General features: G+C 68.0%; 95 protein-coding genes and 1 pseudogene (2 of these 96 only partly in view). 43 read left to right on the top strand and 53 right to left on the bottom strand.

What is annotated here, in order from left to right; translation table 11 throughout:
- The 11 genes in view from E5A74_RS09055 to E5A74_RS09010 are tightly spaced (at most 40 nt apart) and all read right to left on the bottom strand, a layout consistent with a single transcriptional unit that may run on beyond the window.
- On the bottom strand, window positions 1-1,733 hold the 5' portion of the coding sequence (locus E5A74_RS09055) for a hypothetical protein (protein ID WP_135983995.1). Its footprint begins 1,690 nt before the window's first position; 1,733 of the gene's 3,423 nt are visible here — the first part of the coding sequence; it begins with the start codon at window positions 1,731-1,733; its stop codon lies off the left edge, out of view.
- Entirely contained in the window at window positions 1,730-2,152 is a 423-nt protein-coding gene (locus E5A74_RS09050; RefSeq protein WP_135983993.1) for a GPW/gp25 family protein, read from the bottom strand. The genes E5A74_RS09055 and E5A74_RS09050 overlap by 4 nt, the downstream gene beginning before the upstream one ends.
- Before the next feature lie 3 nt (window positions 2,153-2,155).
- A complete protein-coding gene (locus E5A74_RS09045) occupies window positions 2,156-2,455 on the bottom strand; it encodes a PAAR domain-containing protein (protein WP_135983991.1) in 300 nt (99 codons plus the stop codon).
- Window positions 2,455-4,254: a phage baseplate assembly protein V gene (locus E5A74_RS09040; RefSeq protein WP_135983989.1), complete on the bottom strand. Its 1,800-nt coding sequence runs from the start codon at window positions 4,252-4,254 to the stop codon at window positions 2,455-2,457. The genes E5A74_RS09045 and E5A74_RS09040 overlap by 1 nt, the downstream gene beginning before the upstream one ends.
- Complete coding sequence (locus E5A74_RS09035; protein WP_135983987.1) at window positions 4,251-4,943, bottom strand: LysM peptidoglycan-binding domain-containing protein; 693 nt, start codon at window positions 4,941-4,943, stop codon at window positions 4,251-4,253. The genes E5A74_RS09040 and E5A74_RS09035 overlap by 4 nt, the downstream gene beginning before the upstream one ends.
- 1 nt (window position 4,944) lies before the next feature.
- A complete protein-coding gene (locus tag E5A74_RS09030) occupies window positions 4,945-5,151 on the bottom strand; it encodes a DUF5908 family protein (protein WP_135983985.1) in 207 nt (68 codons plus the stop codon).
- Complete coding sequence (locus E5A74_RS09025) at window positions 5,151-5,669, bottom strand: phage tail protein (protein ID WP_135983983.1); 519 nt, start codon at window positions 5,667-5,669, stop codon at window positions 5,151-5,153. The genes E5A74_RS09030 and E5A74_RS09025 overlap by 1 nt, the downstream gene beginning before the upstream one ends.
- The gene (locus tag E5A74_RS09020; protein WP_135983981.1) at window positions 5,669-6,124 is read right to left on the bottom strand and encodes a phage tail protein; all 456 of its coding nucleotides are present in this window, start codon (window positions 6,122-6,124) and stop codon (window positions 5,669-5,671) included. The genes E5A74_RS09025 and E5A74_RS09020 overlap by 1 nt, the downstream gene beginning before the upstream one ends.
- 40 nt (window positions 6,125-6,164) lie before the next feature.
- Window positions 6,165-7,982 (bottom strand): phage tail sheath family protein, encoded by a 1,818-nt coding sequence (locus tag E5A74_RS09015; RefSeq protein ID WP_166745709.1) that lies wholly within the window; start codon window positions 7,980-7,982, stop codon window positions 6,165-6,167.
- Window positions 7,983-8,001: 19 nt separating this feature from the next.
- Window positions 8,002-9,201, bottom strand: a complete 1,200-nt coding sequence (locus E5A74_RS20890; protein ID WP_166745708.1) for a glycosyltransferase family 4 protein — start codon at window positions 9,199-9,201, stop codon at window positions 8,002-8,004.
- 4 nt (window positions 9,202-9,205) lie between these two features.
- Entirely contained in the window at window positions 9,206-9,790 is a 585-nt protein-coding gene (locus E5A74_RS09010; RefSeq protein WP_168355591.1) for a Pvc16 family protein, read from the bottom strand.
- Window positions 9,791-10,058: 268 nt separating this feature from the next.
- On the opposite strand from E5A74_RS09010, the gene E5A74_RS09005 reads away from it, so the two are divergent.
- The 5 genes from E5A74_RS09005 to E5A74_RS08985 all read left to right on the top strand — a co-directional run bounded on the left by E5A74_RS09005 (window position 10,059) and on the right by E5A74_RS08985 (window position 18,070).
- Entirely contained in the window at window positions 10,059-11,591 is a 1,533-nt protein-coding gene (locus E5A74_RS09005) for a tryptophan halogenase family protein (RefSeq protein WP_135983974.1), read from the top strand.
- 231 nt (window positions 11,592-11,822) lie between these two features.
- Window positions 11,823-14,762 (top strand): TonB-dependent receptor, encoded by a 2,940-nt coding sequence (locus E5A74_RS09000; protein WP_135983972.1) that lies wholly within the window; start codon window positions 11,823-11,825, stop codon window positions 14,760-14,762.
- A 72-nt stretch (window positions 14,763-14,834) separates the two neighbouring features.
- Window positions 14,835-15,512 (top strand): DUF6445 family protein, encoded by a 678-nt coding sequence (locus E5A74_RS08995; RefSeq protein WP_135983971.1) that lies wholly within the window; start codon window positions 14,835-14,837, stop codon window positions 15,510-15,512.
- Entirely contained in the window at window positions 15,509-17,314 is a 1,806-nt protein-coding gene (locus E5A74_RS08990; RefSeq protein ID WP_135983969.1) for a family 43 glycosylhydrolase, read from the top strand. The genes E5A74_RS08995 and E5A74_RS08990 overlap by 4 nt, the downstream gene beginning before the upstream one ends.
- Window positions 17,315-17,353: 39 nt before the next feature.
- Window positions 17,354-18,070: a copper homeostasis protein CutC gene (locus tag E5A74_RS08985; RefSeq protein ID WP_135983967.1), complete on the top strand. Its 717-nt coding sequence runs from the start codon at window positions 17,354-17,356 to the stop codon at window positions 18,068-18,070.
- Window positions 18,071-18,078: 8 nt separating this feature from the next.
- On the opposite strand, the gene E5A74_RS08980 is transcribed toward E5A74_RS08985, so the two are convergent.
- Window positions 18,079-18,537: a nuclear transport factor 2 family protein gene (locus E5A74_RS08980; RefSeq protein WP_166745706.1), complete on the bottom strand. Its 459-nt coding sequence runs from the start codon at window positions 18,535-18,537 to the stop codon at window positions 18,079-18,081.
- 101 nt (window positions 18,538-18,638) lie between these two features.
- Between E5A74_RS08980 and E5A74_RS08975 the strand changes: the two genes are divergently transcribed.
- Window positions 18,639-19,520, top strand: a complete 882-nt coding sequence (locus E5A74_RS08975) for a LysR family transcriptional regulator (protein WP_135983964.1) — start codon at window positions 18,639-18,641, stop codon at window positions 19,518-19,520.
- A gap of 11 nt (window positions 19,521-19,531) precedes the next feature.
- Here the strand turns inward: E5A74_RS08975 and E5A74_RS08970 are convergent, their stop codons facing one another.
- Both E5A74_RS08970 and E5A74_RS08965 read right to left on the bottom strand, forming a co-directional pair.
- Entirely contained in the window at window positions 19,532-20,968 is a 1,437-nt protein-coding gene (locus E5A74_RS08970; protein ID WP_135983962.1) for a glucoamylase family protein, read from the bottom strand.
- Window positions 20,969-21,112: 144 nt separating this feature from the next.
- Window positions 21,113-22,126: a LacI family DNA-binding transcriptional regulator gene (locus tag E5A74_RS08965; protein ID WP_135983960.1), complete on the bottom strand. Its 1,014-nt coding sequence runs from the start codon at window positions 22,124-22,126 to the stop codon at window positions 21,113-21,115.
- Between the two features lie 189 nt (window positions 22,127-22,315).
- Here E5A74_RS08965 and E5A74_RS08960 point away from each other — a divergent pair, with 189 nt between their 5' ends.
- On the top strand, window positions 22,316-24,607 hold the full coding sequence (locus E5A74_RS08960) for a glycoside hydrolase family 3 N-terminal domain-containing protein (protein WP_135983958.1): 2,292 nt from the start codon (window positions 22,316-22,318) through the stop codon (window positions 24,605-24,607).
- Here E5A74_RS08960 and E5A74_RS08955 read toward each other — a convergent pair.
- On the bottom strand, window positions 24,604-26,055 hold the full coding sequence (locus E5A74_RS08955; protein WP_240699747.1) for an MFS transporter: 1,452 nt from the start codon (window positions 26,053-26,055) through the stop codon (window positions 24,604-24,606). The genes E5A74_RS08960 and E5A74_RS08955 overlap by 4 nt on opposite strands.
- A 41-nt stretch (window positions 26,056-26,096) precedes the next feature.
- Complete coding sequence (locus tag E5A74_RS08950; RefSeq protein ID WP_135983954.1) at window positions 26,097-29,036, bottom strand: PAS domain-containing protein; 2,940 nt, start codon at window positions 29,034-29,036, stop codon at window positions 26,097-26,099.
- A gap of 435 nt (window positions 29,037-29,471) precedes the next feature.
- On the opposite strand from E5A74_RS08950, the gene E5A74_RS08945 reads away from it, so the two are divergent.
- The 6 genes from E5A74_RS08945 to E5A74_RS08920 all read left to right on the top strand — a co-directional run bounded on the left by E5A74_RS08945 (window position 29,472) and on the right by E5A74_RS08920 (window position 40,456).
- Entirely contained in the window at window positions 29,472-31,715 is a 2,244-nt protein-coding gene (locus E5A74_RS08945; protein ID WP_135983952.1) for a beta-glucosidase, read from the top strand.
- 68 nt (window positions 31,716-31,783) lie between these two features.
- Complete coding sequence (locus E5A74_RS08940) at window positions 31,784-34,963, top strand: TonB-dependent receptor (RefSeq protein ID WP_206365816.1); 3,180 nt, start codon at window positions 31,784-31,786, stop codon at window positions 34,961-34,963.
- A 73-nt stretch (window positions 34,964-35,036) separates the two neighbouring features.
- On the top strand, window positions 35,037-36,617 hold the full coding sequence (locus E5A74_RS08935) for a tryptophan halogenase family protein (RefSeq protein WP_240699746.1): 1,581 nt from the start codon (window positions 35,037-35,039) through the stop codon (window positions 36,615-36,617).
- Complete coding sequence (locus E5A74_RS08930) at window positions 36,614-38,161, top strand: tryptophan halogenase family protein (protein WP_135983948.1); 1,548 nt, start codon at window positions 36,614-36,616, stop codon at window positions 38,159-38,161. The genes E5A74_RS08935 and E5A74_RS08930 overlap by 4 nt, the downstream gene beginning before the upstream one ends.
- Entirely contained in the window at window positions 38,161-39,210 is a 1,050-nt protein-coding gene (locus E5A74_RS08925; protein WP_135983946.1) for a LacI family DNA-binding transcriptional regulator, read from the top strand. The genes E5A74_RS08930 and E5A74_RS08925 overlap by 1 nt, the downstream gene beginning before the upstream one ends.
- A 34-nt stretch (window positions 39,211-39,244) precedes the next feature.
- Window positions 39,245-40,456, top strand: a complete 1,212-nt coding sequence (locus E5A74_RS08920; RefSeq protein WP_135983944.1) for an MFS transporter — start codon at window positions 39,245-39,247, stop codon at window positions 40,454-40,456.
- On the opposite strand, the gene E5A74_RS08915 is transcribed toward E5A74_RS08920, so the two are convergent.
- Window positions 40,440-41,045 (bottom strand): alpha-ketoglutarate-dependent dioxygenase AlkB, encoded by a 606-nt coding sequence (locus tag E5A74_RS08915; protein ID WP_240699745.1) that lies wholly within the window; start codon window positions 41,043-41,045, stop codon window positions 40,440-40,442. The genes E5A74_RS08920 and E5A74_RS08915 overlap by 17 nt on opposite strands.
- On the opposite strand from E5A74_RS08915, the gene E5A74_RS08910 reads away from it, so the two are divergent.
- Window positions 41,032-41,475: an ArsR/SmtB family transcription factor gene (locus E5A74_RS08910; RefSeq protein ID WP_240699744.1), complete on the top strand. Its 444-nt coding sequence runs from the start codon at window positions 41,032-41,034 to the stop codon at window positions 41,473-41,475. The two genes, E5A74_RS08915 and E5A74_RS08910, sit on opposite strands and share 14 nt — an antisense overlap.
- Here E5A74_RS08910 and E5A74_RS08905 read toward each other — a convergent pair.
- The 4 genes from E5A74_RS08905 to manD all read right to left on the bottom strand — a co-directional run bounded on the left by E5A74_RS08905 (window position 41,430) and on the right by manD (window position 45,858).
- Window positions 41,430-42,383 carry a 1-phosphofructokinase family hexose kinase gene (locus E5A74_RS08905; RefSeq protein WP_135983942.1) on the bottom strand — a complete coding sequence of 318 codons (954 nt, stop codon included), beginning with the start codon at window positions 42,381-42,383 and terminating at the stop codon, window positions 41,430-41,432. The genes E5A74_RS08910 and E5A74_RS08905 overlap by 46 nt on opposite strands.
- Window positions 42,383-43,390 carry a P-loop nucleotide/nucleoside kinase family protein gene (locus tag E5A74_RS08900; protein ID WP_135983940.1) on the bottom strand — a complete coding sequence of 336 codons (1,008 nt, stop codon included), beginning with the start codon at window positions 43,388-43,390 and terminating at the stop codon, window positions 42,383-42,385. Before E5A74_RS08900 ends, E5A74_RS08905 begins: the two co-directional genes overlap by 1 nt.
- Window positions 43,391-43,481: 91 nt before the next feature.
- Window positions 43,482-44,624, bottom strand: a complete 1,143-nt coding sequence (locus E5A74_RS08895) for an endo-1,4-beta-xylanase (RefSeq protein WP_135983938.1) — start codon at window positions 44,622-44,624, stop codon at window positions 43,482-43,484.
- Window positions 44,625-44,634: 10 nt separating this feature from the next.
- Window positions 44,635-45,858 carry a D-mannonate dehydratase ManD gene (gene manD / locus E5A74_RS08890; RefSeq protein WP_135983935.1) on the bottom strand — a complete coding sequence of 408 codons (1,224 nt, stop codon included), beginning with the start codon at window positions 45,856-45,858 and terminating at the stop codon, window positions 44,635-44,637.
- A 112-nt stretch (window positions 45,859-45,970) separates the two neighbouring features.
- Between manD and E5A74_RS08885 the strand changes: the two genes are divergently transcribed.
- Entirely contained in the window at window positions 45,971-48,133 is a 2,163-nt protein-coding gene (locus tag E5A74_RS08885; RefSeq protein ID WP_135983934.1) for an alpha-glucuronidase family glycosyl hydrolase, read from the top strand.
- 72 nt (window positions 48,134-48,205) lie between these two features.
- On the opposite strand, the gene E5A74_RS08880 is transcribed toward E5A74_RS08885, so the two are convergent.
- Both E5A74_RS08880 and E5A74_RS08875 read right to left on the bottom strand, forming a co-directional pair.
- Window positions 48,206-49,216, bottom strand: a complete 1,011-nt coding sequence (locus E5A74_RS08880) for a cupin-like domain-containing protein (RefSeq protein ID WP_135983932.1) — start codon at window positions 49,214-49,216, stop codon at window positions 48,206-48,208.
- A gap of 201 nt (window positions 49,217-49,417) precedes the next feature.
- Window positions 49,418-52,780: a TonB-dependent receptor gene (locus tag E5A74_RS08875; protein ID WP_166745704.1), complete on the bottom strand. Its 3,363-nt coding sequence runs from the start codon at window positions 52,778-52,780 to the stop codon at window positions 49,418-49,420.
- 264 nt (window positions 52,781-53,044) lie between these two features.
- Here E5A74_RS08875 and E5A74_RS08870 point away from each other — a divergent pair, with 264 nt between their 5' ends.
- The 4 genes from E5A74_RS08870 (at window position 53,045) to E5A74_RS08855 (ending at window position 59,718) form a co-directional block, all read left to right on the top strand.
- A complete protein-coding gene (locus E5A74_RS08870) occupies window positions 53,045-54,553 on the top strand; it encodes a tryptophan halogenase family protein (protein ID WP_135983928.1) in 1,509 nt (502 codons plus the stop codon).
- Entirely contained in the window at window positions 54,550-56,052 is a 1,503-nt protein-coding gene (locus E5A74_RS08865) for a tryptophan halogenase family protein (RefSeq protein ID WP_135983926.1), read from the top strand. The genes E5A74_RS08870 and E5A74_RS08865 overlap by 4 nt, the downstream gene beginning before the upstream one ends.
- Window positions 56,049-57,749, top strand: coding sequence for a glycoside hydrolase family 43 protein (locus E5A74_RS08860; RefSeq protein ID WP_135983924.1), 1,701 nt, complete (start codon window positions 56,049-56,051; stop codon window positions 57,747-57,749). The genes E5A74_RS08865 and E5A74_RS08860 overlap by 4 nt, the downstream gene beginning before the upstream one ends.
- A 160-nt stretch (window positions 57,750-57,909) precedes the next feature.
- Window positions 57,910-59,718 carry a glycoside hydrolase family 9 protein gene (locus tag E5A74_RS08855; RefSeq protein ID WP_135983923.1) on the top strand — a complete coding sequence of 603 codons (1,809 nt, stop codon included), beginning with the start codon at window positions 57,910-57,912 and terminating at the stop codon, window positions 59,716-59,718.
- Between the two features lie 143 nt (window positions 59,719-59,861).
- On the opposite strand, the gene E5A74_RS08850 is transcribed toward E5A74_RS08855, so the two are convergent.
- On the bottom strand, window positions 59,862-62,285 hold the full coding sequence (locus E5A74_RS08850) for a glycoside hydrolase family 3 N-terminal domain-containing protein (RefSeq protein ID WP_240699743.1): 2,424 nt from the start codon (window positions 62,283-62,285) through the stop codon (window positions 59,862-59,864).
- 165 nt (window positions 62,286-62,450) lie between these two features.
- Here E5A74_RS08850 and E5A74_RS08845 point away from each other — a divergent pair, with 165 nt between their 5' ends.
- From E5A74_RS08845 to E5A74_RS08825, 5 genes are all read left to right on the top strand, one after another.
- On the top strand, window positions 62,451-63,578 hold the full coding sequence (locus E5A74_RS08845) for a LacI family DNA-binding transcriptional regulator (protein ID WP_135983921.1): 1,128 nt from the start codon (window positions 62,451-62,453) through the stop codon (window positions 63,576-63,578).
- A gap of 90 nt (window positions 63,579-63,668) precedes the next feature.
- Complete coding sequence (locus E5A74_RS08840; RefSeq protein WP_135983919.1) at window positions 63,669-65,075, top strand: sugar porter family MFS transporter; 1,407 nt, start codon at window positions 63,669-63,671, stop codon at window positions 65,073-65,075.
- Between the two features lie 76 nt (window positions 65,076-65,151).
- A complete protein-coding gene (locus E5A74_RS08835; RefSeq protein ID WP_135983917.1) occupies window positions 65,152-66,927 on the top strand; it encodes an IlvD/Edd family dehydratase in 1,776 nt (591 codons plus the stop codon).
- Window positions 66,928-67,139: 212 nt separating this feature from the next.
- A complete protein-coding gene (locus E5A74_RS08830) occupies window positions 67,140-67,871 on the top strand; it encodes a GNAT family N-acetyltransferase (RefSeq protein ID WP_135983915.1) in 732 nt (243 codons plus the stop codon).
- The gene (locus E5A74_RS08825; protein WP_166745703.1) at window positions 67,871-69,493 is read left to right on the top strand and encodes a tetratricopeptide repeat protein; all 1,623 of its coding nucleotides are present in this window, start codon (window positions 67,871-67,873) and stop codon (window positions 69,491-69,493) included. Before E5A74_RS08830 ends, E5A74_RS08825 begins: the two co-directional genes overlap by 1 nt.
- 58 nt (window positions 69,494-69,551) lie before the next feature.
- Here E5A74_RS08825 and E5A74_RS08820 read toward each other — a convergent pair whose 3' ends face one another.
- Both E5A74_RS08820 and E5A74_RS08815 read right to left on the bottom strand, forming a co-directional pair.
- Window positions 69,552-70,070, bottom strand: a complete 519-nt coding sequence (locus E5A74_RS08820; RefSeq protein ID WP_135983911.1) for a hypothetical protein — start codon at window positions 70,068-70,070, stop codon at window positions 69,552-69,554.
- Between the two features lie 127 nt (window positions 70,071-70,197).
- A complete protein-coding gene (locus E5A74_RS08815) occupies window positions 70,198-70,455 on the bottom strand; it encodes a hypothetical protein (protein ID WP_135983910.1) in 258 nt (85 codons plus the stop codon).
- 160 nt (window positions 70,456-70,615) lie between these two features.
- Here E5A74_RS08815 and E5A74_RS08810 point away from each other — a divergent pair, with 160 nt between their 5' ends.
- Together E5A74_RS08810 and E5A74_RS08805 are read left to right on the top strand one after the other, a co-directional pair.
- On the top strand, window positions 70,616-72,274 hold the full coding sequence (locus E5A74_RS08810) for a hypothetical protein (RefSeq protein ID WP_135983909.1): 1,659 nt from the start codon (window positions 70,616-70,618) through the stop codon (window positions 72,272-72,274).
- Window positions 72,275-72,510: 236 nt separating this feature from the next.
- A complete protein-coding gene (locus tag E5A74_RS08805) occupies window positions 72,511-73,020 on the top strand; it encodes a MarR family winged helix-turn-helix transcriptional regulator (RefSeq protein WP_206365815.1) in 510 nt (169 codons plus the stop codon).
- A gap of 71 nt (window positions 73,021-73,091) precedes the next feature.
- Here the strand turns inward: E5A74_RS08805 and E5A74_RS08800 are convergent, their stop codons facing one another.
- Entirely contained in the window at window positions 73,092-73,622 is a 531-nt protein-coding gene (locus E5A74_RS08800) for a hypothetical protein (protein WP_135983908.1), read from the bottom strand.
- Between E5A74_RS08800 and E5A74_RS08795 the strand changes: the two genes are divergently transcribed.
- Window positions 73,621-74,256: a GNAT family N-acetyltransferase gene (locus E5A74_RS08795; RefSeq protein ID WP_206365814.1), complete on the top strand. Its 636-nt coding sequence runs from the start codon at window positions 73,621-73,623 to the stop codon at window positions 74,254-74,256. The genes E5A74_RS08800 and E5A74_RS08795 overlap by 2 nt on opposite strands.
- Here E5A74_RS08795 and E5A74_RS08790 read toward each other — a convergent pair.
- From E5A74_RS08790 to E5A74_RS08735, 12 genes are all read right to left on the bottom strand, one after another.
- Window positions 74,253-75,143, bottom strand: a complete 891-nt coding sequence (locus tag E5A74_RS08790; protein ID WP_206365813.1) for an SMP-30/gluconolactonase/LRE family protein — start codon at window positions 75,141-75,143, stop codon at window positions 74,253-74,255. The two genes, E5A74_RS08795 and E5A74_RS08790, sit on opposite strands and share 4 nt — an antisense overlap.
- Window position 75,144: 1 nt before the next feature.
- Complete coding sequence (gene xylB, locus E5A74_RS08785) at window positions 75,145-75,924, bottom strand: D-xylose 1-dehydrogenase (RefSeq protein ID WP_135983907.1); 780 nt, start codon at window positions 75,922-75,924, stop codon at window positions 75,145-75,147.
- Between the two features lie 105 nt (window positions 75,925-76,029).
- Window positions 76,030-77,157: a fumarylacetoacetate hydrolase family protein gene (locus tag E5A74_RS08780; protein ID WP_240699742.1), complete on the bottom strand. Its 1,128-nt coding sequence runs from the start codon at window positions 77,155-77,157 to the stop codon at window positions 76,030-76,032.
- A gap of 239 nt (window positions 77,158-77,396) precedes the next feature.
- A complete protein-coding gene (gene tmk, locus E5A74_RS08775) occupies window positions 77,397-78,044 on the bottom strand; it encodes a dTMP kinase (RefSeq protein ID WP_135983906.1) in 648 nt (215 codons plus the stop codon).
- A gap of 47 nt (window positions 78,045-78,091) precedes the next feature.
- The gene (locus tag E5A74_RS08770) at window positions 78,092-79,177 is read right to left on the bottom strand and encodes an XRE family transcriptional regulator (protein WP_240699741.1); all 1,086 of its coding nucleotides are present in this window, start codon (window positions 79,175-79,177) and stop codon (window positions 78,092-78,094) included.
- A 153-nt stretch (window positions 79,178-79,330) separates the two neighbouring features.
- On the bottom strand, window positions 79,331-79,843 hold the full coding sequence (locus E5A74_RS08765) for a hypothetical protein (protein ID WP_240699740.1): 513 nt from the start codon (window positions 79,841-79,843) through the stop codon (window positions 79,331-79,333).
- Between the two features lie 65 nt (window positions 79,844-79,908).
- On the bottom strand, window positions 79,909-80,961 hold the full coding sequence (locus tag E5A74_RS08760; protein ID WP_135983904.1) for a sigma factor-like helix-turn-helix DNA-binding protein: 1,053 nt from the start codon (window positions 80,959-80,961) through the stop codon (window positions 79,909-79,911).
- Between the two features lie 230 nt (window positions 80,962-81,191).
- Window positions 81,192-82,241 (bottom strand): peptidoglycan-binding protein, encoded by a 1,050-nt coding sequence (locus E5A74_RS08755; protein ID WP_135983903.1) that lies wholly within the window; start codon window positions 82,239-82,241, stop codon window positions 81,192-81,194.
- On the bottom strand, window positions 82,238-82,666 hold the full coding sequence (locus E5A74_RS08750) for a hypothetical protein (protein WP_135983902.1): 429 nt from the start codon (window positions 82,664-82,666) through the stop codon (window positions 82,238-82,240). The genes E5A74_RS08755 and E5A74_RS08750 overlap by 4 nt, the downstream gene beginning before the upstream one ends.
- Complete coding sequence (fliI, locus tag E5A74_RS08745) at window positions 82,663-84,018, bottom strand: flagellar protein export ATPase FliI (protein WP_135983901.1); 1,356 nt, start codon at window positions 84,016-84,018, stop codon at window positions 82,663-82,665. The genes E5A74_RS08750 and fliI overlap by 4 nt, the downstream gene beginning before the upstream one ends.
- A gap of 15 nt (window positions 84,019-84,033) precedes the next feature.
- Complete coding sequence (locus E5A74_RS08740; protein WP_135983900.1) at window positions 84,034-84,426, bottom strand: flagellar biosynthesis repressor FlbT; 393 nt, start codon at window positions 84,424-84,426, stop codon at window positions 84,034-84,036.
- Window positions 84,427-84,611: 185 nt separating this feature from the next.
- Window positions 84,612-85,430 carry a hypothetical protein gene (locus E5A74_RS08735; protein WP_135983899.1) on the bottom strand — a complete coding sequence of 273 codons (819 nt, stop codon included), beginning with the start codon at window positions 85,428-85,430 and terminating at the stop codon, window positions 84,612-84,614.
- 345 nt (window positions 85,431-85,775) lie between these two features.
- Between E5A74_RS08735 and E5A74_RS08730 the strand changes: the two genes are divergently transcribed.
- Genes E5A74_RS08730 through E5A74_RS08720 form a run of 3 tightly spaced genes read left to right on the top strand, consistent with a single transcriptional unit; the run spans window position 85,776 to window position 90,120 of the window.
- The gene (locus tag E5A74_RS08730) at window positions 85,776-87,077 is read left to right on the top strand and encodes a flagellar hook protein FlgE (RefSeq protein ID WP_135983898.1); all 1,302 of its coding nucleotides are present in this window, start codon (window positions 85,776-85,778) and stop codon (window positions 87,075-87,077) included.
- 26 nt (window positions 87,078-87,103) lie between these two features.
- Window positions 87,104-89,200, top strand: coding sequence for a FlgK family flagellar hook-associated protein (locus tag E5A74_RS08725; protein ID WP_135983897.1), 2,097 nt, complete (start codon window positions 87,104-87,106; stop codon window positions 89,198-89,200).
- Between the two features lie 11 nt (window positions 89,201-89,211).
- Complete coding sequence (locus tag E5A74_RS08720; RefSeq protein ID WP_135983896.1) at window positions 89,212-90,120, top strand: flagellin; 909 nt, start codon at window positions 89,212-89,214, stop codon at window positions 90,118-90,120.
- A 206-nt stretch (window positions 90,121-90,326) separates the two neighbouring features.
- On the opposite strand, the gene E5A74_RS08715 is transcribed toward E5A74_RS08720, so the two are convergent.
- Both E5A74_RS08715 and E5A74_RS08710 read right to left on the bottom strand, forming a co-directional pair.
- The gene (locus E5A74_RS08715; RefSeq protein ID WP_135983895.1) at window positions 90,327-92,108 is read right to left on the bottom strand and encodes a hypothetical protein; all 1,782 of its coding nucleotides are present in this window, start codon (window positions 92,106-92,108) and stop codon (window positions 90,327-90,329) included.
- Entirely contained in the window at window positions 92,108-92,356 is a 249-nt protein-coding gene (locus tag E5A74_RS08710; RefSeq protein WP_135983894.1) for a hypothetical protein, read from the bottom strand. The genes E5A74_RS08715 and E5A74_RS08710 overlap by 1 nt, the downstream gene beginning before the upstream one ends.
- A 106-nt stretch (window positions 92,357-92,462) precedes the next feature.
- On the opposite strand from E5A74_RS08710, the gene E5A74_RS08705 reads away from it, so the two are divergent.
- From E5A74_RS08705 to E5A74_RS08695, 3 genes are all read left to right on the top strand, one after another.
- A complete protein-coding gene (locus E5A74_RS08705) occupies window positions 92,463-92,882 on the top strand; it encodes a hypothetical protein (protein WP_135983893.1) in 420 nt (139 codons plus the stop codon).
- Window positions 92,883-92,989: 107 nt separating this feature from the next.
- Window positions 92,990-93,694, top strand: coding sequence for a carboxypeptidase-like regulatory domain-containing protein (locus E5A74_RS08700; protein WP_166745702.1), 705 nt, complete (start codon window positions 92,990-92,992; stop codon window positions 93,692-93,694).
- 124 nt (window positions 93,695-93,818) lie between these two features.
- Window positions 93,819-94,514: a carboxypeptidase-like regulatory domain-containing protein gene (locus E5A74_RS08695; RefSeq protein WP_135983891.1), complete on the top strand. Its 696-nt coding sequence runs from the start codon at window positions 93,819-93,821 to the stop codon at window positions 94,512-94,514.
- Between the two features lie 99 nt (window positions 94,515-94,613).
- Here E5A74_RS08695 and E5A74_RS08690 read toward each other — a convergent pair whose 3' ends face one another.
- The 4 genes from E5A74_RS08690 to E5A74_RS08675 are packed head-to-tail and all read right to left on the bottom strand — an operon-like array spanning window position 94,614 to window position 97,145.
- Window positions 94,614-95,186: a MotE family protein gene (locus tag E5A74_RS08690; protein ID WP_240699739.1), complete on the bottom strand. Its 573-nt coding sequence runs from the start codon at window positions 95,184-95,186 to the stop codon at window positions 94,614-94,616.
- Window positions 95,186-95,575 carry a DUF6468 domain-containing protein gene (locus E5A74_RS08685; RefSeq protein ID WP_135983890.1) on the bottom strand — a complete coding sequence of 130 codons (390 nt, stop codon included), beginning with the start codon at window positions 95,573-95,575 and terminating at the stop codon, window positions 95,186-95,188. The genes E5A74_RS08690 and E5A74_RS08685 overlap by 1 nt, the downstream gene beginning before the upstream one ends.
- The gene (fliM, locus tag E5A74_RS08680; protein ID WP_135983889.1) at window positions 95,572-96,594 is read right to left on the bottom strand and encodes a flagellar motor switch protein FliM; all 1,023 of its coding nucleotides are present in this window, start codon (window positions 96,592-96,594) and stop codon (window positions 95,572-95,574) included. The genes E5A74_RS08685 and fliM overlap by 4 nt, the downstream gene beginning before the upstream one ends.
- Window positions 96,591-97,145, bottom strand: a complete 555-nt coding sequence (locus E5A74_RS08675) for a flagellar basal body-associated FliL family protein (protein ID WP_135983888.1) — start codon at window positions 97,143-97,145, stop codon at window positions 96,591-96,593. Before E5A74_RS08675 ends, fliM begins: the two co-directional genes overlap by 4 nt.
- Before the next feature lie 117 nt (window positions 97,146-97,262).
- On the opposite strand from E5A74_RS08675, the gene E5A74_RS08670 reads away from it, so the two are divergent.
- From E5A74_RS08670 to E5A74_RS08630, 9 genes and pseudogenes are all read left to right on the top strand, one after another.
- The gene (locus tag E5A74_RS08670; RefSeq protein WP_135983887.1) at window positions 97,263-98,003 is read left to right on the top strand and encodes a flagellar hook-basal body complex protein; all 741 of its coding nucleotides are present in this window, start codon (window positions 97,263-97,265) and stop codon (window positions 98,001-98,003) included.
- A gap of 19 nt (window positions 98,004-98,022) precedes the next feature.
- Window positions 98,023-98,805 carry a flagellar basal-body rod protein FlgG gene (gene flgG, locus E5A74_RS08665; RefSeq protein ID WP_135983886.1) on the top strand — a complete coding sequence of 261 codons (783 nt, stop codon included), beginning with the start codon at window positions 98,023-98,025 and terminating at the stop codon, window positions 98,803-98,805.
- Window positions 98,805-99,239, top strand: a complete 435-nt coding sequence (gene flgA, locus E5A74_RS08660; RefSeq protein ID WP_135983885.1) for a flagellar basal body P-ring formation chaperone FlgA — start codon at window positions 98,805-98,807, stop codon at window positions 99,237-99,239. The genes flgG and flgA overlap by 1 nt, the downstream gene beginning before the upstream one ends.
- Window positions 99,240-99,258: 19 nt before the next feature.
- Entirely contained in the window at window positions 99,259-100,026 is a 768-nt protein-coding gene (gene flgH / locus E5A74_RS08655) for a flagellar basal body L-ring protein FlgH (protein WP_135983884.1), read from the top strand.
- A gap of 182 nt (window positions 100,027-100,208) precedes the next feature.
- Window positions 100,209-100,559 (top strand): annotated as a pseudogene (locus E5A74_RS08650) (YciI family protein); the annotation flags it as partial.
- A gap of 120 nt (window positions 100,560-100,679) precedes the next feature.
- Complete coding sequence (locus tag E5A74_RS08645) at window positions 100,680-101,942, top strand: RNA polymerase sigma factor (RefSeq protein ID WP_135983882.1); 1,263 nt, start codon at window positions 100,680-100,682, stop codon at window positions 101,940-101,942.
- Window positions 101,943-102,127: 185 nt separating this feature from the next.
- Entirely contained in the window at window positions 102,128-102,982 is an 855-nt protein-coding gene (locus E5A74_RS08640) for a flagellin (RefSeq protein WP_135983881.1), read from the top strand.
- Between the two features lie 166 nt (window positions 102,983-103,148).
- The gene (locus tag E5A74_RS08635) at window positions 103,149-103,550 is read left to right on the top strand and encodes a hypothetical protein (protein ID WP_135983880.1); all 402 of its coding nucleotides are present in this window, start codon (window positions 103,149-103,151) and stop codon (window positions 103,548-103,550) included.
- Window positions 103,551-103,680: 130 nt separating this feature from the next.
- The gene (locus E5A74_RS08630; protein ID WP_135983879.1) at window positions 103,681-103,995 is read left to right on the top strand and encodes a hypothetical protein; all 315 of its coding nucleotides are present in this window, start codon (window positions 103,681-103,683) and stop codon (window positions 103,993-103,995) included.
- A 362-nt stretch (window positions 103,996-104,357) separates the two neighbouring features.
- On the opposite strand, the gene E5A74_RS08625 is transcribed toward E5A74_RS08630, so the two are convergent.
- The 8 genes from E5A74_RS08625 to E5A74_RS08590 form a co-directional block, all read right to left on the bottom strand.
- A complete protein-coding gene (locus E5A74_RS08625; protein ID WP_135983878.1) occupies window positions 104,358-105,011 on the bottom strand; it encodes a flagellar hook assembly protein FlgD in 654 nt (217 codons plus the stop codon).
- A gap of 9 nt (window positions 105,012-105,020) precedes the next feature.
- On the bottom strand, window positions 105,021-106,502 hold the full coding sequence (locus E5A74_RS08620; protein WP_135983877.1) for a flagellar hook-length control protein FliK: 1,482 nt from the start codon (window positions 106,500-106,502) through the stop codon (window positions 105,021-105,023).
- 68 nt (window positions 106,503-106,570) lie between these two features.
- On the bottom strand, window positions 106,571-108,652 hold the full coding sequence (flhA, locus tag E5A74_RS08615) for a flagellar biosynthesis protein FlhA (RefSeq protein ID WP_135983876.1): 2,082 nt from the start codon (window positions 108,650-108,652) through the stop codon (window positions 106,571-106,573).
- Window positions 108,653-108,806: 154 nt separating this feature from the next.
- Entirely contained in the window at window positions 108,807-110,123 is a 1,317-nt protein-coding gene (locus E5A74_RS08610) for a sigma-54-dependent transcriptional regulator (protein WP_240699738.1), read from the bottom strand.
- 17 nt (window positions 110,124-110,140) lie between these two features.
- The gene (gene fliN / locus E5A74_RS08605; RefSeq protein ID WP_135983874.1) at window positions 110,141-110,491 is read right to left on the bottom strand and encodes a flagellar motor switch protein FliN; all 351 of its coding nucleotides are present in this window, start codon (window positions 110,489-110,491) and stop codon (window positions 110,141-110,143) included.
- A 13-nt stretch (window positions 110,492-110,504) separates the two neighbouring features.
- Window positions 110,505-112,130, bottom strand: a complete 1,626-nt coding sequence (gene fliF / locus E5A74_RS08600; RefSeq protein WP_135983873.1) for a flagellar basal-body MS-ring/collar protein FliF — start codon at window positions 112,128-112,130, stop codon at window positions 110,505-110,507.
- 309 nt (window positions 112,131-112,439) lie between these two features.
- Window positions 112,440-113,108, bottom strand: coding sequence for a FliH/SctL family protein (locus E5A74_RS08595; protein WP_135983872.1), 669 nt, complete (start codon window positions 113,106-113,108; stop codon window positions 112,440-112,442).
- A gap of 7 nt (window positions 113,109-113,115) precedes the next feature.
- Window positions 113,116-114,150, bottom strand: a complete 1,035-nt coding sequence (locus E5A74_RS08590) for a flagellar motor switch protein FliG (RefSeq protein WP_135983871.1) — start codon at window positions 114,148-114,150, stop codon at window positions 113,116-113,118.
- Between the two features lie 116 nt (window positions 114,151-114,266).
- On the opposite strand from E5A74_RS08590, the gene E5A74_RS08585 reads away from it, so the two are divergent.
- Window positions 114,267-115,343, top strand: the start of a protein-coding gene (locus E5A74_RS08585) for an NHL repeat-containing protein (protein WP_135983870.1). It continues 1,737 nt past the right edge of the window; the window shows 1,077 of its 2,814 coding nt (coding positions 1-1,077); its start codon is at window positions 114,267-114,269; the stop codon falls past the right edge of the window.

Genomic DNA, 115,343 nt, shown 5'->3' with positions numbered 1-115,343 from the left:
TCGCCATCGACGACATAGCCGCGATAATAGCCGGCGAACCCGCTTTCGTCGGCGGGCAGGCCGGCCCAGGCGAGCCGGAGGACCAGCCGGTCGAGCGGCGCGCCGGCGAGTATGGGATGATCGATGCGCAGCCACCCGCCGGGCCAGGGCGGCGTACCGAATGGCGCGGCCGCCACCGGGCTCGCGGTTCCCGAAGGCGTGCGGATCGCGAGATCGGGGAGGTCCTTCACGGCGATCAGGAGCCTGGCATCGGCGAGCGGCGCGCCGAGCGGCCATCCGCTGGCGAGCGCGAGACGCAGCGCAGGATGGGGAACGGCATCCGCCGTCTCGGGAGGGCAGGGCGCCAGCGCCGGAAAGCCGGGCGGCAGCGTGAGCGCGAGCGTCAACAGGTCGGCGTCGATCGCACGCGCGATCGCGGGGGCGGGCAGCCAGCCGGTCGCGGTCGACAGACTGAGCTGCAGCGCGTCGACCGCCGCCGGGTCGATCGCACCCGCGAAGCGAAGCTCGAGCTCGATCCGTCGCGCCCCGCCGGCGAGATCGAGCAACGGCGTCGAGAAGATCGCGTGCGCAGCGGCGTTCTCCGCCGCCAGCGGCCCGGCGATGCCGGATGCGGGGTCGCCAAGCGCGCCGTCGGGTCCCGCCGCGAGGCGAGTCACGCGCGAGCCCTGTGGAGTCGAGAGCCAGAGCCGCGCCTCGCGCAGCACCGCGCGGGTGACCTCGAGCGCGGTTTCGGTGGCGAACAGAATCGGTTTCCCCTCGGCATCCTTGCCGGCCGGGACCAGCGTGCCGCTGGCGACGCGTGGCCGCGTGCCGGGCTTCGGCGCGAGAGCGAGCAGCATCCGATCGGGTCGCGACGGCAACGGCGCGGCGTGGAGTAGAGCGAGCTGGTAGAAGTCGATTAGCTGCTGCGGCACGCGGTTGAGCAGCGCGCGCGCATGTTCGAAAAGCCGGGCGAAGGCGATCACTAGGGCGGGGTGCGGGTTGTGCGCATCGGCGGCGAGCGTGGCTTCGAACGCGGCGGCCGCGGCGGTTGCGCGCTCGCGCAAATCGTCGACGAAGCCCTCGATCGCGTCGGCCAATTCGCGGAGCATCGCCATGCTCCAGGCCCGCTCGACCGCCACTGCGATCCCAAATGCTTCCGCGCGGCGCATCGCGCTGCGCCAGCCGGGACGCCACGGCGCGGTCCGGCGGTCTGGCGAACGGCGGAAACGTTCGGCGAGATCGGCCTCCTCCGCTGCGGAAACCCCGTCGAACAGCTGTTCGAGCTCCGCGCTCAGCACGCGTTCGACCACGCCTTCGGCAAGTCGGCGGACCGATTGGCCCTGCATCACGCCGTCCGCCGATGGGGATCCGAGCCACGCGTCGAGATCGTCGGCAAAGGCGAGGAGCGCCGCGACGAGCCGTGTCAGCAGCGCCTCGCATGCGGCGGGCGTTCCACCCTGCCGCGCGGCGCGAAGCGAGGCGTCGAGCCTCTCGGCGCGGCGCTCGACCTCCGCGCTGGCCAGCAGCGCCAGCGCGAGACTCGGGTCGGCGAGAAGGATCTCGCGCCACGTACCTTGCGGTTGTCCGGCATCGTCATGGAAGGGGATGTCCGCCGCCAACCGCGCAATATCGGCGAGCAGATCGGGCAGCGTGCGCGAATCGAGCAGGGCGTTTTCGGCGGCAAAACCCGCAGGGCTCCGCCGCGTCTGCGTCGCCCAGCGCGTGATCAGCGAGCCGGACGAAGCGGTCATGGCCCGTCCACCAACGTTCCCTCATTCTTGTAAAAGGGGAAGACGAGGTTGTTGCGGGTGTTGGTGGCGCGCACGCGATAGTCGATGCCGATCAGCACGAGGGCGGGATCGTCGGCATCGAGCGCCGCCGTGACGTCGAGAAGGTCGATGCGCGGTTCCCAGCGGAGCAGCGCGGTTGTCACGACCTCGCGCAGCTCGCTGAGCAGGCTCGCGGTCAGGTCTGCGAACACGAAGCGCTGGAGATCGCAGCCATAGGTGGGCACCATTACCCGCTCGCCCTGCGGCGTGGAGAGCAGCACGAACAGGCTCTGGCGGATGTCGGAATCGCCTTCCTCCATTTCGGTGCCGAGAGTCGCGCCGGATATCCGCGGGGGAAAGCTCCAGCCGCGGCCGAGGAAGGAAACAGGTCTGGGTTCCATCGCCTAGCCTCCGATCAGCACCGTGGGCAGGCCCAGCACGATCGAGCCGCCATGGGCGCAGCTGTCGCCGATCCGCGCGGCGGGCATGCCAGCGATCAGCACCGTCGCCGACCCCTTCACGATCGAATCGGGTGGGCCGACGCACACCGCCATGTCGCCGATCCGCGCGGCGGGAAGGCTGCCGATCAGCACGGTCGGCGCGCCGGGGCCGCTGATCGGCCCGCCGACGTGCGGGATCGGCGGCACGCCCGGCGTCACCATCGGGCAGGCATGCATGTCGGTGAGGCGCGCGGCGGGGGGCATCAGTTGATCTTCACCAGCGCGCCGTTGACCTCGAGGATCGCCGCGGCCTTGAGCGACCCCATCCCGTTGCTGGCGAGCGCGAGCTGGCTCGACGCAGTCGTGTTGATCTGGATCGCGCTGGTGTCGCATTTGATCGCGGCCTTGATCGTCAGGTTCGCGCCGCAGTCGATCGTCATGTTGGCGGCGGATTTGATGGTCATGTTCGCCGCGCTGACCAGCTCGACCGTGTCGCTCTTCATCACCAATTTGTTGGCGTTGGGATCGGTGACGGTGACCGTCCCGGTCTTGTCGTCGAGCTCGACGGTGCGACCGCCCGGGGTGCTGATCTTGAGGATCACGTCCTTGTCGTTGAAGTTCACTTCCATCTTCGAACGCGTGACCAGCGCCTTGATGTCGTTGGCCTTGTTCGGCGTATGGGTCGGCGCGCGCTGGTTCGAATAGACGCTGGCGAGGATCACCGCGCTCGCCGGATCCTCGTTCATGAAACCGAGCACGACTTCGTCGTCCACCTCGGGAAAGAAGGACCAGCCGAAGCCGCTCGACGCATAGGGCTGGCCGAGCCGCGCCCACACAAGGTTCGCGTCGTCGGTGAGCGGCAGCGCCACCTGCACGCGGAAATCGCCGTCGGGATCCTCGGCGACTGCCTTGACCTTGCCGATGTGCAGCCCGCGCAGCGGCGGCGCGAGACCCGCCGCGGGCGGATCGGCGATCCGCGCCTCGCGGCTGGCGAAGCGCTCCGCCGGCATGCCGAGATCGACGATGGTGTGCCAATCGCCGCCGCGGATGAGGTGGCGCACCCCACTGACAAAGGCGTCGCCATTGTAGCGATCGCCGAGTCCGGCGAGCGTGATCAGCGTGCCCGGTCGGGTCAACGCGCTGCCCTGGAACTTCACGGTGCCGGTGAATTGGGAGAGCTTTGCCCGCATCAGCGCCGCTGCCGCCCATTTGCCGAGTTCGTCCTCGCCGCGCGCCGCCGCGGTTTGCTGAACGAAGCCGGTCACGCCGAGCACCTTCGCGAGCGTGGCGGAAGTGAGATTGCCCGGAACCGTGATCGTCGTGCCGCCCGTCGGCGTGGCTTCGGTGACGGCCTGATCGGCATAGCTCCACGCGCGGCTGGTCACCGCGTCCGCGGCGAGCTGCGAGACCGCGTCGATCTGCGCGTCGAAGCTCAGGATCGCGTCGCCATATTCGAGCGTGAGCGCCGCGCTGCCCGCGGCCGTCGGCGAAACCACCTCGACGGTCGCGTCGTCGACAACGACGACACAGCCGCTCGCCTCGGCGCGGAGCAGCATCAGGTCCCAGTCCGAGGCGTGTGCCTGCACCATCGCCTCGACCGGGGTGGTGGCCGCGGCATTGCCGGCCATGCGCCCGTCATTGGCCGAGACCAGCGCGGCGATGAGCGCGGCGTCGGTGGCCTTTTCGGTGACCGCGCTGTGGCGGGCGAGGGTCATCTTGAGCAGCGGGTCGCTGGTCTCGACGACCAGCTGCGCGGACGCCCCGGGGAGGATGCGCAGGCCGTGGCGGACCACCACGCCCTTGTGGATCACCGTCGCCTCCGAGCCATAGCCCGCCGCGATCGAAAGCCTTTTGCCGGGCACGAAGGTTTCGGCGTCGCTGAACGGGAAGCTCTCGCTGTCGGGCTGGCCGTCATAGAGCGTGATGCGCGCTCGCGGGATGCGGTTCGCTTCCCACCAGATCTCGACCGACGCGATCTGATCGGTGTCGATCGTCTTGCCCTCGACGGTGAGCACCAGCCTGACCGGAAGGCCAGACCTGGTGGCGGGCGAGGGGGCGTTCACCGGCCCGCCCGCGCGATCGGCGGGAAGACCAGCGCCCGGCCCGGCTCGAGCGTGCGGAAATCGTCGAGGCGATTATGCTCGGCGACGGCAAGATAATAGCGGCTGTCGCCATAGATGCGGTGGCAGAGCAGCGGCAGCGTGTCGCCGGCCAGCACCGTCACGACATGCGTCATGTCGGGCGAGCTCAGCTTCTGCGCGGCGCGCCCATCGGTATTGTCGTGATAGCCGAGAAACACCGCTTTGGCCTTGGCGCGCAGCGCCGTGCCGTCGGGCGCGAACAGCGTGTAGTCGATCCCCAGCGTCTTGAGCCTGCCCTTGAACAACAGGCTTCCCCAGGCGAGCTGGACGTAGTTGGGCGAATGGATGTCGCCATTGACCTCGTAGATCAGCCGTTTGAGGTCGGCGAGCTGGTCGTCGACCGATTTGGTCGGCGCGTCGGGCACGGTGCCGGTGCCGTCGAAGACAAGCGCGAGCTCGAGCGCCTCGCCCTTGTCGCGGTTGAACACGACTTTCTTGCCGGTGCCCCCCGCACCTTGCTGGCGGGTGTAGCAGACCCCCATCGCCTGCGAATATTGGTTGGGGTTGATCATCACCTTGAGTGGATTGGGCCGGGTCCTGGCCTGGCTGTTGAATCCGGGATCGGCGAAGCCGGTGATCGTCAGCTTGTCGAGGCCGCCCTTGCCCGCCATCTCACCACTCCTGGCGGCGCGCGAGCTCGGCGAGCACTGCCTCGACGCAGCGCTCGATCAGCGCGGCCTGCTTCTCCTCCTCGTCGCCTTCGTCGTCGTCGCAGTCGCACAGCTCCATGATCGAGCGCGGACCGTCCGGCGTCTCCGCCTCGCCCGAATCCTCGGCGACGCGCATCTGGATCGCGATCTGACGGATCTCGAGCGGCATCACGCGGCCTGCGGGAAATTCTGGCGCTGGAAGAATTGGTAGGTCAGCTCGACCGTCTCGATCAGCACGTCGTTGCCCATCGCATTGAGCGGGGTATGCTCCCAGCGCAGCGGGTAGGCGCCGAAGACATTCCACGCGACCAGGGGCTGCTTCTTCTCGTTGACCAGCTTGATCCCGATCGTCTTCGCGCCGCCGCCCTGCTGCACGAGCCCGGCCGAGAGCGCGCGCGACACCCAGCTGCCGAATGCCGACCCCCGCGTGACGACGCCGCGCTTGAGGATCAGGTTCGAATATTTGGTGCGTGTCGGCAGCCTGTGGACATAGCGGTTCTGTCCGCCTTCGATCACGTCCTCGGTCTCGAACTGCACCTCGAGCCCCGATACCTCCTGGAAGCTGGTGTCGCTCTCCGCGCCGTCGATGTCGACGCGGAAGGCGAACACCGGCGGCGGCATATAGACGCCGTCGGCGCGCAGCGGGCGCTCGCGGGGATCCTTGGCGGGGGCGGCGGCCGGGGGCATCAGGCCGCCTTCACCGCCAGCGTCTCGTAGGCGAGCTCGAGCGTCTCGATCGCGACCTCGCTCGCGTCGGACTTCATGTCGGTCGCCTGCATCTTGACCGGGAAGGCGTTGGTCAGCGTCCAGGTCATCATCGGCGACGCCTTCTCGTTGAGCAGGTTGATGATCACCGTGCGGCGCTTGATGATGTTGAGCTGGGTCTCGTTGAACCAGTCCCAGAAGATCGAATCCTTGGTGAACACGCCCTTCTTGAGCGTGACGTTGCCGACGCTGCGCAGCCCCGGCATCTTGATCGGCGCGAACACCGCGCTGTCGCCATGGCGATATTCGATCGCCTTGGTCTCGCTCTCCAGCCCGCTGATCTCCGAGAAGCCCTGCATCTTGCCGTCGCCGAGATCGATGTTGAAGTAGAATTTGGGAAGCGGCCAGATTTCGTCCTGTGCAGTGCCGTCAGCCATGATCTGCTCCTGTCAGAAGAGGGAAGGGGTGGCGCCAGGCTCAGGCGCCGCCGAGCATCTGCTGCTTGAAGGTGAGCTCGATGAACTCGGCCGGGTGGACCATCTGCAGGGTCACCTGCACGCGCATCACGCCGTTGAGCACGTCGTCCGGTGTCATCGTGCTGCCGAGCCCCGCGACGACGTTGTACGCCTGGGCCGGGCTGCTCCCCATCAAGCCGCCCGACGCCCAGAGCCCGTGGAGGAAGCTCTCGATCATCGACACGACGGTGACCCAGGTCTGGGCGGTATTGGGCCGGAAGACCATCGCGTCGAGCGCCTGCTTCACCGATTGCTCGACATAGATCATCGTCCGGCGCACCTGGATGTAGCGCCAGTCGTTCGACAGGCTGTCGAGCGTGCGCGCGCCCCAGATCAGGCTGCCGCGCCCCTGGAAGGTGCGGATCGCGTTGATCGCGATGCCCTGGACGGGGACGTTGAGGTCGTCCTGATCGTCGCCCGCGATCGGCAGCTTCGGCATCACCATCGTCGCGATGCCGACATTGGCGGGCGCGTTCCACACGCCGCGCGAGGAATCGTTCGTCGCCCATACCCCGGCGATCGCACCGCTGGTGGGCAGCACGCCCTGCGTCGCCGCGATCGCGGTGAGCAGATTCTGGAAACCGGGCACGGTCGCGACCAAGGCCGAGGTCAACTGCTTGTGCGTGATCCCGGTCGCCACCGAATTGGCGTCGGCGGGCTTGGGCAGCGCGGTCAGCGAGGTGCCGATCTTCTGGACGTAATTAGCGTAGACCGACTTTCCCTTGTCGCTCAGCAGCGCGAGATTCGCAGCCGGCTTGGTCGTGCCGTTGGCCGGTGACGGGGAAGACGGTGGCACCGGTTTGTCGTCGGCGCTCACCGTCTCGCCGCTCGCGGGCTTGGGCGGGGGCGGCGGAGGCGCGGGATAGGCTGCGTTCAGCACGCTCAGTAACGCGGTCTGCAGCGTCGTCGCGCTGGTGCCGTCGGTTGCGAAATTGGAGATGTCGATTTCGCCGGGCGATACCACCGAGGTCACCAGCGGCGGGAAATAGGCCGCGCCGAAGCGCCACATCTCGGGCGGCACTTGCGATGCCACGCCGCTGCGGAAGTCGGCGATCGCCGGCTTCCAGTCGTCGCGGGGGCCCAGCGTGTTGGCACCCCATATGTCGAGCAGCGCCATTCGATCGCCGGTCTTCGCGCAGCTGCGCAGCATTTGCGCGACAACATTGGCGAACTGGCTCTTGTCGGCGAGCTGGATCGCGTCGGGAACTGCCACCGTGGTTGGCCCGACGAAGCTCTCGCACACCCCCAGCGCCGAACCGAAATCGTCGGCGGAGATCGCGGTGGGATTGCCGTCGGTCTCGAACGCGCCGCACGAGATCACGTAGCAGGGCCCGCCGCCGTTCGCGTAGAACAGCCGCATGCTGTTGTAGAGATTGAATACCGTCTTGCCGACCTGCATCAGCGCATAGGAGGTGCTGCCGTCGAGCGAGACATTGCCCCAGTTCAGATCGGGGGAGGTGGCTGCCGCCTTAGCGGCATCCTGCTTGTCGGCGGCGTCCTTGCCGCCATCCCCCTTGTCCGCGTCCTTCTCGTCGGCGGGATCGGCATCGAGCGCGGCGAGATAATATTGCTGCGAGTAGCCACGCCCGTAAAACTGGACGAACTCGGCCATCGATTCGACGCGCTTGGGGATCAGCGTGAGATCGCGCTTGTCGGTGTCGGTCGCCTGCGCGGTGTAGCCGATGAAGCACGGCACCGCGGTCTCGACCCCCACGATCGAGGGCGGGAAGCTGTCGGGCTCCTGGATGTAGACGCCGGGTGTCTTGTACTGGGTAGCCATCGCGTATCTCCCCTTGGGTTCAGACGAAGACGTAGATGTCGGACCAGGCGGGAGGCGGTGCGCCTCCCGCAGGTGCCGGCCTGGCCGGCGTGATGCTGTCGGCGCCCGCGCCGGGCAGCGTGTCGACCAGGGTCCGCGCGTAGCTGCGTCCGCCGAGCGGTCGGCCGGTGAGCGCGAGCCGCTCCGTCGGGCTTGCGAGGATCGCACGCGGGACCTCGCCGGCGAGACAGGCGGCCGCGCGGCCATCGGGCAGGCGGCGCGGGGCGGGATCGAGCCGGAAGCCGGCATCGCCGCCGTCGGCGGCGACCACCCCGAGACTGGATGCGTCGAGCGTGCCGTCGCGCGCCGCGACGAAATAGCGCCACCGCGTCCGCCGCGCCGCGAAGGTGAGCGTATAGGTCACCGGCCGGAAGAAATCGGGCGTTCCGCCGCGCGGCCGGGCGGGCGCGCGCTCGACGGGCATGCCGTCCCAGCCTGCGACCCGCGCCGGATCCGCGCGGGTGAAGTGCAGATCGAGCAGGGCGAGCGCCTGCGCATGCCGCTCGACCTGGACGCGCTCCTGCGCGGCGGGCCCTTGTTCGGCGGGGCTGAGCGGCGCCGGATCCGCGCCCCCGATCAGCGGGGTGCTGGTCCCGACACCCTCCATCCCGTGCGTGTCGACGATGCTCGGCCGCGTCAGCCGTGTGGTCCAGTCGAGCGTGAGCGCCGCCCGGCCATCGCCGTCGGGGATATTGGCGCGGGTGGAGAGGCGCAGCGGCGGATCGCCGATGCGAAAATCGGTCGGCATCTCGGTGAATATCGCAAAGCGCGGATTGGCGAGCCGGAGCGTGAACAACAAAGGCGGCTCGAACAACCGCGCCCACACGTCTTCCGGCACCTGTCCGTAGCGGGCCTGAAGCCCCGCGAAGATGCCATTGGCCTGCGCGCGAACCGCGAGATCCCAGAACAGGTCGATGCCGCCGATGCGGCGCCGGACGACATAGCCGTAGAGTGCCAGCCGTTCGGCGGTGCGCGGAGTCGGTGCGATCACGATGTCGCTGCACTGGCCGGCGCTGCGATTGTAGAATTCATGGCGGATGTCGATCGAGATGAAGCGGGCATAGCGGCCCGCCAGCGCGGCGCGCGGCGGCAGCGCGGTCGCTTTGGCCGCCGGCTTAAGCGGCGCGAGCGGCAGGCTGCGCAGCGCCTGATCGAGGAAGGAATCGAAGATCGTCGTCACGGCCTCATCCCCGTGGCTGCAGCAGGGGCGGCGGGGTTTCCTGCACCGCCGGGGCCACCGCCGCGATGGCCGCGCCGGCAAAGGGCAGGCGGCGCAGGCGATAGAGGATGAAGGGCTGCCCCTTGAGGCCGGTATAGGTCGCCAGATGGCTGATCTGGCCGAGATCCAGCGCGACGATCTCGATCGCGAGATTGCCCATCCGGCCGCCGATCGCAGGGGCGCTCGCGGCATCGAACACCGGATTTTCCTGGAGATATTCGATGATCCGCGAGAGCGCGGCGAGCCCCGCCGCATAGCTCGCATCGACGAAGCACGAGGTGAACAGCACATAGGCGTCGATGAACTGGGGCGCGCTCGCCATCGCGTAGTCGTCGCCATCGCCGTGGCGCATCGAAGGGAAGTTGCCGAGGCTGGTGTCGTGCTGGAGCGCCGCGAGCGACATCACGATCCGCCCGGCGATCTCGGGTTGGGTGGCGCCGTCGAGCCCGGTCAGGTTGGCGAGCCGGATCCACTCCTCGTCGCGCGCCTGCGCCGCCTGCAGCGCCGACTCGATCCGGTCGCGCACGGACAATAAGATGTCGCTGATCATGACCATCGGCCAGGATCTTCCCCCTCGCGGTTTCAGCAGCTTGCTGGATGTTGCCGCCGCTCCTGCACGGGAGCGGCTGGACTCGAACGCGACCTTTCGCCGCCAGACTATTGCGATCGCGCGACCAGGCAACAAAGGACGCATCCGAAATAGCCGTCCGATCCGGAGGCATGCGCCGGCGGCCCGGTCGCCGTTGTAACCGTTTACGAACCGCCCCGGATTCGCCTAGTCAAAGACGACCGCGGGCAAAGGCGGGGCAGGAGAGCCGATGACCGACACGACGCGCGACAATGTGCCGCTCGAGACCATCACCATCGTCGGGGGCGGCACCGCGGGCTGGATGACCGCGGCGCTGCTGTCGCACGTCTTTCGCGGCTACCGGATCCGCCTCGTCGAATCCGACGAGATCGGCATCATCGGCGTGGGCGAGGCGACCATTCCGGCGATCCGCGACTATATGGCGATGGCGGGGATCGATCAGGTCGAGATGATCCGCGCGAGCCAGGCGACGTTCAAGCTCGGCATCGACTTCGTGAACTGGCGCGACGGCAACGATCGCTATTTCCACGGCTTCGGGCGGATCGGGCAGGATTTCATGTGGCTCCATCCGCACCAGCTCTGGCTGCGGCTGAAGCGCCTCGGCGTGCCTATCCGCCATCTCGACGATTACGCGCTCAATTGCCGCGCCGGCATGGCGAACAAATTTTGCTTCCCCGATCCGCGCAACCCGGGCTCGCCCATCTCGGGCATCGATTATGCCTATCATTTCGACGCGTCGCTGCTCGCCCGCTATCTGCGCGTCCGCGCCGAGGCGAAGGGCGTCGAGCGGATCGAGGGACGGATCGTCGACACGAAGCTCGACGGCGAGAGCGGGCATGTCGCGCATGTCGTGCTTGCCGACGGACGCACCGTCGACGGCGATCTGTTCGTCGATTGCTCGGGCATGCGCGGCCTGCTGATCGGCCAGGCGCTGGGCGTCGGCTATGAGGACTGGAACCAGTGGCTGCTCAACGATCGCGCGCTGGCGGTGCCGTGCGAGAGCGTGTCGCCGCTGACGCCCTATACCCGCGTCACCGCGCGCGACCATGGCTGGCAGTGGCGCATTCCGCTCCAGCACCGCATCGGCAATGGCCATGTCTTCGCAAGCGCCCAGATCTCGGACGATGCGGCGGCAGCGACCCTGCTCGCCAATCTCGACGGCAAGCCGCTCGCCGATCCGCGCGCGGTCGCCTTCCGCCCGGGCAAGCGCCACAAGGCGTGGGAGAAGAACGTCGTCGCGATCGGCCTGTCCTCGGGTTTTCTCGAGCCGCTCGAATCGACCAGCATCCACTTGATCCAGACCGGCATCACCAAGCTGATCGGCCTGTTCCCGCATCGCGGCTTCGCCGCCCCCGACATCGCCGAATATAATCGCCAGCACGATTTCGAATTCACCGACGTGCGCGACTTCATCGTCGCGCACTACAAGGTCACCGAGCGCGAGGACACCGAATATTGGCGCTATCTCAAGCATATGCCCATTCCCGATAGCCTTGCCGAGCGGCTCGATCTGTTCGCTTCGTCGGGCCGCTTCTTCCGCCGCGCCGCGGCCGAGCTGTTCCGCGAGGAGAGCTGGGTGCAGGTGTTGATGGGGCAGGGCCTGCCGGTCGCCTATGATCCGATGGTCGAGATGATCCCCGACGAGACGGTGGCGGCCTTCCTCCACGATACCGAGGAAGTGATCGCCGACGTCGCCCGGGCAATGCCCGATCACGCAGATTTCATCGCGCGCTATTGCAAGGCGCCGCTGTCGCCGAACTAGGCGCGGACGCCTAATCGGCGTGTTGGGGGTGTTGCGGAAAAGCCACGCTGCTCACTGTTGCGTGATCGACACAGCTCATCGCGCGCGAACCAGACCTCGTCTGCCGCGTTGTTGACATATGACGGGAAAGGGTTTTGACATCGTTGTCGGAGACCAAGAAGTCGCGTCAGCGGCCGTGTAACCGGTTACAATGAGGGTTAGGGGAGGAATATCGTGAGGAATTCCAGAAAGATGCGTATGAATATCGCGCGCGGCATTTCCGCCGTTGCGCTTGCTGCTGCGTTGACGATCGGGTCGCCCGCGTCGGCACAGACCGCTTCCACGCTGCAGGGCCATGTCCAGGGCGCCGCTCCGGGCGCGACGGTCACCGTCACCGACACGGTCACCGGCCGCAGCGTCGTCGCCACGGTCGATGCGCAGGGCAATTATGTGCTCGTCGGGCTGCGGCCGAGCACCTACCGCGTCGAGCTCGCGGGCGGTCCGGCTCCCGAGACGGTGGTCGTGCCGGTCGGTCAGACGGTCAATTTCGACATCGGCGAAGCCGCCGGTGCCACGGCGGAGACCGGCACCGAGATCGTGGTGACCGGCGCGCGCGCCCGTTCGGAGGTGCGTTCCGCGACGATCGGCACCAACGTGTCGCAGGCGCAGATGGAAAGCCTGCCGCAGAACGACCGCAACTTCCTGAATTTCGCGGCGCTCGCGCCCGGTGTGTCGGTTTCCTCCGACGTCAACAACAAGCGTATTCAGGCGGGCGGCAACAGCTCGAACAACGTCAACGTCTTCATCGACGGCACCAGCCAGAAGAACCAGGTCGGTTTCGGCGGCGTCGCGGGCCAGAACTTCTCGCAGGGCAATCCCTTCCCGCAATCGGCCGTGCAGGAATTCCGCGTCGAGACGCAGAATTTCAAGGCCGAGTATGAGCAGGCAGGCTCGGCGATCATTACCGCGGTCACCAAGACCGGCGGCAGCGAATTCCACGGCGGCGCATTCGGCGAGTTCGTGCCCAAGTCGTTCTACGGCCGCCCCTATTTCGACCGTCCGGGCAATGCCAACAACCCGACCGGTGCGAACGAGAAGCCCGATTACAAGCGCTGGCAGTTCGGCGCCGATCTGGGTGGCCCGATCATCCCCGGCGTGCTGCACTTCTTCGCGGCCTATGAGGGTACGCGCACGACCCAGCCGGGCCTCGCGGTGAACCTCACCGATCCGAGCATTCCGGCCAATCTCGTGTCGGAGAACGCGGGCAGCTTCCCCGCCGATTTCAAGCAGGACCTCTATTTCGGCAAACTGACGCTGTTCGCCTCGGACGCCGACACGCTCAACGGCAGCTATTTCCTGCGCAAGGAATCCGACGTGCGCGATTATGGCGGCACCCGCCTGCGCGAAGGCGGCCGCGATCTCGGCACCGACACCAAGAACGCCCAGTTCGAATGGGTGCATCGCGGCGACAATTTCGTGAACGAGCTGACGCTCAGCTATTTCAAGAGCTTCACCGGCACGCCGACGATCACCCAGGGGCCCGAATACAAGCTGATCAATCCGGGCGGCGCCGAGGTGCTGATCGGCGGCGCCAATTCGTTCCAGCAGGCGAACGATCAGGAATCCTACACCTGGAAGAACAACTTCACCTATACCGGCGTCGACAATCACGTGATCAAGGCGGGACTCAAGGTCTCGATGAACACGCTGACGCGTATCGAGGACGCGTTCGCCAACGGTTCGTACACCTACAACGCCGTGGGCTTCACCGGGACCGATTCGAGCACCCCGGTGCGCGCAACGATCTCGCTGTTGCCGCCGACCCCGATGGAAGCCGACAACGTCATGGTCGGCGTGTTCCTGCAGGACGACTGGACGATCGACGATCACTGGACCGTCAATGTCGGCCTGCGTTGGGACTATGAATCCAACAACTTCAACAACGATTATCAGACGCCGTTCAAGGTGGCCAACGCGCTGCGCAACTACCAGCCTTGGCAGGCCGCGGGCATCAACCCCGAGGATTATATCACCGACGGGACGAAGCGCTCGCCGTTCAAGGGGGCGTTCCAGCCGCGCCTCGGCGTCGCCTATGACGTCAATGGCGATCGCGATCTCGTGTTCTTCGCGGGTGCCGGCCGTTACTATGACCGCAACATCTTCTATCTCGCCTCGCTGGAGACGTTGTTCAACAACATCCGCAGCGACGCGACGGTCAATTTCTGCGGTGCTGCGGGGCTTCCGGGTTGCACCGGCGGCGCGGGCGAGCTGGCGTGGAACCCGGCATATCGCGATCCGCAGGCGCTGCGTACTGCGGTCGGCCAGACCGGTCTGAGCGGGGATATCTGGGTCATCAACAACGATGCCAAGGTGCCGTTCACCGATCAGTTCACGCTGGGCGTGCGCAAGCGTTTCGGTCCGGTGCAGTTCTCCGCCGCCGTCGCGCACAACCGCTCGCACAACGGCTTCATCTTCGTGCGCGGCAACCGTCAGCCCAATGGCCAGTACACCGATGCCGGCGATGCGTGGGTGCGCGACAACTTCCCGGCGGACGGCCGTCCGGCGGGCTATACCGGTCGTCTGAACATCGGGTCGAGCGAAGGCGAGCAGCGCTACACCGCCCTCTATCTCACCGCCGACAAGCCCTACAGCAAGAACTCGGGCTGGGGCGCGACGGCGTCGCTCACCGTCTCGGACGCCAAGTCGAACCAGGCGATCGCCTTCGACGAAGGGCAGATGTTCAATGCCGGTCGGCAGGATGCCTTTGGCTGGCAGCCGACGCGCGGCCTCGAGCGGTGGCGCTTCGTCGCGACCGCGATCGGCGATCTGCCCTGGGGTCTGCAGGCGTCGGGAACGCTGACGCTGAGCTCCGGTCCGCGGTTCGGCAATGTCGACACCAGCCGGGTGGCCACGCCTACCTGCGGCTGCTTCTACTATAACGACGCCGGCGTGTTCGGGCCCAAGCCGTTCATCGCCTACAAGAACCTCGATCTGCGGCTCGCCAAGACGTTCAAGATGCCGTGGGGCGGCCATGAGCTGACCATCGACGGCGAAGTCTTCAACGTCTTCGACTCGGTGAACCGCGCCTATTCGACCTGGGGCGCTGGTTCGGGTGCCAATCCGAGCCTCGAGGAGAACAACACCGTTGGTTTCGCGCGTACCTTCCAGGTCGGTGCGAAATATCGCTTCTAAGCCCCCTTTGAAGCGAACCACTCGGGGGAGGGAGGCCTGCTTTCCTCCCCCGATTTTTTGTAATCAGGCCACATGAAACCCGAGCTGCGCCGCGTCGGAACCAGCCAGAGCCCCGTCGTCACGGTCGACGGCTTCAGCGGCGACGTGCAGGCCGTGATCGACATTGCCGCGGCGCTCGCGCCGTTCTCGCCAGACGCGAAGACCCATTATCCGGGCGTGCGCCGCATCCTGTCCGAACGCGATGGCGATGCCTGGGCTTATGTCCGCCGCACGCTCAAGGGTGTCGCGCCTTTCCTCGGCGGGGCCTTCGACTTCGTCCATTTCGACTTGCTCGGCGCGAGCTTCTCGATGGTCACCGCGCGGCCCGAAACGCTCAGCCTTCCGCAGCGCGCGCCGCACTTCGATTCGACCGATCCCGACTATATCGCGATCCTGCACTATCTGGGCGACACGCCCGGTACCGCCTTTTACCGCCAGCGTTCGACCGGCATCGAGGCGATCACCGACGCCAATTGCGACAGCTTCATCGCCGCCGCGCGGCGCGAGAGCGCCGCGCTCTCGGGCTATATCAACGGCTCGAACGACTCTTTCGAAGCGATCGGCACGGTCGCAGGCCATGCCGATCGGCTGGCGATCTATCAGGGTCGGCTGCTCCATTCGGGGCTGATCGCCGAAGACATGAACTTCAGCCCCGATCCACGCCGCGGCCGGCTCACCGCCAATCTCTTCGTCAAAGGATATCGATCATGATCCGTGCCCCGCTCGCCGCCGCGGCGTTGCTGCTCGCGGGCACCGCCGCCGCCCAGCCGGCGAAGCGGACCTGGATCAATCCGATCGACATCGATTACCGCTACAATTTCGAGCAGATCAACGACAACGCCTCGTACCGCACCGGCGCCGATCCCGCGATCGTGCGACATCAGGATGCGTACTACATGTTCCAGACGCTGGCGGACGGCTATTGGCGGTCGACCGATCTCGTCGACTGGACCTTTATCAAGCCCAGCCGCTGGCCGTTCGACAGCATCGTCGCGCCCGCGGTCTGGTCCGATGGCGCGCGCATCCTTGTCCAGCCCTCGATGATGGAGCCGGAGTCGATCCTCGCTACGGATGCGCCTGACACCGGCCGTCTCGATTTCCTCGTCCGCCGCATGCCCCCGCTTCCCGGCGCCACCAACAAGGCGCCCGAGGAGATGAAGCCCGGCGAGATCCCGCCCGGCCCGTGGGATCCGGCGCTGTTCAAGGACGATGACGGTCAATGGTATCTCTATTGGGGTTCCTCCAATATTTTCCCGATGTACGGCGCGAAGATCGCCTTCGAGAGCGGCCGGTTGATCTATCAGACCAAGGCCGCGCCGATGCTCAGCCTGCACCCGGATCTTCATGGCTGGGAGCGTTTCGGGCAGGACCATTGCGCCTGCTGGGCGCCCGGCAAGCCGAGCCCCTCCTATATGGAGGGCGCGTGGATGACGAAGCAGGGCGGCCGTTACTATCTCCAGTACGGCGCGCCGGGATCCGAGTTCAACGCCTATGCCAACGGCACCTATGTGTCCGAAAGCCCGCTCGGCCCGTTCACCTATGCGCCGTGGAATCCGGTCGCCTATCGTCCCGGCGGCTTCGCGCAGGGGGCGGGGCACGGCTCGACCTTCGAGGATCGCCACGGCAATTGGTGGAACAGCGGGACGAGCTGGATCGGCTATAATTGGGGGATGGAGCGCCGGATCGTGATGTATCCGGTTCACTTCTATCCCGACGGGCAGATGGCGGCGTCGTCGCGCTTCGGCGATTTCCCGCATTATGCCGCGACCTCGAAGGTCGAAGACCCCGAGAGCCTGTTCACCGGCTGGATGCTGCTTTCGTACAAAAAGCCGGCCACTGCCTCGACCACCATGGGCGAGTTCGCCGGCGATCGCGTCACCGACGAGAATCCGCGGACCTTCTGGGTCGCCGGCGCCAACAAGCCCGGCGAGACGCTGACGCTCGATCTCGGCGCGGCGAAGACGCTGCGCGCGGTGCAGGTCAATTTCGCCGACTATAAGTCCAATCGCTTCGCCGACGCCGACGACATCTACACCGAGTTCGCGCTCGAATCCTCGCTCGACGGCAGCCGCTGGTCGCCGCTGGCCAGGACCGGAGAGCCGCGCCGCGATCGGCCCAATGCCTATCTCGAACTGCCCGCCCCGGTGAAGGCGCGCTATGTCCGCTATGTCCATGGCCATGTCGGCGCGGCTAATCTCGCGATCAGCGACATCCGCGTGTTCGGCAGCGCAGGCGGCAAGGCCCCGGCGATGCCCGGCGGAGTCTCGGCGAAGCGCGATAGCGACGAGCGCAACGCGCATATCGCATGGAAGCCGGTCGGGGGCGCGGTCGGCTACAATGTGCTCTGGGGTATCCGGCCCGATCGCCTGACGCTCAATTACCAGCACTGGGCCGATCAGGGCACGACGCTCGAGCTGCGCGCGCTCAACAAGGGCCAAGGCTATTGGGTCGCGGTCGAGGCGTTCGACGAGAATGGCGTGTCGCGGCGCTCGAAGCCGGTGCGGATCGACTAGCCTCTTCCCCGTCGCGTGGCGCTTGCCTAGGAAGCCGCCATGCCTACGCTTCTCGAAATCTGTGTCGATGATTCCGCCGGCCTCGCTGCGGCCGTTGCCGGCGGCGCCGATCGCCTCGAGCTGTGCTCTGCGCTCGAGCTGGGCGGGCTCACGCCGTCCGCGGCGCTGATCGCCGAGGCGGTGCGCAGCGGCTGCCCGACACATGCGATGATCCGTCCGCGCGCCGGTGGCTTCGTCCTCGTCGAGGGTGAGGCGGAGATGATGATCGAGGAGATACGGCTTACGCTCGCGCAGGGCGCTGCCGGCGTGGTGGTCGGCGCGCTCACGCCTGACGGCACGCTCGACCGCGATGCGCTGGCGCGCTTCCGCGACGCCGCGCGCGACGGGGCGATCGTCCTCCACCGCGCGATCGATTGCGTGCCCGACCCGGTCGCCGCGGTGCGCGAGGCTGCGGCGCTGGGTTATGACAAGATCCTCAGCTCGGGCGGCGAACGTTCGGCGATCGAGGGCCTCGCGACGCTCGCCGCGATGGTCGAAGCCGCCGGCGATCGGATCGCGATCATCGCCGGATCGGGCGTCACCCCTGCCAATGTCGCGCACATCATCGCCGGGACCGGCGTGCGCGAGGTACATGGCTCGGCCAGCCGCCCTGGTCCCGAGCCCGACGCCACCACCCTGCGACTCGGCTTCGCGACCGGTCCACGCCGCGAGACCGACAGCGCGATCGTAGCCAGGATGCGTGCGGCGATCGCGTAGCCGACCGCTTATTTCGCCGGGGCCTTGACCATCTCGTTCGCATGGCGCGCGAGGAACCACCAGCGCCCGTCCTTCCACAGCCAGACGTTGGTGAAACGGCGCCGCACCGGCTGCGCGCCGTCCGCGCGGCGCTTGCCGGCGATGCTGTCGGTCGACGGCTGGACGATCTCGCTGCCCGCCACGACACCGACATCGCCGTCGAGGATGACGCTCTCCACGGTCCGGTCGAAGCGATCATGCCCGATGCCGCGGTTGCGCCACAGCGCGATGGTCTTCTCGCGCGACCACATCTCGCCTTCGGGCGAGTTCACCTGAAAATCGGGGTGCATCATCGCCGCGAGCGCATCGGCGTTGCGGGTGCGCGCCGCTTCGTGCTGGGCGGCATCCGCCTTGCGCAGACTCGCCTCGTCCTGCGCGGCCGTCGGCGCGGCGATGAGGAGCAATATCAGGGATCCGAACCACCGCATCATCGCCTCCTTTTTCCGGGCGCGTGCAGGCTAGGCGGGAACGGGGCTGCGCGGGAGCCGCAAGCTTGCTACCAAGGGGCCGCGAATTTGCGGGTGCGGGCATGCTCGACTGGGATCATCTGCGGCACTTCCTCGCGGTGGCGCGCCACGGCAGCACCATCGCCGCGGCGCGGGCGCTCGGAGTCAATCAATCGACCGTGCAGCGCCGGCTGATGGCGCTCGAGGCGCAGCTCGGCCAGCCGGTGATGACTCGCACCCCCGCGGGCTATGCGCTCACCAGCTTCGGCGCCCTGCTTCTTCCGCAGGCCGAGGCAGTCGACGCCGCGGTCAAGCGATTGATGCGGCAGGCGGGGGAGGCCGCGCATATCGAAGCCGGACTGATCCGCGTCACCTGCCCCGAACCGATCGTGCCGCGGCTGATGCCGCTTATCGAGCGCTTCCAGGCGCTGCACCCCGAGTTTCAGGTCGAGTTCGTCACCAGCGATCGCTATCTCGATCTCGCCAGGGGCGATGCGGACGTCGCCTTTCGATCGGGCGACACCGACGCCGATCTGATCGGGCGCAAGATCGCCGATTCGGTCTGGGCAGTCTATGCCAGCAACGCCTATGTCGATCGGCGCGGCGCGCCCGCGAACGTCGCCGATCTGGCCCGGCATTCGCTGGTCACTTTCGACGAGACGCTGTCGCAGCACCGCGTCGTCGCCTGGCTTCGGGAAGTGGCCGGCGAGGCGCATGTCGCGGCGCGGGTGAACAGCGTGCTCGGCCTGTTGCAGGCGGTGCGTTCGGGGATCGGCATCGCGCCGCTGCCCGCGAACATCGCCGATGCCGATCCGGCATTGGTGCGGCTGTTCGGTCCCGTCCCCGAGCTCGCCCGCACATGGAAGCTGCTGACCACGCGCGCGCTTCGCCGCACCGCGCGCGTCTCGGCGCTGTTCGATTTCGTCGCGAACGAGCGCCAGGCGATCGAGGCGATCCTCAGCTGACGCACGGGCCTCTAGCCCAGCCAGCCGCCCTTGAACCCCGCCAGCGTCAGCCCGCGGCGGATCGCCGGCTCCTCGCGCATGTGCCGCCAGACGAAGTCGTTCCGGTAATTGGCGGCCTGGAGCAGGATGGGCCCCTGATCGATGCCGAGATGGTCTTTCGCCACCCAGCCATGCGTCGGATCGACGGTGCCGGTTTCCAGCCGCACGTCGGTGAAGCGGAAACTCGGGTTGAACGAGTCGAGGAAGCCGTATTTCCCGTAGATCCGGTCGCCGTGCTCGCGGCGCAGCGCTTCGGCGCAGGGGATGACGATCTCGGGCGCGAACGGCAGCGAACCCAGCGCGGCGGTCGGCGCCAGCGTGCCGTCGTCGCGCTCGTCGGGCTGGCCGAGCGGCCCGCGCGCGGCATAGCCGAAGAATTCGCGCGTCTCGCCCTTGAACGGACGCTCGTAATTGCCCGGTCCGTCGCAGGCGGTGAGGCCCCAGACGTCCTTCGACCAGCCGTCCCAATTCTTCGGATTGGCGGTGCAATAGGCGCGGTTGGCGAAGGTCGCGCGGCGGCTGTTCTCGAAATAGTCGAGCCCCGCCTCGCGCATCACCATGTCCTGGATGCCGCGGAAATCGACCCAGATATGGCTGTATTGATGGCCGAACAACGGCGCGAAGGCGAGGTGGCGTGTCGGGCCGTCGCCGCGCCACGAACGCGGATAGGTTGCGGTCCACGCCTGCCAACTGTCGGCGGGCAGCGGATGCTCGGGCGCGCCGAGGCCGAGCACATAGACGAACATGCCTTCGTTGAAGCCGGTCCAGCTGGCGGGGATCAGCCCGCGCTCGGGATGCCAGCCCATCGACACCGGCTTGCGGCCGTCGCTGCGGAAGAAGTTCCAGTCGGCGCGGGCATAGAGCGCTTGCGCCAGCTTGCGGATCTCGCCCTCTACCGCATCGTCGCGGTCGTAATAGCGGCCGGCGAACAGCACTCCCATCAGGAGCAGCGTGGTATCGACGCTCGACAGCTCGACGTCGCGGAAGCGCGCGCCGGTCTCCATGTCGATGAAATGGTAGAAGAAGCCCTTATGGCCGGTCTTGCCGGTCGGCTCGGGCCCCTGCGGCGCATTCCAGAAGAAGCGGAGCGTGGTAAGCGTCAGATCGCGCGCCTCGGCACGGGTGCACCAGCCGCGCTCGACACCGATCGGATAGGCGGTGAGCCCCAAGCCGACCGAGGCGATCGAGCAGAAGCTCAGCGTCGGCCAGCGATCGGGCACCAGCCCGTTCTTGCGATTCACCGTATCCCAGAACCAGCGGAACGTCCGCTCCTCGATATCCGCATAGAATGCGGGGAGGGCGTTGCCGGCGGGGGCGGCACCGGGCCGGGCAGTCGGCGTGCAGGCGGGAAGGGCTCCCGCCGCCGCGAGCATCGAGGAGCGAGTGAGCAGCGCGCGTCGATCGATCATGTCTTTCCCTATACCCCAAAAAAACGGGAGGCGACGCCAGAGACGTCGCCTCCCAGGAGGGGTGTTTTGAAACCGGTTACATCAACGGCACGCGAAAAGCGCGCCGGGCCAGGCGTCGTCCGCCGCGCGAGGATAGGGGCGCGGTCAACCATGGGCGGTCGCGCCGGTGCGTGCGGCGGTGGTCGCGCGCGCGATGAGCTCGGGCGCGTATAGCTCGACGCCGCCGCCCGGGCCCTTGCCCTCGAGCATGTCGACCAGCCGCGAGACCGCGCGCGCGCCGATCTCGGCGATGCGCACCTCGATCGTGGTGAGCGCGAGATAGCGTGCCAGCGGCACATCGTCGAAGCCGGCGACGGCGATGTCCTCGGGCACGCGCTTGCCCGCCTGGCGCAGCGTGTGGAGGCAGCCGATCGCCATCATGTCGTTGGCGGCGAACACGGCGTCGCAGGGTTCGTGGCTGGCGAGGATCTGCCGCGCCGCGGCCTCGCCGGCTTCCTCGTTGAAGTCGCCGGCGATCACCCGCACGGGCATGTCTGGCGCGAGGGCGGCGAGCGCGTCGCGATAGCCCTGCAGCCGCTCCTGCGCGTCGACATTGCTCTCGGGCCCCGCGATATGGACGATGTGGCGATAGCCGCCCGCCAGCAGATGCTCGACCATCGCGTGCGCGCCGGCATGGTTGTCGAGCCGCAACGCCGGCCGCGCGGCGACTTCGCCGGGCGCGTTGATCAATACCGCGGGCAACGCCGCCGGCAGCGCGCGCTCGAGCGATTCGGGGGTGATGTGTGGCGCCATCACCAGCAGCCCGTCGACCCGGCCGCGCATCGTGCGCAGCGCCGCGGCAGACTGCTCGCTGTCGTCATGCATGTTCGAGAGCAGCAGCACATAGCCGCGCCGGCTCGCCTCGCGGTCCATGCCGCGCACGCATTCGGAAAAGAATTCGCCGTGGAGGTCGGGCAGGACGACGCCGATCGCATGCGCCCGGGCGAGGCTGAGGCTGCGCGCGCCGGCGTGGGGCACGTACCCCAGTTCCTTTGCCGCGGCGACGATCCGCTCGCGCGTCTCGCCGCGAACATTGTTGAGGCCGTTGAGCGCGCGCGAAACCGACGCGACCGAAACCTCGGCGCGGCGGGCGACATCGCGAATGGTGGCCTCTCCCATTTTCCTCCTGCTCCCGGTCTCGCGCATGTTTCCTACGTTTCAGACCGCAAGGGCGATTGCAATCCTCGCCCGACAAAGGTTATGTAACCGGTTACGGACGGCCGCAACAAGCAAAAAAGTTGCGTGTGGCGTTTGTGAGTCGCTTGCTCGCGCCGGGTTGGGGCGCGCCCTTCAGGGAGAGGAATTCCAATGTTCGACACCAAGATTTCGCGACGCGCGGCGCTGATGGGTGCGGGTGCGGTCGCGGCTTGGGTCTCCAGCCCCGCGCGTGCGCTGTTCCAGGCCGCGGCGCGATTGCCGGTGCCTGCGTTCGTCGATGGACTGGTCGCGAAGATGACGCTCGCCGAAAAGGCGGGCCAGCTCACGATCATGCCCGCGGCATGGAGCGGCGGGGTCGCGACCGCGCTCAATCCGGCCGGCAACGCGCCCGGTTTCGAGCAGCAGCTCGACGAAGTCCGCCAGATGCAGCTCACCGGGGTGTTCAACGGCAACGGTGCCGAGATGGCGCGCCAGATGCAGAGCGTCGCGATAAAGGAGACGCGGCTCAAGATTCCTTTGCTCTTCGCCGCCGACGTGATCCACGGCCATCGCACGATCTTCCCGGTGCCGGTGGGCGAGGCGGCCAGCTTCGAGCCCGATCTCGCCGAGCGCACCGCGCGCATGGCCTCGTACGAAGGCGCCGCCTCGGGCATCGACTGGACCTTCGCGCCGATGGTCGACATCGCCCGCGACCAGCGCTGGGGCCGCACGATGGAAGGCGCCGGCGAGGACGTCCATCTCGGCGTGCTGATGGCCGACGCGCGCGTCCGCGGCTTCCAGCGTCCCGATCTCAAGGCGATCGATTCGATGATGGCCTGCGCCAAGCATTTCGCCGCCTATGGCGCGGCGGAGGCGGGGCTCGACTATAACACCGTCGACATTTCCGAGCGCACGCTGCGCGAGATCTATCTGCCGCCGTTCCGCGCCGCGGTGAACGCCGGCGTGCTGTCGTTCATGGCTTCGTTCAACGAGATATCGGGCGTTCCTTCGACCGCCAACGAATGGCTGATGCGCGACATCCTGCGCGGCGAATGGGGTTTCGAGGGCTTCGTCGTCTCCGATTACACCGGTGACATGGAGATGATCGATCACGGCTTCGCGAAGGATTCGCGCGAGGCCGCGAAGCTCGCCTTCCTCGCCGGGGTCGACATGAGCATGACCAGCGGCTTCTACCGCAAGCATCTGCCCGAGCTGGTCGAGGCCGGGGAAGTGCCGCAGGCGCGCCTCGACGATTCGGTGCGCAAGGTCCTCGCGATCAAGGCCGCGCTCGGCCTGTTCGACGATCCTTTCCGCCGCATCGACGTGAAGCGCGAAAAGGCGCGCTCGCGCACCAAACCGGCGATCGCACTGTCGCGTGAGGCCGGCCGCAAGTCGATCGTGATGCTCAAGAACGAAGGCGACCTGCTGCCCCTGCCCAAATCGGGCAAGAAGATCGCGATCATCGGCCCGTTCGCGTCGGGCAAGCACGATCTCAACGGGCCGTGGGTGGTCTATGGCGGCCAGGACTATGCCGTCGATCTGGCCGAGGGCGTCCGCGCGGCGGTCGCCGACAGGAACAGCGTCACCGTCACGGCCGGCTCCGGCGTCGAGGAAGCGATCGCCGGCGGGATCGACGCCGCCGTCGCGGCGGCGCAGGCCGCCGATATCGTGCTGCTCGCGATCGGCGAGAGCGAGAACATGTCGGGCGAGGCGCAGTCCCGCGCCGAGATCGTCGTCCCCGCGCCGCAACAGGCGCTCGCCGAGGCGGTCGCCGCGACCGGCAAGCCGGTGGTCGTGGTGCTCAAGAACGGCCGCGCGCTCGCGTTGCAGGGGGCGGTGGCCAACGCGCCGGCGATCCTCGTCACCTGGTTCCTCGGCACCGAGAGCGGCAACGCCACCGCCGATGTGCTGTTCGGCGAATATGGCCCCGCCGGCCGCCTGCCGTGCAGCTTCCCGCGCTCGCCGGGCCAGCAGCCCTTCTATTATGCGCACAAGCCCACCGGCCGGCCGAACCCGTCGGACGACAAGCTCGAGCCGTACAAGGCGCATTATCGCGGGATCCCGAACAAGGCGCTCTATCCGTTCGGTCACGGGCTGACCTATGGCAAGATCGAGTATGCCAACCTGCAGGCCGCACCGACGCTGGCGTGGGACGGCGAACTGACCGTCAGCGCGACGATCGCCAACCGCGGCACCCGCGCCGCCGAGGAGGTCGTCCAGCTCTACATCCACGATCGCGCGGCGAGCATCACCCGGCCGGTCCGCGAGCTGCGGGCGTTCCGCAAGATCAAGCTCGCCGCCGGCGCGTCCGAGACAGTGACCTTCCGGATCAAGCGTTCGCTGCTGCTCTTCTACGGCCGCGACAACAAGCCGACGGTGGAGCCGGGCATGTTCGACGTTTGGATCGCCCCCTCGGCCGAAGCGCAGGGCGTCCATGCCCAGTTCGAGCTGGTGAAGGGCTAAAATCCTCCCTCGCGTAGCGGGGGAGGTGGCGCCGAAGGCGACGGAGGGGGCCTCTCCCCGGGTGCTTCGCTCGCGGAGAGGCCACCTCCGTCAGGCTGCGCCTGCCACCTCCCCCGGTTCTCGAGGGAGGATCTTGATCCCCGCTCCAGCCCCTTCACGATCCGCGCATGCGCGCCCTTGCCGAGCGGGTTGAGCAGCATCAGCAGGCACGAAAGCGCCAGCGCGCCGAGCGGCACCAGCGCGATCGTCCAGCGCATCGCGGCGAGCGTCGCCGCGCTCTGTTCGACATTCGCGACATAGCCGGCGCTGTCGAACCCCATGCCGAGGATCATCGTCGCCAGCCCGATCGCGACGCGCTGGAGCAGGGCGGCGGCGCCGAACACCGCGCCTTCGACGCGGAGCCCGGTCGCCTGCTCGCCATATTCGATCGTGTTGGGCAGCATCGCCCAGAAAGCGAAATGCAGCCCGACGATCACCGCCTGCATGCCGACGAGGAACAGCTGCATCGCCAGCGGCTGGTCGATGTGCACCGCCGCGAACAGCGTCAGCCCCGCCATGCACAGCGCTGCGGCGACGAACCATAGCGCGCGCGTCCCCAGCACGCGCTGGAGCAGCATCCACAAGGGCACGGCGACGGCGCTCACCACGCCCATCCACGCCAGCGCGCTCTGCCCGGCGGCGTCGCTGCCGAGGAAATATTTGAAGTAATAGAGCACCGATTTGTTGAGCACGGTCACCGCGACGATCATCGCCATCATCGCGAGGTTGAGCGTCACGAAGGCGCGGTTGGCGGCGAGGCTGGCGATGCTCGCGCGTACCGAGGGTGGGGCAGGGGCGGCGGGCACGGCGTCCTCGCGATAGGTCGCGCCCACCAGCATCAGGATCGCCGTGCCGAGCACCGCGAACAGCACCGCCGCCCAGAGATAGCTCGCCGCCGCCGCCGTGCCGCCGCCGAGCCATGTCCCGATCGGCACGGTGCCGCGCGCCACCACCACCCAGGCGAGCGTCCCGAACAACATCCGCGCGCCTGCGACGAAGGCGCGGTCGCGGCTGTCGACGCTGATCCGCGCGCCCATCGCCAGATAGGGCACGTTGAGCGCCGCATAGGCAGTGCGGAACAGCAAATGCCCGATCACCACCAGCGCCAGCCCGCCCGGACCGGTGCCGAGCGGCGCATAGGTCAGGATGCAGGCGAGCCCCAGCGGCACGCTGCCGAGGATCAGCACCCGGCCATAGCCGCCTTTGGGCGGCCGACGGTCGGTCACCTCGCCGGCGATGAAGCTGGCGATGCCGTCCCAGATCGATGCCGCGGTGTAGATCGCCGCGGCGGTCGTCATCGGCAGCCCGAGCGCGTCGGTATAGTAGAAGAGCAGGAAGAGCATGATGCTCTGCCAGTAGAGATTGAACGCGAAGTCCCCGAAGGCGAACAGGATCAGGCGGGCTTTCATGGCACCGATCATCGTCCAGCGGCGGCCGGCCGAACAGGGGGCTATTTCAATCGGGCGAGGCTCTCGGCCAGCTCTTCCTGGCGGAACGGCTTGGCGAGCCGCGGCAGATCGGGCGAGATACCCTCGAGCTCGGCATAGCCCGAGACGATCAGCGTCTTCACCGCGGGATACAGCTCGCGGACGGTGCGCGCGAGATCGGTGCCGCTCATTCCGGGCATCAGATGGTCGGTGACGAGCAGGTCGATCGCCTGATCCGCGAGATGGTCGAGCGCCTCGCGCCCGCTCTCGGCCTCGATCACCTGATAGCCGAGATCGCGCAGCAGCTCGCCGGTCGCCTCGCGCACGAGGCTCTCGTCGTCGACCAGCAGCACCAGGCCTGCCGCGCCGCCGACATCGGGCAGGTCACGCTTGTCCGCCGCCGTCACCGGGCTGTCCGCGATCGGCAGGAGCAGCTCGACCAGCGTGCCGAGCCCCGGCTTGCTCGACAGCAGCATCGCCCCGCCCAGCTGCGAGACCAGCCCATGAACCATCGACAGGCCGAGCCCGGTGCCCTTGCCGATCCCCTTGGTCGAGAAGAAGGGCTCGATCGCCCGCGCCATCGTCTCCTCGTCCATCCCTTCGCCGCTGTCCGCGACGGTGAGCCGCACATAGCGGCCGGGCGGCAGCTCGGCGCGATGCTCGGCATCGATCGTCTCGGTCGACGCGGCGAGCGTCAGTCGCCCGCCATCGGGCATCGCATCGCGCGCGTTCACGCTGAGATTGAGGATCGCCATCTCGAGCTGGTTGGCATCGGCGAGCGCCGGCGGCAGCGCCTCCGCCACGTCGACGCTCACCTTGATCTGCGGTCCCGAGGTGCTCGCGATCAGCTCGGACATGCCGTGGATCAGCGCGCCGAGATCGACCGGGCCGGCCTGGAGCGGCTGGCGCCGGGCGAAGGCGAGCAGCCGCTGCACCAGCGTGCGCGCGCGCTCGGCCGATTCGAGCGCGGCACCGATCAGCCGCTGCTCGCGCTCGCTCGCGGCCGATTTCCGGCGGAGGAGATCGAGGCTGCCGATGATCGGGGTGAGAAGATTGTTGAAATCATGCGCGACGCCGCCGGTCAGCTGGCCGAGCGATTCCATCTTCTGCGCCTGGCGCAGCGCATCCTGCGCGCGTTCGAGCTCCTCGCGCCGCTCGGCTTCCTCGGTCACGTCGCGGCCGATCACATAGGCCTCGCCCTCGCCGGGCGCCGCGGTCCACGCGAAGCGCCGCCACGATCCGTCCTTCGCGTGCAAGCGGGCGACGAAATCGCGGAGCGGCCCGGTTGCCGCGGCGCGGATCGCGAGCGCCACGCTGTCGCGTTCGTCGGGATGGACGAAGCGGACGAAGCGCTGGCCCATCACTTCTTCGGGCGCATAGCCGAGCAGCGGACCCAGCGCAGGGTTGACCGCGCGGATCTCCCAGCGCCGCCCGACGACGAGGAAAAGGTCGCCGCTCAGCCGCCACATCCGGTCGCGCTCGGCGGTGCGCTCGGCGACTTGCTGCTCGAGCGTCCCGTTGAGCGCCTTGAGCGCCTCCTGCGCCTCGCGCCGCTGGGTCACGTCGCGGACGATCCCGGTGGTGCGGAAGGCGCGGCCGGTCGCGTCACGCTGGACGATCCCCCGCGAGGCGATCCAGCGCACCCCGCCATCGGGGCGGATGATGCGATATTCGGTCGAGAATTGATCGCCCGATTTGATCAGCCGGCCGACGATGCCGGTCACGCGCTCGCGGTCGTCGGGGTGGATCGCGTTTAGCCGCTGCTCGGGCGTCATGTCGTCGCCGCTGTCGACGCCCATGATCTCGCAGGTCCGCGCCGACCAGCTGCCGCGCATCCGGACGAGGTCCCAGTCCCATGTGCCGATCCGCGCGCCCTCGATCGCCAGCCGCAGCCGGCTCTCGCTTTCGCGCAGCGCCGCTTCGCTGCGGACGCGCTCGACATGCGCCCAGCTGCGTTCGGCGACCTCGCGCAGCAGCCCCAGCTCGTCGGCGGTCCAGTGGCGCGGGTTCGAATCATGGATCGCCATCAACGCGGTGAGGCGGCCTTCCTTGAGGAAGGGCAGGCAGATCGTCGCGCGGATGCCGATATCGAGAAAGGCGCGGGCGCCGTCCTCGCCGAGCTCGGCGACATCGTCGAGCACCAGCGGGTGGCCGCTCCGCAGGCAGGCGACCGCGAGTCCGCCAAAGCTCGCCAGCCTGTAGCGCCCGACGATGCTCCTCGCATCGGCGGCATGCCAGTCGCCGCGGATGTTGAACATGTCCTCATCGGCTTCCATGTCGGCATAGGCGGCGTCCGACAGCCCCAGCCGCTCGCCCAGCATCCGCGTCGTCGCCGCCATCACCTGATCGGCGTCGCGGGCGTGGATGGTCGCGCTGGCCAGCGTGTCGAGGAAGCGCAGCCGTGCTTCGTTCTTGCGCAGCGCCTGTTCGGCCTCGCGCCGCGCGACGGCGTTGCGCGTCCGCTCCGCGACGTCGCGGATCAGATCGAGCTCCTCCTCGCTCCAGCTGCGCGCGGTGGCATGATTGAGGAACAGCAGCGCGACGAATCCGCCCTGTTCGGTCACCGGCATGTTGACGAAGGAATGCGCGCAGATCGCCTTGAGGCTCGCCGCGGAGGCGGCGGTACGCGGATCGAGATCGGCGTCGGCGACCACGACCGTGCGGCCCGCCTTCAGATCGTCGATATAGCTCCCGTAATCGCGGAAATGGAGCGTGCCGGCGAGGCTGGCCACGCCCGGCGCGTTCCAGTCGCGCTCGATCCGGATCGTCTCGGCCTGTTTGTCGATCGTGCCATAGCCCGCGCGGCTCACTGCCAGCCGTTGTCCGAGAATCTCCGCGGCGGCATAGGCGATCGCGTCGGGGTCCTCGAGGTCGCGGAAACGATCGGCCAGATCGGCGAGCAGCTCGTAGCGCCGCGTGATCGCGTCGCTATCCTGTTCCTCGTCCGCTCCACGCCTCGCCATCGTCCGCGAAACCCGTCCCTTCGGCTTCCCGTCGTCGCCCCGACACTACAGCCAAGCCTGCGTAAAACCAGTGAGATTCGGAACCACGGAAGCCGCTCGCGCTGCCGTCGGCAAGCGAGGGCAGGCCGCCGCGGACGCCGCCGTGCGCCGGTGACCGCCGAAAACAGGGGTCGTGAGAACGTTCTTGAGAACGCTCTCAATTTATGCTCTAACGCAGCATCCGAAGCGGCAGACTTCGGAAAAGAGGGGTGTTGGAAGGCGATCGCGATTGCGCCGAACGCGCGCGTCGCCTTGATTCGGTCATGGCTTGGACAGCGTTGTCAGTCCGGCTTGCCGCTCCCCTCGCAATGGAACTGCCCGCCGCAGATGCGCGGCGACGAGGGGAGACGAGGGGCAATGGTTGCGAGTTTTGCGAGCGTCGCGCGTCCGATTGCGATGATCGCCCTGTTGGCCGCCGCGACGGCGAAGGCAGGCGAGCCGGATGTCCCGGCCGCGCCCGCGGCACAGGCCGCGCCCGCCGCGCGTCCCTGGGCAGACGCGAGCCTGCCGCCTGCCGCCCGCGCGGAAATGCTGCTCGCCGCGATGACCTTCGAGGAGAAGCTCAGCCTCGTCTACACCTGGTTTCCGCCGCTGGCGAAGGATCCGGCGGCGCCCGCCGATCTGATTCCCTCGGCGGGGCACCAGCCGGCGATTCCGCGGCTCGGCATCCCCGCGCTGCGCGAGACCGATGCCAGCCTCGGCGTCGCCAATCAGGTCGAGCAGCGCAAGGGCGACGTCGCCACCGCGCTGCCTTCGGGCCTGTCGCTCGCCGCGACCTTCGAGCCCGCATTCGCCTATGCCGGCGGCGCGATGATCGGCGGCGAGGCACGCGCCAAGCGCTTCAACGTCATGCTCGCCGGCGGCGTCAACCTGACCCGCGATCCGTGGGGCGGCCGCAATTTCGAATATCTCGGCGAGGATCCGCTGCTCGCCGGGCTGATGGCGGGCGAATCGATCCGCGGCATCCAGTCGAACCACATCGTCTCGACGATCAAGCATTTCGCGCTCAACGCGCAGGAAACCGGCCGCTTCGTCATGGACGCGCGGATCGACGAGGCGGCGTTCCGCGAGAGCGATCTGCTCGCCTTCCGCATCGCGATCGAGAAGGGCCGGCCGGGCTCGGTGATGTGCGCGTACAATCGCGTCGGCGGCGATTATGCCTGCGAGAATGACTGGCTGCTCAACCGCGTTCTCAAGGGCGACTGGGGCTATCGCGGCTGGGTGATGTCCGATTGGGGCGCGGTCCATTCGACCGTCAAGGCCGCGCGCAACGGGCTCGATCAGCAATCGGGCGGCGAGCTCGACACGCATTCCTTCTTCCGCGCCGATCTGCGCAAGGCGATCGAGAAGGGCGAGTTGCCGAGCGCGCGGCTCGACGACATGGTCCGCCGCATCCTGTTCGGCGCCTTCTCCGCCGGGGTGATGGACGCCCCGGTGGTCGAGACGCCGCAGCCGATCGACTATGCCCGCAACGCCGAAATCGCCCAGCGCGCCGCCGAAGCGGGGATCGTCCTGCTCAAGAACGAGCGCGGCGTGCTCCCGCTCGCGAAATCGGCGAAACGCATCGTGCTGATCGGCGGCCATGCCGATGTCGGCGTGCTCTCCGGCGGCGGCTCGTCGCAGGTCCGCTCGGTCGGAGGCGTGCCGATCGAGATCCCGCTCAAGGGCGGCGCCGCGGCGTCGTTCGTGCGCACCACCTGGCACGGCTCCTCGCCGCTGCTCGCGATCCGCGCATTGGCGCCCAGGGCCGATGTCCAGTTCGTCGACGGCAGCGATCCCGTCGCCGCCGCGGCCGCCGCGCGCGGTGCCGACATGGCGATCGTCGTCGCGACGCAATGGACCACCGAGGCCGAGGACCCCGAAAGCATCGCGCTCGTCGGCAATCAGGATGCGCTGATCGCCGCGGTCGCCGCTGCCAATCCGAAGACCGCGGTGGTGCTCACCACCGGCGGTCCGGTGCTGATGCCGTGGATCGACAACGTTCCCGCGGTGCTCGCGGCCTGGTATCCCGGCCAGCGTGGCGGCGAGGCGATCGCCCGCGTGCTGTTCGGCGAGGTCAATCCCTCGGGCCGCCTGCCGATCACCTTTCCCGCCGCCTCGTCGCAGGCGCCGCGCCCGGCCGTGCCGGGGATGGAGCAGGTGCTCGCCGATCCGAAGCACGGCGAGGACGCCCGCGCGATCACGCCGTTCGAGGTCCAGTATCGCGAAGGCTCGGACGTCGGCTATCGCTGGTATGCCCGCCAGGGCCACAAGCCGCTCTTCGCCTTCGGCCATGGCCTTTCCTACACGCGCTTCGACTATGCGAAGCTGCGCGTCGAGGGCGGCGACAGCCTGCGCGTGAGCTTCGACGTCACCAATCGTGGCAAGCGCGCCGGCGCCGACGTGCCCCAGCTCTATGTCGCCCCGCGCGACGGATCGCGGCCGCTGCGCCTCGCCGGATTCGAGCGCGTGACGCTCAAGCCGGGCGAGACGCGCCGCGTCACCCTCGTCGCCGAGCCGCGCGTCGTCGCGGACTATGACGTTTCGCTGCCCGGCTATCGGGTCGCGTCGGGAATCTATCGCGTGTCGATCGCGCGGGATGCCGCCCAGCCGGTGCTCACCGGGACGGCGGAATTGCAGGAGCGCCGGCTGGCGCCCTGAGGACGGGAATACCTGGAGCGACGGGACGCGCGAGAATGTCCCGCCGGGCAATTTGGGAGGAAGTGAGAATGAAGAAGGGGTTATCAGGAGTGATCGTCGGCCTGCTGGCTACCACCGCAATGGTGGCGCCGGCATGGGCGCAGGAGACGGCGCCCGCGCCGGCGCCCGCGGCACAAGGCGATCAGGTTGGCGCCGAAGATGAGGAAATCCTCGTCACCGGCATCCGCGCCTCGCAGCAGGCGTCGGTCGACATCAAGCGTAACGAAACCGCGATCGTCGACGCGATCTCGGCCGAAGACATCGGCAAGCTGCCCGACGTCACGGTCGTCGACGCGCTCCAGCGCATCTCGGGCGTCCAGATCCAGCGCAACGCGGGTGAAGGCTCGACGGTCAACATTCGCGGCCTGCCGCAGGTCGTCACGCTGCTCAACGGCGAGCAGTATCTCAGCGCCGGCAATCTCGGCACGGCGCAGCCCAATCTGAACGACGTACCCGCCCAGCTGATGAACTCGGTGCTCGTCTTCAAGACGCAGGACCTGCGCAACGCGCTCTCGGGCATCTCGGGCACGATCGATCTGCGCACGCGGCGCCCGTTCGATCTGTCGGACGGTCTCACGGTCTCGGCGCAGGCCGAATATCAGCGTGGCGCCAACACCAAGCACAACGACTATCTGTTCAGCGGGCTGGCGAGCTGGCGCAACGACACGGTCGGCATCATGATCGGCGCGACCAAGAGCAAGGCGATCCTCGGCAACAGCTATGCCGGCACCGGCGGCAGCGTCTTCGGCAAGAATGACTGGGGCGCCAGCGGCCCGAACTATATCGAGCCGCACGGCTATGAATTCTTCAACCGCGAGGTCGAACGCGATCGCCTCGGCATCAACGGCGCGATCCAGCTCAAGGTCGGCGAAGGCTTCACCGTCACCGGCGAAGTGTTCCACACCGAGCTGACCGAGCACAACCGCGCCTCGGGCGTGAACATCTCGAACCGCTGGAACGGTCTCGGCTGGACCACGCCGACCAGTTCGGCGCCGTCCGGCGTCCAGAGCGGTGGCCAGCCCTGGCTCGACGTCGACGAATATGATCTCGACGTGTGGTGGTTCAATTCCTTCTCGGTGAACCGCACCACCAAGAACAAGTCGACCAACTACAATCTGTCGATCGACTACGACAATGACGGCCCGTTCACCTTCTCGGCGCGTGCGCTGAAGTCGAACGCCAACATGCGCAGCATGAACGGTCAGGTGCAGGGCGATCTCAGCAACTGGCAATATGGCGCGGACCGGGCCTTCACGCTGTTCCGCAATCCTGCCGATCGCACGCGCGGGCCGTTCTATCCCGCCAACATCGCGTCCAAATATCCGGCTTCGCAATATTCGAACGGCGTGATCGGCTCGAATGGCGGCCGCTACATCAATCCGAACCCGCTGGGCTATGGCGCCGATCCGCAGCTCCATCTCGATATCAGCGGCAACAATCCGGCGATCAGCGGCTTCGACAATCCGCTGCCCGGCGGCCTCGGCGCGGGCAAGTCGCTCAAGGACTATATGGCCAATCTCGACAGCTACACTGTCGCGGCCTTCTCGTCCGAGGGTAACCAGGAAAATCATGCCGACCTCGGCGTGTTCCGCGCCGATGGCAGCTACGAGTTCGAGGAAGGCGGCCTGTTCGGCATGCTCGGACGGGTCGATGTCGGCGTGCGCCGTTCGGACCGCTCGACCCAGATCCGCAACTTCCACCTGTTCTCGAACTTCTACGGCGGCAACGGCGCGAGCCAGGCCGCGGGCTGTTCGGCCCAGTGGAAGGCGATCGACGTCGTCATGAACCAGAACCAGTGCCAGGCGGGTGAGTTCGTCTCGAACCCCACCTTCAATGCGGCGCTGCCCACGGTGACGGCGGGCGATTGCGCGGCGGGGACGGTGGCCAATGCGCCGACCTGCTTCCAGGCCTATACCGTCAACCGCCCGACCAAGCTCAACGAGTTCAACAATGTCCACTTCCAGACCAACTGGGGCGGCGTGGTGAGCGGCATGCCGGGCATGTGGGTGGTCGATCCCAAGGACTTCGACGATGTCGTCGCCTTCCAGAACCGGGTCTTCGGCAACACCGAGGAAGTGATCATCCCCGGCAACACTTACGACGTCGATCTGGTCGAGGAGAGCGCCTACATCAACACGTCGTGGGCGTCGGGCGGGTTCAAGCTCAACGGCGGCGTGAAGGTGATCAACACCAAGCTTACCGTGAAGCAGAACCTCACCGGTGAGACGCGCAACTATGGCGACACCAACGTCGACACCGGCGACGTGGTGACGCGGCGGTCGTACACCGACTGGTTGCCGACCGTGATCGCGTCGTACGACATCACGCCGCAGTTCCGCGTGCGTGCGGCCTTCGCCAAGACGATGATCCCGCTGGATCTCGGCAGCTATGGCGGTGGCCTCACCATCTCGACTGCGGATTCGCCGTGCAGCGCGACCCCGGGACCGACCGACGCGCCGTGCGGCGTGCGGCAGGTCACGGGCGCCAACTCGGGCGGCAATCCGGCGCTCAATCCGTGGCGCTCGAACAACTACGACGTGAGCCTCGAATATTATCTGGGCCGCGCGACGCTGTTCAACCTCGGTCTGTTCAAGCTCGACATCAAGAGCTTCATCGATTCGGGCCAGACGACGGGCCGGTTCCCCGACCAGGACGGCGTGACCCGCCGCGATGTGCCGGTGACTCTGCCCGCCCAGGGCAAGGGCGGATCGCTGCAGGGACTCGAGGTCGGCGCCAAGATCGCGTTCAGCGATCTGTTCGACGCGCCGTTCCTGCGCAACTTCGGCGTCGACGCCAACTACACCTATTCGGACTCGTCGCAGCAGAAGCTCGACATGACCGGCGAGAAGCTGCCCTTCCAGGACAATTCGAAGCATCAGGTGAACTTGGTCGGCTGGTACCAGGACGATCACTTCCAGGCACGCGTCGCCTATAATTATCGCACCGCGCGTCTGTCCTCGACCGTCGGCAGGTACGAGATCGCGCCGAGCACCTTCGGCACGATCCCGATCTTCCAGGACAGCACCCAGTATGTCGACGTAAACCTCACCTACAACGTCAACGATCAGTTCGCGATCTACGCCAACGGATCGAACGTGTTCGGTGAGCGCGAGCGCTACTTCTTCCAGTTCGACAACGACTCGCGTCAGTACGCGTCGCAGAACCGGTTCGAGCCGCGCTACTCGGCGGGCGTCCGCGTCCGCTTCTAAGAGCCAACCCTCCTGAGCCGGCAGCTCCTCCCCGGACTGCCGGCTCATTTTTTGGCCGAGCTGCGCGCGTGCGATGGTTTCGCTTGCGGCGCAGCAATCAAGAAGATCAGATACGATCATGGTGAACGGGGGAAGCGCAGCGGACGCGATCGAGCGCGTCGTCATCGTCGGCGGCGGCACTGCCGGCTGGATGGCTGCGGCTGCCCTCTCCGCGCATCTCGCGGGTGCCGGGGTCGCCATCACCCTGATCGAAAGCTCGGACATCGGCACGGTCGGCGTCGGCGAGGCGACGATCCCCACGATCCGCCGCTTCTATGCCGCGCTCGGCATGTCCGACGCCGAAGTGATGCAGGCGTGTCAGGCGACCGCCAAGCTCGGCATCCGCTTCGTCGATTGGCTGCGCCCCGGGCACAGCTTCGTGCATCCCTTCGGCCGCTTCGGGCAAGACCTCAAGGGCCTCGATTTCCACCATTATTGGCTCAAGGCGCGCGCGGCCGGCGAGCCGGCGCCGCTCGACGATTATTCGCTCGGCGCGCTGCTCGCGCGCGAAGGCCATGCCACTTTGCCGGCGTCCGATCCGGGCTCGCAGCTCGGGATCTTCGATTGGGCGCTGCACTTCGACGCCGCGTTGTTCGCGCAGCATATGCGCCGCTTCGCCGAGAAGATGGGCGTCACCCGGATCGATGCCCGCATCGTCGAGGTCCGCCAGCGGCCCGAGGACGGCTTCCTCGACAGCCTCGTCCTCGACAGCGGCGCCAGCATCGCCGGCGATCTGTTCGTCGATTGCTCGGGCTTCCGCTCGCTGCTGCTCGGCGAGACGCTCGGCATCGACTATGCGGACTGGTCGCACTGGCTGCTCTGCGACGGCGCCTTCGCGGTGCAGAGCGAGCGGGCAGGGCCGCCGCCGGCCTGCACCACCGTCACCGCGCGGAGCGCGGGCTGGCAATGGCGTATCCCGCTGCGTACGCGCGAGGGCAACGGCCTCGTCTTCTCGAGCCGGTTCCAGAGCGACGACGACGCGCGCAAGGAACTGCTCGCCGCGATGCCGGGCAAGCCGGTGATGGAGCCGCGCCGCCTGCGCTTCACGCCGGGCCGGCGCGCCGTCGCCTGGGCGAAGAATTGCGTCGGCCTCGGCCTCGCCTCGGGTTTCCTCGAACCGCTCGAATCGACCAGCATCGCGCTGATCGAGACCGGCATCGAGCGGCTCAAGCAGCTGTTTCCGGACAAGAGCTTCGATCCCGCGGTGATCGCCGAATATAACGAGCAATCGGCCGAGGAGATCGAGCGCGTCCGCGACTTCCTCATCCTACACTACAAGCTCAACGGCCGCTCGGGCGCCTTCTGGCAGGCCTGCCGCGCGATGGACGTGCCCGACAGCCTGAACGCCAAGCTGGCGCTGTGGCGCGCGCGCGGCGCTTTCGTCCGCTATCGCTGGGAGATGTTCTCGCCGGCCAGCTGGCTGGCGATCTATGCCGGCTTCGAGGATCTACCGACGCGCCTCGATCCCGCGGTCGCCGGGATCGATTCCGATCAGCTCGCACGCTCGCTCGCGGCGATGCGCCGCGCGCTGCGCGAGACCGTCGCGGATACGCCCACCCATCAGGAGTTTCTCGAGATCATGGACGGTGCCGCCGCGCAGGGGAGGGCCGCATGAGGGCCCCCAACGCACTTCGCAAGGTCTGCATCGTCGGCGGAGGCACCGCCGGCTGGATCGCCGCCGCGGTGATGGCGCATCACTTCAAGGGCAAGTTGTTCGAGATCGAGCTGGTCGAGAGCGACGATATCGGCACGATCGGCGTCGGGGAATCGACGATCCCGCCCTTCATGGAGCTGATCGCCCGGCTCGACATCAACGAGCAGGACTTCGTCCGCGCGACGCAGGCGAGCTTCAAGCTCGGCATCGAGTTCGAGGACTGGCACCGCAAGGGCGAAAGCTATTTCCACCCCTTTGGCGCGATCGGCCAGCAAGTCGAGCTGAGCGACTTCTACCAATGCTGGCTCAAGGCGAAGCATGCCGGCCAGCCTTTCGAGCTGATGGATTTCGCCCCCGCCGCGGCGATGGCGCGCGACGGGCGCTTCATGCTGCCGTTCAAGGCGCACAAGACTCCGATCGGCGGCGCGGCCTATGCGCTGCATGTCGACGCCAAGCGCGTCGCGCAATTTCTCCGCGCGCATGCCGAGGAACGCGGCGTCAAGCGCACCGAGGGCATCGTCTCGGACGTTCGCCTCGACGATCGCGGCTTCGTCGACACGCTCACGCTCAACGACGGCCGTGAGGTCAGCGCAGACTTCTTCATCGATTGCTCGGGCTTCCGCGCGCTGCTGATCGGCAAGGCGCTCGGGGTTGGCTACGAGGACTGGAGCGAATGGCTGTTCTGCGATCGCGCGATCGCCGCGCAGACGCAGAATGTCGGTGCGCCGCGCCCCTATACCCTCGCGCAGGCGCAGGATTATGGCTGGCGCTGGCGAATCCCGCTCCAGCATCGCACCGGCAACGGCCATGTCTTCTGCTCGGAGTTCCTGTCGGACGACGAGGCCACGCGGATTCTGCTCGATCAGGTCGAGGGCGAGGTCGTCGCCGGGCCGATGGTGGTGCCGTTCAAGACCGGGGTGCGCGACAAGATCTGGCACAAGAACGTGCTGTCGCTCGGGCTCGCCTCGGGCTTTATCGAGCCGCTCGAATCGACCGCGATCCACCTGGTCTATCGCGGCATGGATTTCTTCTTCCGCTATCTGCCCGATCGCAACTGCGACCCGCGGCTCGCCGCCGAGTATAACCGCCGCATGACCGCGGACTATGTCGAGATCCGCGACTTCATCGTGCTGCACTATTGCGCCACGCAGCGCGACGACACGCCCTTCTGGCGCAAGTGTCGCGACATGACGCTGCCCGACAGCCTGCGCGAGCGGATCGAGCTGTTCCGCACCAGCGGCGTGCTGCGCGAGGGGCTCGACGAACTGTTCCGCGCGGTCAGCTGGCAATCGGTGCTCGAAGGCATGGGCATCCACCCGGCCAGTTATCACCCGCTGGTCGACCGCATCGACGAGGCGTGGCTGTTCGACGCGATGGACAAGGTGCGCAGCCAGCTCGGCCAGGTGGTGGCGACGCTGCCGACGCACCAGGAATTCATCGATGCGCATTGCCGCGCCGATGCGGTCGATCTCGGCCAGCCCGCGCGGCCGGCAGCGGCGCGCTGATGCAGAAGAAACGTTCGATCACGATCAAGGATGTCGCGGCCGAGGCGGGAGTCTCGTTCCAGACGGTGTCGCGCGTGATCAACGACGGCCCCAACGTCACCCCCGCGATGCGCGAGCGGGTGATGACCGCGGTGACGCGGCTCGGCTATGTCCCCAGCCTCGCCGCGCGGCGGCTCGGCGGGTCGCGTTCCTATCTCGTCCTCGCCTTCAACGATCGCCGGCCGACGCTCGAGGGCTGGCAGTCGCGGCGCGGCAACGACTGGGTCGATCAGATGCTCTATGGCGGCATGCTCAAATGCGCCGAGCATGGCTATCGCATGCTGTTCGAGCTGGTGGATTCGCATTCGGACGAGTGGGAGGCGCAGGTCCAAGCCGCGATTTCGGCGCTGCATCCCGACGGCGTGATCCTCACGCCGCCGCACAGCGACGATACCCGCATCACCGAGTTGCTCCACCGCAACGGGCTCACCTTCGCACGGCTCGGGTCGCATCGCGAGGGCGAGGGCTTCGCCGTCTATATGGACGACGAGGCGGCCGCGCGCACCGCGACCGAATATCTGCTCGATCTCGGCCATAGCCGCATCGCCTATGTCGAGGGGCATCCCGAATATGCGATCAGCGGCGATCGCCTGCGCGGCTTTCGCGGGGCGATCGAGGGCAGGGGGCTCGCGGTCCGCCCCGAATATCTCCAGCCGGGCGACTTCACCTATGAGGCGGGGACGCGCGCGATGGCGGCGCTGGCAGCGCTCGACACGCCACCCACCGCGGTACTGGCGAGCAGCGACGAAGTCGCGCTCGGCGTGCTCCACGCCGCGGCGCCGCTGGGGCTGTCGGTGCCGCGCGATCTTTCGGTCGTCAGCTTCGACGACACCCCGACGATGCGGATGAGCGTGCCGTCGCTGACGGCGATCCGTCAGCCGATCGCGGCGATGACCGCGCGCGCCGCCGAGCTGCTGATCGAGGCCAAGGCCAGAAATCTCGAAGGCACCGGCCTGCATCTGCTGCCGTTCGATTTCGTCGTCCGCGATTCGACCGCGCCGCCGCGTTGACTTGGCGCAAGGGCGCGTCGATGTTCGACCGCCCATGCCCTTCACTTCGCCCGGCCGCGGCTTCATCCTGCTCTATGCGCTTGCCTATGCAGGGCTTTTCGTCAGCTTCATTCCGTTCGTCTCGGTGCTGCTGCCGCTCAAGGTGACTGCCGTCGCCGATGAGGGGAACCGCGTCGCGCTGCTCAGCGCCGCGGCGTTGGGCGGTGCCGCCATCGCCAGCGTCGCCAATCTCGTCTTCGGCGCGCTGAGCGACCGGACCTGGCGCGCGCGCGGCACGCGGCGGCCGTGGATCCTCGCCGGGCTCGGCCTGTCGTGCATCGCCTATGCGCTGTTCCACTGGAGCAGCGACGGCGCCACCATGCTCGCGGCGGTGGCGCTGCTCCAGATCGCGATCAACATGATGTTCGCCCCCATCGGCGCGATCATGGCCGATGAGGTGCCCGACGCGCAAAAAGGCCTCGTCGCCGGGCTGATGGGCGCGGCGCATCCCTTCTCGTCGCTCGTCGCGGTTGGGGTCACGCTGCACGGCATCGGATCCGAGGGGCTGCGCAACGCGCTGCTCTGCGCGACCATCGTCGCCCTCGTCCTGCCGTTGCTGCTGCTCATGCGCGAGCGCCGCGAGCCGCTGCCCGAACCGCCACAGGACCTGCGCGTCCGCCGCCGCGCCGATTTCGCGCGGATCTGGCTCGCGCGCGTTCTCGTCCAGATCGCCGGCAACGGTCTGTCCACCTACGGCCTGTTCTACTTCATCGCGGTGATGGGGCAGAAAGTGCCCGACAAGCACCACGCCGAGGCCGCGAGCGAGGGCGTGGCGACGATCTTCGCGACGGTCACCCTCATCGCCTTGCTGCTGACGATCGTGACCGGACGGCTCTCCGATCGGACGATGCGGCGCAAGCCGTGGCTCGCCGCCGGCGCGCTGCTGATGGCGGTCGGGCTGCTGATCATGGCTGCGGCGCCCGACTGGAGCGTGGCGGCGCTCGGCTATGGCGCGGCGGTTTCGGGCATGTCGGTGTTCCTCGCGATGCAGTCGGCGCTGGCGATGCAGTTGCTGCCCGCGCCGGAGCATCGCGGGCGCGACCTCGGCATTCTCAATCTCACCAACACCTTGCCGGCGATGATCGCGCCCCTGCTCGCGCTCGCGCTCAGCCCGGACAAGACCGGCTATGCGCCGTGGTTGCTGGTGCTCGCGCTCGGCGTGCTCGCCGGGGGCGCGGCGGCGATGACCGTCAGGACCCAGAACTGACCGCGCGGCCCTTGTCCGACAGGCTGCGGAAGGTGATCGACCAGCGCGGCACTGCCATCGGCGCGATGCTGTGCTCCCAATCGTGCCGCGCCTCGCCGGCGAGGTGATAGATCGAGCGCGGCGCGAGCGCCGCGGCGAAGCGATCGAACCCGCCCGGCCGGCGCCTGCGAAAGCGCAGCGTCGCAGGATTGCCGAGCGAGACGCCGATGACATGCTCGAATACCGGCCGATCGCGATGCCAGCCGATCCCGGCGCCCGGATCGTAGCGGATCAGCAGCGCATGGGCGAGCGCGTCGGGCGCGAGCCCGGCAAAGGTGGCGGCCTTGTCGCGCAGCGGCAGCAGCCATTCGGGAAGCGGCGTGCCCGCGGCGAAGCTGGCGTCGTCGAAGTCGTAGCGCCACCCGAAGCTGGTGGTGAGCCGCTTGCCGAGCCAGCCCTGGAAGCGGAACGGCTGGAGTTGCTCGCCGTCGATTCGGGCGATCAGTCCGGCCTCCTCACGCGAGTCGATGAGACTTTCGGCATAGTGCAAACCGGGCAGGCCGATGCCGCCGAAAAGATCGGGCGCGATCACCGCCATGACGGTTGCCATCCTCCTTGGCGCGCACGGTTGCGTGTGGCGCAACAACAACTTCCCGTCAAAATCCGTTCCGATTCCGATCGATAGCGGTTGCAACGCAACTTTTATCGGCATAGCGGTGCGCGCCGTGAAAGACCAAATGATTGCCGAAATCGACCGCGCGTCGCTGTTCCTCAAGGCGCTGTCGGGTCGTAGCCGCCTGTTGCTGTTGTGCCATCTCTGGGATGGCGAGAAGTCCGTGGGCGAGCTCGCGCGGCTCACCGGCGCGCGTGACACCGCCGTCTCGCAGCAGCTCGCGCTGCTGCGTCGCGAGGGGATGGTTGCCGCCCGCCGTTCGGGCCAGATGATCTTCTATTCGCTGGCCAGCGCCGAAGCGAAGCGCATGCTCGAATCGCTTCACGACCTGTTCTGCGCGGCGCCGCTCGAGCAAGCCGCCGAGTAGAGCCGCTCGACGTCCTCGCGCCGGGTCAACTCGGTGCCGGGGGTCAGCAGCGCCGCGGCGCCCGCCGCGATGCCGTAACGCAGCACGTCCTCGAGGCGCTTCTCCGCCGCAAGCGCGAGCGTGAGCCCCGCGACCATCGAATCGCCGGCGCCCACCGCGCTTCCCGGCGGGACCTCGATCGCGGGCATGCGCAGTTCGGTGCCCTCGGCGACGAGCAGCGCGCCGCGCTCGCCGAGCGAGACGACGACGACTTCGGCAAAGCCCCGGTCGCGCAGCTCGCTTGCGGCCGCCAGTTGCTCGGCATCCCCGTCCAGCTCGCGGCCGACCAGCTCCTGCAGCTCGCGCAGGCTCGGTTTGATCAGCCATGCGCAGCCGCCCTCGAGAGCGGCGAGCGCCGGCCCCGAGGTGTCGATCACCAGCCGCGCGCCGACCTCTCCGCAGAGTCCGCACAGCGTGTGGAAGACCGAAGGGTCGCAGCCCGGCGGCAGGCTGCCGCTGGCGACGACATAGCCCGGCGCCGGATCGATCCGGGTCACTGCATGGAGCAGCTGGTCGAGCTCGGCCGCGGCGAGCGTCGGACCGGGCAGAACGAAGCGATATTGCTGGTCGCTTTCGGTCTCGTCGACGGTGAAGCTCTCGCGCGTCGCGCCCGCGATCGGCACCGGAGCGATCGGCACGCCGGTATCGCGCAATAGCTTCTCGAAGGTCGCGCCGGACCCTGCTCCGCAGGGGAACACCGCGGTGACGTCGCCGCCCAGCGCATGGACCACGCGCGCCACGTTGATCCCGCCGCCGCCCGGCTCGTAGCGCGGATCCTCGCAACGCAGCTTATGAGTGGGGCGCACCTTGTCGGTGCGCGTCGACACGTCGAGCGCCGGGTTGAGCGTCAGCGTCGCGATTTTCGTCATCAGCGCTTGCGCTCGAGCACGCCGCGCGCCGCGGCGACGATCAGCTCGATCGGGCGGTTGACGCGCATGCGATGCCATCCGGCCAGCTCGCCCACTGCGAGCCGCGCCTGCTCGCGCACCACCTCGGCGGTCGCGTCGGAAGCGTCGCCGCTGCGGGCGCTGACCCGGGCGATCAGATCGCGCTCGGGGGCCTCGAGCCAGATGCCGGTGAAGGGCACGTCGGCGCGAAACGCGATCGCCTCGGCCACGTCGCGCTCGCTGCGGCTCAGGAACACCGCGTCGAGGATCACCGAGCTCCCGCAGGCGAGATGGTCATAGGCCGATTCGAACAATGCCTCATAGGTCGCCTCGTCGCTGTGCCGCGTGTAATGCGCGGGCGGCAGTCGGGTTTCCGGGGCGAGCCCGGCCAGCCGCTTGCGGAACACGTCCGAGCGCAGCACCCGGGCGCCGGGCGCGCGGCCGATCCGAGCGCCGAGCAACCGGGCCAGCGTCGATTTGCCGGTACCCGAACGCCCGCCGATCACTACCAGCCGCGGTGGGGAAGGGGCCAGCGCCGCCTCGGCGAGCACGGCATCGCCCGTGTCGATCGCGTGCAGCGAGACGAACAGCGGCAGCGTCGCCCAGCCGGTGGCGCCCTGCGGCGCGATGTCGAGATAGCGATTGGCGACGATATTGGCTTCGGCGGCCCGGCCGTCGTGGAGCAGCGCGGCGAGCTGGTCGGCGAGATCGTAGAGAATGTCTCCGGACGTTCCCGCGGGGAGCTGGCGCACGCGCTGTGCCCGGGCGCGGCGCTCGATCTGCGGGCGCTGGCGCGGCCATTCGCGCCGCTGCGCCTCGGCTGCGGCCAGCCGCTCGATCTGCGTCAGGAACGCCCCGGCGTCGCCGCCCGGGGCCGCTGCATGGCGCGCGACGATTCCGTCGGCGAAACGATGCAGCGCGGACGCATCGAGCCCGCCTTGTTCGAGCGATATCTCGATCGCATTTCCCGTCGCGGCCTGCGCGGCCATTGCCGGATCCTCCTCTCGCCGCCCCCCTTAGGCATGCTTTGCGGCGCTAGCACCGCATTTCTGAACGCAAGCCGACGCGCGGCGGGCCCATTCAGGCAGAACGCGGCGCCGCCGCGGCAAAGCGCCGCGCGATCGTCTCGCGCAGCGGCTTGGCGCGGAACCGCGCATCATAAGGCGTGGCGCGTTTGATGCTGCCGTCGGCGCGCGGGCTGAAGCCGTTCAGCCAGCCATATTTGTCGCACATGCCCCAGACGAGCACATCGCGCAGCTGCGGATAGGCGAACATGATTTCGAGATAGGCGTCGGCATAGGCGGCGACGCTCGCATCGCGCACCGCTTCGTCCTTGGGCAAGCCCTTGTCGTTGACGTCGAGCTCGGTGATGACGAGGCCGTAGCCCATCGCCGTCACCGCATCGAGGAAGCGCCGCCAGTCGCCCTCCTGCCGCGCGGCCGATCCGCGCACGTCGCGGTCATAGACTCCGATGTGGGATTGCACGCCCAGCGCGTCGACGGGGACCTTCCGTTTGCGGAAACCCTCGAGCAATTTGAGCACGCCGGCGCGGTGCGTGGCGTTGCCGGGCTCCCAGCTCATATAGTCGTTGTAGACCAGCTCGGCTCCGGGGGCGTGTTCGCGCGCGGTGTGGAAGGCGAGGTCAGTCATCGCATCGGCGTCGCCAAACGCCTTCGACAGCGAGGTCTCGCGCTGCAGTCCGGTCTTCTCGTCGATCGTCTCGTTGACCACGTCGAAGCTGACGATCCGGTCGCCATAGAGCCGGCACAGCGTGCGGATATGGTCGGTCAGCAGCTTCGCGGCCGCGGCGCGCGGATTGGCACCGAAATCATGGTCGCGCAGCCATTTCGGGAAATATTGCGCCTTGTGCCACAGCAAGGTGTGGCCGCGCATCGCCTTGCCCTTCGCCTCGGCAAAGTCGAGCATCTCGGCGAAGCGGCTGACGTCGAAGCGCACCGGATCGGGGCGCAGCCGCTGCCATTTGAACTCGTTCTCGGGGACGAGGATGCCGCATTCGCGTGTCAGCAGCGCGGCATAGTCCGGATTGGCGAACGATCCCGCATCCGCTCCCGGCGGGCTCCACGCGAAGCACGAGCCGAAGCGCATGCCCCTGGCCTTGGCGAGCGCGTTCAGCGACGGCGGTACCTCCTCGGCGAGAGCGGGCCCGGCGAGTCCGCACGCCGCGGCGGCGGCCAGCATCTCGCGCCGCGTCAGTCCGGTCATCGCTCTCTCCTCACCAATTGAAGACGGTGCCGTCCTCGAGCCGCGCGACCGGCAGATAGGCGCGCTTGTATTCGTAGCGCCCGGCCAGCGCCTCATCGATGTCGACGCCGAGCCCCGGCGCGTCGCCCGGGTGCATCATCCCATCGGCGTAGCGATAGGCGTGCGGGAAGACCGCGTCGGTCTCCTTTGTGTGCGGCATCAGCTCCTGGATGCCGAAATTGGGCACCGACAGGCCGAAATGGAGCGCCGCCGCCATGCTCACCGGCGACAGGTCGGTGGCGCCGTGGCAGCCGGTGCGGACCTGATAGAGATCGGCCAGCGCGGCGATGCGGCGCAGATGCGTCAGGCCGCCGGCATGGACGACGGTGGCGCGGACATAGTCGATCAGCTGCTCCTCGATCAGCTGCTTGGCATCCCAGATCGTGTTGAAGATCTCGCCCACCGCGATCGGCGCGGTAGTGTGCTGGCGGATCAGCCGGAAGCCGGCCTGGTTCTCCGCCGGGGTCGGATCCTCGAGCCAGAAGGGGCGAAAGGGCTCGAGCTCCTTGCCGAGCCGGCCCGCCTCGATCGGGGTCAGCCGGTGATGAATGTCGTGGAGCAGATGGACGTCCCAGCCGAGCGCCTCGCGGCCCTTTTCGAGCAGCGGCGCGACCGAGCGCAGATATTTCTCGGTCGACCACAGGCTCTCGGTCGGCAGCGCGCCGTCGGCCGGCTCGTAGCGCTCGCCGGCCTTGGCGACGCCATAGGTCGCCTTGAGCCCGGGCGCGCCCGACTGGAGGCGAACCGCCCTGTAGCCCTGCTCGACATGCGCGATCGCGTTCTCGATCGTCTCCTCGATCGTCGCGCCATTGGCATGGCCATAGACCATGCACCCCTCGCGGCTCGCGCCGCCGAGCAACTGATAGACCGGCAGCCCGGCGATCTTGCCCTTGATGTCCCACAGCGCCATGTCGACCGCGGCGATCGCGCTCATCGTCACCGGGCCGCGCCGCCAATAGGCGCCCTTGTAGAGATACTGCCAGATATCCTCGATCCGATGCGCGTCGCGCCCGATCAGGCAGGGGATCACATGATCCTCGAGATAGCTCACCACCGCGCGCTCGCGCCCGTTCAGCGTGGCGTCACCGAGACCATAGACGCCGTCGCGGGTCTCGATCCTGAGCGTGACGAAGTTGCGGCCGGGGCAGGTGACGATCACGCGCGCGGAAATGATCTCGGCGCGTTGCGCACCCATGTTGCTCTCCTATGATGCGCAATCGGCGCGCGACCTTGGTAGCGCTACCATGGGCAAGCTGCTATCGGCTTGTCAACGCACGGTTTCAGTCCGCGCGAGCGAGAGGATAAAAATGCGTCATTTGCTGGCCTTTCTCCTGCTTCTGCTGAGCGTTGTCGTGCCGCAGGCGGCGCGCGCCGACACCGGCTACGACCTCTGGTTGCGTTATCAGCCGCTCGATCGCCGGCAGGCCGACGCGGTGCAGCACCGCGCGGCGTATCTCGTCGCGGAAGGCAATAGTCCCACGCTCGCCGCTGCAACGGAGGAGCTCCGTCGCGGAATGAGCGCGATGCTCGCCCCCCATAGTTTCGCCGTGGCGGGATCGGCGATGCGCAACGGCGCGGTCGTCATCGGCACGCCGCAAAGCTCGCCGATCGTCGCGGCGCTCGGACTGCCTTTGGCCAAGCTAGGCGCCGAAGGCTATCTCATCCGCAGCGCGACCACCGCCGCGGGCGCCCGCATCACCGTCATCGCCGCCAATCAGGACGTCGGCGTCCTCTATGGCGTCTTCGCGTTCCTCAAGCGCGTGCAGCTCGGTCAGTCGCTCGACAATCTCGACATCGCCGACGCGCCCAGGCTCAAGGTCCGGGTGCTCAATCACTGGGACAATCTCGATCGCTATGTCGAGCGCGGCTATGCCGGCCAGTCGATCTGGGACTGGCAGAAGCTGCCCGACCACAAGGACCCGCGCTACACCGATTATGCCCGCGCCAATGCCTCGATCGGCATCAACGGCACCGTCCTCACCAACGTCAACGCCAATGCCGACGTCCTGCGCCCCGAATGGCTGGCCAAGGTCAAGGCGCTCGCCGGGGTGTTCCGGCCTTGGGGAATCAAGGTCTATCTCACCGCGCGCTTCTCCGCCCCGATCGAGCTGGGCGGGCTCAAGACCGCCGATCCGCTCGATCCGAAGGTGGCGGCGTGGTGGAAGGCCAAGGTCGAGGAGATCTACCGCGTCATCCCCGATTTCGGCGGCTTCCTCGTCAAGGCCAATTCCGAGGGCCAGCCCGGCCCCAACGATTACAAGCGCACCCATGCCGACGGCGCCAACATGCTCGCCGACGCGCTCGCTCCGCACGGCGGCGTCGTGATGTGGCGCGCCTTCGTCTATGCCGCCGAGAATCCCGACGACCGCCACAAACAGGCGTACACCGAGTTCCAGCCGCTCGACGGCAAGTTTCGCGACAATGTTCTCGTCCAGGTCAAGAACGGCGCGATCGACTTCCAGCCGCGCGAGCCTTTCCATCCCCTGTTCGGGGCGATGCCGCGCACCCCGCTGATGATGGAATTCCAGATCACCAAGGAATATCTCGGCTTCGCCACCCATCTCGCTTACCTCGGCACGATGTGGGAGGAGGCGCTGCAGGCCGACACCTTCCGCCCGACCAGGGGCTGGACCGTCGCCCGCGTGCTCGAGACTCCCGTCGAGCCCGGCGCAGCGACCGGCATGGCCGGCGTCGCCAATATCGGCAGCGACTTCAACTGGTCGGGATCGCAATTCGATCAGGCGAACTGGTACGCGTTCGGCCGTTTCGCCTGGAACCCCGAGGCGCGCGCCGAGCCGATCGCGCGCGACTGGGCGGCGATGACGTGGGGGAGCGACCCCGCGATCGTCGATCCGATCGTGGCGATGATGATGGGCTCGCGCGAAGCCGTGGTGAACTACATGACCCCGCTCGGGCTCGGCCATCTGATGGCGACCGGGCATCATCACGGTCCCGGCCCGTGGATCGCCGATCTCGCCCGGCCCGAATGGAACCCGGTCTATTACCACAAGGCCGATGCCGTCGGGATCGGCTTCGACCGCACCGCGACCGGCACCAATGCCGTCGCGCAATACGCGCCCGAGGTCGCCGCGCAGTTCGGCGACGTCAAGCGCGTCCCCGAGCAGTTCCTGCTCTGGTTTCACCATGTACCCTGGGACTATCGCACCCGCTCGGGGCGCAGCCTGTGGGACGAGCTCGTCACGCATTACGATCGCGGCGTCGGCACGGTCGCGGCGATGCAGGCCAGCTGGGAAGGCCTCAAGGGCAAGGTCGACGACGCTCGCTGGTCGGAGGTCCGCGACTTCCTCGCGATCCAGCGGCAGGAAGCCGGCTGGTGGCGGGACGCTTCGATCGCCTATTTCCAGTCGGTCTCGAAACGCTCGCTCCCCACCGGCCATGCCGCCCCGCCGCACGATCTCGACTGGTACAAGGCGATCAAGACGCCCTATGCGCCGGGCAACGGCAAATAGCCCGGCGGCGTGCCGGCGAAGGCAGCGGCGTTGGTAGCCGCCGGCCTTTCGCCGGAGCGGCGTGGCGGGCGGCTAGGGCCGCCCCAACCCGCGTATCAGATAGGCCTTGATATACTGGCGCAGCTGGGCGGTCGGCGCGCCCAGCACGCCGCGCTGGCCGTCCGCGAGATGCGCCGCGGGGTCGCCATGTTCGCGGAACACGAAGGTGTCGAACATCGCCGCCCAGGCCGCGCGCCGCTCGGGCGGCAAATGGCTCAGCGTCAGCACCGCGTGCACCATCGCGTCGAACCGCGCCGACGCGTCGGGGCTGTCGTTCCACCAATAGTTGACGAGAGCGTTGAACGGCGCGAGCGCCTCGATCTGGTGCCACCACAGTGCCGGAATGTAGAGCGCGTCGCCGGGTTCGAGCTCGGCGGTTTGCGCCGCCGCCAAGGCCTCGCGGAAGCGCGGAAAACGTTCGAAATCGGGGGCGTTGAGCTCGACCATGCTGGTCGGCTGGCCGGCCACGGTATGGTCGAGCGGCCCGACATAGAGATTGTGGATCTGGTCGGGCGGAAACAGCGTGAAGCGCCGCCGTCCCGCGACGACGCAGGCGACATTGTCCGATGCGTCGAAATGGGTGGAGATGATCGAGCGGTTGCCCAGCCAGATCCGTGGCGGCGCATCGAGCCCGGCGAGCAGGGGCAGGGGATTGGCCTCGGCGAAGCCCGGCAGCATCTGCGCGGTTTCCAGCGCGCCGGCATAGACCGACGGCGCATCCTCCTTGCCGACGATTCCGGTCAGATAGCGCAGCAGATCGACGAAGCTGCCGCGCCGCCGCTCGAAATTGAAGCCCTTCAGGTCAGGCGCGTAGAAGAATCGTCCGGCGATCTCGGGCGCGCCGACGAACGCCTCCGCCGAAGCGCCGCGATCGAAGCCGAGCAGATGCGCCGCGATCGCCTCGACGGACTCGTCCCCCGCGCGCACCACCGGCCAGTCGCGCACCAGCCCGCGCATCACCACCGGCGCATAGCCGTCCACCACATCGCGCTGGAAAGCCGCGGCGTCGGGGAGCGTTATCTCGCGGATGGGGGTCGGCGTCATTCGACAGTCCTAGCGTAAATCATGACCCAATCGCGAGTTTTGCCGAGCTCCGGCGAAGGCCGGAGCCCTTGCAGTCCGGTCTGGCGCTCGCCGCCAACGCTCCGGCCTTCGCCGGAGCAGCAGAGCTGCGCGGCGGAAGCAAAAAAATGGCGCCGCGGGGAGAACCAGCGGCGCCAGGGCAGGGTGTAACGAGGGAAGCGATCAGAAGGTGAAGCGCATGATGCCCGCGATGCGCCGATCGTTCATGTACCAGCCGCGCGGCACCTCGGTGTTCTCTCCGTCGAGCCCGGTGACCACCGCGGTGGTCTTGACCACTTCGTTGAGCAGGTTCGATCCTTGGATGCCGATCTTCACATTGTCCGACAGGGCATAGAAGATCGACGCGTCGAGCTGACCGGTCGCCTTGTTGATGATCGGATCGTTCGGCACGATCACGTCGCGGATGGTCAGCAGGAAGTCCGACCGCCACGAATAGGTCGCACGCAGCGAGAGCGGGCCGACGTCGATGAACGGCGTCAGGTTGAAGTTGTGCTTCGACAGGCCCTGCAGCGGCAGGCTGGCGAGATCCACCGTCGTCACGCGGCCGGCGCCCACGTCCGGATCGGTCTCGGAAAGCGTGCTCTGGGGCACGCCGCTCGAGTCGATATAGGTGTAGTTCGCCTGCAGGCCGAGGCCCTTGAGGAAGCCCGGCAGGAAGTCGAAGGTCTGCTGATAGGCGACTTCGACGCCCTTGATCGTGCCCGTTTCCGAAGCGTTGCCCGGCTGGGTCACCACCGAGTCGAACGAGGCGCCGTTGTTGGTGTTGGTCGTGCGCACCGTGGTGTTGGTCAGCACGTTCTTCAGGCGCTTGTAGAAGCCCGAGACCGTGAGCTGGCCGACGCTCGAGAAATACCATTCGGCGGTCAGGTCGAAATTGTCGGCTTCGACCGGGAGCAGGAACGGATTGCCGCGGTTGACCGTCGACTGGAGGCGGAAGCTGCCCGGGATCGCGGTGCCGTCGGCATTGGTGTTCTGCACCGCGTTGACCGAAATCGCGCCATAGTTGCGGATCAGGCCGGTTGCCGGCGGTGCGATGCCCTTGAAATAGGCCGCGCGGAACTGGAGCCCGCCGCCCACTTCGAGCTTGAGGTTCGCGCTCGGCAGCCAATAGTCATATTTGATCTTGCCGGGCGATTCCACGAGCGCGCCGTTCTGGAAGTTCCGCACCGCATTGCGGGTCGCCACCGGGAAGGCGCAGAAACCCTGGACGACCTGCGATGCGTCCGCCGGCGGCGCGAGGCAGGTCGCCTCGGTCGGCAGATAGGTCGTGCCATAGGTGAATTGCTGCACGCCCTGCGAGTTGCGGTCGGTCCGCGAGTAGCGGACGCCGACATTGCCCGAGAGGCGCATGCCGTTGCCGAACTCGTTGTCGAACCGCGCCATGATGTACGCGGCCTTGTTGGTCTCGCGGATCGGATTGATCTCGCCCGGCAGGAACCACGTGCCCGGCACCACGCCGCAGCGATTGGCAAGCGGGTTCCAGCCGCCGTTACGCAGCTTGGTGTCGCTCGGGCAGTTGGCGACGCGCGCCTCCCACTCGTTGTTCACCAGCGACGCATAGGCGACATACTGGTCGTAGTTCTTGATCGTGTCCGGTCCGTAGAACAGGCGTCCTTGCCCGGCGAGCGGGTTGGGCGCCTGGCCCTGGAAGAAATTGTCGAAATAATAGGGGACGTTCGAGCCGATCAGCTGCGGCGTGCCGCCGTTGCCGCCGGGCACCCCATCGACATTCTCGTCGAGCCAGACCGGACCGTTATTGCCCCACTGCTCCGACAGCCGGCCCCAGTTATAGGTCGAGAAGCGTGCCGTCTGCTGGCGGTCGGCATAGCGCGCGCCCGCCTTGATCGACTTCAGGAAGCCGCCGTCGGGGAAGCTGTATTCGAGGTCGACACGCGCCGCATCCGAATTGCCGTCGCTGTCCTCGAGGTGATCCATCGCGGCGCGCGGGAAGCTGTTGAACGGATCGGTGAAGCTGGTGTGCCCCGCGCCGAAATAGTTCGGCATATACTGGTTGGGATTACCGCCGGTGCGGCAGTCATTGTCGGTGCCCGGCGGGTTCTGCGAATTCGCCGCGGGACCGCTGCAGACCTGCGGCGGCAGGAACTGGATGTTCGGATAGTCGCTGCCGTTCAGCTGGATCGACGCGTTCTGATAGGTCGAGTTCCACAGCGTGTTGTCGAGGATGTAGCTGCTCGACTTGACGTGCTGATAGTCGAAATTGAACCCCAGCCGCTCGCTGACGTCCCATTTGAAGTTGAAGCCGTAATCGTCGGTGACCAGCTTCTCGTTGTGCTGGCGGGCGATGTTGTTGCTCTGCAGACCCAGCATCGGCACGCGCGGGATCAGCCCGCTGTTGCCGCTGCCGATATTCTGGTCGGCGCGCCAGCCGGTCGGGCCGGTGATCGTGCCGCTGGCGAACAGGCCGTCCTCGTCGAATTGCAGCGTCGTGCCCGGAACGCGGCGCGAATCGCCGTTGTTCGAGACGTTGTCGGTCGCGATCTCGACGGTGTGCTCGCTCCACGCCTGACGCGCGTCGGAACGCAGGAACTGGAACACGGCTTCCATCGAGCCGTCGTTGCTGCGCCACTGCGCGGCGGCCGAATAGCCGTAGCGGGTGCGATCGAATTCCTGGCTGCCCAGCACCGCGCCGCGCGGAAAGAGCACCCGCCCGGTCTGGGTGGTGCCGCCATTGGCGATGACATCCCCGTCCGAATAGAGGTTGCGGATGCGGAAGCTCGACACCTGCAAACGGTCGGCGCGGCTCTTCAGGTTCGAATAGGAAGCGCTGGCGAGCAGGCCGAACTCGCCGATCCCGGTCTGCCAGCGATTGCTGACGATGACGTTGAGATTGGCGCCCGGATCCTTCTGGAAGTCGCCATAGTTCATCTCGGCCGAAGCCGCGAGGAGGAGGCCCTTGCTGTCGAACGGCGTGCGCGTGCGCAGATTGACCACGCCGGCGATGCCGCCCTCGATGCGGTCCGCTGAAGGCGATTTGAACACGTCGACGCCGCCCATCAGCTCCGACGGCACGTCGGCGAAGCTCAGCGCGCGGCCGTTATTGGCGCTGAACGCCTCGCGGCCGTTGAACTCCGAGCGGACATAGGTGAGGCCGCGGACGACGACGCCCGAGCCCTCGACCGAGAAGTGATCGGGATCGACGCCGGCGGCGAAGCGGTTGATCGCCACGCCCGGGATACGCTGCAGCGTCTCGGTGACCGAGCGATCGGGAAGCGCGCCGATGTCCTCGGCGGTCACCGAGTCGACGATCACGTCCGAATTCTTCTTGAGCTGCTGCGCGCTCTGCAGCGACTGGCGATAGCCCTGGACGACGATCTCGTCGTCGGTCTGCGCGGTCGCCCCGTCGTCCTGCGCGGCAGGCGCGGTCTGCGCCGCGGCGCCTTCGGTTTGCGCCCAAGCCGTGCCCGCCCCGAACAGGCACAATGCCGCCGCGGAGACACCCGCGCGGAGCAGCCCCGACTTTAGTTTCGCAGCGTTATCAGATGCATGAATGACGTGCTTGCGCATCAAGCGTCCCCCTCCTCCCATGTTAGCGCTACCATTCGTTGGCGCCAATTGTTGTAGTTATGTGACTTGGGTAGAGGAGATTCGCGGCAAAGATCAAGAGAGATAGTGACAATGCCGGGTGTATGTGCTGATTTTGCAACGGTTTTGCTGCGATGCAACGAAGAAAACTCCCAGCCGACGCGGCGTCGGTCCAGAATGTGGGAGCGCTAACATCGCGTACGGGGAGGAAAATTTGTCCGGATCAGCCGATCGGCCGTTTCGTCGATGAGCGCAGCGGCGATTCGAAGCGTCGTCATCGTCGGCGGGGGCACTGCGGGCTGGATGACCGGCGCGGCGCTGGCGCGGCTGGTGCGTGCCGGGGTGCAGGTCACCCTCGTCGAATCGGAGGCGATCGGCACGGTGGGGGTAGGCGAGGCGACGATCCCGCCGATCCGCACCTTCAATGCGATGCTTGGCATCGACGAAAATCACTTTCTCGCGCACACCCAAGGCTCGATGAAGCTCGGCATCGAGTTCGTCGACTGGAACGCCTCCGGGCATCGCTATCTCCATCCGTTCGGCGACTATGGCTTCGATATCGAGGGCGTGAAGTTCCACCAGGTCTGGCAGCGGCTCCATGCCGCGGGAAACGCCGCCCCGCTCGACGACTATAGCCTGTGCGCCGTCGCCGCGCGGGCCAATCGCTACGCCGCGCCGGCGAACGATCCCTCCTCGCCGCTGTCGCGCCTCGTCCAGGCCTATCATTTCGACGCCTCGCTCTACGCGCGCTATCTGCGCGGCTATGCCGAGGCACGCGGCGTCGTCCGGCGCGAGGGCAAGATCACCGAAGTGTCGCTCCGCGGCGCCGACGGTTTCGTCGAGGCGGTGATGCTCGAGGACGGCAGCCGCCTCGAAGGCGAGCTGTTCATCGATTGCTCGGGCTTTCGCGGGCTGCTGATCGAGGAAGCGCTCCACACCGGCTATGAGGAATGGACGCATTGGCTGCCGTGCGATCGCGCGCTCGCGGTGCCGACCGCCAATGCCGGACCGCTGACGCCCTATACCCGCTGCACCGCGCGCGCCGCCGGCTGGCAATGGCGCATCCCGCTCCAGCACCGCATGGGCAATGGCTATGTCTATTCGAGCGCGCACGTCTCCGACGACGAGGCCGCGGCAACCCTTCTCGCCAATCTCGAGGGCGCGCCGCTCGCCGATCCGCGCCCACTGCGCTTCACCACCGGGCGCCGCAAGCAGGCGTGGAACCGCAACGTCATCGCGATCGGCCTGTCGGGCGGCTTTCTCGAGCCGCTCGAATCGACCAGCATCCACTTGATCCAGGCGGGCATCTCGCGGCTGCTCGCGCTGTTCCCCGATCGCGGCTGGGGCGATGCCGAGCGCGACAGCTATAACGATTTCACCCGCACCCAGTATGAGCAGGTCCGCGACTTCGTCATCCTCCACTACAAAGCGAACGGCCGCGACGAGCCGCTCTGGCGTCAGGTCCGCGAGATGGACGTGCCCGACAGCCTCGCGCGCCGCATCGACTTGTTCCGCAACCGCGGCCGCGTCTTCCGCCGCGAGGACGAGCTGTTCGCCGAGACCAGCTGGATCGCAGTGATGCTGGGGCAGGGGATCACCCCGCAAGGCTGGGATCCGCTCGCCGATGCGCTCGATGCCGGCCAGCTCGCCGCGATGCTCGAGCGAATCCGCTCCACCTTTCGCCGCGCCGCCGAGGGCATGCCCGATCATGCGGCATATCTGGCGCGCCATTGCTCTGCCCGGGGACCCCAATGACCGATCACCGTATCCGCAACATCGTCATCGTCGGCGGCGGCACCGCCGGCTGGATGGCCGCCGCCACCTTCGCGCGCATCCTCGGCCCCGAATATGCCAAGGTCACGCTGATCGAATCCGACGAGATCGGCATCGTCGGGGTGGGGGAGGCGACGATTCCCCAGATGGCGACCTTCAACCGCATGCTCGGGCTCGACGAGAACGAATTCATGCGCGCCACGCAAGGCAGCTTCAAGCTCGGCATCCAGTTCGTGAACTGGGGGCGGCAGGGCCACACCTATTTCCACCCCTTCGGCAAATACGGCATCGATATGAAAGGCGTCTCGTTCCACGCCTATTTCCTCCGCCTCCACCAGCTCGGCGAGGCCCCCGATATCGACGATTGGTCGCTCCAGGCCGCGGCCAGCCGCACCAACAAGTTCATGCGCCCGATCGATGCGGGCAATTCGCCGCTCTCCGAAATCCCCTATGCCTTTCATTTCGACGCAGGCCTCTATGCCCGCTTCCTGCGCGGCTATGCCGAGGAACGCGGCGTCGTCCGCCGCGAGGGCAAGATCGTCGAGGTCAGGCTGCGCGGCGCGGACGGGTTCGTCGAATCGGTGGTGATGGAGGATGGCGCCGCGATCGAAGGCGATCTGTTCGTCGACTGCTCGGGCTTTCGTGGGCTGATCATCGAACAGGCACTCAAGGCCGGCTTCACCGACTGGTCGCACTGGCTCCCCTGCGACCGCGCGATCGCGGTGCCGTGCGAGAGCGTCGACGCTTGGACACCCTATACGCGCTCGACCGCGCACAAGGCCGGCTGGCAGTGGCGCATCCCGCTCCAGCACCGCACCGGCAACGGCCATGTCTTCTGCTCGAAATACATCTCCGACGACGAGGCGACCGCGACTTTGCTCGCCAATCTCGACGGCAAGCCGCTCGCCGATCCGCGCACCGTCCCGTTCCGCACCGGGCACCGCAACAAGCTGTGGATCAAGAATTGCGTGTCGCTGGGCCTCGCCGGCGGCTTCATCGAGCCGCTCGAATCCACGGCGATCTGGCTGATCCAGAGCGGCCTGTCGCGCTTCCTGACGATGTTCCCCGACAAGCGTTTCAACCAGGCCGATATCGATCGCTACAACCGGATCATGATCACCGACTACGAGGAGATCCGCGACTTCATCATCCTCCATTATCACGCCACCGAGCGCGACGATTCTCCCTTCTGGGATTATTGCCGGACGATGGAGATTCCCGAGCGGCTGGCCGAGAAGATGCGCGTCTTCCGCAGCCATGGCCGCGCCTTCCGCGAGAATGAGGAGCTGTTCAACGACACCAGCTGGTTCGCGGTGATGCACGGCCAGCTGATGCGGCCGCAGGGCTTCGATCCGGTTGCGGAGATCATGAGCCTCGACGAAACCCGATCACGCCTCGCGCATATCCGTGAGGCGATCGCCAACTCGGCGGACTACATGCCCAGCCATCGCGACTTCGTTCGGGAGCATTGCGCGGCATGAAATCGCTGGCACCGCTCGCCCTCCTCCTCGCCAGCCCGGCCGCCGCGCAGCCGGTCGCCAGCTTCGACTGGTTCCAATATCGCGGCGAAGACCCGGTCGATCGCGCGCACCAGCCCGGCCCGGGCGAATATCGCAATCCGATCCTGCAGGGCTTCTATCCCGATCCCGGCGTCACCCGTGTCGGCAGCGATTTCTACCTCGTCACCTCGACCTTCGGCTATTTCCCCGGCATCCCGGTCTTCCACAGCCGCGATCTCGTCAGCTGGACCCAGATCGGCAATGCGATCGATCGGCCGGAGCAGCTCGACTTCAAGCAGCTCGGCCTGTCGCGCGGGGTGTTCGCGCCGACGATCCAGGCAAAGGCGGGGACCTTCTACATCCTCAACACCTGCGTCGATTGCGGCGGCAATTTCGTGATCAGCGCGAAGAACCCCGCGGGGCCGTGGTCCGATCCGGTGTGGCTCCCCGATCTCGAGGGCGGGATCGATCCCTCGCTGTTCTTCGACGCGGACGGCAAGACGTGGATCCTCAACAACGGCCCGCCCGAGGGCGCGCCCGAATATCAGGGCCACCGCGCGATCTGGATCCAGCAATTCGACCTCAAGACGCTCAAGACGATCGGCCCGCGCACGGTGCTGGTGAACGGCGGAGTCGACTTCTCGAAAAAGCCGATCTGGATCGAGGGGCCGCACATCTTAAAAAAGGACGGCTGGTATTATCTGAGCTGCGCCGAGGGCGGCACCGCGGAGGGCCATAGCCAGGTCATCCTGCGTTCGAAGACCGTCACCGGCCCGTACGAGGCCAATCCCGACAATCCGATCCTCACCCAGCGCGATTTGCCGCGCGACCGGGCGAACCCGATCACCTCGGCCGGCCACGCCCAGCTCGTCACCACCCCCGACGGCAAATGGTGGGCGACGTTTCTTGCCGTGCGCCCCTATCAGGGTGATTTCTACTCGACCGGCCGCGAGACTTTCCTGATGCCGGTCCGGTGGGAGAATGGCTGGCCGCGGATCACCGATCCGGGGCAGGCCATTCCGTGGACCCATGCCCGCCCCGCGCTGCCGCCGCAGCCCGCGTCGCCGGTGCCGACCAATGGCGGCTTCGCCGTGCGCGACGACTTCGACGAGGCGAAGCTGCCCGCTTATTGGATGATGCTGCGCAATCCGCGCACGAGCTGGTTCGCGCTCGCCGACGGATCGGTGCAGCTTCAGGCGCGGCCGGTGGGGCTGGGCGACAAGGGCAATCCGTCGTTCCTCGCGCGCCGCCAGCAACATGCCAATGCCGCCGCCGAGACGGTGGTGCGCTTCACGCCGGAAAAGGACGGCGACCGCGCCGGGATCGCGGTGTTCCAGAACGACGATTACTGGTTCTTCCTCGGGCTGAAGCAGGTCGCCGGCAAGCTGGTCGTCGCGCTCGATCGCCGCGAGGGGCCGGACGCGGCCGCAGCGGGGGAGACGATCGCCGCGGTCGATGCCGCCAGCTTCGGCATCGCGCCGGGCAAGCCGCTCGCGCTGCGCATAGAAGTGCAGGGCAATCGCTATGCCTTTTCCTATGCCCGCCTGCTCGGCAGCCCCGACACGCCGATGCTGGCCTGGCGACCGCTGACCCGGCTCACGACGGACGCGCTGACCACCAAGGTCGCCGGTGGGTTCATCGGCTCGACCTTCGGCATTTTCGCGGGAAGCGGCGAATGATGGTCGGCGGAGCCGCACCTCCCAACCGTCATCCCGGCCTTGGGCCGGGATCCACCGGGAGGCGGGCGCCGGACCAGCGGTTCAAATCAAGCCGGGGAGGCTTGGTGGATCCCGGCCCAAGGCCGGGATGACGGACAAAACAGCGAGATCGGATAACCCCATGCGCACCCTCCTCCTCGCCGCCACCGCCCTCACGCTCGGCGCGGCCGATTCCTCGCCGTCGATCCATCTCAACCAGCTCGGCTTCGAGCCCGCCGACGCCAAGACCGCGATCGTGCAGGCGAGCGGCGCGCCGGTCGAATGGGCAGTGGTCGACGCGGGGGGGCGCGAAGTGAAGCGGGGCAGGGGCCAGCCCTATGGCGACGATCCCGCCTCGGGTGCCAAGGTGCAGCGGATCGACTTCAGCGACGTCCGGACGGCAGGCGAGGGCTATCGCATCGTGGTGGGCGATGCCCGCAGCGATCCCTTCGCGATCCGCTCGCGCCTCTACGTCCCATTGGCAAAAGACGCGCTCGCCTTTTTCTACCACCAGCGCGCCGGCGTTCCGATCGAGGCACGCGTCGTCGGCGCGACCTGGGCGCGCCCGGCCGGCCATCCCAAGGAAGTCGCGAAATGCTTCGCGGGGAAGGACGAGCGCGGCATCGAATGGCCCGGTTGCGCGTATGCGCTCGACGTCACCGGCGGCTGGTACGATGCCGGCGATCACGGCAAATATGTCGTCAACGGCGGGATTTCGCTATGGACCTTGCTCAACGCCCGCGAGCGTCACGCGGCCGCGCTGGCCCATGCCCGCCGCGAGTTCCCCGAAGCCGGCAACGCAGCGAACGACCTGCTCGACGAAGCGCGCTACGAGATGGAATTCCTGCTCCGCATGCAGATCCCCGACGGCGTGCGGACCCGTGTCCCCGCCGGCGCGCCCAGGCCAGCCAGGGCGGGAAGGCCGGCATGGGAGCGCGAGCCCGCCGATTTCGCCGGGATCGATGCCGGTGGAATGGCGCATCAGAAGGTCGCCGACCGCAACTGGACCGGGTTGCCGATGCCGCCGCAGAACGATCCCGAGGAGCGGCTGGTGTATCCGCCGACCACCGCCGCGACGCTCAATCTGGCCGCCACCGCCGCGCAATGCGCCCGGGTCTGGCGCGGCGTCGACAATGCGTTCGCCGCGCGCTGCCTCGCCGCCGCCGAGCGCGCGTGGAAGGCGGCGAAGCGCAACCCCGAAGTCTATGCCACCAACAGCTTCACCGGCAGCGGCGGCTATGGCGACGGCGACGTCTCGGACGAGTTCTACTGGGCCGCGGCCGAGCTGCTCGCCACCACCGGCTCCGCAGAATATCGCGACGCGGTGACGGCGTCGCCGCATTTCCGCGCCGAGCTGCGCGAGCCCGGCTGGCCGAGCACCGCGACCTTGGGCACGATCACGCTCGCCTTGCCCGGCTATGTGCTGCCCAAGGTCGAACGAGCGCGGCTGCGCGCGGCGATCGTCGCCGCGGCGGACCGCTTCCTCGCCGACGAACGGGGCAATGGCTATGGCATCCCCTATGTCGCGAGCGGCTATCCATGGGGCTCGAACTCGAACCTGCTCAACCGCGCGATGCTGCTCGGGCTGGCGCACGACTTCACCGGCGAGGCGAAGTATCGCGCCGGCGTGGTCGCCGCGATCGACTATGTCCTCGGCCGCAACCCGCTCGGCCGATCCTATGTCAGCGGCTATGGCGCGCGGCCGATGATGAACCCGCACCACCGCTTCTGGGCGCACAGCCTCGATGCGAAGCTGCCTGGGCCGCCGCCGGGCGTGCTTTCGGGCGGTCCCAACTCGACTGCGATGAGCGACGATGTGGCCAGGACGATGCGCGGCAAATGCGCGCCGCAGACCTGCTGGGTCGACGACATCCACGCCTATTCGATGAACGAAGTCGCCATCAACTGGAACGCGCCGCTGTTCTGGGTCGCGGCTTGGCTGGATAGCTGAGCAAAATCCTCCCTCGCGCAGCGGGGGAGGGGGACCAGCGAAGCTGGTGGAGGGGCTTGGCCGCAAGCGTATCACTCGCCGAGACGCCCCCTCCGTCGCCTTCGGCGCCACCTCCCCCGCTGACGCGAGGGAGGATTTGAACGCTACTTCACCGTCAGCGTCGTGCTCTTGAGCTTCACCGAGTCCGGGCCCGACGAGATGGTGAAGGTGCCCGGCTCGACCACGCGCTTCATGTCGACGTTCCACAGCGACAGGTCGCGCGGGGTCAGCTCGAAGGAGACGGTCTTCTTCTCGCCCGGCTGGAGGCTGACGCGCGCGAAGCGCTTCAATTCCTTCACCGGCCGGGTGACGCTGGCGAGATCGTCGCGGACATAGAGCTGGACGACTTCGTCGCCGGCACGCGCGCCGGTGTTGGTCACGTCGACGCTCACCTTGACGTTGTTGTAGCGCCCGATCGTCGGGGTCGCGAGCACCGGCGCGGTGATGTCGAACGTCGTGTAGGAAAGGCCATAGCCGAACGGGTAGAGCGGGCTGGTCTCGGCGAAGAGATAGCCGCGTCGCGCGCTCGGCTTGTGGTTGTAGAACATCGGCAGCTGGCCGACGTCGCGCGCGATCGTCACCGGCAGCTTGCCACCCGGATTGGCGCGGCCGAACAGGACGTCGGCGACGGCGTTGCCGGTCTCCTGCCCGAGATACCAGCCCTCGATCAGCGCGGGCGCGTTGTCCGAGAGATATTTCACCGACAGCGGCCGGCCGTTGAGCAGCAGCACCACCACCGGCTTGCCGAGCGCGAGGATCTCCTTCGCCAGCTGGTTCTGCGGCCCGATCAGCTCGAGGCTGTTGCGGTCGCCGAGATGGTTGTCGGCCCAGGCCTCGCGGCTGAGCTGCTCGTTGTCGCCGAGCACCAGCACGATCGTGTCGGCGTTCTTCGCCGTCTCGACTGCCTCGGCGCGGAGGCGGTCGTTGGTCGCGTCGTCGACCAGCTCGACCTGGTCGGCGGCCCAGGCGCGGCTCTTGGTCAGCTTCACGCCCTCGGCGAAGTCGACCTCGAACTTGCCCTTGCCCTCCGCTTTGAGCCCCTCGAGCACGCTGACGACGTGGCGCGGCACGTCGCTATAGCCGCCGATCGGGGTGTCGCTGGCATGCGTGCCGATCACCGCCAGCCGCTTGATCTTGCCCGCGTCGAGCGGCAGCAGCCCCTTGTCGTTCTTGAGCAGCACCATCGCCTCGCGCGCCGCCTCGCGGGCCAGCGCGATCGCGTCGGCGGTCTCGGTCTTCTTGGCCGCCGCCTTCGCGTCGATATAAGGGTTCTCGAACAGCCCGGCGTTGAACTTGAGCTTGAGGATCCGCCGCACCGCGTCGTCGATCTGCGCCTCGCTCACCCGGCCTTCGCGGACGAGCTGGGGCAGCAGCGCATAGGCCTCGCCGTCGGGAGTCTCGAAGTCGACCGTGGCGTCGAGCGCGCGGACCGCCGCATCGCCGAGATTGTCGTATAGCTTATGCCGCGTCATCAGCTCGCGAATCGCGAAATAGTCGCTGAGCACGACGCCCTTGAAGCCCCATTCCTGGCGCAGCACGTCGTGAAGCAGCCAGCGATTGGCGTGGCTCGGGATGCCGTCGATCTCGTTGTACGACGGCATCACCGACATCACCGGCAGCTCGGTGACCGCGCGCTCGAACGGCGGAAAGAACACCTCGCGCAGCGTCCGCTCGGAGACCGTGGCGGGGCCGATATTGGTGCCGCTCTCGGGCTGGCCGTGCCCGGTCATGTGCTTGAGCGTCACATAGACCTTGTCCCTTGCCAGCGGCAGCGTGGTGCCCTGGAAGCCGCGGATCGCGGCAAGACCCATCTCGCCGACCAGATAGGGGTCCTCGCCATAGGTTTCCTCGATGCGGCCCCAGCGCGGATCGCGCGCGACATCGACCACCGGGGCGAGCGCGAGATTGGCGCCGCGGGCGCGCATCTCGCGCGCGGCGACCGAGAACACCTCTTCCTGCAGCTTCGGGTTCCACGTGCTGGCCAGCGCGATCGCCTGCGGGAAGCTCGTCGCGCCGGGAGCGACATAACCGTGCAGCGCCTCTTCGTGCATGATCATCGGGATGCCCAGCCGGGTCCGCTCGACTGCCCATTTCTGCGCCGCGTTGATGTAGCGCGCGGTATCCTCCGCATTGCGGTTGACCGTGCCCGCGGCGGCGCCGGCGGCCGGGCCTTGGGTGATCGCGCGGCGATCATAGGGGCGCGAGATCTGGCCGAGCCCGTCGGGGAAGTTCTGGCTCGCCTTGGCCGGATCGAACTCGCCCTCCGGAGTCTGGATCTTCTCCTTGTGGAGCCAGATCGCGACCATCTGCTGGACCTTCTCCTCCAGCGTCATCCGCTTGAGCAGATCCTCGACGCGGGCGTCGATCGGCTGCGAGGCGTCCTTGTAGAGCGGCTTGTCGGCGCGGCTGCTCTGGGCGTGCGCGACGAGCGCGGGCGCCGGCGTCAGCGCGGTCGCGGCGGCAAGGGCGAGGGCGGTCAGGCGGAACCGGCGGGCAGGCATGCCCGGCAAGCGGCGAACAGGGATCATCAGGCTCTCCAGGGTGGCGGCGCTCGAACGCTCTTGTTTTGTACGAGTTGTGGTAGCGCTATCAGCTATCGCCGCCCGCGTGGCTGGTCAACTGTACCGCAACCGGTTTCATGCCGATTGCATTCCGCGAAACCGCACCTTATGCCTCGGGCGCAAAGGACGGGGATGAGCAGACCTAGCCGAAGAAGCCGCGGTACAGTCACCGTGCAAGATGTCGCACGCGCCGCAGGCGTGTCGGCTATGACCGTGTCGCGCGTCGTCAATGGCGGCACCAATGTGCGCGAGTCCACCCGCGAGGCGGTGCTCGCGGCGATCGCTCAGCTCAACTATTCGCCGAACAGCGCCGCGCGCAGCCTCGCCGCGGGCGACGCGACGCAGATCGGGCTGCTCTATTCGAACCCCTCGGCTGCCTATCTCTCGCAATTCCTGATCGGCGCGCTCGCCGCGGCGCGCCGCGCCGGCTGCCATCTCGTGCTCGAGGCGTGCGAGAGCGAGCGGCCGGACGAGCAGGCCGAAGCGACGCGCAGCTTCGCCTCGACCAGCGTCGAGGGAGTGATCCTGCCGCCGCCGCTCTCCGAGGCAGCGCCGGTGCGCGCCGAGCTTGAGGCGGCGGGCATTCCCTGGGTCTCGGTCGCGATGGGCCTTCCGCCCGCGCGCAGTCTCAATGTCCGCATCGATGATTTCGAAGGCGCCGCGGCGATGACGCGGCATTTGCTCGGGCTCGGCCATCGCCGGATCGGCTTCATCCGCGGCAATCCCAATCAGACTTCGAGCGCCGAACGCTTTCGCGGCTTCGCCGCCGCGCTCGAAGAGGCCGGGATCGACGTCAAGACGGTGGCAGTGGAGCAAGGCTATTTCACCTTCCGCTCGGGGATCGTCGCCGCCGAACGATTGCTCGACCGGCCCGAGCCACCCACCGCGATCTTCGCCAGCAACGACGATATGGCCGCCGCCGCGGTGGGCGTGGCGCATCGCCGCGGACTGCACGTGCCGCAGGATCTGAGCGTCGTCGGGTTCGACGATACCTCGCTCGCCACCACCGTCTGGCCCGAGCTCACCACGGTGCGCCAGCCGATCTCGGCGATGGCAGAAGAGGCGCTGACCCTGCTCCTCGCCCGCATCCGCGCGCACCGCTCCGCCGAAAGCGACAAGCTCGAGGAGCAGGTGCTCGACTATGAGCTGATCGTCCGCGAATCCTCGGCGCCGCCCAAAGGCGCGACCGGGATCGCCTCGGGCCGCGGCAATGGCGGGCGCCGCGCCGGCGGTGCCGCGAGTAATCCAGGTCTGCGCTAGAGGCGCTTGCATTTCCTCGGCGTCCGGGCCACCGTTACCGCTAACACACCGTGCCGGGTCGTGCGCGGGGGGACAGGAGAGGAAGTGCGGATGAATCAAACTGCCGAGAGGGTTAACGGCGCTCTCATTCTGGCCATCGTCGCGGTAGCGACGGTGGGCGGCTTCATGTTCGGCTTCGATAGCGGGGTGATCAACGGCACCCACAAGGGGCTCGCCGCCACGTTCGGCGTCGGCGCGCTGGGCGAGGGGCTGCTGACCGGCGCATTGCTCGTCGGCTGCGCCATCGGCGCCTTCAGTGCGGGCCGGCTCGCGGACGTCATCGGTCGCCGCAACGTGATGATCCTCGCAGCGATTCTGTTCATCATCAGCGCGCTCGGATCGGGTGCCGCCGGGTCGCCGGTGCTGTTCATCCTCGCACGCTTCATCGGCGGGCTCGGCGTCGGCGCGGCCAGCGTTACCGCGCCGGTTTATATCAGCGAAGTGACGCCGGCCCGTACCCGCGGTCGCATGTCGAGCATCCAGCAGGTGATGATCATCACCGGTCTGACCGGCGCGTTCGTCTCTAACTATTTCTTCCAACAGGCCGCCGGCGCGGATTCGACCGCGGACATTTGGGGCTTTCCGGCATGGCGCTGGATGCTCTGGGTCCAGGTAATCCCCGCGACGGTCTATCTGCTGGCCCTGTTCACCATTCCGGAGAGCCCGCGCTATCTGGTGGTCAAGGGGCGCGACGACGATGCGCGCAAGGTGCTCACCAACCTGTTCGGCGCCACTGCGGCGGACCTCAAGGTCGCCGAGATCCGCAACTCGCTCAGCGCGGATCACCGACCGCGTCTCTCCGACATTCTCGACCCCGTTCGCGGCGGGCTGCGGCCGATCATCTGGGCGGGCCTGATGCTGGCGATCTTCCAGCAGCTCGTCGGCATCAACGTGATCTTCTATTACGGCGCCACGCTCTGGCAACTCGCAGGCTTCAGCGAGGCCGATGCGCTGCGCAACAACATCGTCTCGGGCGGCGTGTCGATCGCGGCGTGCATCTTCACGATCCTCGTGATCGACAAGATCGGCCGCAAGCCGTTGCTCCTGATCGGTTCGGCCGGCATGTCGGTGGCGCTGTTCGCGATGGTCTATGCCTTCAGCACCGGCCATCTTGAGAACGGCAAGGATCTCGTACTCGAGCCTAACATGGGCATTTTCGCTTTCTACGCGGCGAACGCCTATGTGATCTTCTTCAATTTGAGCTGGGGCCCGGTGATGTGGGTGATGCTCGGCGAGATGTTCCCGAACCAGATCCGCGGCTCTGCGCTTGCGGTCTGCGGGTTGGCGCAATGGACCGCGAACTTCGCGATCAGCCTGACCTTCCCGTCGATGGCCGCCAATTTGGGGCTGACGCTGAGCTACAGCTTCTATGCCGTCTGCGCAGTGATCTCCTTCTTCCTGGTCTCAAAGCTGATCCAGGAGACCAAGGGCAAGGAACTGGAGGCGATGGAAGGCTGATCCGCCTCCCGCGCCGACAATCCGAGGGGGGCGCGGGCCGCGAGGCCTGCGCCCCTCTGCACGACAAGAGGATGATATGACCCGTACGCCCGCCCGCCCGTTCCGCTCACGCGAATGGTTCGCCGCGCCCGGCCGCAGCGACATGGCCGCGCTCTATCTCGAGCGCTTCATGAACTACGGCATCACCCCCGACGAGCTGCGCTCGGGCAAGCCGATCATCGGCATCGCGCAATCGGGCAGCGACATCGCGCCGTGCAACCGGGTCCATCTCGAGACGGTGAAGCGCGCGCGGGAAGGCATCCTCGCCGCCGGGGGCGTGCCGATGGAGTTTCCGCTCCACCCGATCTTCGAGAATTGCCGCCGGCCTACAGCCGCGCTCGACCGCAACCTCGCCTATCTCGGCCTGGTCGAGATCCTCAACGGCTATCCGATCGACGCGGTGATCCTGACCACCGGCTGCGACAAGACCACGCCGAGCTCGCTGATGGCCGCCTCGACCGTCGACATCCCGGCGATCGTGCTGTCGGGCGGGCCGATGCTCGACGGCTGGCACGAAGGCGAGCTGGTGGGCAGCGGCACGGTGATCTGGCGCAGCCGCCGCAAGATGGCGGCGGGGGAGATCGACGAGGAGGAGTTCCTCAAGCGCGCGATGGAGAGCGCGCCGTCGCCGGGCCATTGCAACACGATGGGCACCGCTTCGACGATGAACTCGATCGCCGAGGGGCTGGGGATGAGCCTGCCCGGCTGCGCGATGATCCCGGCGCCGTATCGCGAGCGCGGCCAGATCGCCTACGAGACCGGCAAGCGCATCGTCGAGATGGCCTATGAGGACCTCCGCCCGTCGAAGATCCTCAGCAAGGCGAGCTTCCTCAACGCGATCAAGCTGCTCACCGCGATCGGCGGCTCGACCAACGCCCAGCCGCACCTTGTCGCCATGGCCGCGCATGCCGGGATCGAGATCACCCCGGACGATTGGCGTCAGGGCTATGACCTGCCGCTGATCGTCAACATGCAGCCCGCGGGCGCGTTTCTGTCCGAGCGCTTCCACCGCGCCGGCGGCATCCCCGCGGTGCTCACCGAGATGCTCGCCAATGGCGCGCTCGACGGCAGCGTGATGACCTGCACCGGCAGGACGCTCGCCGAAAATGTCGCGGGTCGCAGCGCCACTGATAGCGAGGTCATCTTCGGCTGGCACAAGCCGCTCAAGCACAAGGCCGGGTTCCTCGTCCTCTCGGGCAATCTGTTCGACATCGCGATCATGAAGACCAGCGTGATCGGCCCCGATTTCGAAGCCCGCTATCTCTCGCGACCGGGGCAGGAGGGCGTGTTCGAGGGGCGGGCGATCCTGTTCGACGGATCGGACGACTATCACCACCGGATCAACGATCCGGCGCTGAACATCGACGAGAATTGCATCCTCGTCATCCGCGGCGCGGGGCCGATCGGCTGGCCCGGCTCGGCCGAGGTGGTCAACATGCAGCCGCCCGATCATCTGATCCAGCGCGGTATCATGAGCCTGCCGACGCTCGGCGACGGGCGCCAGTCGGGCACCTCGGACAGCCCGTCGATCCTCAATGCCTCGCCCGAGAGCGCGGCGGGGGGCGGCCTATCGTGGCTGCGGACCGGCGACGTGATCCGCATCGATCTTAACGCGGGGACCTGCGACGCCCTGGTCGAGCCCGACGAGATCGCCCGGCGCAAGGCCGAGCCGGCGCCGCCGATCCCCGAGAGCAACACGCCGTGGGAAGAGCTGTACCGCGAGAAGGTGGGCCAGCTGGGCGAGGGCGGGGTGCTCGACTTCGCGCTCAAATATCGCCGGACCAGCGAGAAGACACCGCGGCACAATCATTGATGTAGGATACCGGGCGCGGCGTTTTGACGGATTCGCCGCGCCTAGAGTCGCAAGAGTCGCAGTAGAAGTTCGCGAGTGTTGCGCGGACGCGCAACAATATTGCGCAATTCGGTAGGAAAATCGGATCGACGGATTCAAAGAGCGACGCGCGGGCGTCGCACGCGAAATCCTATTTTGGAAGCGCCCGGCGATTGGCCTAGGGAAGGGGAGGCATGGCTGACCCGCATCCGCTCGATCGCCCCGCCTGGACCGCGCTGCGCAGCACGCAACGCGACCTCGCGCGTGGCGCGGGGGCGGCGCTGCGCTACGACCAGGACCATGCGATCTTCGCCGCGACCGGCGATCACGCGCCCGCATCGCTGGCGGCGCTCGGCACGCTGATCCGTGCCACCGGGCCCGCGATCGTGCTGCAGAAGGACCCGCTGCCGCCGGTGCCCGGCGCGCAGGCGACGACGCACCGCATGGGCGTGCAGATGATCGCGGAGACGCTCGCCGGCGGCGCGGATATCGACTTCGTCGCGCTGGGCGACGCCGACGCCGCCGAGATGCTCGCGCTGGCGACGCTGACCGAGCCCGGCCCCTATTTCGCCCGCACACACCGGCTCGGCGGCTTCATCGGCATTCGCGACGAGGGGCGGCTGGTGGCGATGGCGGGTGAGCGGATGAAGCCCGCGGGCTTCACCGAGGTCAGCGGCGTCTGCACCCATCCCGGCTGGCGCGGCCGCGGCTATGCCGGCCGGCTGATGCGCGTGGTGGCCGAACGGATCGTCGCGCGCGGCGAGACGCCCTTCCTTCACGCCTATGCCGACAATCGCGGCGCGATCGCGCTGTATGAAAGCCTGGGGTTTCGCGTGCGCTGCGCGGTCAACGTGACAAACCTTGTCCCGCGCCCGGCAAATGGCCGGGCTGACGACCGCGCGGACTCCGGGCCTGCGACGGGATGATGCAACAGCGCGCTGCCGCGTTGCTGGCCGTGCCGCTTGCGCTGGCCTTGCTCGCGCCCGCCGGGGCGCAGGAGCGGCCACAGCCTCCCGCGCCGCGGCAATCGTCCGCGGACGACGTCGTGGTCACCGGAGAGCGCGATCGGGCGCGGTCGAAATGGTTGCGCGCCGAAAGCGCCAACTTCACTCTCTACGCCGTCGACGAGGCCCAGGCGCGAGAAATGGCGGCGCGGCTCGAGCGGTTCGATCAGCTGCTTCGCCTGCTCACCCGGACCGCCGCGCCCGCACCGGCGCCCCCACTCGCGGTCTATCTGTTGACGGGCGCCAGCCAGGTGGAGCGGCTGCGGCGGCAAAGCCTTTCGGCGGGCCAGTTTGCCACCGGCTATTATTCCGCCGCCGCGACGGGCGTGGTTCTGGCGGCGGACATGCGCTGGGACATGCAGAGAGCGAGGACGCCGCGCTACAGCGACGTCTGGCTGTTCACCGAATATAGCCGCCATTTCCTGCTCCAGAACGCCCGCGGCGACTATCTGCCGGCCTGGTATGTCGACGGCTTCACGCTGAATCTCGCGACCACGCGCTTCCTCGGCGACACCATCGAATATGGCAGAGGCCATCCGAGCCTCGCGCTCGAGCTCGACGTCGAACGCTGGGAGCCGATCGAGAAGATCGTCGCCGGCCAAATCGACCGCGGGCAGCTCTATTCCGCGCAGAGCGCGTTGCTCGTCCATTATATTCTGGCGGATCCCGCGCGCAGGAAGGCGTTCGAACGCTTCCTTGCGGAGACGCGCAGCGGGACGGCGCCCGTCGCGGCATTCGAGCGCGCGTTCGGGACGAGCATGAAGGCGCTGCATGCGAGGCTGTGGCGATACCGGCATGAAGCGACCTATATCCGCGCGACGGCGACCGGCTTCACGGTTCCCGATGTCATCGTTTCGCGGCTGCCGCGGTCGGCGGATGCGCTGCTGCTCGATCAGGCGGCGATGCGGATCGGCATCCCCGAGCCCGATCGCCAACAAGCCGTGCTGCGACGGGCCGAGGATGCGGTGGCGCACTGGAGCGACGCCTTCGGGCGGCGCGTGCTGGCGCAGGCGCAAATCCTCTATGGCGCGCCGGAGCGGGCGGATGCGACGCTCGATGCGCTGCTGGAATCGGCGCCGGCGGATCCCGAGCTGCTGTATCTGAAGGGCTTGCGGCACCTGATCGCGGGGCGCGGGCAGGCCGCCATCGCGGCTGCCGAGTTCCGCGAGGCGCGCAACTGGTTCGCACGGGCATGGCGGGCCGATCCGGACTATTATCCGGCGCTCTACGGATGGGTCGAAAGCCTGTCGACCGCGCCGCAATTCCTGTCCGAAAAGACGCTCAATGCCTTGCTGAAGGCCGCGTTGCTCGCGCCTCAGGCCACCCAGATCCAGGTGACCGCCGCGACCATGATGATGGCAGAGGGCAGGTTCGCGGCGGCCGAGGCGCTATTGGCGCCGATCACCGTCACACCGCGCGATCCTGCCTCCGGGCAGGTGCCTGCGCTGCTCGCGCAGGCGCGCGCGCATTTGCGGGCCGATCTGGCGCAACTGACGGCGTCGTTCCGCTACACCGCGACGTGGAAGGACCTGAACTGCTGCTAGCCGGTGGCGGGCTCGCGTCCCCGTCGGGCGCGCGCGATCTCGATCGGGACCCGCCCGCTCAATTCGGCCCCGAAATGCTATACATGCCGCCCTTGTTGTAATAATTGGTGGCGTAATCGGGCCCATTCCTCGCCACCATCTGGAAGATCCGCATCTGCTTCTGGCCGTCGCCAAAAACCTCGAAGCTCACGACGATCCTGGTTTCCTGACCCGGCTTGATGAGCTGGGCAAAGCCGACGACGGGGCCCGCATCGAATTCAGCCGGAAGCACCGGCTTCGACATATAACCGCTGTACAGCGCGAAGAAGAAGCTGCTTCGCGTGACGGGAAGGGGGAGGCTGCTCGTGTTCTTCAGGACGGCAGTGACCTTGATCCGGTCCGTCGTCTTGTAGTTCTTGACATATTCGACGCTGACGGCGCGGGCATCCCACGCCCCGATCCGCGTGACGACAGGATTGTTGATCGGATAGGTCTGTGCCGCCGCCGACACGCTGACGAGCCCGAGCCCGAACGAGACGGCGACCGCGCCAAGCCAGATCCCGGCCACTCGCCGTGCCGCGCGGTTCATACCCAACATGCCGTTTCCCCAGTCTTCGACGCTTTTCCGGCCGGTGCATCGATATCGAGGCTGCGCGCGTCGAGGGGCTTTCGACCAATCCCGCACTTTGGATCGACGAATTTTCCGGCGCCTCGCCCGGCGGGCTTCAGCCCTGATCGGCGGCGAGCAGGTCCATGAAGTTGCGCGCCGCCTCGCGATCGGCCTCCTGCTCGAAGGTCACGTCGAGATCGGGCGCGCCGCCGAGGATGTGGAGCAGCGCCCAGAGCGCGAAGCGGCGGTTGCGGTCGGTCTCGAGGCCCAGATCGACGCGGATGCGCTCGTTGCCCGTGGCAACGGCTTCGGGGGCGAGCGTGGCGAGGTCGGTGGTGCCGAAATAGCGGCGGAGCTGATCGTCGAAGTCCATTCGCACCGAACTAGGGAAAAGTCGCGGCGGCACAAGGCTGATAGCGGCGGATTCAGTCATTCGCGAATAATCTGATAATCGCGCAGCGATCAGCGCATGATCTGCTTGCTCGCTGCCAGATGTGTGAATATCCTCGCGCAAATATCGGGGGGTATTGGAAATGAAAAAGCGGAACGCTCTGGCGTTGCTGGCGCTCGGCGCGCTCGCTGCGACGCCGGCATCGGCATCGGACAAGCAGGATTTCGAGCGCTGCGACGGCCGGGTCCACCCCGGCAAGCAGAATGACGGGATGCGCGGCGAGGCGAGCCAGCCCTATTCTTTCTTCGGCAGGGCGGGGGCTGCGCCGCTGGGGGTGATCGCGGCGTGCACGCGCGCGCTCGCCAGCCCGCGCCTCCTGCCGACCCAGACGCTGCGCAAGGCTCACTTGCTGCGCGCACGCGCGGCGGCGCGGCTCGAGACGGGCGATGCGGCCGCGGCGATCGCCGATCTCGATCTCGCGATCAACGCCGCGGGCGGGCTCGCCGCCGATCGCTTCTATCAGCGCAGCATGGGCGTCTCGCTCGATCTGCTGCGGGCGCTCGCACTGGCGCAGTCGGGCGACCTTGCCGGCGCGGTGCCGCTGGCGAACCGCGCGGGCGCGGCGCGCCCCTGGTCGCTCGACGTCCAGCGCGTGACGGCGACGGTGCTGCAGGCGGCGCGGCCGGTGGGTAGCGCTTCGACCTCGCCGTGGCTCACCACCGCCAGGCTGTCGCCCAGATCGGCCGGCATCGCGCTGATGAAGGAAGCCGAGATCGGCAATTTCGCCGGCGTGGTCGCGCTGGCACCGGCGGTGAAGTTCGACTGGCCGGTCGCGCCGCTGGCGTCGGCCGCCTTCGCGATCCGCGATGTCGGGTCGCAGGCCCTGATCATCGGCGCGATAATGAAGCTGGACATCGCCTATGCGCGCGCCGCGACCGGCGATGTGGCGGGTGCGCGCGGTGAACTCGCCGAACTGCAGCGCCATGTGGCGGCAGCGCGCCCGGCGCCCTCGCCGCAGGGCGCCGCCACGCTGAGTTTCGGGGGCATGAGCTGGGAGGGCCTGGATCGCTATCTCGAGACGCGCCAGCGCCAGGTCGAGGCGCGCATCGCGGTCGCCGAAGCCCGCGTTCCCGATGCGATCGCGCGGCTCGTCGGCAATCCGATGCCGCAGGATGCCGCGACGATCGAGCTGCTCGGCGCGCTCAAGCTCGCGGTGCCCGCTAAGGACGGCGCGCTGGTGCCCGATGCGGCGAGCTATTCGAAGAGGCTCGCCGACAATCGGCAGAAGACGCTGACCGAAGCGGTTTCCAGCGCGCTGCTCGCCCCCGAGACGCCGCGCGCGGTGGTCGACTATGAGCGCGCCCGGCCGAACATCCTCGGTGCGCTCGTCGGCGGGGCGCTGACCTTCGGCACCAGCCTGCTCGGCGGGATCGATCGCACCGACGGCTTCCGCACCAGGGCCAATCCCGACGGGACCACCAAGGTGGAGTTCATCGGCAACACGCCGTCCTCGGCGCTGGTCCAGGAGATGACCCTGCTGCGCGCCGCCGAAGTGACTCGCGCGGCGGGGAAGCCGGCCTTCGTGATCGTCGCGCGCAGCGACTATACCCGCCGCCTCCAGACCTCGCGCGGGGGCATGCCGATCAGCAGCACCGCGCAGGGCTACAAGACCGAGCTGACGATCCGTCCGGTCGATGCCGGGGTCGAGGCGGGGCAGGCGCTCGACGCGATCGCGATCATCGACGCGCTGGGGCCGCTTTACTATGAGGAGAAGCCCAAAACGGCGGCGCGGACGCGTTAACCTTTGGGTGAGGCGCGGCGGAAAAAGGCTTGAAAGCCGCAGGAATCCGCGCTTTTATCCTGTTAACGCCGGTGCCGAAGGTCGCTTCGGCCGGGGGCTGTCGTTTTGCTTCGAAGATAAATAGCTTGTCACCAAGGCAAGATACTTGACTTCAAGATAAATTTCTTATCTTGAAGATGGCTGTCTTTGCGCCGAGATACTCGACGTCGAGAGATATATCTTGCTGGCGAGAGGCCGTGGCCGAAACCGATCCTGTCGACCAATTGATCACGCGGTGGTCGGCGGCGATGCCCGATGTCGATACGCGCGGGCTTTCGCTGCTCGGGCGGGTGCGGCGGATCGCGCTCAAGGCGCGTGCGGCGGTCGAGCCGCTGCTTGCCGAACACGGGATCGACGGCGGCGGCTATGACGTGCTCGCCACGCTGCGCGCCGAGCCGCCGCCGCACCGGCTGCGGCCGACCGAGCTGTACCGCGCGCTCGGCATCTCCTCGGGCGGGCTGACCGCGCGGCTCAACAAGCTCGAGCTGGCGCGAATGATTCGCAGGCCGTCGGCAAGTGACGATAAACGCAGCGTTTTTGTTGAATTGTCGCCCAAGGGAAGGGGGCTGGTCGAGCAGGCGTTCCGCGCCGAGATGGCGCTGCAGGCGCAGCTGCTGGAAGGGCTTGCCGACAAGGAGCAATGGGTGCTGGCGACACTGCTCAAGAAGCTCGAAGCGACGATGGGGCGGGACGGCGCGGCGTCCTGAGCAGTGCGCTATTGCTAAGCGTTCGCAGCTTTATTGCGATTCTATCGCAATAATTACCGTCTCCGCCGGGTTCATTCCTTCACGAAGACCTGCGCGTCGCCGACCCGCCACGTCGCGCCGTCGCGGCTCATTTCATAGGTCGCCTTGAACGATCCCGTGCCCTGCCGGTGGAAGCTGATCCGCTCGAGCGCGAAGCCGGTCCGCAGCTCGGGACCGGACTGGAAGACGAGCGTGTCGCCCTGCCAGCCGGCGCTGCGGAACAGGCGGCCACCGCCCTTGTTGTTGCTCGCCATCAGCATCACGAGGTCGCCACGGACGCTGTCGACGGTCAGGATCGCGTCATAGGCGAAGCTGTTCGGCGCCTTTTCGGCGTGGCGGATGCGCATCGCTTCGCCATCGAGGCGCGGCTCGAACTCGAAGCTCGATGCGACCGGCGCACCGTTGCGGGCGAAGGTCCCGCTGCCATTCCAGCGGCCGGCGAAATATTCGCCCAGCGACGCCGGCAGCGTCGGTTTGGCGAGGGGCGCGGCGGGCGGAGCCGCCTGTGCCTGCGCCGCGCCCGGGGCGAGCATCGCGAGAAGGGCGAGAGGCACAAGCGGCATGGCAACGCTCCGTCACGACGCCGCAGGCTGGGCGCGTCCCGCCCAGTTGGCCGGCGATCCGCATGGGGACCATCGGCTTTCGACCAACGCGGTTCAGGCCGGCACGAAGCGGACAGCGCCGGTTGCAAGCGCCGCAGCGCTCTCGCACATTCACGGGATGACCGACGCTATCCGCATCCTGCCCGCTTCCGGTGCCGACGACATGCAGGTGTTGGCCGATCTGTTCCGCGGCTATGCGGCGTCGCTCCCCGTCGACCTCGACTATCAGGACTTCGACGACGAGCTGGCGGCGCTGCCCGGCAAATATGCCCCGCCCAGGGGCGCGCTCCTGCTCGCGCGCGACGCGCACGGCGCGGCGCTGGGTTGTGCCGGATTGCGTGCGCTCGCCGAGGGCGTGTGCGAGATGAAGCGGCTCTATCTAGTGCCCGCGGCGCGCGGGCTTGGCCTGGGCAGGGCGCTTGCCGACGCGATCGTCACCGAGGCGCGGCGGCTGGGCTATCGCGAGCTGCGGCTCGACACTTTGCCGACGATGACGAGGGCGATCGCGATGTACGAGGTGATGGGGTTCGCGCGGATCGAACCCTATTACCGCCCGACGCCGCCGGGCACGGTGTTCATGGCGCTGAAGCTCTAGACGCCTTCGCGGATCAGATAGTTCTTCTGGCCGGCCACGCTGACCTCGAAGCGGAACAGATCGCCGGCGTGCGGCTGCTTCGCGAGGTCACCGGGAGCGATGTGCTTGTTGGCGGTGGTGGCGAAGACGGTCTTGCCGTCGGGGCCGCCAAAGGCGATCTTGGTGATCGCGCTGACCGGGAATTTGACTTCCTCGAGCAGTTCCCCGGCCGGCGAATAGCGGCGCACGCCCCAGCCATTGTAGAGGCCGACCCAGACACAGCCTTCGCTGTCGACGGTCGGGCCGTCGGGATGGCCCTCGGCATTGGGGATGCGGACGAACTCGCGGCTGTTGGACAGCGTGCCGTCGGCCGCGATGTCGCAGGCGTGGATCACCCCGACGAGCGTATCGACATGATAGAGCGTCTTGCCGTCGGGCGAGACCGCGGGGCCGTTGGTGATCGCGACATGATCGGTGCTCTTGATGCACCGCCCCTCGGCGCTCAGCCGATAGATCGCGCCCGAGATGTCGCTCTCGCCATCGTCCATGCTGCCGAACCACAGCCGGCCCTGCGGATCGACGGTGGCGTCGTTGAGGCGGTTGGTGGGCAGATCGGGCTCGGGCGCGCAGATATGGGTGAAGCTGCCGTCGCGCTCGTCGAACCTGCTCAGGCCGGTCTGGAGGCCGGCGACGAAGCCGCCGCTCTCGATCGGCAGGAGGAAGCCGACCTGGCCGGGCGCGTTCCAACTGCGCGTCGCGCCGCTGACCGGATCGTAGCGGTGGATATTGTGGCCCTTGATGTCGACGAACCACAGCGCCTGATCGCGCTCGACCCAGACCGGGCCTTCGCCGAGTGGCGCTCCGAGCTGCCAAATGCTGACCGGCTCGGAAATCGCCACCTTGCTCATCTTATCGCCACCCTGCGTCCACGAAATATTCGTGGCCCGTTACCAGCCGTGCGTCGTCGGAGGCAAGGAACAATGCCATCGCGGCGATGTCGTCGGGGACGAGGCGGCCCTTGAGGCACTGCGCCTTGACGATCTCGGCCTCGCCCTCGGGCGTGTACCATTTGAGCTGGCGCGGCGTGCGGACATTGCCGGGGACGATGCAGACCGAGCGGATATTGTCGGGGCCGAGATCGCGCGCGAAGCTGCGGGTGAGGCCTTCGATCGCCGCCTTGCAGGTCTGATAGAGAGTGAGCTCCTCGAGCGCGAGATGCCACGAGATCGAGCCGAGATTGATGATCACGCCGCCGCCTGCGGCCTTCATCCCCGGGATCACCGTCTGCGCGGCGAAGAACAGATGCTTGAGATTCACCGCGATGCGATTGTCCCAATAATCGGGGGTGACCTGCTCGATCGTGTGGCGATCGTCGTTGGCGGCGTTGTTGATGAGGATGTCGAACGCGCCATTCTCGTCGATCAGCGCCTGGATCGCGGCCTGCACCGCGCTGACGTCGGTCAGATCGCAACGCTGATAGACCGGCGCGGTTTCGGCGCCTGCGAGGCTCTCGACGAGCGCGCGCGAATCCGCTTCGGCGATGTCGAAGAAGGTGACCTTCGCGCCCTGGCGGACAAAGCCTTCGACCATGCCCGCGCCGATGCCCGAGCCGCCGCCGGTGACGAGCACGCGCTTGCCGCGAAGGCTCGGATAGACCGCCCGCTGATCGCGTGCGAGCGGCGAGTGCATGGGATCAGCTTCGGACATGGAGCTTGCGGATTCCTGTGAGCGCGCGGGGCGCGTGAGCATGGTTGCCATGAGGGTAATGGGTTACTTTGCTAATGAAAACGGTTTTCACGCCAGCAGGCCGCGCGCGGCGAGGTTGCGCATCAGATCGCGGATGCCGAACTCCCACGGCGCGGCCGCCTTGGAGGTGGTGACGCGATTGACGAGGCTGCCGAGCTTCGGCGTGGCGATGCGGACGATATCGCCGGTCTTGTGAGTGAAGCCGCGGCCGACATGGTCGCGATCCTGCACCGGCGCGAACAGCGTGCCGAGGAACAGCGCGAAGCCGTCCGGATATTGATGCTCGCTCAGCGCCTGGCGGACGAGATCGGTCGGATCGCGGCTGATCTCGCTCATCTTGTTGGTGCCGCGGAGCGTATAGCCTTCGGGCCCGGTGATCTCGAGATCGACCACGGCGGCGCGGACGTCGTCCATCGTGAAATGGTCGTCGAACAGGCGGATGAACGGGCCGATCGCAGTCGACGCATTATTGTCCTTGGCCTTGCCGAGCAGCAGCGCGCTGCGGCCTTCGAAGTCGCGGAGATTGACGTCGTTGCCGAGCGTCGCGCCGCGGACATTGCCGTTGCGGTCGACGACAAGGACGATCTCGGGCTCGGGATTGTTCCAGTCGCTGTCCGAGCGGATGCCGATATCGTCGCCCCAGCCGACCGACGAGAGGACGGGAGCCTTGGTGAACACCTCGGCGTCGGGGCCGATCGCGACCTCGAGATATTGCGACCACATGCCGGCATCGATCAGCGCCGCCTTGAGGCTGGCGGCTTCGTCGCTGCCGGGAACGACCGAACGGATGCCCGAGCCGACCTTCGCCTCGAGATCGCCGCGGATCGCGGCGGCCTTGTCGGCGTCGCCGCGCGCGCGCTCCTCGATCACCCGCTCGATCGCCGAGAGCGCGAAAGTGACGCCGCACGCCTTGACGCACTGGAGGTCGATCGGGGCGAGCAGGCGCGGCGCGCCTTCGCCGCCGAGCGCATCGACGTCACAGATCGGCGTACCGGTGAGGCTGGCGAGATCGTCGCGCTCGAGCAGATCGGCGACCGTGGGCGCCGTGGCCGACACGTCATGGACCAAGCCGTCGCGCAGCAGCACCGGGGTGGGACCGGCGGCGAGCAGGACGCGCCCGACGAGGATCGCCTGGGCATGGTCGACGGGCAGCAGCTCTGCAGGGGACGCTTTCAAGATCACTCGCCTTGGAGATTCTGTTTTGATAGCGCTACCATTGGTTGGCGGGGACCGCGCTGTCAAGTCGGTGCAATACCCGCATGCGCGAATTAATCAGATTAATGAACGGATTCCGCCCGGCGCCGCGCCGCCGGGCCGCGGTGCGCTGGACACCCGAAGCGCCGCGCGCGCGATCGCTTGCCGGGGGGGCAGGCAGCAGGTCGGCGAGCGGGACGCGCCTTGCGAGGCGATGCGGCCTAACTCCCGCGCTGCCACGCCTCGACGGCGTCGATCGTCCGCCGGCGGACCATGTCGGGCGTGCCGCTGGCATCGACGACGACATGGCGTTGCGGGGCGGCCGCCGCCTGATCGAGATAGGATTGGCGGATGCGCTGGTGAAAGGCGAGATCGAGCGTCTCGAACCGGCCCTCGTCGATCGCGGCGGCGCGCAGCCGGCCCTTGCTGCGCGCGAGGCCGATCAGCGGATCGAGATCGAGGACGATCACCAGATCGGGCCAGAGATCGCCGACCGCGACGCGGTGGAGCTGCCGAATGAAATCCTCTGCCATGCCCCTGCCGGCGCCCTGATAGGCGATCGTCGATCCGACATAGCGATCGGAGACGACCGAGGTGCCCGTGGCGAGTGCGGGAAGGATGACGCGGCGGACATGCTCGACGCGCGCGGCGGTCATCAGCAGCAGCTCGGAATTGGCGTCCCACGCGTCGTCGCTGCCCGACAGGATCAGCGCGCGGATCTGCTCGCCCTGCGGCGTGCCGCCGGGCTCGCGGGTGAGGATCGCGCGACGCCCGGTGTCGTTCAGATGATCGACGAGCGCGCGCGTTATCCCGGTCTTGCCGCAGCCATCGACGCCCTCGACCGCATAGAAGAAAGCCGGTTCATCCATGCGCGCGCCTTAGCATGGCGGCGGGCATTGTCACGGCCGGCAGGCGATCAGGGGAAGATCGCGGCGACCACGCCGGCGATCTGCGCCGGATCGCGATCGTCGAGCGGAATCTCGAGCTCGGGATTGCTGCTGAAGCCGATCATCCGGCCATCGCGATCGGCGCCGACCGAGAGCAGGCGCCAGCCGTCCTCCTCGCGCAGCGCGGCGAGCCCGCCGGGCGCGGGAAAGCGATCGGGGTCGACGATCACCACCGACTGGCCGGGCAGGCCGCCGCCCAGCGTCGCGCGGCAGACCCTGAGCCCGAAGGCGCGCGGGCCGGCGGCGTGCGGCGCCTCGGCCTTCTCGGTCGTCGCGGTATCGGCGATCAGCCCGTGCGGCAGCGGCGTGCCGAGCACCGGCACGAGACGCACCGACGCGGCGCCCGGCGCCGCGGCGATCGCCGCGACCACCGGGGCGGGCGTATCGGCGGCGGGGGTGGCGAGCGTCGTGGCGAGCTCGGCGATGCGCGTGCGGGTGCGTTCGTGGCGCAGCGTCGGATTGGCGATATTGGCGAGATAGCCGTCGAGCATCCCGCTCGCGTGCAGCGCGGCGACATGCGCGCGCAGCTCGGTCTCGTTGGCGAGGTCGAACAGCCGGAGCAGCGCCTCGCGGACCGGGGCGCCCCAGCGGTCGAACGTCTTCTGCGCATTCTCGATGCGCGAGAGATTGACCGGCGGCAGCCCGAAGCTGCGCTCGATCGCGGCGATGGTCAGCGCGGGATCGCCGGTGCGGCGGGCGCGCAGCGCAGCACCGAGCAGCACCGCGAACTGCTCCTCGGCCATGTCGGGCGGGGTGCCGTCGAGGAACGGCTCGGCCCAGCGCGCGATGTCGAAGCCCGGCGCGTCGATGTCGAGAAGCAGCGCGGCGGGGGCGATCCCGAACGCGGCGGCGATGCGGCGCAGCTCGTCTGCGCGCGGCACGACTTCGCCACGCTCGATCTTCGACAGCCGAATATAGGGTATTTCAGGGATGACCGCGGCGAGGCGGAGCAGCCGGACATGCCCGGCGGCGTGGCGCTGCTCGCGCATGCGATTGGGGAAGACGAAGCAGCGGTACAGATCGACCGGTATTTCGCCGGCGGCCGCGCGGCTCACGTCCTGCCGCCTTCCGTTCCCCTTCGCCATTCCATCCCCCGCGGTCCAATGCCGCCAGGGGGCTATTCTGAAGCGTTTAAAGAATAATGCAAGGTTAACGCTCTACTCCACAATGGAATGAGCGTTCCGTATTAGTGGAATGCTTGTGTCTTTTTAGTGGAAAGAGCGTTGCGGGCGCGGCGCAAGCAGCGCGCAAGGGCCCGAAGGGTCGAGCGCTACTATCGCGAGCAGCGGCGCGGTGCCGGTCGCCTGTCGCACCAGCCAGCCCGATGCCGACGGCGCGGGATGATCGGGCGCGAACGCGATGCCGGTGCCATCGGTGATCACGCCATAGCCTGCCGGCGGGGCGGGCCAGCGCCCGGCGAGGTAATCGAGCAGCTCGGTGGCGGCTTCCTGCAGCGCGCCCTCGTCGGTGTCGGCGGGGCAGAAGCCCTCGGGGGTGGCGCTGATCTCGGCGACCACGGTGAAATCGTCGCTGCGCCACCAGATCAGCCGGAGCGCGCCGGCGGCATCGGCCTCGAGCCCCATGAACAGGCCCGCGCCTTCGGGCAGCAGCGGCAGCGCGCAGCGCGCCGTCTCGCGCGCCAGCGCGGTGAGGCGGCGATTGGGGCGCGGCATCATCGCCCAGCCCGGCGCGGCTTCGTTCATCTCGACTTCGCCCTGCATCGATCCCCTCCTGTTATCTGCCTGCATTATAGGAAGATTACGGATGTGTGGGTCGTTCGGTGCAATTAGTGCAGGACGGCGCGCGACGGGACCGCGGCATGGGCGAGAAGCACCGCCTCGACCCGCTCGACATTCTCCGCCGGGGCGGCGAGGGCGACGCCCAGCTCGGCCGGCTGGATGGCGCGGACGCTGGCGAGGCGGTTGTGCGGCTGATCGGCGTCGGGCAGCAGCGAGGCGGCAGGCGCGGCCGGCTGGCGGCGCTTGGTCGCGGCGGGGCGGCCATATTCCGACATCAGCGCGAAGCGGGGATCGGCGGCGGCGATCTCGGCGATCGTCTTGGCGGCGCGCTTGGTGATCTGGCGGACGCGCTCCTTGGTCACGCCGGTCTCGAGCGAGAGATCGTCGAGCGTCGAGGCCTGGAACACGCGGCGGGCGACGATCTCGCGGTCACGGGCCAGCTTGGCCTCGAGCTTGTCGAGCTCGGCGGGATCGATGCCGTGGGTGGCGGTGCGGAAGCGCGGGCCTTCGCGGCGCAGCGCGGCTTCCTCGCGCTTCGGACGGGGACGGCGGCGCAGCGCCTCGATCCCGACCTTGCGGAGATGATCGACATAGGCGTCGACGAGCGCGGTGATCGCGCCGTCGGCGAGATAGTCCGAAGCGGCGGCTTCGGTGCGGGCGAGGGCGTCCTCGTCCTCGATCAGCGTCTCGGGCGACATTTCCTCGCCATCGGCGCCGGTGGCGAGCGCATTGAGCGACACGGTGGTCGCCTCGACCTTCTTCGCCGAGGGGCGCTGATCGGTCATCAGGCGGAAGCGGAGGCTCTGCAACTCGCCGCGGATCTGCCAGTTCACGAAGGTGGTGAACTGCGCCTTGGCGGGGTCATAGGCCTCGATCGCGCGGTGAACGGCGATCGCGCAGCACTGCTCGGCGTCGTCCCAATGGGCCAGCAGGCCGTACTGGCGGACGAAGTGGCGGATGCGGGGGGCGATCAGCTTGAGGATCTGGGCGAAGGCACGGTCGACATAGACGCGCTGGCGGTTGGTCTGCGGCGCGTCCTTCGGCGTATTCTCGATGACGGTGGCAACGGCGGCTTCGAGCGCGATCGTGGTCTTCGACATGTGCAATCCCCTGGTTCGTGAGGCCGCCGTGAGGCTGCCCTTTCGACAGGAGCATGAATGCCAGCCAATCCTTTAACGGATGGAAACCAGTCCTATATGTATAAATACGCAGTCGGAATGCCCCGGAGGACCCCAAAAAACCGCGAAAATCCGCCGTATGCAGTGATTTACAGCGAATTTACCAAAGCGGCGCTCGGCGGTCTTCCCGTAAAATACTTATAGGAAGAAATTTACGCCGCGAACGCTTCGGGGCGAATTCTGCGATCGATGAAGCCGAGCAGCCACTGGCGATGCGCCTGGGTGGCGTTGCCGGCATTGGCGATGCGCTGCTCGGCGGCCGACGAGCCGATCTGCGCCGAGAGCAGCATCCGCGCGCGCCCGGCCTCGATCCCGCCGCTGAGGAACTTCTTGGCGTCGCCGAGCCCGAGATGGTGGCCGAGATAGGCCGCCTTGGCGAGCGTCTCGGCGTCGGTGCGCACGCGCACCCCGGCCTTTTCGAGGCGATCGAGATTGCCCTTGGCGAGATCGGCGACGCCGAGGATCGACGCCTTGGGATCGTAGCGCAGCGCGAGCAGCTCGGCGCGGTTGCCGGTCTGCAGCCGGCCGCGGCCGTCGAGCCAGCCGCGCTCGGAGGCGTAGCCGTTGAGCCAGCTGCCCTGGGTCTGGGCAAGCTCGACCCAGGTGCCGCTGAGGAACTGGCCGAGCCCGGCGGCGCTCGACCGCGGGTTGCGCGAATGGGTGTTCCAGCTGCCGTCGCCGGCCTTGGCGGCCTCGGCATCGACGATCGCGGCGAGCGCGGAAGCCGGAAGCCCGGTGCGCGCCTCGGCGACCTTGAAGGTCTCGGCGTAGCGGGCGTTGGGGCCGAGCTGAAGGCCGGTGCCGGTGGCGCTCGCAGCGCCGGTGCCGCTCGACAGCACCACCGCAGGGTTCGCACGCGGTTGGTCGGGATCGATCGTGCCCGCGCCGGTGGTGCCCAGCTGGCCGGCTTCGTTGCCCGTGCCGGCGGCGACCGCGGGCTGATGGCAGCTGCAGGCGCAGTGGCAGGCGCATTGGCCCTGCGCGCCGGCGAGCCCGTCGGTCCTGCCGCCGATCAGGCCGAGCAGCGAATCCATGTTCATGTTGTTGCCGCCGAACGGCGACGCGTCGCGCGCGTCCTTGCTGTCGCCGTCGCCGAGCGCGGCACGCCACAAGCGAGTCGAGAGCTGCGACTGCGCCTCGGCATAGATGACCTGCGCGCGCTTCTGCGGGCTGAGCGCGGCGAGCTGGGTGGCGTTGATCATGCCGAACGCTTCCGCACAACCGCGCGGGCGCGCAGGAAGCGCGCGGCGGCGATGTCGTCGATCGCGTTCTGCTCGGCGAGTGCCTCGACGCGCTCGGCCTCGTCCTCATAGCGCCCGGCGGCGCCTTCGATCGCGCGCATCGTGCCATAGGCCTCGACGGCCTGGGCGCGCAGCCGGCCGAGCCGGGCCTGGGCGAGAAAGGCGGCTTCGTCGAGCCGGGCGCGCTCGGCCTTCATCCGCGCGCGCCACGCATCGGTGGCGAAGGGCATGGCATAAGCGAGCGCGCGCTCCTCGCGCATCGTGGCGTCGTGCGCGCGCGTCTGGGTCTCGAGCGTAGTGATGCGCTCGACCTCGACGCTGATCGATACCTTGACGGCATCGACCTCGCGGCGCTGGACGCGGAGCGCGGTATCGAACGGAGTCATGCGGCGATCCCGAGGGTTTCGTCAGGGGCGGCGCCGCCGGAGAGGATCTCGGCGAGCGCGGCGAAGCTGGCGTCGGCATGGCCCTGATCGTGCTTGCCCTGATTGATCAGCGCCTCGATCTGCGGCGCGAGCGCCACCGCCTGATCGACCTCGGGCGAGGAGCCGGCCTTGTATGCGCCGAGCCGGACCATCTCTTCCATGTCGGCATAGGTCGAGAGCAATTTGCGCGCGGCGAGGCGGGTCGCGTTCTGCTCGTCGTTCATGCAATGGGGCAGGGTGCGCGACACCGATTTGAGCACGTCGATCGCGGGATAGCGGCCGCGCTCGGCGATCGCGCGGCGCATCACGACGTGCCCGTCGAGGATGCCGCGGACGGCATCGGCGACGGGCTCGTTATGATCGTCGCCGTCGACGAGGACCGTGAACAGCCCGGTGATCATGCCCTTGCCGGGCTCGCCGGGGCCGGCGCGCTCGAGCAGCCGGGGCAGCTCGGCGAAGACGGTGGGGGTATAGCCCTTGGTCGCGGGCGGCTCGCCCGAGGCGAGGCCGATCTCGCGCTGCGCCATCGCGAAGCGGGTGACCGAGTCCATCAGGCACAGCACGTTGAGGCCCTGATCGCGGAAATGCTCGGCGACGGCGAGAGTGGTCCACGCGGCCTGGCGGCGCATGAGAGCAGGTTCGTCGGACGTGGCGACGACGACGACCGAGCGCGCCATGCCCTCGGGACCGAGATCGTCCTCGATGAATTCCTGCACTTCGCGGCCGCGCTCGCCGATCAGGCCGATCACGGCGACGTCGCACTGGGTCCAGCGCGCGAGCATCGAGAGGAGGACCGATTTGCCGACACCCGAACCGGCGAACAGGCCGAGGCGCTGGCCGATGCAGAGCGGCACGAACATGTCGAGCGTGCGGACGCCGGTCTCGATGCGATGGCCGACGCGGGCGCGGTTCGAGGCGGCGGGAGGCGCGGCCTTGATCGGCTGGGGATCGGCGCCGTTGGGCAGCGGGCCCTGGCCATCGACCGGGCGGCCAAGGCCATCGATCATGCGGCCTAGCCAGGCTTGCGACGGACGAATGCTGAACTGGCCCGCGGCGAGCTCGGCGCGCGAGCCGAGCCCGACGCCGACCGGATCGGTGAAGGGCAGGCAGAGCGCGACGTCACGATCGAGCGCAGTGACTTCCGCCTCGACCTTGCCGTTGGCGCCGTCGATTTCGACGCGGCTGCCGATCTGCGCGACGCCGGCGAGCCCCTCCACTTCGATCAGCGCGCCGCGTACCGCGACGACGCTGCCGAAGCGGCGATCGGGCACCATGGTGCGGATCGCGCGGGCGGCGCTGGCAAGAGTCTGCATGGCAGCCGGAGGTCCTTACGCGGCCTGGGCTTCGGTGGCGACGTCCTCGAAGCCGATCAGCTCGCGCGCGGCCGAGAGCGCCTTGTAATAATCGCCCTGCGCCATGTCGTGCGCGAAGGCGATGCACGCGGTGCGCGCCTCGGGCGCGGTGAGCGTGGCGACGAGGCCGCCGATCAGCGCGACGACATCGTCCTGATACTGGCCGCGATGGGCCGGATCGATATAGGCGAGCATCGCGGCGAAATAGAGCTGGCGTGCCGGGGTGGTGGCTTCCTCGGGCTGCATGACCTCGCGGCCGCGCAGGATCGACACCTGGTTCTCGACGGCGATCTGGGTACGGCCGACGGCGCGGATCACGGCGCCGTTGACGATCGCCTTCTCGCCGTCCCGAAGCGTGATACGGAGCATGGGAACAAACCTTTCGAGTGCGTTTGTTCTCTTATAGGATGGACGCAACGGGTTAGGCGGCGCACCCGGCAAATTTTGCCCAGTCCCCTCTTGCGGATGGGTGGCGGCTGTGGGCCGACCGCGAATGGCGGAGGTCGGCGGCGCGCGGACGATCGGCTCTGTTCGTGGCCAGACGGCGGCTGCCGTTAGCGCACGCTCTCCGCCGAGCGCCCGCCGGGCTTTGCGGAAAGGGCGGGTGAAGCAGCCGTCGTGGGAATGCCCAGCTGATACGACCCATCCCACCGACGATCCGGATCCTGAGAAAAGGTGATGCCGCTAGCTTCGGCGCGTGACGGCCCTGCCTCGTGCGGACCGCAGCCATCTTGTCGGCAATTCCACTCCTGCCCTCCGTTGCCTTCGATGTTCACCGTCACAGTTTGCCGGGCAGGCAGGAGCGATCCAGCGGTGACTATCGTGCGGCCGGAGAAGGTGATCGGTTTCCTCATGGCATGGATGTTTCCGGCCAGGGCCAGCACCAGGCCATTTTCCGAAGTGGGTATCGCAGTCCACATTCGTGCCATGGCCGCATCTCTATCCAACCCGTCAGGGGTGGCCCGGCCCAGATCAGACGCGACCACCCCGCTTATTCTGCCGGCCATCTTCAACTGACGAAGGCGATCGAACAGGCGCACAAAGGCAACGCTTCCCCGCCCGTCCTGCATAGGTGAGGTGAATAGCGACAATCTCGTGAGGGCCGCCCGGGCCCGATCGCCTCCGTCGGAGGCGAGGTACGCGTCAATCGCCGCTTGATCGTCGGACGAGTATTCCAGAGCAACCGTAACGGCGCGTCCGCTCGCTGCGGCGAGGCAGACGAGGTTCGCAAATGCATCCGGCGCCTCATTGGTCCCGTGCATCTCGCCTACAATCACCCATCGCGTGGTGGTCTGCCACAGTTGGTCGGCGCCGCGTACGGGGATGCAACCGGAGGCGGAGGCACCCAGCAGCGCAGTGAGAGCGGCGATCATGCGTACCTCCGTCCATCAGGGCACCATGATCCTTGCATCGACGATCCGCGCGCACAACCGGACGACGCATAGCTGCATCGCTTCCTCCGCCATGGGACGTTGGCAGACATTTCGTCATACAAAGGGAGAGGGCAGGGAGCCGCCCAGCGATCGTTCGCCTGCGAGCCCGCGAAGATCGTTGCGACCTGTCCGGCCAGCTTTGCCTGTGTTCGCTTGGGCTTGCGCGTCGTCCGGCAAAATTCGGCTGTGATTTTCGCCCGCTCGGGCCCGACCCTCGCGAATTTCATCCTAAAAAGCACCTGTGGCCTGCGCGATCGATCCGCGGGCGTCGTCAGGAGTGATACATTGAGCCTCTATTCCGCTCTCTACGCCGGCGTGTCCGGCCTCAGCGCGCAGGCTAGCGCGATGGCAACCGTCGCCGACAACATCACCAACATCAACACCGTCGGCTACAAGGGCGTCGAAGCCCAGTTCCGCACCATGGTCACCGACGGCCGTGCGAAGAGCAACTATTCGGCGGGCGGCGTCGCCGCGGCGCCGGTTTCGATGGTCTCGAAGCAGGGCCTGCTCCAGGCTTCGGGCAACAGCACCGATCTCGCGATCGACGGCGGCGGCTTCTTCGTGACGCGCGCCAGCTCGAGCGGCACGGGCGACGTCGCCTATACCCGCGCCGGCGCGTTCCGTCCGGACGAGGAAGGCTTCCTTCGCAACCCGGCCGGCCTCTATCTCTATGGCTGGCGCCTCGATGCGTCGGGCGACTACACCAACACCGGCGACGTCGATGCGCTCGAAGCGGTGCGCGTGAGCGACCTGATCGGCACCGCCTCGCCGACCACGCGCATCCAGGCGCGCATGAACCTGCAGTCGACCACCGCCAACTACACCGGTGCCTATACCGCCGGGAACATGGCGTCGGGCGCCGTCACCCCGCAGTTCACCCGCTCGTTCGACGTGTCGGACTCGCAGGGCGGCTCGCACCGTCTGACGATGGGCTTCATCAAGACCGGCGCCAACACCTGGCAGGCCGAAGTCTATTCGGACCCCGCGGCCGACGTGACCGCCGCGGGCGGCGTGCTCGCCAGCGGCACGATCCGGTTCAACGCCGATGGCAGCCTCGACCGTGCCGGCTCGACCGCCGCGCTGTTCAACCCGCTCAACGTCAACTGGACCAACAGCGCCGGCTCGGTTCCGATCACGCTCGCGCTCGGCAGCGATGACGGCATCGACGGCATCACCCAGTTCGGCACCGAGAGCTCGCTGATCTCGTCGAACGTCGATGGCGGCATGCTCGGCAACCTCTCGTCGGTCGAGATCGACAAGGAAGGCGTGGTCAACGCGATCTTCTCGGACGGTTCGACCCGCGCGGTGTTCCAGCTGCCGATCGCCACCTTCCAGAACCCGGACGGCCTCACCCGCCTGTCGGGCAATGCCTATACGCTCAGCCGCGCCTCGGGCGGCATGACGCTCAACGCACCGGGCCAGCTCGGCGCGGGCGCGATCGCGGCGAACTCGCTCGAGGCCTCGACCGTCGATCTCGCCGGCGAGTTCACCAACATGATCCGCTTTCAGCGGGCGTACAGCGCTTCGTCGAAGATCATCACCACGGTCGACGACATGCTGCGCGAAGTGAGCGACCTGAAGCGTTAATCCTCCAGCATCCGAGACCATAAGAGATGTCGCTCAATAGCATCCTCGGATCCGCGGTTTCCGGCCTGGCAGCAGCCCAGGCCGGACTCAAGTCGGTATCGAACAACATCGCCAATGTCGGTGTGTCGGGGTACGCACGGGAAACCGTCAACCTCACCACCGGCGTGGTCTCGGGACAGGTCAGCGGCGTGGTGGTGGGCGAGCCCAGCCGCGTCGCCGATCGCTTCCTCGAAGCCAATGTCTATCGCCGCGCGGGCGACTATGGCCGCGCGGAAGTCACCTCGGGCTATCTCGACCGGCTCCAGTCGCTGCTCGGCCAGCCGGGCGCGGCTTCGGGGCTGCCGGCGCGGCTCGACGCGATCAGCTCGGCGGCCGTGGCGATGACCGGCTCGCAATCCTCGGCGCAGACCGTCGCGGTATTCACCTCGGACGTGCAGGACGCGATCGACTCGATGCAGCAGCTCACCACCGACGTGGACGGGCTGCGCGGCGACGTCGAATCCGAGGTCGGCTATTCGGTCGACAAGATCAACAGCCTGCTCAAGCGCATCCACGACCTCAACAGCACCGTCGCGCAGGCGACCGGGCTGGGCAAGAATGTCGGCGGCGCCGCCGATCAGCGAATGACCGCGATCGAGGAACTGAGCGGACTGATCGCAGTCAATGTCCGCGAGCAGCCCGACGGCCGCGTCTCGATCGAGACCGCCAATGGCGGCGTGCTGCTCGACAAAAGGCTGCGCCAGCTCAACTATCCCAATTCGGGGCTCGGCGCCTCGCAGCCGATCTACCCGACGATCGAGATCCGCTTCGCCGAGGACAGCGGCGCGATGGGCGCGGCGACCGGCGAGAAGCTCGATTCGGCCGCGGTCGGCGGCAAGCTCGGCGGATTGCTCGACTTGCGCGATCGCACACTGCCGGCCTTTTCCGAGCAGATGGGCGTATTGTTCTCGGGGCTTTCCGAGGCGCTCAATTCGGTTTCCAACGCCGGCAGCACCGTGCCGCCGCCCGCCAGCCTCGACGGCCGCCAGACCGGCCTTGTCGGCGGCGACCGGCTGGGCTTCACCGGCGCGGCGACCTTCGCGGTGACCAAGGCCGACGGCACGCTCGTCGCCAAGACCGCGATCGACTTCGACGCGATGCCCGCCGGCGCGACGATCGACGACATGGTCGCGGCGATCAACGCCGGGCTGGGGGGCGCGGGCACCGCGACCTTCACCGACGGCAAATTGAGCATCAAGGCCAATGGCAGCGGCAACGGCGTGGTCGTCGCGCAGAACGAGACCAAACCGAGCGCGCGCGCCGGGGTCGGCGTCTCGCAATATTTCGGGCTCAACGACATCGTCCGCAGCGATTCGAGCACGCTGGTCCCCTCGGGGCTGGCGACCGGTGACGCGCATGGCTTCGCCACCGGCGAGACCGCGCAGATCGTGCTGCGCGATGCCAGCGGCCGGGCGCTGACCAGCTACACGCTCACGCCCAGCGCGGGCGGCACCGTCGGCGATCTCGTCGCCGAGCTCAATGCCAGCCCGATCGGCGATTTCGGCGATTTCAGCCTCGACGATCGCGGCCGCATGCGCTTCGAGCCCAAGGGCGCGCTGTCGGGAGCGACGCTGTCGGTCCCGTCGGACTCGACCGATCGCTTCGGCACCGGGCGCGGCTTCAGCGCGATGCTCGGGCTGACCGGGGCGTCGAGCGGCCTCGGCGATGCGCAGGTGCGCCCCGAAGTGCTCGCCAGCCCGGGCAAGCTGCCGCTGGCGCGCTTCCAGGACAGCGCCGCGGTGGGGGCCAAGGCGCTCGGCGCGGGCGACACGCGCGGGGCGACGGCGTTCGTCGACAAGCTCGCCGCATCGCTCGACCTCGGCAAGGACGGCACCACGACGATCGAGCGCTTCTCGAGCCTGTTGCTCGGCCGCGCCGGGCTCGAGGCGAGCCAGGCCGAGGGCAATCTGCTCGACGCCGCGGCGCGCCGCGACGACGCGGTCAACCGCCGCGACAGCTTCTCGGGCGTCAACATCGACGAGGAACTCTCGATGATGGTGATCCTGCAGAACAGCTACTCCGCCGCCGCGCGGGTAATCTCCACGGCGTCGGAAATGTACGACACCCTGCTCAACATGGTCTGATCGGAGCCCTTATGACTCGCGTAGCCACCATCCCGCTCCAGCGGACCATGTCGAGCGCGATCCAGCGTTCGCAATCGGCGCTGGCGCTCACCCAGCAGCGCCTCTCGACCGGCAAGAAGGCCGCGGACTTCGCCGATCTCGGCACCGAGACCGTGCGCAACCTCTCGGCGCACAGCCTGCTCGCGCGGCAGGATGCGCAGTCGACCGTGGCGAAGCGCGTGGGCACCACCCTGTCGATCTATCAGGGCCATCTCGAAGGCATCGAGAAGGCGACCGGCGATCTCAAGACCGACATCCTCAACGCGATCGGCACCGGCGACGCCGCCGGCCTGCAGGAGGCGATCGATACCGCGTTCAGCCAGTATCGCACCTCGCTCAACGGCAGCGAAGGCGGCGCGCCGCTGTTCGCCGGCTCGCAGACCGACGGAACGCCGTTCACGCCCAACACGCTGGCCGAGGTCGCTACGACCAACGTCGCCGACGCGTTCAAGGACGACGGCGTCCGCGCGAGCGCCCGCGTCGCCGACGGCGTCGACGTGACCTATGGCATCACCGCGAGCGCAGTGGGCAAGGACCTCTATGCGGCGTTCAAGACGCTGGCGCAGGCCGGGACGATCGGCGCCAAGCCGACCGCGGCGCAGCTCGACGCGCTCAAGCAAGCCGTCGGCCAGCTCGGCACCGGGATCGACAGCCTGCGCGCCGTCAATGCCGACAATGGCCGCAAGCAGAATCAGGTCGAGACGCTCACCACGCGCGGCGAGGAGCGCGGGCTGCTGCTCGAGGGCGTGATCGAGACCAACGAAGACGCCGATCTCGGCCAGGTCGCGCTCGATCTGGCGCAGCAGAAGACGATGCTCCAGGCGAGCTATTCGGTGTTCTCGCAGCTCTCCGATCTGAGCCTGGTCAACTATATCCGGTAAACCGGTCACCCCTCGGGTCGAGGGCGAGAAGGGGCTGCCGCGCGAGCGGTGGCCCCTTTTTCATGTTCGCGTGACCGAAGCCAGCGCTCCTGCGAAAGCAGGCGCACGGAGCCTCACGGGAATCGCTCGCGGTCCTCGGCTCCTGGTTTCGCAGGAGCACCGCTCGTGGCGAGCGCGTTTCGTCCCGGGATCGGGCGGCTCGAGGGTCAGGAAGCCGCGTCGAGCAGATCGCCGGTGGCGCCGGCGGGGCTGGCCTGCGGGATCGCGGTCATCGCCGCGCCGATCGCGGCGGGATCGATGCTGCCGACGTTGCGGGTCAGGACGTCGAACGCCGAGGCGCTGGGCAGGCCCTTGAAGGCACCGGCATAGCGCGCGCGCAAGGCGGCGAGCTGGTCCTCGCGGCCGAGCATCGCCAGCGCGACGGCCTGACGGAGCACCGCGGCTTGCGCCGGCTCGCTCAGGCCCCTCGGCGCGGGAAGGCTGTTCTCGGTGACGAAATTGCCCCAGTCCTTGACCTGCCAGCGCATCTCGGCGCGGATCGCGTGCGCGTCGGGCAGGCCCTCGAGCGCGGCCGCGGCCGCGTCGGTCTTGCCCATGCGATAGAGCGCGACGGCCTCGATGCGCTTGCGGTCCTGCCGCATCGCGTCCGAATAGCTCGGCTGCTCGGTGGTGCGGATCGCGTCGAGCGCGCGGTCGGGCCGGCCGGCGAGGATGTGGAGCGAGGCGACCTTGACCGACAGCGGGCCCTGCGCGACGTCCTGCGCGCGCTGGGTGAGCTGATATTGCAGCAGCTCGGCGGCGCGGGCGTAGAGCGAGGCGTCCTGCAGCCGGCCGGCGAGGCGCAGCACCAGCGCGTCGCCCTCGGCACCGGCCGGGGCCAGCTCGCGATAATCCCAATAGAGGCCGGCGGCCTCGGGCAACGCCACGCCGCTGTCGGGCGCGAGCGCCGCGGCGAGCTGGGCCTGGAGCTCGGCGAGCATCGGCACCGCCCTGGCGCCGAGCTTGAAATAGCGGATCAGCGCGGCGCCGGCGCGGAGCTGGCCGCGCAAGTCGTGCGCCTCGGTGGCGAGGCGAAGCTGGATCTCGAGCACGCGCTGCTCGATCGGGCCGCCGCGCCAGCCGAAGCGGAGCGCGTCGAGCTGGCGGAGCGCCTCGGCGGGGGCGAGGCTGTGCGTCGCGAGCCCGGCCTCGATCATCCCGAGCTTCGCCTGCGCCTTGACCGCGGCATCGCCGCTGATCGCGGCGCGATCGAGGCGGAGCCGGCCGCCCTGCGGATCGCCGGTGGCGACGAGCGCACGGCCGCGCAGCACATTGGCCTCGGGGTTCTGATCGTCGAACAGCTTGAGCCAGGCGAGCGCCGGGCCGGGCTGGCCGGCGTCGATCGCGGCGCCGGCGGCGGCGAGCACGAAGGGGGCGCGCGCCTCGGGGGCGCGGGCGTTGATCGCGGGGAGCGCGCAATTGACCTGGCGGACCGCGGCCTGGGCGTCGCCGGCATGGGCGAGCGCGCGCATCCGCCACGCACAAGCCTCGGGATTGGTGGCGAGCTCTTCGGCGGACAGCGCGGTGACCGCGTCCTCGTCGCGATCGACCAGCGTCAGCGCGACGCCGCGGGCGAGGAGGAAGGGCGCGACGAGGCCGAGATCGCGGTCGCTCGCCTGCATCACGTCGAGCACGCCGAGCGCCTCGGCGCCGCGGCCCTCGCCGATCAGGCCGAGCGCGAAGCTCCAGCGACTGAGCTGGCGGGTCTCGGGGCGCGACGCAGCGAGCGCCGCCCAGCCGGCATCGCCGGCGTCGCCGTGCCAGCCCGAGGCGCCGGTGATCATCGGCATCTGGGCGAGCGTGGCGGCGAAGGGCGGCAGCGTCGCGCTGGCGGCACCCACACCGGGCTTGCTGGCGGCGGGCGCGGCATCGGGCGCCGCGACGTGCGGCGCGGCATGCGGGGTGGCGGTGGCGGCGCCGGCGAGCAGCGCGATCAGGGCAGTGCGCATCAGCCGAGACCCAGCGGACGGACGACTGCGACGAGCACCCCGCCGGCCGCGCAGGCGAGCAGGAACAGCCCGGCGGGAAGCAGCGGCAGTCCGGGCTTGCCGGCAGCGGCGCCCGCGACGCCGGCGGCGGCCGCGTTGCCCGCGCCGCCGACGACCTCGAATGAGTTCGGATCGGCGTCGATCGTCACCGGGTCGGCGCGACGACGCCCGGCGGCGGCACCGCCGGCCGGATCCTGTACGACGCGCATCCGTCCGGGACGTTGATCGTGACTCACTGACACACCTTCTGCCTCATTTCTTTCTATTATAGAGGCATGGGCGCGTAGTTGACTGCCCGGACCGAGGAGTTTTGACGTGCGTAAGAGTCTCGCCGCGCTCGCGCTGACCACGGCGCTGGTGCCCTTTCCGGGCAGCGGCGGCGCGCATGCGTCCGGCGGGGGCGGGGGCGGCGGCGGTGGCGCGGGGCTCAACCTCGTGCCGATGACGCAGGTGGTCGTGCCGATCATCGAGGCCGATCGCGTCTCCGGCAACATGCGCTTCACGCTCGTCCTCGAGACGCACGACGCCGCGGCGGCCGCCGCGGCGACCGCCACGCTGCCCGCGCTGCGCGAGACCACCGTCGCCGCCGCGCTCGAATTCGCCCGGCTCAACGCCTCCGGGCTGCGCGCGGTCGACGCCGAACGGCTCGACCATGATCTGAGCGCCGCGATCAAGGCCGCCGACCCCGGCGTGTCGCGCGTCCTGCTCGTCGAAGTCGCCGCCAGCTACAACTGACCCGCCAGCCGGCTGCGTCGCGCGGCCGTTCGCCTTCGTCGCCGGGCGCTCGCGCCGGCGGGCGGCGGCACGCAGAGCCTCGCATCGATTCGATGCGGGAGGCGAAATTGCGCGGTCTGGATGCGTTGGGGATCGTCGCGGCGGCGATGACGGTGGCGGGCTGCGCCGCCGAGCCGAGCCAGGCGCAGGCCGTCGAGCGCTGGGTGGTCAAGGGCCGGGTGGTCGACGAGCAGGGCCGGCCGGTGCCGCGCGCCAAGATCCTCGCCGACAACGAACTGCTCTACAACAGCTATGCCAGCGGCACGACCGACGCCAACGGCAACTACCGGATCCTGCTGCCGCACGTCCATGTGACATGGAGCATGAGCGGCCAGGCGGTACGGATCGTCGGCGGCGAGAAGATCGAGACCAACCTTTCGCCCGACAATGACGATTCCTTCGCCGGCAACACCGGCGCGGTCCGCAACTTCACCCTGCGCGCCGCGGGCGAGCGCCCCGATGGCGGCCATTATGGCGCGTCGGTCGTGCTCTATTCGGAGCCCGGCTCGATCTTCGATACGGTGGGGGCGCAGCTCAAATTCGAGCCGCTCGACGGGCGTCCGGCGTTCACGGCGGTGGTGAAGAATACCGGGGACGGCAACGCCGTGCCCGACGTGCCGGTCGACCGCTACCGGATATCGGCGAGCTGGAAGGGGCGGCCGCTCAAGATCCGTATGCGCAACGAGGGAAGCTACGGCCCCTATGTCGAGCCCAGCTTTCACAAGGTGATGACCGGGCTCTACGACCTGTCGCTGCAGGTGCAGGACCCCTGAGCCGCGTGCGGGAACGCCGCCGCGGGGGCCGTCGCGCGGCTGTCGCTTTTGGTCGCGTCCGGCTCGCGCCCGTCCGGGTCGCGCCACAGACACGTCCCGAAATCGATCTATGCGGGAGGTAGATATGCGTGCGTTTTCCCTGTTGGCCTGCGCGGCGGCGATGACGGTGGCGGGCTGCGCCGCCGAGCCGAGCCAGGCGCAGACCGTCGAGCGCTGGGTGGTCAAGGGCCGGGTGGTCGACGAGCAGGGCCGGCCGGTGCCGCGCGCCAAGATCCTCGCCGACAACGAACTGCTCTACAACAGCTATGCCAGCGGCACGACCGATGCCAATGGCAACTACCGGATCATGCTGCCGCACATCCATGTGACGTGGAACACCAGCGGCAAGGCATTCCGCATGGTCGGCGGCGAGAAGATCGAGACCGACCTCGCGCCCGACGACGAGGACAGCTTCGCCGGCAACCAGGGCGCGGTCCGCAACTTCACGCTGCGCACCTCGGGGGTGAGCGAGGGCGGCAAGAGCTATGGCGGGTCGGTGATCGTCTACACGCCGATCATGTCGGGGGTCGACACGCGGCAGGTGCAGATCAAGTTCGAACCGCTCGACGGCGGCGCGCCGTTCACCGGCACTCCGGTGAGCACCGGCGACGGTGATGCGATCAAGGGCGTGGCGGTCAGCCGCTACCGCATCTCGGCGAGCCTGGGCGGCCGCCCGCTCGGCATCCGCGTGCGCAACCAGGGCGGCTATGGCCGCACGGTCGAGCCGCAGTTCACCAAGATCATGAGCTCGCTCTACCAGCTCGAGCTTGAGGTGAAGTGAAGCGGACGTCTCTCCCTCTCCCAAGGGAGAGGGAAAAAGGGACGTGCATGAAAAAGGCCGGGGATCGCTCCCCGGCCTTTTGCTTTCTTGTCGGGAGCCTCAGCGCGCCGCGGTCGGCCGCTGCGGCCGCGCCCCGGCAGGCGGGGCGACCGCGGCCATGCGCGCCGACTTGCGCGCCAGCGCCATGCTGAGCGCGGCGGCGCCCTTGGGCGTCATCGCCGCCATGATCATCGCAGTCGAACGCTCGCGCATGCGCTGCGCGACCTTCATCTGCACTTCCATGTCGAGCTGCTCGAAGACCACCGCGGCGGCCTTGGGCTTCATCGCCTGATAGATGCGGGCGAGCTCGTCGAACTGCGCGTCGGCGGCCTCCGGGGCGCCGCCGGCGGTGCTGCCCGGCGTGGCGGCGGCTTCGGCTTCCTTCTGGCGTGCGGCGAGATCGGCCTCGAGCCGCGCCTGCGCGGCCTTGGTCGCCTGCTCGCGCAGGTCGAGCCCGCGCTTGCGGCGCGCGGCGTCGGCGTCGCGCTGGGCGAGGTCCTGCTCGATCGAGCTGCCGAGCCGGGTCTTGGGCGCGCTGCTCTGCGTCGCGTCGGCGGCGATCGTCGAGGCGTTGGCGACGACGGCGAGCGCCGAGGCGGCCGCGGTGAGCAGCAGGAGCGAAGGGCGGGCCATCAGGCGAGCTCGGCTTCGGGCTTGGTCTCGACCTCGGCTTCGGCTTCGTCCGAGGCTTCGGTCGAGCGCACCGCATTGGCGAGGCTGACGGCGTTGACGACGCGCTCGCAGGCGGCGTCGGCGATGCCGATCATGTCCGACAGCTCGTCACGCAGCCCGCGGGCCTGCTCGACGAGGCGGGCGTGCTGGGCGCAATCGGTGCCGAGCGTCGCCTTCATCTCGGACAGCACCGCGCGCGCGCCGGCGGTCGCCTTTTCGAGCGCGGTCACCACTTCGGTGAGCGCGCCGTCCTTCACGGTGCGCAGGCTGCGCATCATCCGGACGCTCTGCACGAGCACGGCCATGCAGAAGATCATCGTCAGCACATTGGCGAGAAGGGCGAAGCTCATGCGATTTTCTTTCCGTTGGAAACATCGTTGACGAGGCGCACGGCGACCTTGCCGCGGCGCTGGCCGATCTGGGCCTGGGCGAGCGTGACGCCGCCACAGGCGAGGTCGAGCGCGTCGTCGGGGCTCTTGTGGAGCGCGATGGTCTGGCCGACCTCGAGCGCCTTCAGGTCGGCGATCGACATCGGCTTTTCGCCGAGCACGACGTTGACGCTGACATTGGTCTTGCGGATCTCGGAGGCCATGTGCGCCTCCCACACGCCGTCGCGGCCGCTCTTCTCGCCCATGAAGCGCTGGAGCAGCTTGTGGCGGACGGGCTCGAGCGTCGCATAGGGGAACACCATGGTGAACTCGCCGCCGCGGCCGTCCATGTCGACGCGGAAGGTGGCGATCGCGCAGATGTTCGAGGTGCCGGCGATCGCGGCGAAGCGCGGATTGCTCTCGATGCGCTCGAGATCGATGTTGATCGGCTCGATCGGCTCGAACGCGTTGGCGAAATCCTTGAGCGCGAGCTCGAGCATGCGCGAGACGAGGCCGGTCTCGATCGTGGTGAAGGCGCGGCCGTCGATCAGTGTCGGCGCACCGCCGCCGCGACCGCCGAGCAGCGCGTCGACCACGGCATAGATCAGGCTCGATTCGACCGTGACGAGCCCGTAGCTCTCCCACTCCTGGACCTTGAACACGCCGACCATCGCCGGGAGCATCACCCGGTTCATGAACTCGCCGAAGCGGATCGAGGTGACGTTCTCGAGGCTGACGTCGATCGCGTCCGACGTGAGGTTGCGCATCGACGAGGCGAAGGCGCGGACCACGCGGTCGCAGACCACTTCGAGCATCGGCAGACGCTCGTGGCTGATGACTTTGGACTCGATGACCGCGCGCAGGCCCTTCTTCTTCTCGACGGGGCCGCCGAGATCGCCGAACAGCGCGTCGATGTCCGCCTGGTCGAAGCGGACATCGCCATCGCCGCCCATCGCCGCGACGGGCGGTTCGGGAAGGTCGAAATCGTCGAGATCGATCATTGCTGGACGAGGTCCTGGATGAGGATGTCCTTGACGGTGCCGGCGCCGGCGACGTCGCTGGCGCGGACCAGCATCTCTTCCTTGATCCGGAAGACCGCGGCCGAGCCGGCCAGATCCTCGGGGCGCAGCTCGCGCAGGAAGGGCTGATAGGCGTCTAGGATCAGCGGCAGCTTCTCGCGGACGCTGTCGGCGGTGCCCTTGGGGCCCGGCACGATCATGAAGTGGATCTTGAGATAGCGCGAGGCGCCGTCGGGCGAGCGCAGGTTCACGATCATCGCGGGCACGTCGACATAGGCTTCCTTGCCTGCGCCTTCGCCGCCGCCATGGCCGCCGCTCTCGGCTTCGGCCTCGGGCTTGGCTTCCTCGCCATGGCCCTCGGCCGCGGTCTCGGCCTTGGCCGACCCGCCCGAGAGCATCATCGCCGCGCCGCCGCCGCCGCCGAGCAGCAGCACGCCGGCAGCCGCTCCTATAATGAGAAGCTTCTTCTTCGACTTGGGCTGGACGGGCTTCGCGCCCTCCGCACCTTCCTCGACGATCTCGGGTGACGACATTTCCCTGGGCACCTTTCGAAATCTGCGCTCCGGCACCGCGCCGGCTGATTTTCCTCTATTATAGGATGGTCACCCGGCAATTTCTGCCTAGCGACAAATTTCTGAAGGGACCGTCCGGTGGACATCTCGTCTTATGTATTGCTGAGCCAGGAACAGGCGCTGCGGCGCCGGCTCGACGTGGCGGCGAACAACCTCGCCAACATGAACACGGTGGGCTTCAAGCGTGAGAAGCCGGTGTTCCGCGAATATGTCGAGCAGGGCGAGACCACGATCACGCCCGACGCCAAGAAGACGTCGTTCGTGCTCGATTACGGCGCGGTGCACGATGCCTCCGCCGGTGGCTTCCAGTCCACCGAGAACCCGCTCGACGTCTATATCGACGGGCCGGGCTATCTGGCCGTCGAGGCGCCGGGCGGCGCCACCGCCTATACGCGCGCGGGCTATATCAAGGTGCTGCAGAGCGGCGAGCTCGCCACCGCGGGCGGCCAGAAGATCCTCGGCGAAGGCGGCAAGCCGATCACCGTGCCGCCCGAAAGCGCCGGCCGGCTGAGCATCACCGGCGACGGCAGCGTGATGGGCCCCGACGGCCCGCTCGGCCGGATCACCGTGACCGTGTTCGACGAGGCCAATCTCGATCCGCGCGGCGACGGCATGATGAACGGCAGCAACGGCCGCGAACTGACCGCGGCAGAGACCAAATTGAAGTCGGGCGGCGTCGAGGGATCGAACGTCAACGCGATCGTCGAGACCACCGACATGGTCGAGATCCTGCGCGCCTACCAGACCAGCATGAACCTCAACGAAAGCATGTCCGACCTTCGCAAGAAGGCGATCGACCGGCTCGGCCGCGTCGGCTGATACAGAAAGGCTAGACTAAATGCGTTCGCTCTCCATCGCATCGACCGGCATGCTCGCGCAGCAGACCAATGTCGACGTCATCTCGAACAACATCGCCAACATGAACACCACGGGCTTCAAGCGCCAGCGCGCGGAGTTCCAGGACCTGCTCTACGAGCAGATCGAGCGTCCCGGCGGCGCGACCGGCCCCGACACCAAATCGCCCTCGGGCATCCAGATCGGCGCGGGCGTCAAGACCGGCGGCGTCTATCGCATCCAGCAGCAGGGCGCGCTGCAGGCGACCGAGAACCGCTACGACGTGGCGATCACCGGACGCGGCTATTTCCAGATCACGCTGCCTTCGGGCGACACCGCCTATACCCGCGACGGCTCGTTCGGCGTCTCGGATCAGGGCGAGCTGGTGACGCAGGACGGCTATCCGGTCGCGCCGGGCATCACCATCCCGCAGGGCGCGGTCGACGTGACGATCTCGAAGACCGGCGAGGTCCAGGTGATCACCGCGGGCGATCCCCAGCCGCAGACCGTCGGCCAGATCGAGCTTGCGACGTTCATGAACGACGCCGGGCTCGAGGCGAAGGGCGACAACCTCTTCCTCGAGACCGCCGCTTCGGGCCAGCCGACCGTCGCCAATCCGGGCGAGCCCGGCCTCGGCACGCTGAGCCAGGGCTTCATCGAAGGCTCGAACGTCAACGCGGTCGCCGAGATCACCGCGCTGATCACCGCGCAGCGTGCCTATGAGATGAACAGCCGCGTGGTGAAGACCGCCGACGAGATGCTGGCGACGACCAGCCAGCTGCGCTGATGAGCCTGTTGCTCGCCCTCGCGCTGGCCGGCGCCGCTTCGGTCCCGGCAGAGGACGTGCCGGTGGCCGTCCTCGCCCATGCGGTCGAGAAGGGCACGCGGCTCGAGCGCGAGGATTTCGAGACCGAGGCGCGCGCGCCCGCCGCGGCGCGCGGGGTGCTCTCGGCCGAGGACGCCGCCGGCATGGAAGCCGCGCGCAACCTCACCGCCGGGATGACCGTGCGGCGCTCGGACCTGATGAAGCCGCAGCTCGTGCGGCGCGGCGAGCCGGTGACGATCCGCATCGTCTCGGGCGCGCTGGTGATCACCGCTTCGGGCCGCGCGCTGAACGGCGGCGGCAAGGGCGAAATGGTGCGGGTGGTGACCAATGCCACCAACCGCACGCTCGATGGAACGATCGAAGGCTCCGGCACCGTCCGGATCGCCGCACCGTAATTAACCGAGGGATTTGAACATGCGTAACGTCATTCTTCTCTTGGCGCTCGGCGCCACGCTGTCGGGCTGCGGCTCGGTCGGGCGGCTCCAGCAGATCGGCAAGGCGCCCAAGCTCTCCGGCATCGACCCCGTCGCGGCGCCCGATGTCGAGCCGTCGCTGGCGATGCCTTCGGACCGCGCCGGCACCGCCCGGCCGACCCAGGTGGCGATGCAGCAGCCGCAGCCGACCGGCGCGTCGAGCGCGTCGCTGTTCCGCACTGGCGCCGGCGCGTTTTTCCGCGACCAGCGCGCGGGCAAGCTCGGCGACATCCTGACGATCAAGATCAACATTCAGGACAAGGCCGATATCGGCAACAACACCTCGCGCACCCGCGGCGGTTCGGAGAATGGCGGGCTCGGCGGGCTGCTCGGCATCGCGCCGGTGGCCAAGCTGCTCGGTAGCAACGCCGCGGCCGCGCTCGAGACCAATTCGGGCTCCAAATACGCCGGCGGCGGGACCACCAACCGCTCCGAGACGATCAACATGACGATGGCCGCGATCGTCACCCAGGTGCTGCCCAACGGCAATCTGATGATCCGTGGCAAGCAGGAAGTGCGCGTCAATTTCGAGATGCGCGAGCTGATCGTCACCGGCATCATCCGCCCCGAGGACATCGCGCGCGACAATTCGATCCAGCACTCGCAGATCGCCGAGGCGCGCGTGATCTACGGCGGCAAGGGCCAGCTCACCGACGCGCAGCAGGCGCGCTGGGGCCAGCAGATCTACGACGCGCTGTTCCCGTTCTGATGTGAATCCTTCGGGGGAGGGAGGGGGCCCGTCCGAGCGATCGGACGGGCCCTTTTTCGTTGGGCGTCGCCCTTCCGAAACCGCGTGGCGAAAAAATTTTCGAACCACTGTCGATTCCGGCGCACCTCGTTCGTCATCAAAGGGAGAGGCGCTTCGGCCTCTGGCGACGAAGGAGAGGGAAAATGCGGGTAGTGGTTTTCGTGAAGGCGACCGAGGACAGCGAACAGGGCGTCATGCCCTCGACCGAACTGCTCGAGGCGATGGGCAAATATAACGAGGAACTGGTCAACGCCGGGATCATGCTCGACGGCAACGGGCTCAAGCCCTCGTCCCAAGGCGTGCGGATCGGCTTCGACGGATCCGACCGCAACGTCACCGACGGCCCCTTCGCCGAGACGCGCGAGCTCGTCGCCGGTTATTGGGTGTGGGAAGTCAAGGACATGGACGAGGCGATCGCCTGGGCGCGGCGCTGCCCCAATCCGATGCCGGGACCGAGCGAGCTCGAGCTCCGGCCGATCTTCGAGATGGAAGACTTCGCCGAGAATCTGACCCCCGAGGTCGCCGCGATCCACGATCGCACCAAGGACAAGCTCGCCGGCAACTGAGCCCGGCGGGCGCTTGTCGGGTCGGCGCGTTTCCCCGACAAGGGGCGCATGGCGGACGAAGCGACGCGACGCGCGATCGAGGCGGTGTTCCGGATCGAACGGGCCAGGCTGATCGGCGGCCTGGCCCGCATGGTGCGCGACGTCGACCGCGCCGAGGAGCTGGCGCAGGAAGCGCTGCTCATCGCGCTCTCCGACTGGCCGAAGCGCGGCGTGCCGGACAATCCCGCGGCGTGGCTGATGGCGACCGCCAAGCGCCGCGCGCTCGACGGCATCCGGCACGACACGATGCGCGCGCGCAAGCACGCCGAGATCGCCCGCGAGCAGGACGAAGCCGATGCGAGCGCGGTCGCGCGGATCGAGGCGGCGATGGACGACGATGTCGGCGACGAGCTGCTGAGCCTGATCTTCGCGGCGTGCCACCCGATCCTTTCGGCGGACGCGCGCGCGGCGCTCACCCTGCGGCTGATCGGCGGGCTGAGCACCGACGAGATCGCGCGCGCCTTCCTCACCAGCGAACCGACGATCGCCCAGCGCATCGTCCGCGCCAAGCGGACGATCGGGCAGGCCGGGCTCGCCTTCGAGATGCCGCGCGGGCAAGAGCTCGCCGCGCGCCTCGCCCCGGTGCTCGAGGTCCTCTATCTGATCTTCAACGAAGGCTATGCGGCCACCGCCGGCGAGGACGCGATCCGCCCAGCCTTGTGCGCCGAGGCGCGGCGGATGGGCCGCATTCTCGCGGGGCTGATGCCGGCCGAGCCCGAAGTGTTCGGGCTGGTCGCGCTGATGGACATCCAGGCATCGCGGCTGAACGCCCGCACCGATGCCAGCGGCGCCTTCGTGCCCCTCACCGCGCAGAACCGCGCGCGCTGGGACCCATTGCTCATCCGGCGCGGGCTCGATGCGCTGCGCCAGGTCGAGGCGCTCGGCGGGGGCGGGGGCGCCTATGCGCTCCAGGCGGCGATCGGCGCCTGCCATGCCCGCGCGCGCACCGCCGCCGAGACTAACTGGGCGCGGATCGCGGCGCTGTACGATCGGCTGAACCGCGTGCTGCCGACGCCGGTGGTCGGGCTCAACCGCGCGATCGCGCACAGCATGGCCGCGGGCCCCGAGGCGGGGCTGCGGCTGATCGACGACCTGCCCGGAGTCGAGGCGCTGCGCGGCTATGCGCCGCTGCCCGCGGCGCGCGGCGATTTCCTGTTCCGCGCGGGCCGGCTGCCCGAGGCGCGGGCCGAGTTCGAAGCGGCGGCCGGCCTGACACGAAACGCGACCGAGCGCGCCTTCCTGCTCGCGCGGGCACGGGCGTGTGTGGGCTGAGCGAGCGGCGCACCCCGCCGCCCAGTCTCGTTAACCTTTCGCTAACCATTTAAATTTGCGGAGGAATTTTGGTCCTCCTGGAAATCTTCCCATGATGAACCTGCAGGGCGCGCATGCGCCAGGTCGCGGACCGGCGTCTCCGGTCCGGGCCGCAGAAGCGGCTCTAGTCCAAGAAGGAAATTATCATGGGTTTCTCTGTCAACACCAACACCGGCGCGATGGCGGCTCTCCAGAGCCTCTCCGAGACCAACAAGGGCATGTCGCAGGTTCAGAGCCGCATCAACACCGGCCTGAACGTGTCGTCGACCAAGGATGACTCGGCTTCGTACACGATCGCTCAGGGCCTTCGCGGCGACATGGGCGGCCTCAAGGCCGTTTCCTCGTCGCTGAGCCGCGCCAAGAGCGTGACCGACGTCGCAGTCGCCGGTGCCGAGCAGATCTCGGACGTCGTCAACCAGATGAAGGCCAAGGCCTATCAGGCTGCCGACGCCGGCATCGATACGGCAACGCGTGACGCCTACAATGCCGACTTCGTGGCTCTGCGCGATCAGATCACCACGATCGTCAACTCGTCGGACTTCAACGGCACCAACCTGCTGAAGGCCTCGGGCGGCACCGTGACTGCGCTGCAGTCGCTGAAGGATTCGAACACCGGGTCGACGACCTGGGATCCGGACTCGCTCAGCGTTGCGAACCAGGACATGGAGCTTGGCAAGTCGGTGATCACTGTTGCGGCCAGCGGCAACATCAGCAGCCAGGCTTCGGCCCAGGCGATGATCGACACGCTGACCACGACCCAGGCGAACCTGAAGACGACCCTCAGCACGCTCGGCGCGGCTTCGCGCAAGATCGACGCTCAGGCGACCTTCACCAGCAAGCTCTCCGACACCATCGAAGGCGGCATCGGCAATCTCGTCGACGCGGACCTCGCGAAGGAATCGGCCCGCTTGCAGGCGCTGCAGGTCAAGCAGCAGCTCGGTGTGCAGGCTCTGTCGATCGCCAACCAGGCGCCGCAGACCATCACGTCGCTGTTCCGTTAAGGTCAAGCTTTTCCCTGGAAGCTTACCTGACGACAGGAGGCCGGGACGGCAACGTCCCGGCCTCTTTTTTTGCGCCTTTTCCGCGTGCGTCCGGCGCAACGAAAACCGCGCGCTCCGCCCGTCGGGATGGTTGATCCATCTATAATGATGGCAAGGAGATCATCGCTTGTTTCCACGTATCCGAGAAATCACCGACGCCTTTGGTGGCAAGCTGCGCGTGAGCGTCGAGGAGCATCCCTCGGGCGCGCTCGTCGTGCTCGAGCGGCCCGACATGAGCGATCGTCCGCGCATCCTGCTCGACGGCTACGGCACCGATGTGCTGGCCGGCTACATCATGTCGGCGCGCCTCGCGGTGCCGCACGGGCTTCCCGAGGAGCATGTCGACGGCACGTTCGGAACGCGCTTCGAGCTCGGCCTCGAGCCGCGCGCGGCGCTGGAGCTGAGCCAGGAAGGCGAGGCGCGCCTCGAAATCCCCGCGCCATTCTGGGACCGGCTCTACGCCGAGCTGTGCCTTGTCGGCGCGCATGCCCGCGAGCTGGCGCGGCGCGCCGAAGCACGGGTTCACTGAGCTGTCATGCCGGTGTCGCTGATACCGGTAACTCTACGTATCGGGGCATCCCCGGACTGTGTCGTCGCGCGGCGCTGAGGCAATGGGCGGCAACCCGGATCGGGTCGCAAAAAAACAGAGGGTCACATTCATGAATCTTCGCGACGTCAGCAATGCCAGTGCGATCAACAGCGCCTTTACCGCGACGCTGACGCTGACCGTCGACGATGCTGAAGCGTTGTGGAACGCCGCTGCCGAGAAGGCGCTGCAGGCCGGCATGGCGCTCTCCGACGTGCTCGACACGATCGGCCCGCGCGAAGATCCCGCGATCGGCGATTGCCTCGCGATGCTGCTGGTGCCGGCGGGCGTTGCCGGCTGCGCGCTCGACGACTTCGCAGTCGATGCGACGCCGATCGCCACTGCCGAAATCATTCCGATGCCGCTGACGCGCGCCGCATCGCGCTGATCCGCGCGGCCCGGAGCCGGGCGCGGACGCATTCCCATAGAGTTTCGAGACGGGCGCAGGGGCGCAAAACGCAAGAGCCAGGCTGGGTAGGGACCAGCCTGGCTCTTGTCGTTTCCGGGCGAGGAGGAGGAGGCCCGGAAAGGGAGGAAGAGACGAGCGACCCGCAGAGGGGATCGGAACGGGCCGCCCGTCTCTCTACTTCATTATAGCGCGAAAACCGGGTCCGCGGCGGGCTCCGGGCGATGGAAAACTCCGCTAAGTGGTTGTACGGAATGGCGTGTGAACGGCGCCGAAAACGACGACGCCGGAGCGAGAGATCCTCGCCCCGGCGTCTTCAGTCGGCCCGGTGGAGCGGTGCGGCGTCAGCCGACGCGGAGCAGATCGCCCGAGGCGACCTGGAGCCCGTTGATGGTCAGCTGGACGCTGCCATTGTCGAGCTCGACATCGGTGACCTTGCCAAAGGCATGCGCGGTCGCGGAGACCGCGGTGCCCGACGCGTCCTTGCCCTCGAGCTCGAGCTTGTAGAGGCCCGGATCGACCTTCTTGCCGTTGCTGGTGGTGCCGTCCCAGGTGAAGGCGCCCGAGGTGCCGCTGGTGTCGATCGGGAAGGTGTCGACCACCTTGCCCTTCTCGTCGGTGATCGTGCCGGTCATCGACGCGACCTCGCGCGTGGCCGACCAGGTCCACTGCGCCGGGGTGGCGGCGCTGAGGCCCGAGATCTCCGAATTGGTCTCGACCTGCGCGCCGATCAGCGCCGAGGCCTGCATCAGATTCTGCGTGCCGAACGCCGACAGCATCTCCTTGAGCGTCTTGGTCTGCTCGATCGACTGCTCGACCTGCGAGTACTGGACGAGCTGCTGGGTATATTGCGCCGTGTCCATCGGATCGAGCGGGTCCTGGTTCTGCATCTGGGTGGTGAGCAGCTTCAGGAACATGTCGAAATCGGCGTTGATCTTGGTCGAGGCCGCGGCGGTCTTGGCGTCGGCGACGGTCGTGGCGGAATTGACGGTTGTCATAGGATTTCCTCAGGCGAGAAGGTCGACCTGCCCGTCGCTGCGGACCGGGCGGTAGATGGGTTCGGCGGCGCCGGCATCGTCATCGGACGACGCGAAGCTGCCGCGATTCTGCGAATGCTGCTGCTGGGCCTGCTGGCCGCCGCCGTCGCCGCCGCGATTCTCGAAGCGGAAGCTCTGCGCGTCGGTGCGGACGCCGGCCTGATCGAGCGTGCGGGCGAGATCGGGCGCGTCCTGGCGGAGCAGGTCCATCGCCTGCGCGCTCTCGGTGCGCACGGTGGCCTGGAGGCTGCCCTTGTCGTCGAAGGCGAGCGTCACTTCGATCCGGCCGAGCTCGATCGGATTGAGGCGGATGCGCAGCGTCTCCTCGCCGAGCTCGACCTTGCGCGCGATCTCGACACCCAGCGAATGGCCGAGATGGCCGGAACGGGCTTCGATCACCGGCTCGGCGGGCGCGGGCGCGCTGCCGGCGGCGGCGGGGTGCGTGGCGGCGGTGGCATGGCCGGGCTGGAAGGCCGGGACCGGCGCGTCGGCGCGGGCGATGCCGGCGGGACGCGCATCGGGCTGGCCCTGCGCGTCGGCATGGGCGTCGCCGCCGGAAGAGTCGCCGCGGGCCGCGACGGCATCGGCGAAGTCGGCGGTCGCGGGGGCATTGGTGCCCGCGGCCGGCTGGGTGGCATCGCCCGCCGGCGCATTCGCGGCCGCCGTCTTGCGGACGGCGGGCGAAGCGGCGTTGTTCGCGGTCTGCATCGCCTCGCGCGGCGCCGGCTGCGGCTGCGGCTGCGGAGCGGGCTGCAACGGCATGCCGGTGGCGAGCAGCTCGGCCGGGACCGGCGCCTTGGCGTCGGGCTGCGCGGCTGGATCGGTCTCGACCGCGGCGCCGCGCGGAGCCTTGCGCGGGGTCGGCGCGGTCTCTTCGGGCTTGGCGACGACGGGCAGATCGGTCGTGAGCGCGGCATCGGGCTGGGGCTGGCCTTCCCCGGGCGCGGCGGGTGCCGGCAGGTCAGGCCGGGGCAGCGGCTTCGCGACGACCGGCGGGTTCTTCGCCGGCGCCGGTGATGTGGGGGCGGCCGGTGCTTCGACCGGAGTCTCGGGCGTCGGCGCTTCGGCCAATGGCTGGGCAGGCGGCACCGGCGCGGCGGCGAGCGGGGTCACCGGCTCGGCGGGGAGCGGGGCGGGCGCGAGCACGGCCTCGGGCGCGGCCGGCGTCGGCTGCGCGGCCGGGAGCTTCGCGGCGGTGGCGAGAAGCTGCGAGAATGCGGCCGGCTGCTGGAAGCCGGGCAGCGTTCCGGTCGCGGCGAGCGGGGCCCTTGGCTGGGCCGGGTCGCGCGTCGCGGCCTGGGCCAGCCCGGGCCCACCGATCGCCATCGGCTGGACGAGACCGCCCTGGGTCATCGCGCCGAGCGCTTCGATGAAGCCGAGCCCGGTGCCGGCGAACGCCGATGCGGACTGCGCGCCCGCGCCTGACGGTAAGCCGAAGGGGTTGATCTGCATCCGGTCGCCTCTTGCCCGGCCTCAAAGGGCCGCTTTTTCATTATAGGATGATTGTTGCGCGAACGGCCTCAACCGATCGTGCCGAGCGCGCGAATGCGGGCGCGGGCGTGGATCTCGTTCTGCGAGAGCACCACCGTCGCGGGCCGCACGCGCTCGATGATCGAGCGGACGAAGGGGCGGATCGCCGGGCTGGTGAGCAGGCACGGAATCTCGCCGTCCTGCGCGAGCCGATCATAGGTCTCGCGCACCGACTGGATGAACTTCTGCAGCGCCGAGGGGGCCATCGCCAGCTGGCGATCGTCGCCATGGCCGAGGATCGATTCGGCAAAGGCCTGGTCCCATTCGGACGACAGCGTGACCACCGGGATCGCTTCGCCGCGGACCTGCGATGCGCTGATCTGGCGGGCGAGCCGGCCGCGGACATGCTCGGTCATCTGGGTCAGGTTGTTGGTCAGCGGCGCGGCCTCGGCGATGCCTTCGAGGATCGTCGGCACGTCGCGGATCGAGATGCCTTCCGAAAGCAGGTTCTGGAGGATGCGCTGGACGCTCGAGATCGAGACCTTCGACGGAACGATGTCGGCGACGAGCTTCTCCGAATCCTTGTGGACCTCGGTGAGCAGCTTCTGCGTCTCGGTGTAGGAGAGCAGATCGGCGATGTTGTCCTTGACCAGCTCGGTCAGATGGGTGGTGATGATCGTGCCGCAATCGACCACGGTCAGCCCGCGGAAGCCGGCCTCGTCGCGCAGCTCGCGATCGATCCACAGCGCGGGGAGGCCGAACACCGGCTCCTTGGTGACGTCGCCGGGCATGCCGACGGGCCCGCCGCCCGGATTGATCAGCAGCAGCTTCTCGAGCTTGATCTCGCCGCGCGCCGCCTCGGTCTCCTTGATCGTGATGACATACTCGTTGGGCTTAAGGCCCATATTGTCGATGATGCGGACCGAGGGGAGGACGAAGCCGAAATCGGTCGCCATCTGGCGGCGGAGCGCGCGGACCTGATCGTCGAGGCGCGGCTCGCGCTGCTCGTCGTTGATCATCGGCAGCAGCGCATAGCCGATCTCGATGCGCACCGCGTCGATGGCGAGCGTTTGCGAGATGGGCTGCTCGACGATCGCGGTCTGCGCTTCTTCCTGCGCGGCGATGGCACGGGCGAGGGCGACCCTGGCCTGGGCGTTCTTGCTCATCTTCCACGCGGCATAGCCGGCGGCGGCGGAGAACATCGCGAAGGGGATGAAGGGCAGGCCGGGCATCAGCGCCAGCGCGCCCATCAGGAACGACACCATGCCGAACGCCTTGGGATAGCGGCCGAGCTGCTCGCCGAGCGTGGCGCCGGTCTTGCCCTTGATGCCGCCCTTCGAGACGAGCAGACCCGCGGCAATCGAGATGATCAGCGCGGGGATCTGGCTGACCAGACCCTCGCCCGCGGTGAGCACGGTATAGGTGTGGAACGCCTCGCCGATCGGCACGCCATGCGAGACGACGCCGATGGTGAGGCCGACGACGATGTTGACCGCGGTGATCAGCAGCGCGGCGACGGCATCGCCCTTCACGAACTTCGAGGCACCGTCCATCGAGCCGTAGAAGCCGCTCTCGGCCTCGATCTCGGCGCGGCGCTCGCGCGCCTGCTCCTCGGTGATCATGCCGGCGGAGAGATCGGCGTCGATCGCCATCTGCTTGCCGGGCATCGCATCGAGGCTGAAGCGCGCGGCGACTTCGGCGATACGTCCGGCGCCCTTGGTGATGACGACGAAGTTGATGACGATCAGGATCATGAAGATGGTGAGGCCGATGATGACCTCGCCGCCCATCAGAAACTCGCCGAACGCCCCGATCACCCCGCCCGCGGCGCCATGGCCTTCATGGCCATGGGTGAGGATCAGGCGGGTGGAGGCGAGATTGAGGCCCAATCGGAACATCGTCGCGATCAACAGGATCGTCGGGAAGGCGCTGAGCTCCAGCGGCTTCTCGATGAACAGCGCCGTCATCAGGATCATCACCGCGATGGTGATCGACAGCGCGAGCCCGAGATCGAGCAGCCAGCCCGGCATCGGCAGGACCAGCATCGCGATGATCGCGACGACCGAGCCGGCCAGCGCGAGATCGCGGTTCAGGCCGATGCGGTTGAGAAGATTGGCGATGGCTGGGGGCATCAGAGCTGCTCGATGACTGGCCCTCTCCCGCTTGCGGGAGAGGATTGGGTGAAGGTGAGTCCGGTTCGGCGTGCCGTTTCGCTGGCGGGGAGGGACCGACCCTCACCCCGACCCTCTCCCGCAGGCGGGAGAGGGAGAAAAACGGTCGGCCCGATCACGGTGCCGGAGCGACGGCGATGCCGGCCTCGATGAACGTGCGCAGCTTGTTGCGCATCGTGCGCACCGAGATGCCGAGGATGTTCGACGCCGAGGTGCGGTTGCCGTGGCAGCGCGTCAGCGTGTGGAGGATCAGCTCGCGCTCGACCTCCTCGACGGTGCGGCCGACAAGGCTCTCGATCTGGAGGCCGCCGGGCTCGGCGAGCTCGAGATCGAGCAGCCGGGTACCATCCGAGCGGACGAGATCGTGCGGCTCGATCGCCGGGCCCTGCGCGAGCAAGACGGCACGGTGGGTGCAGTCCTCGAGCTCGCGGATGTTGCCGGGCCAGGCATAGCGCGACAGCAGCACCAGCGCCGCTTCGCTGAACGGGCGGGCGGGGACGCCATCGGACTCGGCGAGCCGCTCGGCGAAATGCTGGGCGAGCTGGACCAGATCGCCGCCCCGCGCGCGGAGCGGCGGCACCTCGACCCGGACGAGGCCGAGGCGGACGAGCAGATCGGCGCGGAAGCTGCCGGCATTGACCGCGGCTTCGAGCTCGGTGCCGGTCGAGGCGATCAGCCGCGCCTGGAAGGGGACGATCTCGCTGCCGCCGATGCGGGTGAAGCGCTGCTCCTGCAGCGCCTCGGCGAGGCGCGCCTGGGTGGCGGGGGCGAGGCTGCCGACTTCGCGCAGGAAGATCGTGCCGCCGGCGGCCTTTTCGAGCCGGCCGATGCGGCGCGCGACCGCGCCGGGGAAGGCGCCGGCCTCGTGGCCGAACAATTCGGACTCGAGCACGTCGGGGGCGACGCCGGCGCATTCGACGACGTACATCGGATTGGGGCGGCCCGACGCCTCGTGGATCGTGCGGGCGAGAACTTCCTTGCCGCTGCCCTTCTCGCCGGTGACGAGCACCGGAGCGGCGGTCGGCGCCACGGCCGTAGCGAGCGAAACGGCGCGGGCAAGCGCGGGATGGTCGCCGATGCGGACCGGCGCCTTGCGCTCGATCACCGAGGCGATCGCCGCTGCGATCAGCTCGCGCTGCGGCGGGAGGGGGACATAGTCGCGGGCACCGGCGCGGATCGCCGCCACCGCGCGCTCGGCCGAGGCCTGGATGCCGCAGGCGAGCACGGGGAGGGTGAAGCGCTCGGCGCGGATGCTCGCCATGAAGCCGGCGATGTCGGTGTCGACATCGATCATCACCATATCGCCGCCGCCCGCGCGGAGCAGGTCGAGCGCCTGCGCCGGCGTGTCGGCCATCGCCACCGCGGCGCCGGCATCGCGGGCCAGCTCGGCCGCGCGGCGGAACTCGCCGCCGGGCGCGCCGACCAGGATCATTCGGATGGATTGCGGCATCAACGGTCCTGACGAACGATTTCGGTGAGCGTCACGCCGAGCGCGTTGTCGATCAGCACGACTTCGCCGCGGGCGATCAGGCGATCGTTGACGAAGATGTCGACCGGCTCGCCGACGCGGCGATCGAGCTCGACGACGGTGCCCGAGGTGAGGTGGAGCAGCTCGCCGACCGGCATGCGGGCGCGGCCGAGCACGGCCTGGACCTTGACCGGCACGTCGTGGACGGCCTCGAGGCCCTCGGCGCCGGCGACGGCCTGGTCGCTGCCGGGGAACGGCTCGAAATCCTCGAACACCGGGGCGTTCGCGTCGCTGGGATCCGCAGGGATGATGTCGTGGGGTTCGATGGTCATCGTCGTCAAATCCTTATGCATTCATCCACTGGCGGATCACCGAGGCCGCTTCGGGCGGGCTCGCGGAGATCGCATCGCCAATGCGCTTGAGGGCGGAGAGCTTGATACGGCCGTCGACCTGGGCGAGCGCGATCTCCTGATCGAGCAGCGGCTGATCGGCATTGTTCATGGCTTCGAGCTTCTGCATCGCCTCGGCATCGCCGTCCGCGGCGCGCTCGGCGAGCGCGAGCATCTCGGGCGACTGGGCGGTCAGCGGCATCTCGCCGGCCGGGCCTTCGAGCGCGGCAGCGGCGGGCTGCGGCACGATCTTGGGCTTGAGCATCTTGAGAGCGATCAGACCGACCACGCCGATCACGATGATCTGCAGCAGGCCCCAGATCCGATCCATCGGCAGGCTCGACAGGATGCCGGCCTCCTTGTCGGCGAGGCTGTCGTCATTGGCGAAGCGCATGCTCTCGACCACGACGCTGTCGCCGCGCTCGGCGTCCATGCCCACGGCATTCTCGACGAGGCGCTGGATGCGCTGCATCTGCGGCTGGGGCAGACCCTTCTCGCCGCCATCGACCATCACCGCGACGGTGAGGCGGGTGACCTTGCCGGGGCCGCGCAGCGTGACCGTCTTGGTCGAGCTGTTGTCGTAGGTGGTGTCTTCCGAGGTCTGGTTGCTGCGCGACTGGCGGCCGGTGCCATTGGCGCCGCCGGGCGCCTGGCCCTGCGTCTCGGGAAGCTGGTTGGCGACCGACGCGGTTTGCGCACCGGCATCCTGCTCGCTGTTCTGCTCGCCATTCTCGACGCTGACCTGACGCGAGATCACTTGCTTGTCGGGATCGAAGACATTGGCTTCCTCGCGGGTCTGGTCGCGATCGATCTGCGCGGAGACCTCGGCGCGAACCTTGCCCTGGCCGACGATCGGCTCGAGCAGCGCCTCGACTTCCTCGCGCAGCTTGGCCTCGACTGCCTGCTGGCGCTCATCGGCATCGGCGCCGCCGGCCGAACCGGCTTCGCCGGCACGGGCGAGCAGCGCGCCGGTCTGATCGACCACCGACACCGCCTCGGGCGAGAGCTCGGGGACCGAGGAGGAGACGAGATAGCGGATCGAGGCGATCTGCTCCGAGGAGAGACGGCCCTTGGTCTTGACGGTGACCGCCGCGGTCGCCTTGCGGCTCTCGGCGGCGAACATCGCGCGCTCGGGCATCACGATGTGGACGCGCGCGGCGCTGACATTCTGGATGGTCTGGATCGACTTGGAGAGCTCGCCCTCGACGGCGCGCGTCTCGTTCATCTTGGCGCGGCTGGCGGAGACGCCGAAGGGCTGCTCCTCGTCGAGCACCTCATAGCCGATCTTGCCGCCGAGCTTCTCGCCGGCCATCGACATGCGCAGCTCGGCGAGCTTGTCCTGCGGCGCCATGATCGAGGTGCCGTCGGCGGAGAGCGTGTATTCCACGTTCGCGGCCTTGAGCTTCTCGGTGATCGTCGCGGCGGCGGACGGATCGAGATCGGTGTAGAGATAGCCCATCTGCGGATCGGAGCCGCGGGTGGCGACGAAGGCGAGGGCGGCGAGCAGCGCGAACGCCACCCCGCCCATCAGCATCAGCCGCTTCGGGCCAAGCTGCCCGGCAAATTTCTTGATCGCTTCCAATGCCGCCCCGTGATGTGGCTTCGGGGGCGGGAATGCCCCTCTCTCTTCACTTATAGGAGGGGTTCGGGCGGCAGATTGTGCCGGGTGGGAATTTTTTGCCTAGTGGGGTGCGGGGAGGGAGAGCCGACATAAAAATTCCTCCCCCAGGCTGCCTGGGGGAGGGGGACCGCGCCCACAGGGCGTGGTGGAGGAGCGCCGCCGAAGCGCGGCGTCGACATTGTCGGATAGCGGACGCCGCGCCTTCGGCGCGGCCCCTCCACCATGCTTCGCATGATCCCCCTCCCCGAGCGCAGCTCGGGGAGGAACGGATCAATGCGCGCCGGCAGCCGGGGGGAGGAGCGTTTCGAGTTCTTCCATCACTGCGGCGCGGCGGGCGTCGGCGTCGAGCGAGAGCCCGCCCTTTTCCCAGCTGATCCGCGCGTCGCCGACCGCGACGGTGACATCGCCGACGACGGTGAGGTTGAGCTTGCGACGGTCCTTCGACTGGCGATCGGCGATGCGCGCCTCGATCGTCTCGATCAGCTCCGGGTTGACGCGGATCTCGAGCTCGGTGCCGCGGGCGACCTGGCCGAGCGCGCGGCCGATCGCGGCGTCGATCGCCTCGGCGGGGGCGAGATCGACGGCGCGACCGGCGATCATGTCGGCGGCGGCGAGCGCGATCTCGGCGGCCTCGCCGGTGACCCGGGTCGAGACTTCGTCGAAACGCTCGTCGAGTGCCTCGATCCCGGCGTGGAGTGCGTCGACCGCGCTCAGCAGTGCGACGTCGCGCTCGGCGCGGGCCTGGGCGAGCCCGGCCTCGAACGCCTCGGCGCGGGCGATCGCGATCTGCGCGTCGACGTCCGAGCGGAGCAGGGCAAGCTCGGCGCGCAGCGCGCTGATCTCGAGCAGCGTATCGCCGCTCGGGATCGTCGCGCCGTCGCTCGCCGGGGTGGAGAAGATGCGGTCGAAGGCGAAACGCTCGACGTTCTGGAAGCCCATGCCCATCTCAGATGATCATCGCGTCGTCGGACTTGGGATCGACGAGCAGGATCTCGCCGCGATCGGCGAGGCTCTTGGCGAGGCGGACCAGCGCCGACTGCGCTTCCTCGCAATCGCGGGCGCGGATCGGGCCCATCGCCGCCATGTCCTCGCGCATCAGCTTGGCCGCACGCTCGGTCATCGCGCCGAAGAACAGCTGCTTGAGCTGATCCGGGGCGCCCTTCAATGCCAGCGCCATCTCGCGCTTGTCGGCATTGCGGACGATCACCGCGATCGCCGCCGGCAGCAGATTGGCGAGATCCTCGAAGGTGAACATCAGCGCGCGGATGCGCTCGGCGCTTTCGGGCGCCTTGTTGTCGAGCGCGGTGAGCATCGCTTCCTCGGTCGAGCGGTCGAGCGAGTTGAACAGCTCGGCCATCGCCTCGTGCGGATCGCGCTTCTGCGAGCGCGACAGATTGGTCATGAACTCGCTCTTGAGCGTCGCCTCGACCTGATTGATCACGTCCTTCTGGACGGTCTCCATGCGCAGCATGCGCATCACCACGTCGACCGAGAATTCGCGCGGCAGCTCGGCGATCACGCGCGCGGCGTGATCGGGGCGCAGCTTCGAGAGGATCACCGCGACGGTCTGCGGATATTCGTGCTTGAGCGCGCCGGCGAGGACGGTCTCGCTGACGTTGGAGAGCTTGTCCCACATCGTGCGGCCCGAGGGACCGCGAATGTCTTCCATGATCTCCTTGACCTTGTCGCCCGGCAGGATCCCGCCGAGCAGCCGCTCGGTGGTCTCGTAGCTGCCGTGGAGCGACGCCATCGAGGCGACTTCGCCGGTGAACTGGATGAGCAGATGCTCGACGACCTGCGCCGGCACGCGGCCGAGCCCGGCGATCGTCGAGGAGAGCTCCTTGACCTCGTCGGTGGTGAGCTGCTCCCAGATCGGGGCGCCGTGATCCTTGCCCAGCGCCAGCATCAGCGCGGCCGCGCGCTGCGGCCCGCTATACTTCTTGAGTTCGACCGGCTCGGCAATTGGCGCCATCAGGCTCATTCTGGACCCCTCGCAGAAAATTCGTGGATGGACGCAAGAAAGCGTTCACTCATCCTATTATAGGAGCGTGGGGGAAGGGTCGGTTTTCCATGACGGTTAATTTTTCCAGCAGCCTGATGGGCTTGAGCTTGCTGACGGGAGACTCCTCGGTCTTCTCGCTGGCGACGAACACGATCGCCTATGACAGCAAGGCCGTGCGCAAGGCGAAGGCGCAGTTCACGCTGGATGCGACCACCCCGCCGTGGAAGGAAGCGACCAAGACCAATTCGGCCTCGGCGCAGGTGATCTCGATCCTCGCCTCGCGGACGATCGTCGACAAGTCCAATACCAGCGGCGACATCCTTCCCAACGACGTCCAGACCAGCTTCGTCGCCTACAAGGCGCTCGAGAAGCTGCGCGTGCTCGCCGAGGCAGCAACCGCGACGACTGCGTCCAACGCGCTGCGCACCCAATATCAGAAGGCCTTCGCCAAGGGGCTGACCGATCTTCAAAGCTATCTGACCACCGCGCCCTCGGACAAGGTCAACCTTTCGTTCGGCAACCCCGCCTCGACCGCGCAATCGGGCAAGCTCACCGCGACCAACCCCTATGAGACGGTGGGCAAGGGGCTGGTGACGCGCATGTCGGATCCCATCCCGAACCTGACCGGGCAGGAAAAGTTCAGCGTCAAGCTCAGCCGCGGCTCGCTCAACGAGACCTTCACGGTCGACCTGTCCGCCGGCGCGCAGCCCCCGACGATGGAGTCGGTGGTATCGCAGCTCAACAGCGCGATCAGCGCGACGCCCGCGGTCAAACCCGACGGCACACCGTTGACCGACGCCAACGGCAATGTGGTCTCGCGCTGGGGCACGCGCTTCAAGGCGGTGCTGGCCGACGGCAAATATGCGCTGAAGCTCGATACGCCCGACGGGCTCGAGCAGGTGTCGCTCGATCAGATCGGCGCGAAGGATTCGCTGGTCGTCGCGACCGGCCAGACCGCGCTCGCCACGAGCACCCCGGCGGTGACCGGGACCGGGACGGGGACCACGATCCAGACCACGGTCGCCGCGCCGACGACGGCGACGCAGGTATTCCGCTTCAACGATCCCACCGGCACCAACACGCGCGTCACGATGGGGACGATCCAGGCGCTCGACGGCGACAAGACCGCGCAGAACGTGCTGGCCGGCAAGACCACCACGATCACGACCACG

It is taken from the genome of Sphingomonas naasensis, from assembly GCF_004792695.1.
GTDB lineage: Bacteria > Pseudomonadota > Alphaproteobacteria > Sphingomonadales > Sphingomonadaceae > Sphingomonas > Sphingomonas naasensis.
This window is presented reverse-complemented; position numbering and strand designations above follow the sequence as displayed.

Bases quoted from the DNA above. Each gene is read 5' to 3' on its own strand.
- E5A74_RS08845 (WP_135983921.1), top strand. From the start codon at position 62,451: ATGAGCAGACCTAGCCGAAGAAGCCGCGGTACAGTCACCGTGCAAGAT.
- E5A74_RS08630 (WP_135983879.1), top strand. From the start codon at position 103,681: ATGAATCTTCGCGACGTCAGCAATGCCAGTGCGATCAACAGCGCCTTT.
- E5A74_RS08810 (WP_135983909.1), top strand. From the start codon at position 70,616: ATGAAAAAGCGGAACGCTCTGGCGTTGCTGGCGCTCGGCGCGCTCGCT.
- E5A74_RS08755 (WP_135983903.1), bottom strand. From the start codon at position 82,241: ATGATCAACGCCACCCAGCTCGCCGCGCTCAGCCCGCAGAAGCGCGCG.
- E5A74_RS08900 (WP_135983940.1), bottom strand. From the start codon at position 43,390: ATGGCCGCGCAGGCCGCGACGGGAAATGCGATCGAGATATCGCTCGAA.
- flgH (WP_135983884.1), top strand. From the start codon at position 99,259: ATGCGTAACGTCATTCTTCTCTTGGCGCTCGGCGCCACGCTGTCGGGC.
- E5A74_RS08640 (WP_135983881.1), top strand. From the start codon at position 102,128: ATGGGTTTCTCTGTCAACACCAACACCGGCGCGATGGCGGCTCTCCAG.
- E5A74_RS08820 (WP_135983911.1), bottom strand. From the start codon at position 70,070: ATGTTGGGTATGAACCGCGCGGCACGGCGAGTGGCCGGGATCTGGCTT.
- E5A74_RS08685 (WP_135983890.1), bottom strand. From the start codon at position 95,575: ATGAGCTTCGCCCTTCTCGCCAATGTGCTGACGATGATCTTCTGCATG.
- E5A74_RS08595 (WP_135983872.1), bottom strand. From the start codon at position 113,108: ATGGGCTTCCAGAACGTCGAGCGTTTCGCCTTCGACCGCATCTTCTCC.
- E5A74_RS08955 (WP_240699747.1), bottom strand. From the start codon at position 26,055: ATGAAAGCCCGCCTGATCCTGTTCGCCTTCGGGGACTTCGCGTTCAAT.
- E5A74_RS08915 (WP_240699745.1), bottom strand. From the start codon at position 41,045: ATGGCAACCGTCATGGCGGTGATCGCGCCCGATCTTTTCGGCGGCATC.
- E5A74_RS08800 (WP_135983908.1), bottom strand. From the start codon at position 73,622: ATGCCGCTTGTGCCTCTCGCCCTTCTCGCGATGCTCGCCCCGGGCGCG.
- E5A74_RS09005 (WP_135983974.1), top strand. From the start codon at position 10,059: ATGACCGACACGACGCGCGACAATGTGCCGCTCGAGACCATCACCATC.
- E5A74_RS08935 (WP_240699746.1), top strand. From the start codon at position 35,037: ATGGTTTCGCTTGCGGCGCAGCAATCAAGAAGATCAGATACGATCATG.
- E5A74_RS08840 (WP_135983919.1), top strand. From the start codon at position 63,669: ATGAATCAAACTGCCGAGAGGGTTAACGGCGCTCTCATTCTGGCCATC.
- E5A74_RS08850 (WP_240699743.1), bottom strand. From the start codon at position 62,285: ATGATCCCTGTTCGCCGCTTGCCGGGCATGCCTGCCCGCCGGTTCCGC.
- E5A74_RS08905 (WP_135983942.1), bottom strand. From the start codon at position 42,383: ATGACGAAAATCGCGACGCTGACGCTCAACCCGGCGCTCGACGTGTCG.
- E5A74_RS08610 (WP_240699738.1), bottom strand. From the start codon at position 110,123: ATGATCCTGGTCGGCGCGCCCGGCGGCGAGTTCCGCCGCGCGGCCGAG.
- E5A74_RS08735 (WP_135983899.1), bottom strand. From the start codon at position 85,430: ATGATCGCCGCTCTCACTGCGCTGCTGGGTGCCTCCGCCTCCGGTTGC.
- E5A74_RS09030 (WP_135983985.1), bottom strand. From the start codon at position 5,151: ATGCCGCTCGAGATCCGTCAGATCGCGATCCAGATGCGCGTCGCCGAG.
- fliI (WP_135983901.1), bottom strand. From the start codon at position 84,018: ATGCAGACTCTTGCCAGCGCCGCCCGCGCGATCCGCACCATGGTGCCC.
- E5A74_RS08760 (WP_135983904.1), bottom strand. From the start codon at position 80,961: ATGTCGAAGACCACGATCGCGCTCGAAGCCGCCGTTGCCACCGTCATC.
- E5A74_RS08830 (WP_135983915.1), top strand. From the start codon at position 67,140: ATGGCTGACCCGCATCCGCTCGATCGCCCCGCCTGGACCGCGCTGCGC.
- E5A74_RS08965 (WP_135983960.1), bottom strand. From the start codon at position 22,126: ATGGGAGAGGCCACCATTCGCGATGTCGCCCGCCGCGCCGAGGTTTCG.
- E5A74_RS08790 (WP_206365813.1), bottom strand. From the start codon at position 75,143: ATGAGCAAGGTGGCGATTTCCGAGCCGGTCAGCATTTGGCAGCTCGGA.
- E5A74_RS08865 (WP_135983926.1), top strand. From the start codon at position 54,550: ATGACCGATCACCGTATCCGCAACATCGTCATCGTCGGCGGCGGCACC.
- fliN (WP_135983874.1), bottom strand. From the start codon at position 110,491: ATGACCATCGAACCCCACGACATCATCCCTGCGGATCCCAGCGACGCG.
- E5A74_RS09045 (WP_135983991.1), bottom strand. From the start codon at position 2,455: ATGCCCCCCGCCGCGCGCCTCACCGACATGCATGCCTGCCCGATGGTG.
- flgA (WP_135983885.1), top strand. From the start codon at position 98,805: ATGAGCCTGTTGCTCGCCCTCGCGCTGGCCGGCGCCGCTTCGGTCCCG.
- E5A74_RS09025 (WP_135983983.1), bottom strand. From the start codon at position 5,669: ATGCCCCCGGCCGCCGCCCCCGCCAAGGATCCCCGCGAGCGCCCGCTG.
- E5A74_RS08645 (WP_135983882.1), top strand. From the start codon at position 100,680: ATGGCGGACGAAGCGACGCGACGCGCGATCGAGGCGGTGTTCCGGATC.
- E5A74_RS08835 (WP_135983917.1), top strand. From the start codon at position 65,152: ATGACCCGTACGCCCGCCCGCCCGTTCCGCTCACGCGAATGGTTCGCC.
- fliM (WP_135983889.1), bottom strand. From the start codon at position 96,594: ATGATCGATCTCGACGATTTCGACCTTCCCGAACCGCCCGTCGCGGCG.
- E5A74_RS08860 (WP_135983924.1), top strand. From the start codon at position 56,049: ATGAAATCGCTGGCACCGCTCGCCCTCCTCCTCGCCAGCCCGGCCGCC.
- E5A74_RS08975 (WP_135983964.1), top strand. From the start codon at position 18,639: ATGCTCGACTGGGATCATCTGCGGCACTTCCTCGCGGTGGCGCGCCAC.
- E5A74_RS08980 (WP_166745706.1), bottom strand. From the start codon at position 18,537: ATGCGGTGGTTCGGATCCCTGATATTGCTCCTCATCGCCGCGCCGACG.
- E5A74_RS09050 (WP_135983993.1), bottom strand. From the start codon at position 2,152: ATGGAACCCAGACCTGTTTCCTTCCTCGGCCGCGGCTGGAGCTTTCCC.
- xylB (WP_135983907.1), bottom strand. From the start codon at position 75,924: ATGCACTCGCCGCTCGCACGCGATCAGCGGGCGGTCTATCCGAGCCTT.
- E5A74_RS08880 (WP_135983932.1), bottom strand. From the start codon at position 49,216: ATGACGCCGACCCCCATCCGCGAGATAACGCTCCCCGACGCCGCGGCT.
- E5A74_RS08795 (WP_206365814.1), top strand. From the start codon at position 73,621: ATGGCAACGCTCCGTCACGACGCCGCAGGCTGGGCGCGTCCCGCCCAG.
- E5A74_RS08930 (WP_135983948.1), top strand. From the start codon at position 36,614: ATGAGGGCCCCCAACGCACTTCGCAAGGTCTGCATCGTCGGCGGAGGC.
- E5A74_RS08765 (WP_240699740.1), bottom strand. From the start codon at position 79,843: ATGCAGGGCGAAGTCGAGATGAACGAAGCCGCGCCGGGCTGGGCGATG.
- manD (WP_135983935.1), bottom strand. From the start codon at position 45,858: ATGGGTGCGCAACGCGCCGAGATCATTTCCGCGCGCGTGATCGTCACC.
- E5A74_RS08995 (WP_135983971.1), top strand. From the start codon at position 14,835: ATGAAACCCGAGCTGCGCCGCGTCGGAACCAGCCAGAGCCCCGTCGTC.
- E5A74_RS08960 (WP_135983958.1), top strand. From the start codon at position 22,316: ATGTTCGACACCAAGATTTCGCGACGCGCGGCGCTGATGGGTGCGGGT.
- E5A74_RS08920 (WP_135983944.1), top strand. From the start codon at position 39,245: ATGCCCTTCACTTCGCCCGGCCGCGGCTTCATCCTGCTCTATGCGCTT.
- E5A74_RS08910 (WP_240699744.1), top strand. From the start codon at position 41,032: ATGACGGTTGCCATCCTCCTTGGCGCGCACGGTTGCGTGTGGCGCAAC.
- E5A74_RS08895 (WP_135983938.1), bottom strand. From the start codon at position 44,624: ATGACCGGACTGACGCGGCGCGAGATGCTGGCCGCCGCCGCGGCGTGC.
- E5A74_RS08620 (WP_135983877.1), bottom strand. From the start codon at position 106,502: ATGCAGATCAACCCCTTCGGCTTACCGTCAGGCGCGGGCGCGCAGTCC.
- E5A74_RS08990 (WP_135983969.1), top strand. From the start codon at position 15,509: ATGATCCGTGCCCCGCTCGCCGCCGCGGCGTTGCTGCTCGCGGGCACC.
- E5A74_RS08750 (WP_135983902.1), bottom strand. From the start codon at position 82,666: ATGACTCCGTTCGATACCGCGCTCCGCGTCCAGCGCCGCGAGGTCGAT.
- E5A74_RS08945 (WP_135983952.1), top strand. From the start codon at position 29,472: ATGATCGCCCTGTTGGCCGCCGCGACGGCGAAGGCAGGCGAGCCGGAT.
- E5A74_RS08695 (WP_135983891.1), top strand. From the start codon at position 93,819: ATGCGTGCGTTTTCCCTGTTGGCCTGCGCGGCGGCGATGACGGTGGCG.
- E5A74_RS08815 (WP_135983910.1), bottom strand. From the start codon at position 70,455: ATGGACTTCGACGATCAGCTCCGCCGCTATTTCGGCACCACCGACCTC.
- E5A74_RS08925 (WP_135983946.1), top strand. From the start codon at position 38,161: ATGCAGAAGAAACGTTCGATCACGATCAAGGATGTCGCGGCCGAGGCG.
- E5A74_RS09010 (WP_168355591.1), bottom strand. From the start codon at position 9,790: ATGATCAGCGACATCTTATTGTCCGTGCGCGACCGGATCGAGTCGGCG.
- E5A74_RS08950 (WP_135983954.1), bottom strand. From the start codon at position 29,036: ATGGCGAGGCGTGGAGCGGACGAGGAACAGGATAGCGACGCGATCACG.
- E5A74_RS08985 (WP_135983967.1), top strand. From the start codon at position 17,354: ATGCCTACGCTTCTCGAAATCTGTGTCGATGATTCCGCCGGCCTCGCT.
- tmk (WP_135983906.1), bottom strand. From the start codon at position 78,044: ATGGATGAACCGGCTTTCTTCTATGCGGTCGAGGGCGTCGATGGCTGC.
- E5A74_RS08825 (WP_166745703.1), top strand. From the start codon at position 67,871: ATGCAACAGCGCGCTGCCGCGTTGCTGGCCGTGCCGCTTGCGCTGGCC.
- E5A74_RS09015 (WP_166745709.1), bottom strand. From the start codon at position 7,982: ATGGCTACCCAGTACAAGACACCCGGCGTCTACATCCAGGAGCCCGAC.
- E5A74_RS08720 (WP_135983896.1), top strand. From the start codon at position 89,212: ATGACTCGCGTAGCCACCATCCCGCTCCAGCGGACCATGTCGAGCGCG.
- E5A74_RS08875 (WP_166745704.1), bottom strand. From the start codon at position 52,780: ATGCGCAAGCACGTCATTCATGCATCTGATAACGCTGCGAAACTAAAG.
- E5A74_RS08625 (WP_135983878.1), bottom strand. From the start codon at position 105,011: ATGACAACCGTCAATTCCGCCACGACCGTCGCCGACGCCAAGACCGCC.
- E5A74_RS08740 (WP_135983900.1), bottom strand. From the start codon at position 84,426: ATGCTCCGTATCACGCTTCGGGACGGCGAGAAGGCGATCGTCAACGGC.
- E5A74_RS09000 (WP_135983972.1), top strand. From the start codon at position 11,823: ATGCGTATGAATATCGCGCGCGGCATTTCCGCCGTTGCGCTTGCTGCT.
- E5A74_RS08715 (WP_135983895.1), bottom strand. From the start codon at position 92,108: ATGCGCACTGCCCTGATCGCGCTGCTCGCCGGCGCCGCCACCGCCACC.
- E5A74_RS08970 (WP_135983962.1), bottom strand. From the start codon at position 20,968: ATGATCGATCGACGCGCGCTGCTCACTCGCTCCTCGATGCTCGCGGCG.
- E5A74_RS08885 (WP_135983934.1), top strand. From the start codon at position 45,971: ATGCGTCATTTGCTGGCCTTTCTCCTGCTTCTGCTGAGCGTTGTCGTG.
- E5A74_RS08710 (WP_135983894.1), bottom strand. From the start codon at position 92,356: ATGCGCGTCGTACAGGATCCGGCCGGCGGTGCCGCCGCCGGGCGTCGT.
- flhA (WP_135983876.1), bottom strand. From the start codon at position 108,652: ATGCCCCCAGCCATCGCCAATCTTCTCAACCGCATCGGCCTGAACCGC.
- E5A74_RS08690 (WP_240699739.1), bottom strand. From the start codon at position 95,186: ATGGCCCGCCCTTCGCTCCTGCTGCTCACCGCGGCCGCCTCGGCGCTC.
- E5A74_RS08590 (WP_135983871.1), bottom strand. From the start codon at position 114,150: ATGAGCCTGATGGCGCCAATTGCCGAGCCGGTCGAACTCAAGAAGTAT.
- E5A74_RS08725 (WP_135983897.1), top strand. From the start codon at position 87,104: ATGTCGCTCAATAGCATCCTCGGATCCGCGGTTTCCGGCCTGGCAGCA.
- E5A74_RS08675 (WP_135983888.1), bottom strand. From the start codon at position 97,145: ATGTCGTCACCCGAGATCGTCGAGGAAGGTGCGGAGGGCGCGAAGCCC.
- E5A74_RS08940 (WP_206365816.1), top strand. From the start codon at position 31,784: ATGAAGAAGGGGTTATCAGGAGTGATCGTCGGCCTGCTGGCTACCACC.
- E5A74_RS08870 (WP_135983928.1), top strand. From the start codon at position 53,045: ATGAGCGCAGCGGCGATTCGAAGCGTCGTCATCGTCGGCGGGGGCACT.
- flgG (WP_135983886.1), top strand. From the start codon at position 98,023: ATGCGTTCGCTCTCCATCGCATCGACCGGCATGCTCGCGCAGCAGACC.
- E5A74_RS08855 (WP_135983923.1), top strand. From the start codon at position 57,910: ATGCGCACCCTCCTCCTCGCCGCCACCGCCCTCACGCTCGGCGCGGCC.
- E5A74_RS09020 (WP_135983981.1), bottom strand. From the start codon at position 6,124: ATGGCTGACGGCACTGCACAGGACGAAATCTGGCCGCTTCCCAAATTC.
- E5A74_RS09035 (WP_135983987.1), bottom strand. From the start codon at position 4,943: ATGGCGGGCAAGGGCGGCCTCGACAAGCTGACGATCACCGGCTTCGCC.